The 115343-nt window shown below is 70.6% G+C and carries 103 protein-coding genes, 2 tRNA genes, 3 pseudogenes and 1 riboswitch (2 of these 109 cut by a window edge); of the genes and pseudogenes, 37 read left to right on the top strand and 71 right to left on the bottom strand.

Annotated elements, in window-relative coordinates:
* Positions 1-230, top strand: the end of a protein-coding gene (locus CLT74_RS28825) for a hypothetical protein (RefSeq protein WP_099850629.1). It extends 859 nt beyond the left edge of the window; the window shows 230 of its 1089 coding nt (coding positions 860-1089); its start codon lies beyond the left edge, outside the window; the stop codon is at positions 228-230.
* A 103-nt stretch (positions 231-333) separates the two neighbouring features.
* Here the strand turns inward: CLT74_RS28825 and CLT74_RS28820 are convergent, their stop codons facing one another.
* Positions 334-1242 carry a LysR family transcriptional regulator gene (locus tag CLT74_RS28820; protein ID WP_099850627.1) on the bottom strand — a complete coding sequence of 303 codons (909 nt, stop codon included), beginning with the start codon at positions 1240-1242 and terminating at the stop codon, positions 334-336.
* A gap of 70 nt (positions 1243-1312) precedes the next feature.
* Here CLT74_RS28820 and CLT74_RS28815 point away from each other — a divergent pair, with 70 nt between their 5' ends.
* The 3 genes from CLT74_RS28815 (at position 1313) to CLT74_RS28805 (ending at position 3875) form a co-directional block, all read left to right on the top strand.
* Entirely contained in the window at positions 1313-2191 is an 879-nt protein-coding gene (locus tag CLT74_RS28815) for a dihydrodipicolinate synthase family protein (protein WP_099850625.1), read from the top strand.
* A gap of 124 nt (positions 2192-2315) precedes the next feature.
* A complete protein-coding gene (locus CLT74_RS28810; protein ID WP_099850623.1) occupies positions 2316-2723 on the top strand; it encodes a YciI family protein in 408 nt (135 codons plus the stop codon).
* A gap of 6 nt (positions 2724-2729) precedes the next feature.
* Entirely contained in the window at positions 2730-3875 is a 1146-nt protein-coding gene (locus CLT74_RS28805) for a DUF6596 domain-containing protein (RefSeq protein ID WP_099850621.1), read from the top strand.
* A gap of 133 nt (positions 3876-4008) precedes the next feature.
* On the opposite strand, the gene CLT74_RS31630 is transcribed toward CLT74_RS28805, so the two are convergent.
* The 3 genes from CLT74_RS31630 to CLT74_RS28790 are packed head-to-tail and all read right to left on the bottom strand — an operon-like array spanning position 4009 to position 5173.
* The gene (locus CLT74_RS31630; RefSeq protein WP_099850619.1) at positions 4009-4365 is read right to left on the bottom strand and encodes a nuclear transport factor 2 family protein; all 357 of its coding nucleotides are present in this window, start codon (positions 4363-4365) and stop codon (positions 4009-4011) included.
* Positions 4362-4829, bottom strand: a complete 468-nt coding sequence (locus CLT74_RS31625; protein ID WP_099850617.1) for an SRPBCC family protein — start codon at positions 4827-4829, stop codon at positions 4362-4364. The genes CLT74_RS31630 and CLT74_RS31625 overlap by 4 nt, the downstream gene beginning before the upstream one ends.
* Positions 4826-5173 (bottom strand): metalloregulator ArsR/SmtB family transcription factor, encoded by a 348-nt coding sequence (locus tag CLT74_RS28790; protein ID WP_099850615.1) that lies wholly within the window; start codon positions 5171-5173, stop codon positions 4826-4828. The genes CLT74_RS31625 and CLT74_RS28790 overlap by 4 nt, the downstream gene beginning before the upstream one ends.
* Positions 5174-5340: 167 nt before the next feature.
* Here CLT74_RS28790 and CLT74_RS28785 point away from each other — a divergent pair, with 167 nt between their 5' ends.
* Positions 5341-6123: an aminoglycoside phosphotransferase family protein gene (locus tag CLT74_RS28785; protein ID WP_099850614.1), complete on the top strand. Its 783-nt coding sequence runs from the start codon at positions 5341-5343 to the stop codon at positions 6121-6123.
* A 124-nt stretch (positions 6124-6247) separates the two neighbouring features.
* On the top strand, positions 6248-6601 hold the full coding sequence (locus tag CLT74_RS28780) for an STAS domain-containing protein (RefSeq protein ID WP_099850612.1): 354 nt from the start codon (positions 6248-6250) through the stop codon (positions 6599-6601).
* A 15-nt stretch (positions 6602-6616) separates the two neighbouring features.
* Here the strand turns inward: CLT74_RS28780 and CLT74_RS28775 are convergent, their stop codons facing one another.
* The 7 genes and pseudogenes from CLT74_RS28775 to CLT74_RS28750 form a co-directional block, all read right to left on the bottom strand.
* Positions 6617-7873: a PP2C family protein-serine/threonine phosphatase gene (locus tag CLT74_RS28775; protein ID WP_099850610.1), complete on the bottom strand. Its 1257-nt coding sequence runs from the start codon at positions 7871-7873 to the stop codon at positions 6617-6619.
* A gap of 107 nt (positions 7874-7980) precedes the next feature.
* Entirely contained in the window at positions 7981-8745 is a 765-nt protein-coding gene (locus CLT74_RS28770) for an ABC transporter permease (RefSeq protein WP_099850608.1), read from the bottom strand.
* On the bottom strand, positions 8742-9554 hold the full coding sequence (locus tag CLT74_RS28765; RefSeq protein WP_099850606.1) for an ABC transporter ATP-binding protein: 813 nt from the start codon (positions 9552-9554) through the stop codon (positions 8742-8744). Before CLT74_RS28765 ends, CLT74_RS28770 begins: the two co-directional genes overlap by 4 nt.
* A complete protein-coding gene (locus CLT74_RS28760; protein WP_486582665.1) occupies positions 9551-9937 on the bottom strand; it encodes a DUF1048 domain-containing protein in 387 nt (128 codons plus the stop codon). Before CLT74_RS28760 ends, CLT74_RS28765 begins: the two co-directional genes overlap by 4 nt.
* On the bottom strand, positions 9934-10056 hold the full coding sequence (locus tag CLT74_RS31620) for a hypothetical protein (RefSeq protein WP_486582664.1): 123 nt from the start codon (positions 10054-10056) through the stop codon (positions 9934-9936). The genes CLT74_RS28760 and CLT74_RS31620 overlap by 4 nt, the downstream gene beginning before the upstream one ends.
* 35 nt (positions 10057-10091) lie before the next feature.
* A pseudogene (locus tag CLT74_RS31615) lies at positions 10092-10259 on the bottom strand (PadR family transcriptional regulator); the annotation flags it as partial.
* Positions 10260-10559: 300 nt separating this feature from the next.
* Positions 10560-10988, bottom strand: a complete 429-nt coding sequence (locus CLT74_RS28750) for a DUF3592 domain-containing protein (protein WP_099850603.1) — start codon at positions 10986-10988, stop codon at positions 10560-10562.
* Between the two features lie 337 nt (positions 10989-11325).
* On the opposite strand from CLT74_RS28750, the gene CLT74_RS28745 reads away from it, so the two are divergent.
* The 3 genes from CLT74_RS28745 (at position 11326) to CLT74_RS28730 (ending at position 16146) form a co-directional block, all read left to right on the top strand.
* Positions 11326-12213: a bifunctional alpha/beta hydrolase/GNAT family N-acetyltransferase gene (locus tag CLT74_RS28745; protein WP_099850601.1), complete on the top strand. Its 888-nt coding sequence runs from the start codon at positions 11326-11328 to the stop codon at positions 12211-12213.
* Between the two features lie 649 nt (positions 12214-12862).
* A complete protein-coding gene (locus CLT74_RS28735) occupies positions 12863-13888 on the top strand; it encodes a hypothetical protein (protein ID WP_099850597.1) in 1026 nt (341 codons plus the stop codon).
* The gene (locus CLT74_RS28730) at positions 13864-16146 is read left to right on the top strand and encodes a lanthionine synthetase LanC family protein (RefSeq protein ID WP_099850595.1); all 2283 of its coding nucleotides are present in this window, start codon (positions 13864-13866) and stop codon (positions 16144-16146) included. Before CLT74_RS28735 ends, CLT74_RS28730 begins: the two co-directional genes overlap by 25 nt.
* A gap of 345 nt (positions 16147-16491) precedes the next feature.
* On the opposite strand, the gene CLT74_RS28725 is transcribed toward CLT74_RS28730, so the two are convergent.
* The 6 genes from CLT74_RS28725 to CLT74_RS28705 all read right to left on the bottom strand — a co-directional run bounded on the left by CLT74_RS28725 (position 16492) and on the right by CLT74_RS28705 (position 21046).
* Positions 16492-16776 (bottom strand): helix-turn-helix domain-containing protein, encoded by a 285-nt coding sequence (locus CLT74_RS28725; protein WP_486582662.1) that lies wholly within the window; start codon positions 16774-16776, stop codon positions 16492-16494.
* A complete protein-coding gene (locus CLT74_RS28720) occupies positions 16776-16985 on the bottom strand; it encodes a type II toxin-antitoxin system RelE/ParE family toxin (protein ID WP_099850593.1) in 210 nt (69 codons plus the stop codon). The genes CLT74_RS28725 and CLT74_RS28720 overlap by 1 nt, the downstream gene beginning before the upstream one ends.
* A gap of 381 nt (positions 16986-17366) precedes the next feature.
* On the bottom strand, positions 17367-18140 hold the full coding sequence (locus CLT74_RS30320) for a hypothetical protein (protein WP_143697218.1): 774 nt from the start codon (positions 18138-18140) through the stop codon (positions 17367-17369).
* Positions 18137-18778 carry a hypothetical protein gene (locus CLT74_RS30315; protein WP_143697217.1) on the bottom strand — a complete coding sequence of 214 codons (642 nt, stop codon included), beginning with the start codon at positions 18776-18778 and terminating at the stop codon, positions 18137-18139. Before CLT74_RS30315 ends, CLT74_RS30320 begins: the two co-directional genes overlap by 4 nt.
* A gap of 355 nt (positions 18779-19133) precedes the next feature.
* Positions 19134-19619, bottom strand: coding sequence for an SAM-dependent methyltransferase (locus CLT74_RS28710; protein ID WP_099850589.1), 486 nt, complete (start codon positions 19617-19619; stop codon positions 19134-19136).
* A gap of 32 nt (positions 19620-19651) precedes the next feature.
* Positions 19652-21046, bottom strand: coding sequence for an NsdA family TPR-like regulatory protein (locus CLT74_RS28705; protein WP_099850587.1), 1395 nt, complete (start codon positions 21044-21046; stop codon positions 19652-19654).
* Between the two features lie 909 nt (positions 21047-21955).
* Here CLT74_RS28705 and murC point away from each other — a divergent pair.
* On the top strand, positions 21956-23401 hold the full coding sequence (gene murC / locus CLT74_RS28695; protein ID WP_099850586.1) for a UDP-N-acetylmuramate--L-alanine ligase: 1446 nt from the start codon (positions 21956-21958) through the stop codon (positions 23399-23401).
* Positions 23402-23404: 3 nt separating this feature from the next.
* Here the strand turns inward: murC and CLT74_RS28690 are convergent, their stop codons facing one another.
* Complete coding sequence (locus tag CLT74_RS28690; protein ID WP_486582660.1) at positions 23405-24736, bottom strand: UDP-N-acetylmuramoyl-tripeptide--D-alanyl-D-alanine ligase; 1332 nt, start codon at positions 24734-24736, stop codon at positions 23405-23407.
* Positions 24737-25174: 438 nt separating this feature from the next.
* On the opposite strand from CLT74_RS28690, the gene CLT74_RS31610 reads away from it, so the two are divergent.
* The gene (locus CLT74_RS31610) at positions 25175-25687 is read left to right on the top strand and encodes a hypothetical protein (protein ID WP_486582659.1); all 513 of its coding nucleotides are present in this window, start codon (positions 25175-25177) and stop codon (positions 25685-25687) included.
* A gap of 61 nt (positions 25688-25748) precedes the next feature.
* On the opposite strand, the gene CLT74_RS28680 is transcribed toward CLT74_RS31610, so the two are convergent.
* Positions 25749-26753 carry a sigma-70 RNA polymerase sigma factor region 4 domain-containing protein gene (locus tag CLT74_RS28680; protein ID WP_486582657.1) on the bottom strand — a complete coding sequence of 335 codons (1005 nt, stop codon included), beginning with the start codon at positions 26751-26753 and terminating at the stop codon, positions 25749-25751.
* A 1419-nt stretch (positions 26754-28172) separates the two neighbouring features.
* On the opposite strand from CLT74_RS28680, the gene CLT74_RS28675 reads away from it, so the two are divergent.
* From CLT74_RS28675 to CLT74_RS28665, 3 genes are all read left to right on the top strand, one after another.
* Positions 28173-28559 carry a hypothetical protein gene (locus tag CLT74_RS28675; RefSeq protein ID WP_143697215.1) on the top strand — a complete coding sequence of 129 codons (387 nt, stop codon included), beginning with the start codon at positions 28173-28175 and terminating at the stop codon, positions 28557-28559.
* Entirely contained in the window at positions 28556-30052 is a 1497-nt protein-coding gene (locus tag CLT74_RS28670) for an FtsK/SpoIIIE domain-containing protein (protein ID WP_099850579.1), read from the top strand. The genes CLT74_RS28675 and CLT74_RS28670 overlap by 4 nt, the downstream gene beginning before the upstream one ends.
* Positions 30053-30193: 141 nt before the next feature.
* On the top strand, positions 30194-31606 hold the full coding sequence (locus CLT74_RS28665) for a replication initiator (protein WP_199172278.1): 1413 nt from the start codon (positions 30194-30196) through the stop codon (positions 31604-31606).
* A gap of 36 nt (positions 31607-31642) precedes the next feature.
* Here the strand turns inward: CLT74_RS28665 and CLT74_RS30310 are convergent, their stop codons facing one another.
* The 3 genes from CLT74_RS30310 to CLT74_RS28655 form a co-directional block, all read right to left on the bottom strand.
* Complete coding sequence (locus CLT74_RS30310) at positions 31643-32188, bottom strand: hypothetical protein (protein WP_143697214.1); 546 nt, start codon at positions 32186-32188, stop codon at positions 31643-31645.
* A 98-nt stretch (positions 32189-32286) separates the two neighbouring features.
* Positions 32287-32718 (bottom strand): hypothetical protein, encoded by a 432-nt coding sequence (locus CLT74_RS30305; protein WP_143697213.1) that lies wholly within the window; start codon positions 32716-32718, stop codon positions 32287-32289.
* Between the two features lie 506 nt (positions 32719-33224).
* Positions 33225-33461, bottom strand: a complete 237-nt coding sequence (locus CLT74_RS28655; RefSeq protein ID WP_143697212.1) for a hypothetical protein — start codon at positions 33459-33461, stop codon at positions 33225-33227.
* Between the two features lie 74 nt (positions 33462-33535).
* On the opposite strand from CLT74_RS28655, the gene CLT74_RS28650 reads away from it, so the two are divergent.
* Positions 33536-35128, top strand: coding sequence for a tyrosine-type recombinase/integrase (locus CLT74_RS28650; RefSeq protein ID WP_486582654.1), 1593 nt, complete (start codon positions 33536-33538; stop codon positions 35126-35128).
* On the opposite strand, the gene CLT74_RS28645 is transcribed toward CLT74_RS28650, so the two are convergent.
* The 5 genes from CLT74_RS28645 to CLT74_RS28625 form a co-directional block, all read right to left on the bottom strand.
* Positions 35129-35205 (bottom strand) — tRNA-Ile (locus tag CLT74_RS28645). It lies immediately after the preceding gene.
* A gap of 153 nt (positions 35206-35358) precedes the next feature.
* Complete coding sequence (locus CLT74_RS28640; RefSeq protein WP_099850574.1) at positions 35359-37056, bottom strand: insulinase family protein; 1698 nt, start codon at positions 37054-37056, stop codon at positions 35359-35361.
* Positions 37053-38003 carry a tetratricopeptide repeat protein gene (locus CLT74_RS28635; RefSeq protein ID WP_486582652.1) on the bottom strand — a complete coding sequence of 317 codons (951 nt, stop codon included), beginning with the start codon at positions 38001-38003 and terminating at the stop codon, positions 37053-37055. The genes CLT74_RS28640 and CLT74_RS28635 overlap by 4 nt, the downstream gene beginning before the upstream one ends.
* Positions 38004-38049: 46 nt before the next feature.
* Positions 38050-39285 (bottom strand): NAD(P)/FAD-dependent oxidoreductase, encoded by a 1236-nt coding sequence (locus CLT74_RS28630; RefSeq protein ID WP_099853275.1) that lies wholly within the window; start codon positions 39283-39285, stop codon positions 38050-38052.
* A gap of 297 nt (positions 39286-39582) precedes the next feature.
* Positions 39583-39655: transfer RNA gene (locus CLT74_RS28625), tRNA-Asn, on the bottom strand.
* 275 nt (positions 39656-39930) lie between these two features.
* Here CLT74_RS28625 and CLT74_RS28620 point away from each other — a divergent pair.
* Together CLT74_RS28620 and CLT74_RS28615 are read left to right on the top strand one after the other, a co-directional pair.
* Positions 39931-40314, top strand: coding sequence for a hypothetical protein (locus CLT74_RS28620; RefSeq protein WP_099850570.1), 384 nt, complete (start codon positions 39931-39933; stop codon positions 40312-40314).
* Between the two features lie 170 nt (positions 40315-40484).
* Complete coding sequence (locus CLT74_RS28615; RefSeq protein WP_099853271.1) at positions 40485-41663, top strand: ROK family transcriptional regulator; 1179 nt, start codon at positions 40485-40487, stop codon at positions 41661-41663.
* A 154-nt stretch (positions 41664-41817) separates the two neighbouring features.
* Here CLT74_RS28615 and CLT74_RS28610 read toward each other — a convergent pair whose 3' ends face one another.
* The 17 genes from CLT74_RS28610 to CLT74_RS28530 all read right to left on the bottom strand — a co-directional run bounded on the left by CLT74_RS28610 (position 41818) and on the right by CLT74_RS28530 (position 64343).
* Positions 41818-42825, bottom strand: coding sequence for a sugar phosphate isomerase/epimerase family protein (locus CLT74_RS28610; protein ID WP_099850568.1), 1008 nt, complete (start codon positions 42823-42825; stop codon positions 41818-41820).
* Between the two features lie 249 nt (positions 42826-43074).
* A complete protein-coding gene (locus CLT74_RS28605) occupies positions 43075-44793 on the bottom strand; it encodes a ThuA domain-containing protein (RefSeq protein ID WP_099850566.1) in 1719 nt (572 codons plus the stop codon).
* Between the two features lie 77 nt (positions 44794-44870).
* Positions 44871-47711: a carbohydrate-binding protein gene (locus CLT74_RS28600; protein ID WP_099853265.1), complete on the bottom strand. Its 2841-nt coding sequence runs from the start codon at positions 47709-47711 to the stop codon at positions 44871-44873.
* Between the two features lie 271 nt (positions 47712-47982).
* On the bottom strand, positions 47983-49050 hold the full coding sequence (locus CLT74_RS28595) for a polyprenyl synthetase family protein (protein WP_099850564.1): 1068 nt from the start codon (positions 49048-49050) through the stop codon (positions 47983-47985).
* Positions 49047-50435 carry an alkaline phosphatase family protein gene (locus tag CLT74_RS28590; RefSeq protein WP_099850562.1) on the bottom strand — a complete coding sequence of 463 codons (1389 nt, stop codon included), beginning with the start codon at positions 50433-50435 and terminating at the stop codon, positions 49047-49049. The genes CLT74_RS28595 and CLT74_RS28590 overlap by 4 nt, the downstream gene beginning before the upstream one ends.
* Positions 50432-51691 carry a metabolite traffic protein EboE gene (gene eboE, locus CLT74_RS28585; protein WP_099850560.1) on the bottom strand — a complete coding sequence of 420 codons (1260 nt, stop codon included), beginning with the start codon at positions 51689-51691 and terminating at the stop codon, positions 50432-50434. Before eboE ends, CLT74_RS28590 begins: the two co-directional genes overlap by 4 nt.
* Positions 51691-52542: a TatD family hydrolase gene (locus CLT74_RS28580; RefSeq protein WP_099853260.1), complete on the bottom strand. Its 852-nt coding sequence runs from the start codon at positions 52540-52542 to the stop codon at positions 51691-51693. The genes eboE and CLT74_RS28580 overlap by 1 nt, the downstream gene beginning before the upstream one ends.
* A complete protein-coding gene (locus CLT74_RS28575) occupies positions 52542-53159 on the bottom strand; it encodes an EboA domain-containing protein (RefSeq protein WP_099850558.1) in 618 nt (205 codons plus the stop codon). Before CLT74_RS28575 ends, CLT74_RS28580 begins: the two co-directional genes overlap by 1 nt.
* 78 nt (positions 53160-53237) lie before the next feature.
* A complete protein-coding gene (locus CLT74_RS28570; protein ID WP_099850556.1) occupies positions 53238-54251 on the bottom strand; it encodes a sugar phosphate isomerase/epimerase family protein in 1014 nt (337 codons plus the stop codon).
* The gene (locus tag CLT74_RS28565) at positions 54248-55156 is read right to left on the bottom strand and encodes an SCO3242 family prenyltransferase (protein WP_099850554.1); all 909 of its coding nucleotides are present in this window, start codon (positions 55154-55156) and stop codon (positions 54248-54250) included. The genes CLT74_RS28570 and CLT74_RS28565 overlap by 4 nt, the downstream gene beginning before the upstream one ends.
* Positions 55140-56300 (bottom strand): inositol-3-phosphate synthase, encoded by a 1161-nt coding sequence (locus tag CLT74_RS28560; RefSeq protein WP_099850552.1) that lies wholly within the window; start codon positions 56298-56300, stop codon positions 55140-55142. Before CLT74_RS28560 ends, CLT74_RS28565 begins: the two co-directional genes overlap by 17 nt.
* Before the next feature lie 501 nt (positions 56301-56801).
* Complete coding sequence (locus tag CLT74_RS28555; protein ID WP_486582778.1) at positions 56802-57977, bottom strand: Gfo/Idh/MocA family protein; 1176 nt, start codon at positions 57975-57977, stop codon at positions 56802-56804.
* A gap of 54 nt (positions 57978-58031) precedes the next feature.
* Entirely contained in the window at positions 58032-59084 is a 1053-nt protein-coding gene (locus tag CLT74_RS28550) for a substrate-binding domain-containing protein (RefSeq protein WP_099850548.1), read from the bottom strand.
* Positions 59085-59174: 90 nt separating this feature from the next.
* On the bottom strand, positions 59175-60281 hold the full coding sequence (locus CLT74_RS28545) for an ABC transporter permease (protein ID WP_099850547.1): 1107 nt from the start codon (positions 60279-60281) through the stop codon (positions 59175-59177).
* The gene (locus tag CLT74_RS28540) at positions 60278-61858 is read right to left on the bottom strand and encodes a sugar ABC transporter ATP-binding protein (protein ID WP_486582648.1); all 1581 of its coding nucleotides are present in this window, start codon (positions 61856-61858) and stop codon (positions 60278-60280) included. The genes CLT74_RS28545 and CLT74_RS28540 overlap by 4 nt, the downstream gene beginning before the upstream one ends.
* Positions 61855-63033 (bottom strand): ROK family transcriptional regulator, encoded by a 1179-nt coding sequence (locus CLT74_RS28535; protein ID WP_099850545.1) that lies wholly within the window; start codon positions 63031-63033, stop codon positions 61855-61857. Before CLT74_RS28535 ends, CLT74_RS28540 begins: the two co-directional genes overlap by 4 nt.
* A gap of 182 nt (positions 63034-63215) precedes the next feature.
* Complete coding sequence (locus CLT74_RS28530) at positions 63216-64343, bottom strand: YihY/virulence factor BrkB family protein (RefSeq protein WP_486582646.1); 1128 nt, start codon at positions 64341-64343, stop codon at positions 63216-63218.
* Positions 64344-65147: 804 nt separating this feature from the next.
* Here CLT74_RS28530 and CLT74_RS28525 point away from each other — a divergent pair.
* The 5 genes from CLT74_RS28525 (at position 65148) to CLT74_RS28505 (ending at position 72168) form a co-directional block, all read left to right on the top strand.
* Positions 65148-67262: a TRAP transporter permease gene (locus CLT74_RS28525; RefSeq protein WP_486582777.1), complete on the top strand. Its 2115-nt coding sequence runs from the start codon at positions 65148-65150 to the stop codon at positions 67260-67262.
* Positions 67259-68299, top strand: a complete 1041-nt coding sequence (locus CLT74_RS28520) for a TAXI family TRAP transporter solute-binding subunit (protein ID WP_486582645.1) — start codon at positions 67259-67261, stop codon at positions 68297-68299. The genes CLT74_RS28525 and CLT74_RS28520 overlap by 4 nt, the downstream gene beginning before the upstream one ends.
* 63 nt (positions 68300-68362) lie before the next feature.
* A complete protein-coding gene (locus CLT74_RS28515) occupies positions 68363-70780 on the top strand; it encodes a nitrate- and nitrite sensing domain-containing protein (protein ID WP_099850540.1) in 2418 nt (805 codons plus the stop codon).
* Complete coding sequence (locus CLT74_RS28510; RefSeq protein ID WP_486582644.1) at positions 70781-71206, top strand: roadblock/LC7 domain-containing protein; 426 nt, start codon at positions 70781-70783, stop codon at positions 71204-71206.
* Positions 71203-72168 (top strand): TAXI family TRAP transporter solute-binding subunit, encoded by a 966-nt coding sequence (locus CLT74_RS28505; protein ID WP_099850539.1) that lies wholly within the window; start codon positions 71203-71205, stop codon positions 72166-72168. The genes CLT74_RS28510 and CLT74_RS28505 overlap by 4 nt, the downstream gene beginning before the upstream one ends.
* Before the next feature lie 119 nt (positions 72169-72287).
* Here the strand turns inward: CLT74_RS28505 and CLT74_RS28500 are convergent, their stop codons facing one another.
* From CLT74_RS28500 to CLT74_RS28460, 9 genes are all read right to left on the bottom strand, one after another.
* Complete coding sequence (locus CLT74_RS28500; RefSeq protein ID WP_099850537.1) at positions 72288-73097, bottom strand: ABC transporter permease; 810 nt, start codon at positions 73095-73097, stop codon at positions 72288-72290.
* Between the two features lie 9 nt (positions 73098-73106).
* Positions 73107-73895 carry an ABC transporter permease gene (locus CLT74_RS28495; protein ID WP_099850535.1) on the bottom strand — a complete coding sequence of 263 codons (789 nt, stop codon included), beginning with the start codon at positions 73893-73895 and terminating at the stop codon, positions 73107-73109.
* Between the two features lie 24 nt (positions 73896-73919).
* On the bottom strand, positions 73920-74852 hold the full coding sequence (locus CLT74_RS28490; protein WP_099850533.1) for an ABC transporter ATP-binding protein: 933 nt from the start codon (positions 74850-74852) through the stop codon (positions 73920-73922).
* A gap of 59 nt (positions 74853-74911) precedes the next feature.
* Positions 74912-75448, bottom strand: a complete 537-nt coding sequence (locus CLT74_RS28485) for a hypothetical protein (protein ID WP_099850531.1) — start codon at positions 75446-75448, stop codon at positions 74912-74914.
* A 2-nt stretch (positions 75449-75450) separates the two neighbouring features.
* Positions 75451-77316: a DNA primase gene (gene dnaG, locus CLT74_RS28480; RefSeq protein WP_099850528.1), complete on the bottom strand. Its 1866-nt coding sequence runs from the start codon at positions 77314-77316 to the stop codon at positions 75451-75453.
* 144 nt (positions 77317-77460) lie between these two features.
* Positions 77461-79110, bottom strand: coding sequence for a BCCT family transporter (locus CLT74_RS28475; protein ID WP_099853241.1), 1650 nt, complete (start codon positions 79108-79110; stop codon positions 77461-77463).
* 134 nt (positions 79111-79244) lie between these two features.
* Positions 79245-80090 (bottom strand): siderophore-interacting protein, encoded by an 846-nt coding sequence (locus tag CLT74_RS28470; RefSeq protein ID WP_099850526.1) that lies wholly within the window; start codon positions 80088-80090, stop codon positions 79245-79247.
* 51 nt (positions 80091-80141) lie between these two features.
* Complete coding sequence (locus CLT74_RS28465; RefSeq protein ID WP_099850524.1) at positions 80142-81383, bottom strand: deoxyguanosinetriphosphate triphosphohydrolase; 1242 nt, start codon at positions 81381-81383, stop codon at positions 80142-80144.
* On the bottom strand, positions 81380-81733 hold the full coding sequence (locus tag CLT74_RS28460) for a VOC family protein (RefSeq protein ID WP_099850522.1): 354 nt from the start codon (positions 81731-81733) through the stop codon (positions 81380-81382). Before CLT74_RS28460 ends, CLT74_RS28465 begins: the two co-directional genes overlap by 4 nt.
* 290 nt (positions 81734-82023) lie before the next feature.
* Here CLT74_RS28460 and CLT74_RS28455 point away from each other — a divergent pair, with 290 nt between their 5' ends.
* On the top strand, positions 82024-82524 hold the full coding sequence (locus CLT74_RS28455; RefSeq protein ID WP_099850520.1) for a roadblock/LC7 domain-containing protein: 501 nt from the start codon (positions 82024-82026) through the stop codon (positions 82522-82524).
* A gap of 114 nt (positions 82525-82638) precedes the next feature.
* Here the strand turns inward: CLT74_RS28455 and ppdK are convergent, their stop codons facing one another.
* Entirely contained in the window at positions 82639-85374 is a 2736-nt protein-coding gene (gene ppdK / locus CLT74_RS28450; protein WP_099850517.1) for a pyruvate, phosphate dikinase, read from the bottom strand.
* Between the two features lie 380 nt (positions 85375-85754).
* Between ppdK and CLT74_RS28445 the strand changes: the two genes are divergently transcribed.
* Both CLT74_RS28445 and CLT74_RS28440 read left to right on the top strand, forming a co-directional pair.
* Entirely contained in the window at positions 85755-87512 is a 1758-nt protein-coding gene (locus CLT74_RS28445; RefSeq protein WP_099853236.1) for a beta-N-acetylhexosaminidase, read from the top strand.
* A gap of 580 nt (positions 87513-88092) precedes the next feature.
* Complete coding sequence (locus CLT74_RS28440) at positions 88093-88746, top strand: C39 family peptidase (protein WP_099850514.1); 654 nt, start codon at positions 88093-88095, stop codon at positions 88744-88746.
* 418 nt (positions 88747-89164) lie between these two features.
* On the opposite strand, the gene dusB is transcribed toward CLT74_RS28440, so the two are convergent.
* From dusB to CLT74_RS28415, 5 genes are all read right to left on the bottom strand, one after another.
* Positions 89165-90343, bottom strand: coding sequence for a tRNA dihydrouridine synthase DusB (gene dusB / locus CLT74_RS28435; protein ID WP_486582640.1), 1179 nt, complete (start codon positions 90341-90343; stop codon positions 89165-89167).
* A 24-nt stretch (positions 90344-90367) separates the two neighbouring features.
* Positions 90368-91213: a hypothetical protein gene (locus tag CLT74_RS28430; protein WP_099850512.1), complete on the bottom strand. Its 846-nt coding sequence runs from the start codon at positions 91211-91213 to the stop codon at positions 90368-90370.
* A gap of 128 nt (positions 91214-91341) precedes the next feature.
* Positions 91342-92721 carry a glycine--tRNA ligase gene (locus CLT74_RS28425; protein ID WP_099850510.1) on the bottom strand — a complete coding sequence of 460 codons (1380 nt, stop codon included), beginning with the start codon at positions 92719-92721 and terminating at the stop codon, positions 91342-91344.
* Between the two features lie 112 nt (positions 92722-92833).
* Positions 92834-93346: an Rv0361 family membrane protein gene (locus CLT74_RS28420; RefSeq protein WP_239093945.1), complete on the bottom strand. Its 513-nt coding sequence runs from the start codon at positions 93344-93346 to the stop codon at positions 92834-92836.
* 406 nt (positions 93347-93752) lie between these two features.
* Positions 93753-94094, bottom strand: coding sequence for an antibiotic biosynthesis monooxygenase family protein (locus CLT74_RS28415; RefSeq protein WP_099850506.1), 342 nt, complete (start codon positions 94092-94094; stop codon positions 93753-93755).
* Between the two features lie 29 nt (positions 94095-94123).
* Between CLT74_RS28415 and CLT74_RS28410 the strand changes: the two genes are divergently transcribed.
* The 7 genes from CLT74_RS28410 to CLT74_RS28380 all read left to right on the top strand — a co-directional run bounded on the left by CLT74_RS28410 (position 94124) and on the right by CLT74_RS28380 (position 98730).
* Complete coding sequence (locus CLT74_RS28410; protein WP_099850505.1) at positions 94124-94381, top strand: hypothetical protein; 258 nt, start codon at positions 94124-94126, stop codon at positions 94379-94381.
* A 54-nt stretch (positions 94382-94435) separates the two neighbouring features.
* A complete protein-coding gene (locus tag CLT74_RS28405; RefSeq protein ID WP_099850503.1) occupies positions 94436-95440 on the top strand; it encodes a metal ABC transporter substrate-binding protein in 1005 nt (334 codons plus the stop codon).
* Positions 95437-96201, top strand: coding sequence for an ABC transporter ATP-binding protein (locus tag CLT74_RS28400; RefSeq protein WP_099850500.1), 765 nt, complete (start codon positions 95437-95439; stop codon positions 96199-96201). The genes CLT74_RS28405 and CLT74_RS28400 overlap by 4 nt, the downstream gene beginning before the upstream one ends.
* A complete protein-coding gene (locus CLT74_RS28395) occupies positions 96198-97067 on the top strand; it encodes a metal ABC transporter permease (RefSeq protein ID WP_099853225.1) in 870 nt (289 codons plus the stop codon). The genes CLT74_RS28400 and CLT74_RS28395 overlap by 4 nt, the downstream gene beginning before the upstream one ends.
* Positions 97068-97104: 37 nt before the next feature.
* Positions 97105-97404: an ArsR/SmtB family transcription factor gene (locus tag CLT74_RS28390; RefSeq protein WP_093407467.1), complete on the top strand. Its 300-nt coding sequence runs from the start codon at positions 97105-97107 to the stop codon at positions 97402-97404.
* Positions 97405-97551: 147 nt separating this feature from the next.
* Positions 97552-97950, top strand: a complete 399-nt coding sequence (locus CLT74_RS28385; RefSeq protein ID WP_099850498.1) for a Fur family transcriptional regulator — start codon at positions 97552-97554, stop codon at positions 97948-97950.
* A gap of 168 nt (positions 97951-98118) precedes the next feature.
* A complete protein-coding gene (locus tag CLT74_RS28380; RefSeq protein ID WP_099850496.1) occupies positions 98119-98730 on the top strand; it encodes a hypothetical protein in 612 nt (203 codons plus the stop codon).
* Between the two features lie 204 nt (positions 98731-98934).
* Here CLT74_RS28380 and CLT74_RS28375 read toward each other — a convergent pair.
* The 8 genes and pseudogenes from CLT74_RS28375 to CLT74_RS28340 form a co-directional block, all read right to left on the bottom strand.
* A pseudogene (locus tag CLT74_RS28375) lies at positions 98935-100860 on the bottom strand (acyl-CoA dehydrogenase family protein); the annotation flags it as partial.
* A gap of 188 nt (positions 100861-101048) precedes the next feature.
* Complete coding sequence (locus CLT74_RS28370) at positions 101049-101549, bottom strand: DUF6328 family protein (protein WP_099850492.1); 501 nt, start codon at positions 101547-101549, stop codon at positions 101049-101051.
* 174 nt (positions 101550-101723) lie between these two features.
* On the bottom strand, positions 101724-102554 hold the full coding sequence (locus CLT74_RS28365) for an alpha/beta fold hydrolase (protein ID WP_099850490.1): 831 nt from the start codon (positions 102552-102554) through the stop codon (positions 101724-101726).
* A gap of 54 nt (positions 102555-102608) precedes the next feature.
* Entirely contained in the window at positions 102609-103388 is a 780-nt protein-coding gene (locus CLT74_RS28360) for a MerR family transcriptional regulator (protein WP_099850488.1), read from the bottom strand.
* 44 nt (positions 103389-103432) lie between these two features.
* On the bottom strand, positions 103433-104194 hold the full coding sequence (locus tag CLT74_RS28355; RefSeq protein WP_099850486.1) for an ABC transporter permease: 762 nt from the start codon (positions 104192-104194) through the stop codon (positions 103433-103435).
* Positions 104191-104988, bottom strand: coding sequence for an ATP-binding cassette domain-containing protein (locus tag CLT74_RS28350; RefSeq protein WP_199172277.1), 798 nt, complete (start codon positions 104986-104988; stop codon positions 104191-104193). Before CLT74_RS28350 ends, CLT74_RS28355 begins: the two co-directional genes overlap by 4 nt.
* Positions 104989-105097: 109 nt before the next feature.
* Positions 105098-105982 (bottom strand): TIGR03943 family putative permease subunit, encoded by an 885-nt coding sequence (locus CLT74_RS28345; RefSeq protein WP_099850482.1) that lies wholly within the window; start codon positions 105980-105982, stop codon positions 105098-105100.
* Positions 105979-106920 (bottom strand): permease, encoded by a 942-nt coding sequence (locus CLT74_RS28340; protein WP_486582775.1) that lies wholly within the window; start codon positions 106918-106920, stop codon positions 105979-105981. Before CLT74_RS28340 ends, CLT74_RS28345 begins: the two co-directional genes overlap by 4 nt.
* A 377-nt stretch (positions 106921-107297) precedes the next feature.
* Positions 107298-107403: riboswitch (TPP riboswitch) on the top strand.
* A gap of 72 nt (positions 107404-107475) precedes the next feature.
* Between CLT74_RS28340 and CLT74_RS28335 the strand changes: the two genes are divergently transcribed.
* From CLT74_RS28335 to CLT74_RS28325, 3 genes are all read left to right on the top strand, one after another.
* Positions 107476-108066: an ECF transporter S component gene (locus tag CLT74_RS28335; protein WP_099853221.1), complete on the top strand. Its 591-nt coding sequence runs from the start codon at positions 107476-107478 to the stop codon at positions 108064-108066.
* A gap of 97 nt (positions 108067-108163) precedes the next feature.
* Positions 108164-109600, top strand: coding sequence for an ABC transporter ATP-binding protein (locus tag CLT74_RS28330; RefSeq protein ID WP_099853215.1), 1437 nt, complete (start codon positions 108164-108166; stop codon positions 109598-109600).
* A complete protein-coding gene (locus CLT74_RS28325) occupies positions 109597-110397 on the top strand; it encodes a CbiQ family ECF transporter T component (protein ID WP_099850478.1) in 801 nt (266 codons plus the stop codon). The genes CLT74_RS28330 and CLT74_RS28325 overlap by 4 nt, the downstream gene beginning before the upstream one ends.
* A 123-nt stretch (positions 110398-110520) precedes the next feature.
* Here the strand turns inward: CLT74_RS28325 and CLT74_RS28320 are convergent, their stop codons facing one another.
* Entirely contained in the window at positions 110521-110748 is a 228-nt protein-coding gene (locus CLT74_RS28320; RefSeq protein WP_099850476.1) for a hypothetical protein, read from the bottom strand.
* A gap of 406 nt (positions 110749-111154) precedes the next feature.
* On the opposite strand from CLT74_RS28320, the pseudogene gndA reads away from it, so the two are divergent.
* A pseudogene (gene gndA / locus CLT74_RS28315) lies at positions 111155-112599 on the top strand (NADP-dependent phosphogluconate dehydrogenase).
* Positions 112600-112722: 123 nt separating this feature from the next.
* Here gndA and CLT74_RS28310 read toward each other — a convergent pair.
* The 3 genes from CLT74_RS28310 to recO all read right to left on the bottom strand — a co-directional run bounded on the left by CLT74_RS28310 (position 112723) and on the right by recO (position 114721).
* Positions 112723-112908, bottom strand: a complete 186-nt coding sequence (locus CLT74_RS28310) for a hypothetical protein (protein WP_093407489.1) — start codon at positions 112906-112908, stop codon at positions 112723-112725.
* Between the two features lie 89 nt (positions 112909-112997).
* Positions 112998-113774 (bottom strand): isoprenyl transferase, encoded by a 777-nt coding sequence (locus tag CLT74_RS28305; RefSeq protein WP_199172439.1) that lies wholly within the window; start codon positions 113772-113774, stop codon positions 112998-113000.
* 32 nt (positions 113775-113806) lie between these two features.
* Complete coding sequence (gene recO / locus CLT74_RS28300) at positions 113807-114721, bottom strand: DNA repair protein RecO (protein WP_486582635.1); 915 nt, start codon at positions 114719-114721, stop codon at positions 113807-113809.
* 125 nt (positions 114722-114846) lie between these two features.
* On the opposite strand from recO, the gene CLT74_RS28295 reads away from it, so the two are divergent.
* On the top strand, positions 114847-115343 hold the 5' portion of the coding sequence (locus CLT74_RS28295) for a DUF4097 family beta strand repeat-containing protein (RefSeq protein WP_486582633.1). The gene runs 367 nt beyond the window's last position; the window shows 497 of its 864 coding nt (coding positions 1-497); the start codon lies at positions 114847-114849; its stop codon lies beyond the right edge, outside the window.

Below are 115343 nucleotides of genomic sequence, written 5' to 3'. Positions count from 1 at the left end.
ACGGCTTCGGGCCCACCGGCCCCGGCACCTTCGTCGTCAAGTTCCCGGCTCTGCACGAGAAGAGCACCACCGCGCAGGTGACCGCGATCGGCGACGGCCCCTCGTACTGCACCCTCCAGGAGCTGTGGGCGCAGTTCGGCAGTGATGCGGTGGTGCCGGTCGCCTGCTTCAGCAACGCCGGCCGTCCGCAGGACGTCGCGTTCAGCTCGACCTTCTCGTCGAGCGTCTAGCCGTAGGCCGGCCAGGGGCCACCACACAGGGCCTGAGCCCGACGGTCCCCGCCCATGCACACCTGGGCGGGGACCGCCGGCGGGTACGGCGGCGGTCCCCGGCTCAGGAACCGGCCGGGTGCCCGCCGGGCAGGTCCCGGGCGGCGGCCCGCAGCGCGGCGACGCTCGCGGCCACCGCGGGATGCCCACCCGCGCCCTGCCGGTAGGCGATCCGGGTACGCCGTCGGATGGTGAGGGGAACCAGGGCCACCCCGGTGGACGGCCGCCCGAGAGCCAGTTGAGGCACCAGACCGACGCCCTGACCGGCGGCGACCAGGGCGAGCACGGCGGTGAAGTCGTCCGCGTGGTGCCGCACTGTCGGGCGGAAGCCGGCCAGCTCACACGCGTGCAGGGTCACCGCGTGACAGAGCGTGCCCGGGCTGCCCACGATCCAGTCCGCGTCGCGTACCGACCGCATCGGCTCGCCGGTGTGGTGCCGGTCCGTCCCGACGGCCAGGTACACCGTCTCGTCCAGCAGTGGCACCGAGTCCAGCGCCGGATCCGGCTCGACCGGCACGATGTCGTAGTCGTGCACGAGCGCCACGTCGAGGCGGCGGTCGCGCAGCGCGTCGGGCACCGCGACCGGGTCCAGCTCGGTGACCATCAGGTCGAGCGCGGGGTGGTCACGGCCGAGCGCGACCAGGGCGGGCAGCAGCAGCGTCCGCACGGCACTGGGGTACGCGCCGATGCGTACCGTGCCGGAGAGCCCGCCCCGCGCGGCGGCCAGCGTCGCGTCCGCCGCCTCCAGGGCGGCGAGGACGACCTCGGCGTGTCGGACCAGCGCCTCACCGGTGGGAGTCAGGGTGACCCGTCGGCCGGCCCGTTCCAGGAGCGCGACACCGGCCTGCCGTTGCAGCGCGGCGAGTTGCTGGGAGACGGCGGACGGGGTGTAGGTGTGCGCCTCCGCCACGGCGGCGATGGTGCCGAGGTGGGACAGATCCCGCAGCAGGCGGAGCCGGCGGACATCAAGCATCAGTTGAGCTTACGTATCCGATGAGTAATCGGAACTGGTGCTTCATCTTCCGCTGTCGGAGGCTGGCAGCATGACACCTGCCGGGCTCTACGTACCCATGATCACGCCGTTCGACGAGAGCGGTGCTGTCGCCCTCGACGCGCTGCGCGCCCTCGCCCACGAGGTGCTGGCGGCCGGCGCGGTCGGGCTGGTCGCCCTCGGCACCACCGCCGAGCCGCACGCCCTCAGCGCCCCCGAACAGCAGACGGTGGTCGACACGATCGCCGCGGCCTGCCGGGAGCACCGGGCCGACCTCCTGGTCGGCGCGCACACCGCACCGGAGCTGCGGGCCCTCGCCGAGCGCCCCGGGCTCACGGCGGCGCTCTGCCTGGTCCCGCCGTTTCTCCGCCCCGGCGAGGAGGCGGTGCTCGCGCACTTCGCCAGGTTGGCCGAGGACTCCCCCGTGCCGCTTGTCGCGTACCACGTGCCGTACCGCACCGGGCAGCAGCTCGGCGTCGGCACCCTGCGCCGTCTCGCCGGGCTGCCCGGCCTGGTGGGCGTCAAGCACGCCGTCGGCGGGATCGACGCCGACACGATCGCGCTGCTCGCCGATCCGCCACCCGGCTTCGCCGTGCTGTGCGGCGAGGACGCGTACGTATCGCCGCTGCTGGCCCTCGGCGCGGCCGGCGGCATCCTCGCCTCCGCGCACCTCGCCACCGCCGACTACGCCGACCTGGTCTCGGCCTGGCAGTGCGGCGACATCGCCCGGGCCCGGCCGCTCGGCCACCGGCTCGCCACCCTCTCGGCCGCGTTGTTCGCCGAACCCAACCCCGCAGTGGTCAAGGCGGTGCTGCACGCCCAGGGGCGCATCCCGACGCCGCTCGTCCGCCCCCCGCTGCTGCCCGCCACGTCGACGGCCACCGCCCGGGCGTCGGCCTGCCTGACCGGGGTGGCGGCGGTACTCACCTGACCGCAGGGCGTTGCCGCCGGAGCCCGTCAGAAAATTTTCCCTGCGACATGTCGAGAAGCCGGGTCGGGCTCCGTCCTCGCTGCGAACGCGGCCACAATGGCCCGTACCTGACAAGGAGCATCCAATGGCCAAGTACCTGCTGCTCAAGCACTACCGTGGCGGCCCCACCCCGCTGACCGACGTGCCGATGGACAAGTGGACGCCCGAGGAGATCTCGGCCCACGTGCAGTACATGCACGATTTCGCCGCGCGACTCGAAGACACCGGCGAGTTCGTCGAGGGGCAGGCGCTCTCCCCGGAGGGAACGTTCGTCCGCTACGACGGCGAGGGGCGACCGCCGGTCACCGACGGCCCGTTCGCGGAGACCAAGGATCTGATCGCCGGCTGGATGGTGATCGACGTCGAGACGTACGAGCGGGCGCTGGAGCTGGCCGGCGAGTTGTCGGCGGCGCCGGGCGTCGGCGGCAAGCCGCTCCACGAGTGGCTCGAGGTACGGCCGTTCCTGACCGCGCCGCCGACAATCGCGGAGTGACGCCCGGTGGAGGAGGCCGTCCTACGTGCCCTTACTCCCGCTGTGATCGGCATCCTCGTCCGTCGCGGAGTCGACTTCGCGACGGCCGAGGATGCCGTGCAGGACGCGCTTGTCGAGGCCGTCCGGGTGTGGCCGACCGACCCGCCGCGCGACCCGAAGGGCTGGCTGGTCGCGGTCTCCTGGCGGAAGTTCCTCGACGCGGCTCGCGCGGACAGCTCCCGGCGGCGGCGCGAGGCGCTTGTGGAGGTCGAGCCCCCGCCCGGCCCGGGCGAGCTGGTGGACGACACGCTCGCGCTGTACTTCCTGTGCGCGCACCCGTCGTTGACCTCCGCCTCGGCGGTCGCGCTGACGCTGCGGGCGGTCGGCGGGCTGACCACGCGGCAGATCGCCCGGGCCTACCTGGTGCCGGAGGCGACAATGGCTCAGCGGATCAGCCGGGCCAAGCGATCCGTCTCGGGAGTCCGGTTCAACCAGCCAGGTGACGTCGCCACCGTGCTGCGCGTGCTCTACCTGGTCTTCAACGAGGGCTATTCGGGCGATGTCGACCTCGCCGCGGAGGCGATCCGGCTCACCCGCCAACTGGCGGCGAGGATCCGGCACGAGGAGGTGGCGGGCCTGCTCGCGCTCATGTTGCTCCACCACGCCCGTCGGGCGGCTCGGACCGCCGCCGGCGGCCGGCTGGTGCCGCTTGCCGAACAGGACCGCAGCCGCTGGGACACCGGCCTCATCGCCGAGGGCGTACAGGTGCTCCAGAACGCGCTGGCCCGCGATCGCCTGGGCGAGTACCAGGCCCAGGCCGCCATCGCCGCGCTGCATGCCGACGCGCGCACGGCAGCCGAGACCGACTGGGTGCAGATCGTCGAGTGGTACGACGAACTGGTGCGCCTCACCGACAGCCCGGTGGCCCGCCTCAACCGGGCCGTCGCGGTTGGTGAGGCCGACGGGCCACGGGCCGGCCTGGCCGCCCTGGCGGAACTCGACCCCGCGCTGCCCCGGCACCGCGCTGTCGCCGCCTATTTGCACGAGCGTGCCGGTGAGCTGGCGACCGCGGCGCGGCTCTATGCCGAAGCCGCCCGGCTGGCGCCCAGCCTTCCCGAAGTCGACCATCTCACGCGGCAGGCCGCCCGACTCAACGCGGACCTACGCCGTTGACCGGCCGATCACGGCCGCCGAATTTTCTCGAGGAGATCCGGCATGACGATCCAGCGGTTGGACAACGTCCTCATCGTTGTCGACGACCTTGACGGCCTGGCCGAACAGCTCGGCTGAACGCGCCGGCAGCCCGTCAGGGCAGTGGGACGACGTAGGAGTCGACGCGGGCGATCAGCCCGTCGCGGAAGGTGAACAGATCGTTGAAGGCGAACCGGAACGGTCCGTGTTCGACGCTCGTCCCACGCCCCTCGCCGGTGGTGACGACCACCGGGCCGTCCTCGTACACGCGCTGGACGTCGAGTTGAGGGCTGCCGGTGAACGCCGGATTCTCGATCTCGCTGTCGAACTCGGTCTTGCCCCGGGTGGTCCGGTGGCCGTGGATGACCCACTCGACGTCGTCGGTGAGGGTGGCGAGGATTCGCCTGTGGTCGCTCGTCCGGAATCCTTCGAGGTAATCCGCGACGAGGTCGCGCTGGGTCTGCCGGGTCATCGTGTGCTCCGTCCTGGTATGGCGTCGGGGTGTTGCAGGTGAGCCGCCAGCGCGTCGAGGATCGAGGCGAGCCCTTCGGCCGCCTGGGTCGTGCGCAGCTCGACGGGCAGCCGGCGCTGGTGCACTGTGAGATCCGTGCCGCCGGCAGCGGGCCGGACGCTTACGGTTGTCCGCAGCCCGGTCAGTGGCTCGTCGAACACGAGCTCGTGCGGTGCGGTGACGCTCACGTAGACGAACCGGAGCCGGCGGGTGGCGCCGTCCGGTGCGCGGGTGTCGAGCGCGAACTCCCCGCCGGGGCGCAGGTCCACGAGCACGGACTCGGGCGGCACGACGGCGTGGGAGCCGCCCCAGAACGCCGCGATGCCCGCCGGTGAGGTGAAGGCGACCCAGACGCGTCCGGGGTCGGCCGGGAGGTGGCGGCTGGCGATCAGCTCGTCGCCGCGAAGCTCGGAGCTGGCGGTCATCGGACCGCCTCCTCGTCGACGAGGTGCCGCTCAAGCGCGTCGAGCCGGTCGTCCCAGACCCGGCGTTGGTCGTCGATCCAGGTGCGGAGCAACGACAGCTGATCGACTCTCAACCGGCAGGGCCGTCTCGTGCCCTCGCGCCGCTGCTCGATGAGGCCGCACCGGCGCAGGACCCCGACGTGGTGCGAGATCGCCTGTGGGGTCAGGTCGAACGGTTCAGCGAGCTCCCGCACCGTGGCGTCACCGTGCGCGAGGCGGGTCACCAGGGCGCGCCGGACGGGGTCGCCGAGGGCGGCGAAAGCGGAGTCGAGCTCCGGGGCGGGTACCGCCAGCGAGGTGGACATGGCCCCACGCTAACACAAACAGTCATTTGCGAAACGCATTGTTTGCATAGTCGTGGTGTCCCCGCCAGCCGGTCCGCCACGCCACAGTTCGAAGCTGGTTCGTATCGTCGTACGGTCAGGGTCGGCTTGTCGGCTTGTCGAACGGCGTGGGCAGTGGAGTGGGGCGGATGGTCGAGCGGGAGATCCTGACCGGCGGTGGCGTCAACGAGGTCGTTCGGATCGGCGACACAGTGCGCCGCCCTACCGGCCCCTGGTCCGCGCGGGTCCACGGACTGCTGCGGCAGCTCGCCGCCGAGGGCTTCACGACGGCACCCCGGGTACGCGACACCAGCGAGCCCGGTTTCGAGATCCTCGACTTCCTGCCCGGCGAGGTGTCGAACTATCCACCCACCGCCGCAGCGGCCTCGACGGAGGCGCTGGAGAGTGCGGCACGGCTGCTGAGGGCGTACCACGACGCGACTGCCGAGTACGCGCGGCGGGCACCACGCGACGGCTGGCAAGTGCCGGCGACCGAGCCGGTCGAGGTCATCTGTCACGGTGACTACGCGCCGCACAACTGCGTGCTGGACGGCAACCGGGTCGTGGGCATCATCGACTTCGATCACGCCCAGCCAGGTCCCCGGGTCTGGGACGTCGCCTACGCGGCCTACCGATGGGTGCCGATGACCGCGCCGGAGAACACCGACGGCTTCGGCACCACCGGGGAACAGGCCGCCCGGCTCCGGACGTTCTGCGACAGCTACGGGCTGCACGACAGCGCCCGAGCCGGCCTGGTCGACGTCGCAGTCGCCCGGCTCCACGCGCTTGTCGACTTCATGCACGACCAGGCAGCCGCCGGTAACGCCGCCTTCGCCGGCCACCTGGCCGACGGACACCACATCCAGTACCTCAACGACGCGACGTACATACGCGCCAACCGCCCGGTCTTCGAACGCGCTCTGCGCCACTGAACCCGCCGGGACCGGCGTTGCCGCCGTCCTGACGGCCGGTGCCTACGGTGCTGTCGACCGCCGGCAGCGCTCCGCCGCAGGGACACCTAGAGTGGGTACGAATCGTCCGCGCTGGGAGGCCGTTGTGGATCTGCTGTTGTCGGCTCGGCCGGGGCTGGGCTGCACCGTGGTCGAGGCGAGTGGTGATCTCGACATGGCGACCTCCCCGCAGCTGCGCGACAGCCTGCAGCAGCTGATCGACGCCGGCGACCGGCAGGTGGTGGTGGACCTGGCAGGAGTGAGGTTCATTGACTCCAGCGCACTGGGCACGCTGGTGGTGATGTTCAAGGCGTTGCGCGACGTCGGCGGCCGGCTCTGCCTGGCGTCGGTGCAGCCCGGGGTACGCCGCGTCCTGAAGATCACGTCGGTGGATCGGGTGGTCGACATCTACGACGACGTGCAGGGCGCCGAAGCGACATGCCACCCCCGGACGGCGTGACCCGGCGGGCAGTGGTCAGTCGGTGAGCGCCGCGCTGGCCCGCTCCGAGTCCGCGCCCGCGCTGGCCCGGCGAACTCGTTGATGCCCGCCGTACCAGTCGAGGATCAGCAGGGTCGCGTCATCGGCCAGGCTGGGCCCGGCCACCTCAAGCACGGCGTCGGCCAACGCCCGGGCAGCCTCGCGCGGGTGCAGATCACAGATCGACCGCAACACAGCCGGCAGGTCCAAGCCGGCGGCGTTGCGCTCCAGCATGCCGTCGGTCACGACGACCAGACGATCGCCGGGTTGCAGCGTGATCTCCGCGTGGCGGTACTCGGCCTCGGCGAACATGCCGAGCGGAAAGTTCCCCGGCAGCGACACGGGCTGCGCGTCACCGTCACGGATCAGCAGCGGCGGGACATGCCCGGCGTTGAGCAACGCGCACACTCCGGTGCGTAGGTACAGGCGGCCGAGAACCGCCGTGACGTAACTGCCACGTACCCCTGCGTGTTCGGCTACGGCGGCGTTCGCGGCGTCGGCCTGCTCGACCAGGCCCACGCTCCGGCGGCGGGTGTTGCGCAGGCTGCCCACTCCCAGGGTGGCGGTCAGCGCGCTGGCCACCCCGTGGCCCATCGCGTCGGTGACGCTGAAGTGCAGCACGTCGCGGCCCAGGCTGTAGTCGAAGGTGTCCCCGCCGATGCTGGCAGCCGGTTCCAACCACCCGGACAGGGTGAACGCACTCGCCTCACACGTGAATGCGCCCGGCAGCAGACGGCGTTGGATCTCGGCGGACAGCGTGAACGGGGTCGTGCGTTGCCCCCACTCGAACAGGTCGGTGTGTCGCCGGTTCGCGATCACCACGAATGCCAACGCGTGCGCCGTACGGACGATCTCCCCCAGCGCCTGCGCGGCCGGCTCCGCGGGTAACGCCATCTCCAGCAGGCCGATCGCCTCACCGCGGTCGGTCACCGGCGCCAGCACCGTCCAGCCATCGGACCGCTTGGTCACCTGCACCTTCTGCGTACGCAACGCCTGCTCCGCGGGACCTCCATCGAACGGCAGCACGGTGGCGGTCTCGTCGCCGTGGCGGCGGGTCCCGCCCGTGCCGTGCAGCGGCACATGAGCCAGCCGAACCAACGCCCGACCGCTGAGATCGGCAATCAGGAACGAGACCGCCGTCGCGCCGAGCGCCTCGCCAACCCCACGGGTGACCGCCTCGACGGCCTCCACCGGCGAGGCGTTCTCCGCCGCGTCCAACAAGCCGGCCAGAACTCGCCCCTGACTGCTCTCCACCCCCGAAGTCTACGAACAGCCCCGACACACTCAGCTCGCCCTAGGCCGGCTACGCCACAGGGAACAGCGCCGCATCCGTACGGATGCGGCGCCGTTTCTGCGGTCGGTCAGCTGATCTTCTTGCGGTAGATCGCTGTCGCGCCGACGTAGGCGACCAGGAGCAGGCCGACGCACCAGCCGAGGGCGACCCAGATGTCGTTTCCGACGGGTTGCTCCGCGAGCAGCGCGCGGACAGTGTTCACGATGGACGTCACCGGCTGGTTCTCGGCGAACCACGCGACCGGGCCGGGCATCGAGTCGGTGGGCACGAACGCCGAGCTGATGAAGGGCAGGAAGATCAGCGGGTAGCTGAAGCCGCTGGCACCGTCGATGGTCTTGGCGGTCAGGCCCGGCATCACGGCGATCCAGCTGAGGGCGAGGATGAACAGGATCAGGATGCCGGCGACGGCGAGCCAGTCGACTATGGATGCGCCGGTGCGGAACCCCATGAGCAGTGCGACGCCTATGACGATCACAAGCGAGGCCAGGTTGGCGACAAGTGAGGTCAGGACGTGCGCCCAGAGAACTGCGGGTCGCGAGATCGGCATCGACTGGAAGCGCTCGAAGATGCCGCCCTGCATGTCGAGAAACAGACGGTACGCCGTATAGGCGATGCCGGACGCGATCGTGATGAGCAGGATGCCCGGGAGCATGTAGTTGATGTACGACTCACCGGTTCCGGTGTTTATGGCTCCGCCCAGCACGTACACGAAAAGAAGCAGCAGCGCGATCGGGGTCACCGCGGTGGTGATGATGGTGTCCGGGCTGCGGAGGATGTGACGCAGCGAGCGGCCGGTGAGGGTTCCGGTGTCGCTGAGAACGTGGGCAGTCATCGGGATTCCCCTCCTGCGGGCGTGACCGCCCGGTCGCCGGTGTCACTGGTCTCGCCGACGAGGGCGAGGAAGACGTCCTCAAGGCTCGGCTGCTTCTCGACGTACTCGACCTTGGCGGACGGGAGGAGCTGCTTCAGCTCGGCGAGGGTGCCGTTCTGGATGATCGTGCCCTTGTGCAGGATCGCGATCCGGTCGGCGAGCTGCTCGGCCTCGTCGAGGTACTGGGTGGTCAGCAGGATGGTGGTGCCACCCTGGGCGAGTTGCTTCACCGTCTGCCAGACCTCGATGCGCGCCTGCGGATCGAGGCCGGTGGTCGGCTCGTCGAGGAATACGACAGGCGGGTTGCCGACCAGGCTCATCGCGATGTCCAGCCGTCGCCGCATGCCGCCCGAGTACGTCGCCGCGCGGCGGTTCCCGGCATCAGTGAGCGAGAAACGGGCGAGCAGGTCGTCGGCGATCGCACCCGGGTCCTTGATGTGGCGGAGCTTCGCGACCAGGACCAGATTCTCCCGGCCGGTGAGCACCTCGTCGACCGCGGCGAACTGGCCGGTCAGGCTTATCGACTTGCGAACCTCGGCCGATGCCGAGGAGACATCGAAGCCATGGACGCTCGCGCTGCCGCTGTCGGCCTTGAGCAACGTCGACAGGATCCGCACCAGCGTGGTCTTTCCGGCGCCGTTCGAACCGAGCAGCGCGAAGATGCTCCCGGCCGCCACGTCGAAGTCGACGCCCCGTAGCACGTGCAGGTCCTTGTAGGACTTCGTGACGGCCCGCACCCTGATCGCGGGCTCACGCGCCTCGGCGGTCATGCGCCCTTCCCCTCTCCGTTGTTGTCGTCGGCGGCGTCGATCGCCTTCCGGAGGCGCGCGCGCTCCTTGTCGATCCACTGCCTACCGGCGTACGCCTGCACGAACGTCTCGGCGAACTCGACCGGATCGTCGCCGACGATCGCGCGGACCGGCGTTCCGTCGGCGACCGCACGCTCCCAGAGGTCGACGAAGTCGCCGAGCATCGTGGTGATCATGTCGCCGTCGAGGATGCCGCCCTGGTACATGAAGTACCTGTGCAGCGCCTTGGCCGAGCCGCGATACGGCTCCGGCAGGCCATCGATCCGAGCCATGTTGTGCCGGTACTGCTTCTTCTGCTCGAGCGATCCGACAAGCATCTCGATCCACTTCGCGGCCATGCTCATGCTCCCTCATCCTGCTGGTTGTCGTTGTGCCGGAGTTGCTCGATGCGGTCCGCGAGGACGCTCCACGTCCGCCAGAACTCGGCGAGCTGGTCCCGCCCCTTCGCGTTGAGCGAATACACCTTCCGCGGGGCCCTTTTTCGGAGGGAACCTTCTCCACGTCCACGAACCCGCGCTGCTCGACGCGGACGAGCAGCGCGTAGATGGTGCCTTCCGCGATGTCCGAGAAACCACGGTCACGCAGCCACGCGGTGATCTCGTAGCCGTATGCGGACTCGCGGGCCAGGATCGCCAGGACGATCCCTTCGAGGGTGCCCTTCAGCATCTCCGTCATCTGGTTGCCCATGCCATCTTCTCCTCGCTACCCAGCGACGCTGACTACTGGTACAGAGTATCGCTAGGTACCGGTAGATAGCAACACTGAATACCGAGGGATTCCAGAACCAGCTACAGCGCGCGGTCGCGTCTCGTCGGATCCAAACGAGCAGAGCCCCCAGGCGCACCACGGCCTACTGGCTCCCCGGAGGTCGCTCCTTGAGATTGCCGATGCTCGACCCTCTGAGCGTGTCGACCAGCGGACGCGCCGCAGGTCGGTGTACCGGCGCAGCGTTCGCCTGCCGGTCCGCTATCGCCGTGTGCCGAGCCGAGGCACAGGGTAGCGACGGCGCCACGCGTCTGCCTCGTTTCGCAGCCGGTTCCAGTGCCGCCGCAGCCACCACGCGTAAGCCACCGCCAGCACGACGCCGCCGCCGAGGAGAAAAATCGCGGGGAGCATTCCCGGTTCGTTGCCCGACAGGTAAGCGCTCCCGATCGGGTCGGCACGGTCGTAGATCACGTCGACCTCTGCCCCGACACTCGGCTCGGTCCAGAAAGAATGTCTGGCCCAGGTGGTGACCTTGTCCCCGCTTCGGGTGGTGAAGCCGACCGACGCCCACGAATTCCGACCGTGCAGCTCGCGCACCGTCCCGACCGTCCGCTCGCCCCGTTCCACCAGCTCGTTCCGGTGGTGCAGGTTGCCGAGACCGCAGTAGACGACGACCAGCACCAGCAACACGCCAAAGGGAACGCCAAGGGCCGGGTGCCGGAGCGAGTAGCCGGGACGCCATCGGCTGTGAGGCTCCTGCTGGACCGGGCTAACCGACTGCCCGATGGTCCCCGATTGCGTCCCTCGTGCACGCCGCCGGTACCGCTTAACCACGCCGCCTCCCCGGGACGTCGCCCTTGGGTTGTTCGCGCCCACGGTAGATGGCAGCGCAAAATTGTTCTTCGCCGTTCCGGATCGGCTTCCGACGGCCTCGTGACGACTGGATACAGACCTTCCGCGACCGTGACGAGCGCCGGCTGCTTCGAAAAACGATGGTGCCAGGCCACTCTTTGGGTTTGGGTGCACCATGAGCATCATTCTGAGCACCCCGCGCGTTGATGAGCTGTCACCAGCAGTGGACGCGCTCAAGCGGTGGCAGTACGACGGGGGACCGCTGCATCTGCATTCCGGCGATCTCGGCTGGCACTCGTTACGTGGTGCCGAGGCTACGGCGGCCGCCATCCGGATGTGGTTGCGCGACGGGGAGGTTGTCGCGCTCGGGCTGCTGGACGGCCCCGACCTGGTGCGCATGGCCGTCGCTCCCGACTGGCGTGATGACGAGGCACTGGCCCGCCATCTCGCCGTTGATCTGGACGCCCCAGGGCGTGTCCTGGATCCCGACGGTGCGACCGTCGAAGCCCGAGGTGCGGAGCGTCTCACCCAGCTGCTGCTGGAGCGGGGTTGGGAGCGGGATGAGCCGTGGACAACGTTCCACCACGGTCTCTCGGACCCGGTGAAGGACTGCGGTCTGCGCATCGAGACGATCGAACCCGATCGCGCCGAGGTGTGGGTCGGCGTCCACTGGTCCGCGTTCCGCGGCTCACCCTTCAGCGATGCCGACCGGCGCCGCACGGTCGGGCGTTGGCTCGCCATGGCCGGTGGTCCGTTCTACGCTGACGCACGCTGCCTCGCCGCATTCGATCAGAACGACGAGGCCGTGGCAGTCGCGGCTGTGTGGTCAGCCGGCCCGGGGCGACCAGGACTGCTGGAACCGATGGGCGTCCACCGCAGTCACCGAGGCCATGGTTACGGCACGGCGATCACGCTTGCCGCCGCTGCGGCCCTTCGCGACATGGGTGCGTCCAGCGCGAGTGTGTGCGTGCAGAGTTCCAACGTCGGCGCCGTAGCTACCTACGCCTCGGCCGGCTTCACGCCGTCAAACGAGGTGGCCGATCTGCGCCGCGGTTCCCGGTGAATACCGCGACGCCGCCGACCAGGAACCGGCCGACACCGGACTGATCAAGCTCACGGTCAACGAGGTCCGCCGCCTGATCAACATTTGCCTCATCCGCCCGATCAGCGACCTCGCCCACCGTTTGCACTCGGAGGTTCTCTCGTACCAAACAACAGCAAAGGAGCCGCCCGCAGAGTGCGCTGTCCTTGATCGGTCTCGCCCGACCATTGCCCGCTTTCCGGCCCGGGGGTGTAATGGGTGCAACTATTCAGCAATCCGGGGAGCCGACAATGGCGGAATACAAGATCAGCAACCTCTCCATTCGGATCGAGGATCATGTTCTTCCCGCAGGAGTGCTGGTCGGGCACGGAAAACACCTCGGCGACCTTGGTTACGTAGACGCCGACGCCGGGGGGTGCGGATGCAGTTGTAGCTGCACCTGCACCTGCTCCTGTACGTGCACCTGCACCGGCACCGCCCCCAGCCCGCCACCGGAGCCGGAGCCGGAGCCGAAGCCGAAGCCCGAGGATCCCGCACCAGATCCAGCCGACCAGGGTGGCCGAGCCGGTAGATTCGAGAACGTCGAGCTCACCCTTCTCCGAGAATCCCTGAAAAATGCGCTAGAAAATCTCGACGAGATCGCGAGAAACCAACCGCAGCGACCGAAAAAATGATCGCGCCAGGTGAGTCGGTCAGCCTCAGCGAGATTTGGCGGTTCCAGTCCCCCACCCGGCTCGTGCCAGCCGACGGCGCACCGGAACGCGCCAAGCTCCTTCCCGAGGAAATCGCCGGACCACTACGCCGCATGGCCGATGGGAACGGGACGACGCCGAGCGCGACCGGGCTGGCGCCCAGCGTGCTTCGGGCGCTCGAACTCGATGGAGTTCTCCGGGTCACCCCCGCGCCGCCACCCCCACCGGAATGGATCGCGGCCGCCGACGACGATTCCGCCGAAGTCGCCGCGCTCACGTGGGGCGCCACATTCACCCGGTTGACCGCCGAGGAACTGACCCGACGCCTCTACTTCTTCGGCCGCCTTCCCGTGACGGCCGATTGGGTCCGGCGCCTGCCGGACGAAGACGCCGTGGCCCACTGGCTGGGGGTCACCGAGGCCGAGGCGGCCCTGGACGGATTCCGCCCGCTCCGCCGCACCCGCGAAACGTGGGTGTGGCGACGCTGGACCCGGCCCGCGTCCCCCGCCGCGGCCGGCAAGCTGTACGTGTGCTGCTCGCCCTCGGACCTCCCGGGCGTTCTGCGAGCGAGCGTCCCGGTCCTCCGGCACCGCGCCGTGACCGGCTTCAAGCTCGGCTACGACCTGCCCACGCTGCTGCGCCCGGACAAGTTCGTGCTGTTCCTGGACGACGCCGGGCTGGCCGACGAGCTCGCCGAACGCGTCGCCGACGCCGTCGGGCCCTGCCGGGTCCATCCCTTGCCCTTCGCCGCCGTCACGGCCGCCGGCGACCTGGTCCGTACGGCCAGCGACCCCGCTGACACGCCCGGGCGCCCGGCAACCCGGGAGCGGGCCAGCTGGCGGCTGAACATCTGCCGGCTGGCGGCCGAGACGCTCGTCGCGAGCCGGGGCCGGCCGCGGATCGAACGGGTGGCTGCCGCCCTCGAACGGCTGACGCTCGCGGGAATCGACACTCGACGCTGGTCGTGGCAGGAGGCGGCATGTACCTGGCCGATCAGAGGCTGACGTTTCCAGCGGACCTCCTGGCGGTGCGCGCCCGCGACCTTTCCCCCGCCGACCGGGAGGCGCTGGGCGGCCAGTACGACGACGCGGGCGTGGCGCTCGGACGGCGGGCCAGTCGCCGGTCCTCGATCTTCGTCAGCGGCCCGCTGTACGCGCTGCTCGAGGAGTTCCGCACGCCGTCCACCGTCGCCGAGGCGATCGCCCGCCGAGCGGCCGGAACCGAACAGGCCGCCGAACGCATCCTCGACGACAGCTTCTCCTCCCTGATGCGGTTGCGGAAGATCGGGATCCTGATGACGGAGGAGGATGCCGCGGGCACCGGCCCTCTTTACGGCCCAGGGGACCTCCTGGCCGGCCGGCCCGTCCAGCGCTGCCTCCAGTCCTACGAGGACGGCGACGTCTACGTCGTCGAGGGCGGTGCGACCGGGCGGGCGGTGGTCAAGCTCGCCCGCCGCCCCGGCGACACGGCCGCGCGCCGCGGGCACCGCCGCGAGGCCGCCGCCCTGCGCCTGTTGGGTGCCGCCGGCGTGCCCGTTCCCGCCGTGCTCGCGCGGTCCGCCGACGAGCACGGCCGACCGCTGCTGATGCTGGAGCACGTGGACGGCCGCCGCATCGACCACCGGGCCGCCGGGCTGCGCCGTGCCTCCCTTCCCCGGCTGGTGCGGGCCTGCGCGACGATGGTCCGGACACTGGCGCTCATCCACGATCGCGGCTTGCTGCACGGGGACGTGCACGGCGGAAACTACCTGCTGACCGATGACGGCGCGATCGTCGCCATCGACTTCCGTTACGCGTCGGCGCTGACCCGGCCGCGCGGGCAGCATGGCGTGCCGCGGTTCATGGACCCCCAGTGGGCCCAGGCCCGCCTGACCGGATCACCACAGCCGCCGAACTCCGCTGCGGCCGAGCAGTACAGCATGGCGGCACTTGTCTACTTCCTGATCACCGGCGAGCAGCATTACGAACGGCCGGTCACCGCCGGAGCGGCGGAGGCGGCGTTGGCACGGGGCGAGCTCAGCGAGGAGTTCGCCCGCCGGTCGGCCGGCGAACTGTCGGAGGTCCTCGCGGCCCTCCGGCGTGCCCTGGCCGTCGATCCCGAGGACCGCTGGCCCGACCTGGCCGCGTTCACCGCCGCGTTCACCGCGGCGTCCGAATCCGTCACCGAGGCACCGGGCGAGGAGCGAGTGGAGAAAACCGGCCGGTCCGGCGCCTCTCCTGCCCGTGGTCCGCGAGCCGGCCGATGGAACGCGTACCTCTCCCCCGCCCGTACGGGCGGGCCGGTGCCGCCGTCAGCGGCGGCCGGCGGGGCCGGGACGGCTCTGGCGTTACTGGCGGCGAGCGCGGTCACGCCCGACCCGCTCCTGTTGGCCTGGGCAGACCTGTGGTCGGAGGAGGCGGCGGGGCTGCCTGCCGACGGGCGACTGGATCCGAACGGAGGGGCCTGGCACGGCCGGCCAGGCGTCCTCGCCGCCCGGGTCATGACTGCCTGTGCGCTGGACGACCGCGTCGCCCGCGAGACCGCCGTCCGGGCCTACCTGCGCGAACACGACCGCTACCGCGACGGCGACGGTCCGGTGGATCTGACGCACGGCCTGGCGTCGTGCGTCCTGCTTGACGCCCACCTGGTGACGCTGACCGGCGGAGACGATCGCCTGCGGCACGCCGGGGCGACGGCGGCGGGAGCCCTGGCGGGGCGAATCGGCGACACCGCGAGAAGCGTGGGCCTGGCCCACGGCACGCCCGGGCACCTGCTGGCCGTCCTTGCCTGGCATTCCGTGTCACCGGAACCGTCCGCCGCCGCGATGGCCGCCGAGCACCTCGCTCGGATCTCCGCGACCCCGAGCCGGTGGTGTCGGCCGGGCTGGGAGGCGACGTGGTGCAACGGGGCCGCCGGCCTCACGCTGCTGTTCCTGGCCGCCGCCTCTGCGCTGGGCGAGCCCGCGTACCTGACAGATGCCGAGGCGGCGATGCGCGTCGCCCTCGCCGCCGAACCGCGCGGTCTCGACCTGTGCTGCGGCGTGACCGGACGCGCCTACGCGCTCGGACGCCTCGCACACGCCACAGGTGAGACGTCGTGGCACGGGCGCGCGGAGGCCGATCTCGGGCGGGCGGCGGGCGACCTGCACCACCTCGGCCCGCACGGTCTGGTGAAGGGCCGTGCAGGTTTGCACGCCGTCGCGGAGGGTGTGCACGACGAGCGGTTCGTCCTTCCACTCGTCGACGCGCTCGTGCAGTTCCCGTCACCTTGCACTGATCCTTGACGGCCTGCCGGGTCCGTACCTTCGAGATGCGCTGCCGTTGGACGTCCCAGATTTCACCCTGGTTCGGGTGTCGGTGGAGGTCGACAAATCATTGGCGGGCGAAGACCATCGGCAGCGCCACCGACCCTGCCCGCGTGGTCGCGGGTGCGGGTGTCTACCTGTGGGACGACGTTAGCTGCCGCAGTCTTTCGCAGCTCAGCAGCTGTTGGTGGGCCGGAGGTCCCACCAGCGAACCAACCAGCGACTATCGCCGGTGACCCGTTCCCGCTGCGGGTGCGCAGGTCAGGAGCGCGGTTCATAGGCCCAGGGCGGGATCAGGCGATCTGACGGAGATCGCTGCCATAGTCAAAAATGATCCGCATCCGGGCGCCCAGTGCTCGCGCGTACCGACGCAGGGTCGCGACCTCGTTGGCCTCCAGATCGCCGTTCTCGATCTGACTTGACCCGGCCGGGGGTGACCCCCATCAGCTCGGCAACCTGCCGCTGGGTGAGCCCGAGACGCTTACGCTCCTCGGCCAGATGGAACGCGCTGATCCATGCCTCCGTGCGGGCGCGCTCCACATCGAGCGCGTCGTCGTCCCCGTCGTGCAACTCGGCACGGATGTCGTCCCAATCATGGAAGTCGCTCATCAGCCCTCCCTCCGCTTCCTCTCAATGGCGAGCCAGCCCTCGTAGGCGACCTCGGCGACCGGGATCATTTCCTCATACCATCGAGACCAGTCTCCGGCCTTGTTGCCAGCCACCAACAGCACCGCCTGCGACCAGGGATCAAAGACGAACAGAACCCGGATCGCGAGGTCCCGCCCAGACCTCGGTCGCAGCTCCTTGAGATTGCCGATGCTCGACCCTCTGAGCGCAAAATTCTGCTGCCACGCCTACCATGCGAACCGCAAACGCGCAGGTCGGCAGCATGATCGCGTTCAATGGTGGGGCGGGCGGGACTCGAACCCGCGACCGAGGGATTATGAGTTAAATCCGGCTCGTGATCCCGGGTACTTGGCAGTCCGCAGGGGTATCTATATGTCCAGCTAGATACCCCTGCGGATCTCGATCCATAGGGCTTGGTAGTGAGGGGTGCTAGACCGTCCGGGCTCACCCCGGGCTCATCCACGCACTATGTGTTCGTACGCCGCCGCCCCTGCCCACAGATTCGTCAGTCTGGCTGTGAGGCTCGCGTGTCGGGAGGAATCGATGCCGAAATAGATAATTACTGCCCAGGGCTACAATACTTGCCGTGGTAGGATCCGATCTTCTACGGCTCTAGTTCCCAGTGGCGAAAGCGTTACGGTGCCTACCGGCTCATTGTACTCGACAAGTCGTTCGGCATGGAGCCGTTTCAGTACCCTCTTATAATTTGTAAGTCGGTCTTGCTCAAGGTATTTAGCCAACCCTCTATCGGTTAATGGCGAGGAGGATGAGTGCAGTAGGAGTAGAGTTGCGTCGGCCAGTTTCATGTTTGGATCAAGTACCCGTTTGACGTCACCGACTTCCCATATTAGGGGAACGGTGCGCTCAACAAGAGCGTCAACGACGCCCGTTGCCGTCTGAAGATCCGTGCCGTGAAAAATGCGCACAAACTCTGCCATTACCCACTGGGTGGCGTGCAGCACGAACTCGGAATCCATGTGGTTGGCGTTGACCTCTGCCCCCACATGCGACACGCCTCGGTTGTTGCGAATGTCATAGAGTGCCACAAGGAGACGTGGAACAGTCACTCTTGCAGACTTCGGGTAGTGGGTGCCGCTTGCCGATTCGAGCTGCTTGCAGGCTTGATCAAATCTCTGAGGCTTGCTGGCCGTGTTTGGGTAGTTGCCTCCGTCCAGGTAGCCCGCAAGGATCGTGTAGGCGACCTCGGAGAAGCGCCCGCCGTCCAGTTCGGCCGCTTCCCATCGCCTCTCCCGGTAGTTCCGTGCGATCTTGCCGAACTCCTCGACTAGTTCGGCGCGTAGCCCTGGCGGCAAGTGCGCCAGAGCCGTCGCCGCATCGAGCGTCACTTCGTAGCTTTCAAGGGAAGCGGCATGTCGTGGTCGACGGTGTTGCGCCCGCGAGGCGTTGTCTTGATCGCCTTCATGCTCTTCGTGTCGATCCACTGCTTGCGGCTAGCCGTGTTTCGGAGCTGCGTGTCGGGCTGCGCCGGTTCCCTCCAGCTTGCCTCCTTGTAGGCTGCAAGAATGTGGCCAGCGTGGATCTCGTGGAGCCCGTAGACCAACTCAAGCCAGTAAACCGCCAGCAGATTCTTCTGGTCGATCGAGGCTGGGTTCTTTTCGGCTACAAGGTCCCGAAAAGATTGCTTCTCCGGCGGTCGGAAATCGATGTCACGGACCGCCGTCCAAGTACGGCGGGCTGAGGATTTCCGAGAGTTTGCAGGCTTCTTAGTCGTCCGCGACCGACCCCCGGCCGCGGTTGACTCTGATTCAGGCCCTTCCGTGGAAGTCGAAGTAGTCTCAGGTAGGGTCGGCTGTGGCGGGTTAACGAGCGCCTGCGGAGGGGCCGTTCGCGGGGACGGTATTCCCTTGAAGGTGCTGATCAACTCCTCGAAAGCCCGCTCTTTGAGCCCATCCGGAAGATCCTTCACTGCTTCAGCGATCTTGGGCATTACATCCAGCAGTTGCTGGAAATCCCTCTCGGCCACTGGCCCTCCCTGCTCCAACGGTGATGAACAGGTCATTCTCTTGCTCGGCGGTGGCTTTGTAAAGCTGATCATCGCGATTCGAGGACCCGACGCTCCGTTTTGGAACTTTGGACGATGGATTCGCCACTTGAGGCCGACAGATCCTCAGCCCGACGTCGAGCGCCAGTCAGTCCCTTGGCCTGACGGGTAGGCTTTCCGCCGCCCGCAGAGATCAACTGGGTGAAGTCTTCCTGTCGTCGATGAGCGGAGCGGTGACTGGTCGAGTGGCTTGGTCTGCCTGGAAGCCCCGGAAGGGCGGTTGAGGAGAGTTCCTTTTCCCCTTCGAGAGTTTCAGGCGTGACGCTGCCGCCACCCCCTACCCGAGGTTCGTGGCGAAGTACTGCCTCAGCATCTGGGTAGTCCATTCGGCTTGATGCACCTCGCCTCTCGGGCCGAACTCCAAGAACCAGGGCTTGATGTCAAGAACGGGCGTACCGTCCACGGCATCCAGCTCTTCGACGTGAAGATCAAGGCCATCAACCTTGACGAGTCGGCACCGAGAGACGCCCAACCAGTTGATGCGGCGCATGTTGCGGTGGCCGAAGATGCCCACCTCGGGCCATTCAGGGTTGTCTCTCGGGCGGCGTGCGCCTAGGTGCAGGTCCGTGGGGTCGGTGAGGTGGAAGCGGAAGACGATCTCTAGGTGCGAGAACTCTTCAAGCCCTTTGGTAGCGGCAGGAGTGAAACGCTCACCATCGATCCGGATAATCGCGCGGCTGCCGCCCCAGTAGTCGTCGGTCGGCTTCGTCCGCCCTCCGACGACATGCGCAATGGGCTCGATGGTGAAATTCTCGGCTGTCATCGCGGTCTCCGGTCTTCTGGGCTGGCTGTCGTCTAGGCGAACGTTGACAGGTACGTCTTCGCTCGTACGTCGATGTCTCGGACCGCTCGGATGTTGCGGCGGGCGTAGGGGGCCAGGATGGCGCGCATGTCGGCGGCCACTTGGCGAGTGCGGCCCGAGCGGACGCCATCCATCGCGTCCAACGCGCGGGACCACGTGCCGCAGGCTTCCTCGATCTCGCCCTGTCGTGCCTGCACTGCTCCCATGTATCCGAGGGTGACTGCATGGGTGCGCGTGAAGGCCGAAGCTTTCCGGGTCTTCACGCTGCGGCGGAAGTGTCTCGCTGCGCCCGCTAGGTCGCCCGTGTCGCGGAGCGCGCAGGCAGTCTCGTGAGCCAGGCTGGCCTCCGCGAAGAAGAAGACCCTCCCGGGTTCGTCATCGCTTTGGGTAGCGGAGGACAACTCATCCTCGGCGCGGAGTAGCGCGCGGGCGGACTGTTGCCTCTCGCCATTCACTGCGAGCGCGCGAGCGTGGACCACTCCTAGTAGTGCGCGCTCTCTTGGGGACGCGGACTCGTAGCGCTTACCGTCGACGGAAGCCGCTGCCAGGTCGAGAGCGTGCTTGTGGTGTCCGAGGTCGACCGCCTGGTGCGCCATCGCCCGTAGGACATGGCCTGCCATCGCCGGATTGTCGGCTTCGGCGGCCAGCTTCACTGCCACATTGAAATAGTGCTGGCCGACGTTGTGCTCGCCGTTGTCGAATGCCATCCAGCCCGCCAGGTAGGCCAGCTCGCTGGCGGCGGTGAACATGTCACGTCTGAGGGTTTCGTCGGCGTACCGTCCGCGTAGGTAGGTCGCCACGTCGGAGGTGAGGTACTGGACGACTGCCGAGCGGGCGTGTCCGCCGCCCCGCCGTTGGTCGACGCGTGAGAACAGCGAAACCATGTCGATCACTGCCTCGACGTCGCCCTTGCTCACGCGCCGGCCTACTGCTGCGCCGCGTGTCTGGCCGCGCTCGGCCATGTACGTCCACCAGCGATCGGACGGCAGCGCCAGCGCGGCGAGCGAGTAGGCGGCAGTGCTGAGAACGCGTCTGCGTTCAGCGTCCACGTCGACTCTCCCGAGTTCGGTTAGCGCTGACAGCGTATCGACCTGCCAACCGAGCATGTCCGCTGAGGACAGCGGTTGTCCGGGCAACCCGATCTCGTCGAGAGTGACGACCCGGCCGAGCTTTCGAGACAGCGCTTCACAGAGCAGCACAGGTGCGCGGCCCGAGGGCTTGGAGCCGGCGATCCAGTGGGAGACGTGGGAGCGGCCCACTCCGGCGAACTCGTTGGCGTTGCTCTCCTGGGCGACGCGGACCAGCGCTCGTGCAACCTCGGCGTGGGACATACCTGCTTCCGCGATGACGGCTGCGAGCTTGGCGTTGCCGGGTCCTGGTTGCGGCACAGCACACCCCCGCCTTTAGTCGATCTTTCACCACGTTCACCGCTTCAACGTGCGTCACAGCGTACCTACGGGCTGTGGTTTGCGATTCGCTATAGGTACGCAAGACAGCGGCCAACCTGGTGCACATTAGGCCATATCGCCCCGGTCTTGCATACCGGAGACCGCAACGGGCTCCCCATTGCTACGAGCGGCGCGCGCCGTGGTGGTGGGCGATGGGCGGGGCACGCCGTGTAACCAGCGTGGATGGATCTACGCGGCGTGCCCCACCCCCCTTGGGAGGCAGATCACGTGACGACTTACCTCGGTGGTGGTCAGATCGATATCGCGCAAGCCGAGCTGAACCGGCACGCGGTATCGAGTTCGGACGGGCGGTGCATCGGCTGTGGGTCGCTCGGGTCCTGCTCTGTCCGTGACAGCGCCGTGCGGGTGTTCCGCCTCGCGCTACGCCTACCGCGCCGGGTCCCGGGGGCGACGCGTCCGGAGTTGATCGGCGCACGACGGGTGGGCGGATCGCACTACTTCGGCGCAGCGCCACGGACCGCTGCCGAGCAGGCCCCTTCTCATGGATGACGACGATGACCTGATCCGTCCCAGGCACCGCCCGCACCGGTCGCGCCGCTTCCCCGGCGGCCGGCCATGCGCCTGCCCAACCTGCCGCGCCGCGCGCAAGGGGCACCGGTCTCCTGCACCGGTGTGGCCAACCAGCTCGGCTCCTGGGCCTGCCTGCCCGCCGTCTGGGGCCGAGCCGGCGGATTGGCCGGCGCAGATCGATTGGACCCGCGCGGCCGAGGTGGTGACCCGAGGCCAGGTCGGCCGCGCGCAAGGAATCGCACGAGTGGAGGGAGGCGAGCTGTTCTGTACGTCCGCTCCTGGCAACACCCCCAGTTCTACCGAAGGAGACACGGCACCATGACCGACACGATCACTGGTAACCCGACAATCGAGGCGTACACCGGTCCGATCGACCTGTCCCGTCCGCACTTCGTGGGCATCGGCGGTTGCGCGATGTCCGGCCTGGCGCGGCTGTTGGCCGAGTTGGGTCACGAGGTCAGCGGCAGCGATCTACGTGACTCGGCCACGCTGGCGGCGCTGCGTGCGGCCGGCGTGCGAGTGCGGGTCGGGCACGACCCGGCGCACATCGAGGGCGCTAGCTGCGTCGTCTACACCACCGTCGCGCAGAACGCGCCCGAGGTGCGTGCGGCCCGGGTCGCGGGCGTCCCGGTGGTGCACCGGGCGCAGGTCCTCGACGTGTTGGCCGCCGCGCGGCGGCTAGTGGCAGTGTCCGGGTCGCACGGCAAGTCCACCACGGCGGGCATGCTCGCTTACATCCTGCGCACGCTTGGGCACGATCCGAGTTACCTGATCGGTGCCGACGTGGCCAAGGTCGGCTCTGGCGCCCACCTCGGCGCGTCGCGGCTGTTGGTGGCGGAGGCAGACGAGTCGGATCGCTCGTTCCACTTCCTCACTCCGTCGATCGCGGTCATCACGAACGTGACCGACGACCACCCGGAGAACTTCGTCAGCCATGCCGAGGTTCTGCGTGCCTACGTCGGGTTCGGCGGACGGGTCGCCCCCGACGGGTTCCTGATCGTCAACGCGGATTGCGTGGGGGCGACGGTGGCCGCCGATGTAATCGCCGACGAGCGTCCCGATCTGACGGTACTGCGCTATGGCCGGGACCGGACAGCGGACGTGCGGCTGTTGGACGTGCACGCCGAGGGCTGGAGTGCGTCCGCGACGGTGCGGATGCCGAACGGAACGGAGGTCCGGCTGGCCCTGCCGACTCCGGCGGCGCACCACCTGGACAACGCGGCGGCGGCCATTGCGTGCGCGGCGGCGCTGGGCCTGGACCCCGGCGACGTGGCCGGGGCAGTGTGCTCTTTCGCCGGGGTGCGTCGGCGGTTCGAGCACATCGACACCCGGGCCGGGGTGACGGTGATCGACTCCTACGCCGATCACCCGCACGAGATCGCCGCCGATCTGGATGCCGCGCGCACCCTGGCGCGGGGTCGGGTGTTCGTGGTGTTCCAGCCGTCCGGGCACGCCCGCGTCCTGGCGTTCGGGGAACGCATCGGCGGCGTTCTGGCGGACAAGGCCGATCACGTCCTGCTCCTGGATGTGCACGGCACGGTGCCGACCGGTCGACCCGTGGCGGACGCCTCCGCGATCATGGCCCGGCTGCGCGAGGGCGACTACTGCCTGCCGCTCGGCCCGGACCAGGCGGCGCGGCTCATCGGGCGGATGGCTGGCCGCGGTGACGTGGTGCTGACGATGGGCACCGGTGACGTAACCGGCTACGGTGCGGCGATCCTTGACGCCCTGAGCAGCCGGACCGAGGTCGCGCTGTCCGCGTGAGTCCTACGCCTGGGCGGTGACAGCGCCGGGTTCCTCGATCAGCTTGTCCGCGAGCGCGAGGAGCCCGGCGCTGTTGGCTGCCTTGACCAACACCACGTCGCCCGGCCGCAACCCGTCGCGCAGCAACTCCCACGCCTCGGCCACATTGCCCGCCCGGTCTACGGCCGTGCCGTTGCCGGCTGCTCCGGTCGCGTACTGCTCGGCGTCGGCTCCGCCGATGGCGACCAGCCACCCGGCTCCGATCTCGGCCACCTGTTGCCCGATCTCGCGGTGCACCTGTGCGGCGTGCTCGCCCAGCTCGGCCATCTCCCCGAGCACCGCGACCGCCCGCCGACCGTCGCCGGCCATCGCGTGCAAGGCCCGCAACGCGGCCCGCATCGCGTCGGGCGCGGCGTTGTAGGCGTCGTTGATGACGGTCACCCCGTCGGCGCGGGTGCTGACCTGCATTCGACCCGGCGACACTGCCTCGGCTTGTGACACGGCCTCGGCTACCGCCTCGATCGGGTGCCCCAGACCGAGGGCAACCGTGGCGGCGGCCAGCGCGTTGGACGCCTGGTGCAGCCCGTAGAGACGCAGCCGCACCTCGGCGGCCTGGCCGTCGTGCATCAGCCGGAAGCCAGCGCGGCCCAACTCGTCCACGGTCACGCGCTCGGCGCGCACGTTAGCCCGGTTGTCGATGCCGTAGGTCAACACCCGGGCGCGGGTACGGCTCGCCATCGCGGCCACCAACACATCGTCGCCGTTGAGCACCGCCAACCCGCCGTCGCGGGCGTCGGGTAGCGCTTCCACGATTTCACCCTTGGCCTGGGCGATGTTCTCCACCGACCCGAACTCGCCGAGATGGGCGTGTCCGACGCGGGTGACGACGCTGACGGTGGGTGGGGCGATGCGGGTCAGGTAGGCCACGTGGCCTATGCCGCGTGCGCCCATCTCCAACACCAGATAGCGGGTGTCGGCGGTGGCGCGGGTGACCGTGTACGGCAACCCAAGCTCGTTGTTGTTCGACGCCCGGTTGGCCACCGTGGCACCCCACGTGGGTAACACCTGGGCGAGGATGTCCTTGGTCGACGTCTTGCCCACCGAGCCGGTCACCCCGATCACGGTGGTTTGCGGCAGCCGGTCCACCACCGCGCGGGCGAGTCGCCCGTAGGCGGTGGGCACGTCCTCGACGACCACGGCGGGTACTCCGACTGGCCGTGACGCCAGCACCGCTGCCGCGCCGGCCTCGATCGCCTGGGCGGCGTAGTCGTGCCCGTCCACGCGCTCACCGGGCAGCGCCACGAACATGCCGCCGGCCTCGACGCGTCGGCTGTCGAACACAACTGGGGCGGTCACGGTCACGCCTTGGGGAGCGTCGTGGACGGCTCCGCCGACAACGGCCGTGATCTCTTGCAGAGTCATCGGAAACACGTGATGAACCTACCGTCTGCGGTCGGCGGAACGAGGGCTGTAGCCGGATCGCGGATGTCTGCGCACCGGTAGCTACTGGCAATAGCCCAATTGGCACGATGCCAACTGTCGCTAGCGCTACTGGCACTGTGCCAAGCTGTGTTTATGCACCGCAATTCGCCTGCCGGTCGCCGGAGCGTATGGGCTCGGCGGTCGACGCGTCGGCGCTTGCGGTCGGTGCTGTGGGTGCTGCCGAAGCCGCGTACGCGGGCGGCTTGGGCGTCCTGGGCTGATGATCTGTACAACCTGCGGTCCGAACTGGCCCATGATCAGGTGTGGCGTGCTCAGGCGGAAGGCGCGGACGCGCCGGTGATGGTGTTGCCGGTGGGTGATCCGGCTGTGCCGCTGGGCAAGCGTGCTGCCGAGCCTCGCGGGTTGTCCGAGGCGTCGCGGCGTCGTCGGGCGCTGGCGGATCAGGTGGCGAACAGCCTTGCGGATCAGCCGACAATCGACCCGTGGCGTGCGGGGACGGACGTGCTCGCGCAACAGGTGTTGCCGGCGCGGTTGGGCGATGATCCGGCGATGCAGCAACCCTTTGTCGATGCTGCCGCTGTGGTGGAGCGGGGTGGGCCGGGCGTCCTGCGGGTCGTTCCCGGTGACGGCGGGGTGGTGCTGCGAGTGCACGGGCCGTCGTGGTCACTGGTGTTCCGGGTCAGTCCGATCGTCAACGCCATCGTGGTGTTCCTGGATGCGACGTCCCGCTACGGCTGGCGGGTGGAGGACGACACGGAGTCCCGTGAGCTGATCCAAGAAGCGGTGACGCGTGTCGTGGCCGAGGCGGCGCGCTATGGGTGGGGCGGGGACAAGTACGCGCGGCCGGTGGCGCCGGTCGCCTAAAGGGCTGTCCGGCCGTCTCGTGGGTGCGGTGCGACGTTCACGGAGCGGCCGGACTCGGCTTCTAGCTGGGCGGTCGCTGCTGCGGTATACGGGCGATGAGCCGGCGGAGTTGCCGTACGGCGGTGGCGCGGCGCTTCGATGCGTTGCTGGGCGACAGGTTCAGCTCGGCGGCGACCTGGCCGAGGGGTTCGCCGTCGAGGTAGGTACGTCGCAGAAGTTCGGCGCTGGCGGGGTCGATCCGGTCGGCGGGTGGCATCTGGGCGGACTGCGCGACGAACTCTTGTAGGCGGGCGATGACGGCATCCATGCCTCGCCGGTCGGGTCCGTCGTGGCGCTGGGCGTGGTGGGCGCTGATCTCGTCGTCGCCGCCCACGGGCACCTCTCGGGGCTCATCCTCGCGCAGGCGTGTGATGCGGGCTTGGTGCTCGGCGGCGGTCTCGTCGTGGCGGCGGGTGAGCTGCTTGCGACGGTGCTCGGTGCGTCCGCTGGCGTGGTCGTACGCGCCGCCGAGTAGCCGGGAGTAGACGTTGGGCCGGTCGATGTCCAGCCGCCACCGAGTGCCGGCCGTGGTGGTCACGGTGGCTTGCATCCGGTCGAGGAAGGCGTATATCAGCGTGTATTGGGCTGCGACCACGCGCTTCGCGGGGTCGTCAGGCATGGCGAGGCGGGCGGCGCGGGAGAGAAGTCCACGGGCGGCGACGCCGAGGGCGTAGAGGTTCCAGTCTTCGCGGTTGTCGGGGTCGTCGCGGACGTGGACGACGATGTGTCTCCATACCTGGTCTTTGATCTCGCGGGTGGCGTCGTCGGCCAGCAGGCGGCGCAGCACCTCATCGGCGCGGGCAGGGCGGGGGTCGTCGGTGCCGGTGAGCCAGCCTTTCGGCACGCCGACGCGGCAGAGCGTGATGGCTGCGGAGAGCACTTGGCCGGCGGGCAGCGCCTTCTGTTGGACGAGGGCGGCAACCGGGTCGGGCGCAGCGTCGGCGCCGGGTGGTGGTGCGGAGAAGGTGAGTTGGCCGGGCAGGGCTATGCCGTGGGGGTGCCTTGCAGGCACTCGGTGTTCGGGCACGGGTTCGTGTCCTCCCAACGTCGCCTCGGGCTGGGTGGGACACGCCAGGCCGCCTGTCGGCGGTGATGAGCCGGGTCGACGCTGGCCCCCTGATGCGGCCCGGCGTGCTCCGGACACCGCCGGGAGTCGCACAAGCGTGCGAGATCGCTCGTGGGTGCCATGCCGTTTTCGTGGCCCCGCTGCGAACCCTCGTCGTCGCTCGGCTTCACAACCGACAGCCGGACCGACCCCCCATGTCGGCCAGAGCTTGATCTCTGAGCGTACGCGCGGGCCTGAAGAAATCTTCGAGTTGCGCCCACCAATTTGTTGATCTTGGAATATCCGGGCCTCTGGCGGTCCCCTTTGGTAGGTAGAAGGATCCGTGCGCGCAGCGCGGCGGCATGAGGAGGAGGATAAGGATCGGCGATGTCGGACCGTGGATGACCGGCGGTGGCGTCATGCCTGCTGCCGTCGCGTTCGCGCTGCTAAGCCTCGGCATTCGGGGCAAGCCGGCTTGCCGGCGCGGCAGCACCTCAAAGCCCGGCCGTGGAATCGACCGTATGGGCGTCGTCGGCGCTCTTGATGCTGTGGCCGGCGGTTTCGGCCGGTGTTGGCCGCATCGGTGAGAATCGGTCGCGGCTCGGGCGTGTCGGCTGACGTCCTGATGGCGATGGCGACCCGGCTACCCGCCCGACTTGCCGACGGGCGAGGTCGCCGTGCCGTCGTCCGCTGTGGTCGGAGTCGGGGTGGTGTGCACCCGTGATCGGGGTGCGGCGTGAGGCTGACGCCTGGTTGTTGGCTACTGGTCGTCCCCAGTGTCGTGTGCGCTCTGTTCTCTCTGGGGCGGGGCGGGGGACCGGCCGCCAGGCCGCAGCCCCCGACCCCGCCCACCGCTCCTTTCCCCACTCCCCTGTCTCGCGGGACCGGCCATGCCGATCCCGCTTCTTGACCAAGTAGGGAAACTCGTACGCACCTCCGCCCCTCCGGGGTGTCGACCATGCCCGCCTCAATCCTGGCGTCCTGGCCGTGATCGCCAGTCGCCCGGTGCGCGGGGCCCGCGCCGTTCCTCGTGGTGCCGTCCGCTCCTGGGCGTCCGGCTGCGAGTCGTTGCCGCGTCCGCTCGCCCGGAGCGCGTCGCGCTCGGTCTGTCTACCCGGCCTCCGGGTCGCCGACCTGGGTCGCCTCGACCCCGGCTCGGTCCGTCCTGCTCGTCCTGGTTCTGGGCGGCGCAGTCGCTGCCATCTGTCCTATTCGGAGGTCTGCCATGCCTTCTCGCTACTGCCGCGCCCTCGCGGAGCCGTTCCGGTCGTGCCTCGTACCGGTGGTGCGGAGTCGCGGTCCGCCCCGGCTGCCGGGCTGCGTGCTGCCCCTGTCCCGACTACCGCACCACCTGTACGGCACCACCTCCGAGCACCACCCATCCAATCTTTGGAGTTTGTTGTGAACAGCATCCCTGTTGATCTTTCTCGTCTGACCGGCCTGCTGTGCGTGGCCGCGCCGGAGCCCAAGACCGATCTCGACGGCGAGCAACGTAAGGACCGCGACGGAAACCACCTGTGGGTGACGGGCATTGCGGTGCGTCGCGCAGGCACGCGCAAGGCGTCGGTGATCGACGTGCAGACCTCCGCCCAGCCGGAAGGCGTGACGGAGGGAAGCCCGGTCGGTGTGACCGAGCTGGACGTGTCGCTGTGGGAGATTGAGGGCCGGCACGGATTGTCCTACAAGGCGGCGTCGATCTACCCGAAGCGGCCCGGCAACGGTGGTGGCTCGCCTGCGGTGCCGACCCCGCCCCAGCGGGAGCGTGGCGGTAAGGCCACCGGCTCATGATCGCCGCAGTAGTGATGCCGGCCGCTTCGCCGACGCCTACGCCGTCACCGTCGATGGCCCCCGGGATTCCCGGCTTCGTGCCGCGCTTCCCGGGGGTCACCCTCGACCAGCTTCAGGCGTGGCTACCCACGATCATCACCGCCGCCGTAGTCCTGGTGGCCGTCGTCGTGGCGCTGGCCGTGGTGTCGCGGCTGCTGCGCCAGCTGGCACCCCGCGCGCACTGGTACCTGTTCGGGTTTGCGCTCCTGCGCATGCGGATGCGCCGCTCCTGGCGGCACCTGTGCCTCAACGCGCAGTTGACCGGCACCGACCGGCCCACCACCGGGCAACTCGGGCCGCTGCTGGTCAAGGGTCGGCTGATCATGCCGGTCCTGCCGCTGCTGCGGCGTATCCGACCCCGCTCCTTCGGGGCGACAGCGGTGATCCTGCTGCACCCCGGACAGATCCCGGAGCCGTTCGTCAACGCGGCGGAGGCGATGGCACACGCCTGGGGTGTGCACGCCGTACGGGTCGACGCGCGACTACGCGGCCGGGTCCGGTTGACCATCCTCACCGCCGACCCCCTCACCGCGCAGCGGACGGAGACGGCGACCTGGGCGACCGGGCCACCACCGAAGGAGGCCGCGATGACCTCCCACCCCTCGAAGGCCATCCAACCGCCTGCCTCGGCGGTGGCGGTGCCGGCAGACCTGGCGACCGACGTGGGGCAGCGGGAGGACGGACAGCGGTGGGTGATCGACCTGGTGACCTTCCCGCACTGGCTGATCACCGGGGCCACGCAGTCAGGCAAGTCCACGCTCATCAACGCCGCCGTAGCGCGGTGGGCGGCGCGACCGGTGGCGCTGGTCGGGATCGACTGCAAGGGCGGCATGGAGCTGGCCCCACACGCACCCCGGCTGTCCGCTCTGGCCACCGACCGGGCGGAAGCAGCGGACATCCTGGCCGCACTCGTCACGGAGACACAGCGGCGGATGAGCCTGTGCCGCCAGCACGGGGCGCGCAACATCTGGCAGCTCCCGCCCGAGGTGCGGCCGGTTCCGGTCGTCGTGATCGTCGACGAGTTGGCAGAGCTGTACCTGGTCGCCTCCCGCGCGGACAAGGACGAAGCGCTGCGGGCGACCACGAACCTGCTGCGATTGGCGCAGCTCGGCGCGGCCCTCGGCGTGCACCTGGTCGTGGCCGGGCAACGGGTCGGCTCCGACCTCGGTCCCGGCGTGACCGCGTTGCGTGCCCAGCTCGCCGGGCGGATCTGTCTGCGGGTCAACGATGAGGAAACCGTGGACATGACCTTGGGTGACCTCTACCCGGACGCGGTGGAAGCCGCCCAGCAGATCGACCCCGCCGTGAAGGGCATCGCGGTCACCACCGCCGACCACGCGGGCTGGATCCGGGCCCGCTCGGTCTACCTGCCGCCGCAGCAGTTGGCGGCCGTCATCGCCGCCACGGCACACCTGGCGCCGGTCCTGCCCGGCCTCACCCCACCCGCCGCCTGACCTGCGGCCAGCCCGATGCGAACGGAGGTAACCGATGCGACCACGACCATCCCGCCCCGCTCCACCGACCGGTGACGACGGACCACCACCGGATCGGCACCCCGACGCCGGCCATCCCTACGCGAGGAGCAGAGGACCACCATGCCCACCCCCGCCCCCGGCGGGCCTGACTCCGGCCTGTCGTTCACTGACCGAGAGATCCTGTCCACCGCCACGCACCCCGACTTCCGGGCGTGGTTGGCCCGTGTGCGCCACATCGGCGGTTGCCAACACCCGGTGCACCTGGTCGGCCACACGCTGACCGTGGACGCTTCTACCGGTCGCCTGGTGCACGCCTTCACCTCGGCCGAGCAGCCGCACGGGCGGCTCACCATCGCCTGCGGAAACCGGCGGCAGTCCCGCTGCGAACCGTGCTCCCGGCTGCACCAGGGCGACACGTACCAACTCGTCGTGTCGGGGCTCGCTGGTGGCAAGGGCGTCCCCGACACCGTGAGAAGCCATCCGCGCGTGTTCGTCACGTTCACCGCGCCCAGCTTCGGCCCGGTCCATCGGCACACCACCGACGAACCCTGCCGACCCTCACGCGGTCGTCGTGGGCTCGTCTGCGGCCACGGCCGGCCCCTGTGGTGCCTCGACCGGCACCCGCCCGGCGACCCGCTCACCGGTGCCCCGATCTGCGCCGAGTGCTACGACTACCCGGCCGCGGTGGTGTGGAACGCCCACACCCGCGACCTGTGGCAACGGCTGCACCGCAGCCTCTACGAAGCCATCGCCACCGCACGCGGCATCTCCCGCACCGCCGCCCGCAACGCAGTCCGCGTCGCCTACGCCAAAGTCGCGGAGTACCAGCGGCGCGGATCGGTCCACTTCCACGCCGTCATGCGCTTCGACGGCCCCACCCCCGACACCCCACCGCCGGCCTGGGCCACCCTGGCACTCCTGGTGCAGACCATCCGCACCGCAACGCGGCGCGTGCACCTGGCCGTGCCTGGCCTGGACACCATCTTGCGCTTCGGCGCGCAGCTCGATATCCGACCCATCTTGCCCGGTCACGGCGGCGACGACGATCTCTCCGAGCGGGCCGTGGCCTCCTACATCGCCAAGTACGTCACCAAGCCTGATGTCGCCGGCATCACCGTGGACCGGCCCATCCGCGACGTCATCACCATTTCGGTACTCCCTGTCACCGAGCACGCTCGCACGCTCATCCGTACCTGCTGGACCCTCGGCGGTCAGCCGGAGTACAAGGCGCTGAACCTGCGGCGGTGGGCACACCAGCTCGGCTACCGAGGCCACATCGCCACGAAAAGCCGCGCCTACTCGACCACCTACACCGCGTTACGCGCCGCCCGTGAACAACACCGCCGCGACCACAACCAGGAGGACACCCACGATGACACTGCCGACGCCGTCACCGACAAGCACTGGACCTACGCCGGAACCGGCCACACCGCCGGGCAAGCCATGTTCGCGGACGCCATCGCAGACGACCTGCAAGCTGCCCGCGACGCCGCTCATGACGCAAAGGTGGGAGGGAGGAGCGACGGACGCTGAAATCTATCGGTGCTACTTCACGGGCTTGTGATGTGTCTACGCACCCTTGGTGCTATAGGCAAAGAAGCCTAGAGCTGCAACCACGAGCAGGACGCCCAAGAGAAAACCCCAGAGAAAGCGCCCCGGCTTTGGCTGTGGAGCGACTTGATTGGCCGCCATGGCCAAATTCTCGGATGCTCCCAAAATGGCAGAGATATTGCTTTCGAAATTGCCGGAGGCGTGTACGACGCTGGACAGTTCCTCGACTTGGCGGGCCACTGCGCGCATCTCGGCGGTGATCTGTTCAAGTCTTCGTGGGAGTTCATCGAGCTCATCGGCGGCTTGGGAGATTTTTGATGCCACCTGCGGATTGATGCTGTGAGACGAGACCATGAGCATCTCGGCCACTTCATAGTTGATGTTCCGACTAGCCGCCCAAAGCGCCTCCGCTACATCCTCATTGATGTTGCGTGCCGCCATGCTAAGCGACATGGCCGCGTCAGGTGAAATTACGCCGTCTCGGAGCGCCTGCTTGAGCAGTGCACCTAGTTTAGGAGCGTCGGATGAGATCTTCTCCAACACGGCCTTCGTCTTGGCATCCATCGTCTCAATGCGACCGAAGTTGTGGCCGTTGACGATGGAGCCTGGTCCCGAGTTCGTTTGGATCGAAGGCATCTCCCACGAAGGGCTAGATTCGACCATTAGTTCACCGTGCCTGCGGCCGGATTGATGCTTCCGTAGTTATTTCCATTGATAATGTTGCCCGATCCGGTGTTGCTTTGCCACCGGATGGTGTACTGGCGGGAATCGTTACTTTCAGGCAGGAGGCTTGCGATCGCGGAAGCGAGATCGGGATCGGCTGCTATTGCTTTGCGGATCTGCAATCGCAGGGCGATGTCGGCCTCGTCTTCTCCCGCCGCAACGTCGATCACAGCCCCCTCAATGGCCTCCGAGGACTGTTCTCTATTAAGGAGTCGGTTCAATATCTGATGACCAACTCGGACTGTAGCGTCGGAGGCTCCGTCGACCACCGCGTTTCGCGCCTTATCTAAGGTAGTCACCCCGTAGGCCGTTACTGCGGCCGTTACGTAAGGCATCGCGGCAGCGGCAGTCTGTGCGACATCGACGTCCATCCTGCATGGATACACCAGCTAAGTGCCATGGAGACCAGCCAAACGGCCGAAAGCGGCCGAGTGTCGGATTCCCGACGGGAGGAGGACATGTCGCAACAATTTCTACACCTACAACTCAGACCTCGCCCGTCCGAGGACAAGTGCGACTAAGGACGCCGAGGTCGTGGGAGTGCAGTGGAACTTGCTGAGGCTGGCCATGCCGCCGGACAGGCCAGGTTCGCCGCCCCATCGCGGACGACCTCCAAGCCACTCGCGATGCCGCCCACGACGCTCGTTTGAACGTTTGCCACCCCTCAAGGAGACACGCAATGAGCACCACGACTGACAGCCCTTGGACCATTGACGCCATTCGCGCCCTTGGCGTGACAACGGATGTGGAGACTGCCGGAGCGATTCTCGGTATCGGCCGGAGCAAGGCGTACGCCCTCGCCAAGCGTGGACAATTCCCCGTGCGGGTGCTGCGCGTCGGGCGAAGCTACGTCGTGCCTGTTCCGGGGATTCTGGAACTACTCGGGGTTCGGGCCGTCACTTGACTTGACGGTCCACTGAGGAACATGCCGACCGTATAGCACGTCATCGACAAGAAGCGCGACGATGCCGGCGGCGGTGAGATCCGGCCGCAAACTCACCAGCTTTTCCACCTCGCTAGAGGTAAGGCGGATCTTCACCTGCTGGTCGCGCTTCTCCTCGCCGGGGAGCGCCGGCAATCCCTGAGCGGCCTCGACCACCCGACGTCGTCGCATGACTCACCTTCCATCGAACCATCGAGGAAGTGGTACCATTGTAGGTACCACTTCCTCTCTCCCAAGGAGGAGCCTTGAGAGGATCAGTATTCCGTCGCTGCGCCTGTCGAGATCCGCTGACGGGCAAGCAGTACGGGCAATCGTGCCCCAAGCTCAACCAGCGGCGACACGGCACCTGGGGCGTACGCCAGGAGCTTCCATCCAACGCCGAGGGCGAACGTCGTACGTTTCGTCGGTCGGGCTACTCGACCGCCACTGAGGCCCAAACGGATCTGGACACCGTCCGCGCCCTGCTGGCAATACCCGACGCCGATGACGAAGACGGTCGCCAGCGCATGGGGGATCTGCTGGAGCGCGTGGCGTCCGACCGGGAGCCGCTACCTGACGTGGAGGAGACGCGGCGCAAGTTCCGTAGCGGGCAGTCGTTGACCGCACGCATCACGGTCGGAGAATGGCTCGATACCTGGCTTGCCGGCCGGAAGATTCGTCGCAACACCATCAACCGGTACGGCCGAGATATCCGACTCCACCTCAACCCGCGCATCGGTAACGTCCGCCTCGACCGGCTGCGCGTGTCCCACCTGACAGAGATGTTCAACGCGATCGTTGAGCGGAACATCGAGATCGAGGAGGCGAACGCCCTACGACGTGCCGCGATCGACGAACTGAAGTCGCTCAAGGGGCGTAAGCGCCGCCGCGCCGCGCGTGCCGCCACCGCCGCTATGCCTCCGTTCCGTCGTACCGTGGGGCCAACGACGCGACGGCACATCCGGGCGACGCTGCGGGCCGCCTTAAACGACGCCATCACGCAAGAGCTGATCACCTTCAATCCGGCGGCTCACGTTGAGCTTGACCCCGTTCGTCGGCCGAGGGCGATGGTATGGACGGACGAGCGTGTTGCGCGGTGGCAAGCCACCAACGAAAGACCATCGCCCGTCATGGTGTGGACTCCCGAACAGACAGGGGCCTTCCTCGACTTCATCGCCGACGACGAGCTGTACGCGCTCTTTCATCTGATCGCGTTTCGTGGGCTGCGCAGAGGCGAGGCGTGCGGCCTGCGGCCGGAAGATCTGGATCTCAAGGGCAAGACCCTCACCGTTGCCACGCAACTCGTGGAGATCAGCGGGGAGATCGAGGAGAGCGCGCCGAAGAGCGATGCCGGAAACCGCATCGTCGCCCTTGATCGCGACAGCCTGAAAGTGGCCAAGCGCCACCTCAAGCTACAGCGGAAGGCTCAGGAGGAAGCCGGAGCGGCATGGGTAGAGAGTGGGCGTCTGTTCACCCGGCCGACCGGTGAGTGGGTCGAGCCCAACTGGCTGTCGGACTACTTCGATCGACTGGTACGCAAGGCAGGCTTGCCGCCGATCCGCCTGCACGATCTACGCCACGGCGCTGCCACGATCGCTCTCGCGGCCGGCACTGAGATGAAAGTGGTCCAGGACATGCTGGGCCACTCCTCGATCTCATTGACGTCCGACACCTACACCTCGGTTCTGCCGGAGCTGGCACGGGAAGCAGCCGAAGCAGCCGTCCGCCTGGTCCCCCGTCAAGGCTCCAAGCGATCCGCCGGGCTCACGTCGGGCTCACATCGGCTCTCCGCATCGACGCCGAGCAGTGGAAAAGATCGCAAGAGCGGCAAGAAACACCAGGTCAAGCGCGCTTCTTAATGGTGGGGCGGGCGGGACTCGAACCCGCGACCGAGGGATTATGAGTCCCCTGCTCTAACCGGCTGAGCTACCGCCCCGGCACCGGGCGGATCTTATCCCGCCCAGTCGATCACCGGCCAATGAGCCTTCCCGACAGTCCCCTCACGGTTCGACGACCAGCCAGGTCGGGCGCGGTCCGTGAGCGCCCGTGCGGTGCCCGTCGGGTGGGATTCCGTGTCGACGGCCTCTCCTCACCGGCGTCGCCCTCGTGTCAGCAGCACGATGGGCAACGCGAGGATAACAGTGAGCAGCCAGCCGATCACGACCGCACCCCACAGTACGGCGACGTCCTCCTCGGCGGTGGGACTGATGAACATGCCGATGGTGAGCAGCAGGGTGAACCCGCCCACCACCAGGGTGGCGAGGCCACTGAGCACCATCAGCAGGAGTTCCCACGCGGGCCGCTTCGGCCGGCCCGGGTGCTGGCGGGCCTCACGGGCGGCACGCGGTTGCGGGATGTGCTCCGGGTCGCGCGGCGGCATTCGGATCTGCCTGTCGACGGGTACGCCGCTGTCGATGACCTGCATCGTCGCCGGGTGGGTGTCGAACAGGGTCGGCTCGATGTGCAGCACTATCGCGTCGTGACCGATGAGTTGCCGGGCACCGTCGGGCCAGGCGAGCATGGCGGCGCAGTCGGCGTACGCGACGGTGACGGTGCCGCCGGTGCCCAGGTGGCTGACCCCCTCGGTGCCGACGAGCAGACGGCTGTTCCCGTCGCGGGAGTGGTACGTGGTGCCCGACACGGTCGATTCCGACGAGGTGGGCGCGGCGGTGAAGCCGGCCCAGTCGGCGCTGGTCCCGTCCGGCACCATCAGCAGCGCGGAAGCGTACGCCTCCTGGGCGACCTCGTGCAGGTCCGTGACGGTGACCGCCTTCAGTTCGGCGAGGTGCTCGTCGATTGTGTGGTTCGGTTCGCCGGTGAGCAGGTTGAAGGCGTACGCGGGCAGCCGCGCGGCGTCGAACTCCGCGGTGGCGTACATGTCGACCCGCTTGGCCACCGCGGCGTCCAGGTCGCTCTGCTCGATCCGCCCGACCCGCAGCTTGGCCAGCACGTCGATGAAGCCGCCGACGACGGCGTCCTGCTTCTCGGCCAGGGCGTCGGCGAGGGCCCGTAGATGGGCGTGCCCGTCGCCGCGCGGTTCGTACCCGGTGTTGATGGTGTAGGAGAGCCCGGCGTCCTGGCGCAGCGCCCGGAACAGCTCGCGCTCCAGCACCTCGGCGAAGACGGTGGCGGCGGCCCGCCGCCGCACCACCGCGTCGAGCACCACCGCCCGCGAGCCGTGCACGAAGTACGCCGGAGTGGTCGGCAGCGCCGACGACGCGGTCGGTACCGGCTGTCGGATGCCGGTGGGCAGGTTCAGCCGCAGCCCCTCGGGCACCCGGTCACCGGCGATCCAGAGCACCGCGTTCTCCCGGGTGAACCAGCGTGCGGCCCACTGGCGCAGTTCCTCGGCGGTGAGCCCGCTCAGCCCCCACTCCGGGTAGCTGCTGAGCCCGTGGTCGCGGGCACCGTGACGCCACAACGGGATGTCGTCGATGGCCGCACCTCCCCGGCTGCTCCACTCGGTGCGCAGGATGTCCTTCTCCACCTCCAGCCGTCCGGTGGGCAGGTCGGTGAGGTTGGCGCAGACGGAGGTCAGGAAGGTGGCGATGTCCGTCGCCGTGCCCTGCATGTGGAAGGTGGTGAAGACCGGTCCGGTGGCGCCGTTGAAGTGGTAGTCGGCGGTGCCCAACGGCGCCAGGACGAGGTGTTCGAGCAGGTGGGTGATGCCGTGACGGGCCAGCGTCTCGTCGGCGGTGCCGACCCGGAAGGTCAGCCCGGCCCGCATCGGCCCGCCGGTGGGGGCGAGCAGGGTCGGCACCCCGTCGGTTTCCAGGTGTTGGATCACGGCCGGCCGCCCTTCGCGTACGCCTTGTCGCGGAACCGCTGGAACTGCGCCACCGAGTCACCGAAGTAGCCGAACATCGACTCGTCACCGAGGTGCCCGAGGGCGGCGAACTGCTGCGCAGCAGGTGTCCACTCCTGCATCAGGCAGAAGGCCAGGGCGAAGGTGCTGCGTACCTGGACCCAGCCCCAGCCGTGGCGGAACTCGCGGTGCCAGATGGAGCGCTGGGCCGCGTCGTGGATCGCGGCGCGCACCTGCTGGCCGCGTAGGAATGCCCGCGCGGCGGACAGGGTGCCGTGGTCGAAGGCCTGCTCCAGGTGCACCTCGACGACGAGGACGGCGTTGGGCGCGCCGGCCGGCGCGGCGTCGGCGCACTCCCGGGCGAAGTCGTACGCCTTCTCCCAGCTACCGCTCCACTTCGGGCAGAACTGCTGCAACAGGGAGCCCTGCGCCGGCAGATGGTGCGGGTGCACGGCGGCGAGCCGGTCGTAGCGGCGGCGGGCCTCGGCCTGGCCGAGTTGCAGGCCGCGGGCGCTGGTGACCCGCTGGGTCCAGGCTGCCGCGTCCTGCGGGTGGCGGGCGGTGGCCTCGATGAGGATCTGCTCGGCCCGACGCAGATGATCGAAGAACTGGACGAACTGTTCCCGGCTCACGTCCTGTGCCCGGCTGGCCGTCCGGATCCGCCATCCGGCGCGGATCAGGTGTGCCCCCAGCATGGCCGCGGCCACCGGGTCGTCCGGTTGCTCGGCGAGCGCCTTCCGCAGCAGCGGCTCGACGTCCGGTGCGTCACCGACCTCGCCGACGAGGACCGTCCGACCGTGGGCGTCCTGGGCGTCGACGACGGCGCGCAGCGCCGGCCAGTCACCGGCGGCCAGCGCGCCACGGGCGGCGGCCACCTGGGGGTACGCCGCCGCGGCGTCGAAGACCGGCGGCGGGAGGGGTGCGGGCATGGCGAGGATCATAAGTGATCATCTTTGGCCCGGTGACCCCGAATTCTCAGTGCTGGCGCAGGTGCCGCAGGGCGGCCCCGGCGCTGCGCCAGCCGCTGGCGAGCGCCCCTTGGATGGACGGGCTGTCGCGGTGGTCACCGGCGACGAACAGCCCGTTTCCCAGCGCCACAGGCTTGCGGAGCCGGCCCTGCGGCGGCGGCGCGGCGGGCAGGGCGGCGGGGATCGTGACGGTGGTCAGGTGCTCCCAGTCGGCGGTGGGCCGCCCGTACAGCCGGGTCAGTTCCAGCCGCACGGCTGGCTCGGCCGGTACCGACGGCCCGACCACGGAGGTGGCGATCAGGTGCCGGCCGGCGGGCGCGTAGCCAGGCACGGCGTGGCTGACCACGACGGTGTTGGCGATCATCTCGCGGCGGTCGCCGTCGACGAGCAGGATCGGTTCGTCCAACGGCGGCACGGCGGACGCGTGGTAGTAGGTGGTGTAGCTGTGCATGCGTACCGGCGGCAGGTCCAGCAGCCGGGTGGCGGCGGGCGGGTCGACGGCGACGACGACGGCCCGGCAGCGCAGCTCACCGATTGTGGTCCGGACCCGGCCCGGGGCCACCTCGGCGACGGCGGTGTTCAGGTCGAGCAGCCCGGCCGGCAGCGGCGCGGCGACGGCCCGGGGCAACGCCGCCATGCCCTCGACGGGCAGACCGAGCCGGCCCCGGGCGAACGAGCGCAGCACCATCGCCAGGACGTGGCTGGAGGTGGCCAGTTCCCGGTCGAGCAGCACGCCGGACAGGAAGGGACGCAGCAGGTCCTCGATGATCGCGTGGGACAGGCCCGCGCGGCGCAGCGCCGCCTCGGCGGTGGTCTCGGGGGTGGCGAGCAGACGCGCGGCGGGCAGCGTGGCGTAGCTCGCGGCGAGGGCGGCGAAGCGCAGCCGGTCGGGCAGCGACCCGACGCGGGCCAGGGCGGTACCTGGCCCGCCGGCCGGCTCGCGCAGCGGGTTGACCAGTCGCAGCAGCTGGCCGCCTTTGCGCACCAGCACTCCCGGGACGAAAAAGCCGAGGTCGAGATCGTCCACGTCGAGCAACGCGCCGACCCGGGGGTACGCGGTGTTGAGGACCTGGAAGCCACGGTCGAGCAGGTAGCCGTCGACGGCGTCGGTGGCGACCCGGCCACCGAGCCGGTCGGCGGCCTCCACCAAGCGCCAGGACACCCCGGCGCGGTGCAGGCGGCGAGCCGCGGCCAGGCCGGCGAGGCCGCCGCCCACGATCACGACGTCGGTGTCAGCGGGCATCGGGTACGCCGTGCCCTGGTCGTGCCGACGCGGGCCGGCGGTGGGCGTGCTGCTCATCCACGACGTTGCGCACGGGCGACGTAGGCGCTTCGGGCGGTCGCGGTCCAACCGAGCCGATCTTGAAGTTTCCGGACATCCCACCCACCGGCTGTCGTCACAGGATCGACGCGCACCAGCGTAGACCGGTTGGCCCGGTACCGCCGCCGAAGCCGGGCGTCACGCCGGTCGGCACGATCCGGCGGGAAACGACCGACGCCCACCGGATCCGACCGATGGGCGTCAGGGTGAGGAAGGAAGCTCCCCCGTTTGGACTCGAACCAAAAACCTGCCGGTTAACAGCCGGCTGCTCTGCCAATTGAGCTACGGGGGACCGCAACAACGCCCGGAACGGATCGCTCCGCACCGCGCGCCGGGCACAAGAGTACAGGACGGCAGGGGGTGTTGGTCCAGGGGGTTCATCGGCCACCACTCAGCGACCTGGCGGCCGTTTACCAGACAAATCGTCATCCTGGCACAAGGAGGTATGAGCGGAGAGCAGGATGGGTAGTTAGCTGCCGACGACAGGACGCAGGCGCGAATCGGTAGGTCCCGCCGCCCGGCTTTCGGGAGCGGGACGACGGCGCGTCAGGTACGAAAGGAGCCGCCATGCGCGGAAAGATCATGTTCCTTGGCGGGCTGGCTGCAGGGTTCGTCCTGGGCGCCCGTGCCGGCCGGGAGAAGTACGAGGAGTTGGTGGTCCGGGGCCGCAAGGTGCTCGACCACCCGACCGTCCAGGAGGCGGCCGGGGTCGCGCAGGCCCAGGCCAACCGTCTCTACCACGAGGGTAGGGACAAGCTCGGCAACTCCAAGCTGGGCGAGAAGCTGAGCTCCAACGGTAAGGAGGGGCTGACCCCCGCCGACGACACGTTCGCCGGCACGCCGGCCACCGCCGGCACCAAGTCGGGTTCCGGCTCGTCGAGCTCCGGCTCGACGTCCGCCACCCCCCGCACCAAGCCGTCCGGCTCAGGAGCCAACGGCAGCACGCTCTGAGCACCCCCGGACGGGCCTGGCCGCAGACATCGGTGGCCGGGCCCGTCCGTATGCCCGCCCAGCTGCCGGTCGGGTGGGTCGGACGCCGCAACAGGCGTTGACGGGTCCGCTTCCGGCCGGCCACCGGTCTGAAACACCGCCGTGGCAGACTCCGCACGGAGGTGGTGGCGATGGCCCTGGTCCGGCCGGAGAATTCGCAGCAGGCACGGCTGGTCCGGTTGCTGCGGGACGAGGGACCCCGCTCCCGGGTGGAGCTGGGCGACCTGCTGGCCCTGTCCCGGACGGCCCTCACCACCGAACTGGACCGACTCGTCGCCCGTGGGCTGGTCGAGACCGCCGGCCCGGCGGCCTCCCGCGGTGGACGCCGCTCGTCGTTGCTCCGCCTCTCCGGCGGGGTGCGCTTCGCCAGCGTGGTGGTCGCCACGAACCGGGTCACCGTCGCGCTCACCGACGGCGAGCTGAACGTGCTGGCCGAGACGAGCGAGGCGGCGGAGGTACGCGACGGTCCGGAGCCGGTTATCGGCCGGGCCGTCGAGCTCGTCGACAAGCTCCGCGCTGAGCTGGGCGTCGCCGAACTCACAGGCGTCGGCGTCGCCCTTCCGGGGCCGGTCGACGGCGGTTCCTCCACCGCACCTGCTGTCCTGCCCCGTTGGCAGCGCTTTCCGGTCCGGGACGCGTTCGCCGCCGAGCTGGGCTGCCCGGTGCTTGTCGACAACGACGCGAACGTGCTCGCCCTGGGCGAGCGGCACGCCGGCATCGGCCGGACCGTCGAGGACTTCCTCTACCTGAAGCTCGGTACGGCGATCGGCTGCGGGCTGGTGCTCGGCGGATCGCTCTACCGGGGCGCGACGAGCAGCGCAGGCGACATCGCGCACCTACCGCTCGGCGAGGAGGGGCCGCCCTGCGCCTGCGGGGAGGCCGGTTGCCTTGAGGCGTACTGCGGTGATGCCGGGTTGGTCCGGGCGGCGCTGACGGTCGCCCGGGCGGACCGCTCCCCGGTGCTGGCCGCGCGGCTGGCCGAGGCGGGCACGCTCACCGTCGCGGACGTGGTCGCGGCCGCCACCGCCGGGGATCCAGCCACCCAGGTGCTGGTCCGCGACGCCGCCCGCCGCCTCGGTCGGGTACTTGTGGGCCTGGTCAGCTTCTTCAACCCCGGCATCGTCGTGATCGGCGGGGCACCCGAGGGGCTCGGGCACGTGCTGCTCTCCGAGATCCGGGGCGTGGTCTACCGGCGGTCCGCGCCGCTGGCCACCGGCACCATGCCGATTGTCCTCTCCGACCTGGCCGAGCGGGCCGCTGTGGTGGGCGCGGCCCACCTGGCCAGCGAACACGTCTTCAGCGCCGGCTGACCAGGTCTTCCGCCGTCGCTCACCAGGCCCACCCGACTGCACCGGTGCCAGGCGTCGGCCCCGGCCGGCGGACAGGTCCGACGGCCGCCCGGGACGCAGGCAGGACGGGGTGTCCGGGGGCCGGTTGCGGGCCGACCCCCGGAGGCCGTTCGGTTCAGTCCTTGCTGCTGAACGCCGCGTCGAAGGCGGCGGACGGTGCGTCGAAGGCGAGCCGGCGGACGAACTGGAGCGCCTCCGGGGCACCGACCAGCCGATCCATCCCGGCGTCCTCCCACTCGATGGAGATCGGCCCGGAGTAGCCGATGGCGTTCAGCGCCCGGAAGCAGTCCTCCCACGGCACGTCGCCGTGGCCGGTCGAGACGAAGTCCCAGCCCCGGCGCAGATCCGCCCAGGGCAGGTGCGAGGCCAGCCGGCCACGGCGGCCGTCGCCGGTACGCACCTTGGCGTCCTTGCAGTCGACGTGGTAGATCCGGTCGGCGAAGTCGAAGATGAAGTTGACCGGGTCGAGCTCCTGCCAGACGAAGTGCGACGGGTCCCAGTTCAGCCCGAAGGCGGGCCGGTTACCGATCGCCTCCAGGGTCCGCTTCGTCGTCCAGTAGTCGTACGCGATCTCGCTGGGGTGCACCTCGTGGGCGAAGCGCACCCCGACCTCGTCGAAGACGTCGAGGATCGGGTTCCACCTGTCGGCGAAGTCCTGGTAGCCGCGCTCGATCATGGCTGGCGGCACCGGCGGGAACATCGCCAGGGTGTGCCAGATCGACGAGCCGGTGAAGCCGACGACGGTGTCCACGCCGAGCCTGGCCGCCGCGCGGGCGGTGTCCTTGATCTCCTCGGCGGCCCGCTGGCGTACCCCTTCGGGCTCGCCGTCGCCCCAGATCCGGGCGGGCAGGATGCCCTGGTGCCGCTCGTCGATCGGGTGGTCGCAGACCGCCTGGCCGACCAGGTGGTTGGAGATCGTGAAGACCTGGAGGTTGTGCTTGGCGAGCGTCTCCCGCTTGCGTTCGATGTACGACTCGTCGGCCAGGGCCTTGTCCACCTCGAAGTGGTCGCCCCAGCAGGCGATCTCCAGGCCGTCGTAGCCCCACTCGGCGGCGAGCCGGCACACCTCCTCGAACGGAAGGTCGGCCCACTGGCCGGTGAACAGCGTGATCGGTCGCGCCATGTGTCCTATTCCCCTGTCGTGTTGGGGATTCCGTTACCTGCGGGACCGGGGCGAGGGATGACCGGATGTGGACGGCCCCGACGATGTGCCGGTGGACGCTGTCGCGCCTGGGGCCGACGGGTTGCGCCTCCCGCCGACTCACCGGCCACCTCGCGGTCGCCGTCCCTCACTCTAGGCGGGCGGCGGGCGGTACGAAAGAGCCCCGGTGCGACGGGGTGACCGTCGCACCGGGGCGTTCAACCTGTTCGGTTACGGCAGCACCCAGCGCTGGTTGGCGTTGGTGTGGCAGGTCCACAGGTGCACGGCCTGCCCGTCCGCGGAACTGTTGTTCGACACGTCCAGACACTTGCCCGAGTTCGGGTTGCGCAACGTGCCGTTTGACTGCGCCGACCAGACCTGCGCACCACCGCCGTTGCACGTCCACAACTGGATCTTCGTGCCGTCCGCGGAGCCCGCGCCGTTGACGTCCAGGCACTTGCCCAACGCCCGGATCGTCGAGTTCGGCGTCACCGTCCAGGTCTGCGCCGCGCCACCGTTGCAGGTCCAGATCTGGATCTGCGCGCCATTGGCCGACGAGCCGTTACGCACGTCCAGACACTTGCCGGCCAGTCCGGTGATCCGACCGGTCCGGTCACCGCCGGGCGGCGGGTCCGTGCCGCCAAGTTCCTTGATCCGGATGTTGCGGAACGAGACGTCGTCGCCGGTGCCGTGGTTCTGGATGCCGATGTGCCCGGCGAGCGACCGGACCGGGTCGGTGTTGGTGAAGTCGTTGATCTTCGAACCGTTCAGGAAGACCTGGAGCCGCTCCCCCTCCACCAGCAGCTCGTAGGTGTTCCACTCCCCCGCCGGGTTCAACGCGGCGTCCCGGGCGGCAAGGTCGGCGGCCTTGAAGCCGTAGACCGCGCCGGTGGTCCGGTCGGCGGCGTCGGTGGGGTCGATCTGCACCTCATAGCCGTTGTTGATGGCGGAGTTCGGGTCACTCGACGGTGGGAAGCCGATGAAGACGCCGGAGTTGTCGTCGCCGGCCACCCGCCAGTCCAGCTTCAGCGAGTAGTTGGTGAACTGCTTGGCGCTGTGCCAGAACAGCCCCATCCCGCCCACCGAGGTCAGCGTGGCGTCGGAGTTGGTGAAGCTGCCCGGACCGGCCTGGGACCAGCCGTTCGTCGAGCCGTTGTAGAGGGAGGTGTAGCCGGTCTCCGGCCGGCAGTCGGCCTTGGTGCGGCCGGCCGCGTACCGGATGCCGCCGAGCAGGTGCGCCCGGAACGCCGAATCGGAGTACGACGCCTGGGTGTGGCCGCCGCCGGTGTAGAAGGACCGGCCGCCGTTGTACGTCTTGCACCAGGCGATCGGGTGGTCGGCACCCATCACACCGCCGGAGTACGTCGACTCGTTGAGGTTCGCCAGCACCCGCGCGTTGGCGCGGGGGTTGCTCTGGAAGTCGTACCACTCGTCGGTGCGTACCCAGTTCTGCGGCAGGTGGGCGGTGGCCGCGTGGGCGCGGTTCTCCACCCGGACGGTGGCCTGCTGAATGGCCGGGTGGGAGCGGAAGTACGCGCCGACCAGGTTGCCGTAGAAGGACCAGCCGTATTCGGTGTCGGCGGCGGAGTGCACGCCGACGTAGCCGCCGCCGGAGCTGATGTACGACTCGAAGGCGCTCTGCTGGCTGGCATTGAGCACGTCACCAGTGGTGTTGAGGAAGATCACCGCTTCGTACTGGGCGAGGTTGCCGGTGGTGAAGGCGGCGGCGTCCTCGGTGGCGGCGACGGTGAAGCTGTTCGCCGCGCCCAGGTCACGGATGGCCTGGGTGCCCACCGCGATGGAGTCGTGCCGGAAGCCGGCCGTCTTGGAGAAGACCAGCACGTCGTACGGGGCGTCGGCGGCGCTGGCCGGGGTGGCCGGGGTGGTGCAGGCGAGTACGGCGAGGGCGGCGGTGGCCAGGCCGACGGTGGTTCGGAGGAGTCTTCGCATCTAGCTCTCCCAACGATCGTTGTGTCAGGAGGGGCCCGTCTCCAACACTAGGCGTTGACGAGGGGCCCCTCCTCGGATCAGGGCAGGACCCAGCGCTGGTTGGCGTTGGTGTGGCAGGTCCACAGGTGCACGACCTGCCCGTCGGCGGAACTGTTGTTCGACACGTCCAGACACTTGCCCGAGTTCGGGTTGCGCAACGTGCCGTTTGACTGCGCCGACCAGACCTGCGCACCACCGCCGTTGCACGTCCACAACTGGATCTTCGTGCCGTCGGCCGAGGCGGCGCCGTTGACGTCCAGGCACTTGCCCAACGCCCGGATGGTCGAGTTCGGCGTCACCGTCCAGCTCTGCGCCGCGCCACCGTTGCAGGTCCAGATCTGGATCTGCGTGCCGTCGGCGGTGGCCGCGTCGCGCACATCCAGGCACTTACCGCCCAGCCCGGTGATCGGACCGGTTCTGGCGGTGCCACCACTGCCGGTGGTGAAGGAGAACGAGTCCAGGTCGTAGAGGTGACCGGTGCCCGAGCCGGCGAAGGTCAGGTACAGCGTGGTGGTGCCGGTGGGCGGGTTGGTGAGGGTGCCGGTGACAGTGGTGAAGGTGTCCCAGCCGCCGGTGACCGGGACTGTCGCCGAGCCGAGCACCGTGCCGGTGGCCGAGCCGGCCCGCACCTGGAGGGTGCCACCGGCGCCGGCCGAGGAGACCCGGGCGCTGAACGAGGTGGCGTTGCCGATCCGGTACGGCTCGAACGCGATCCAGTCACCGTTGTTGATGTTGCCGACGGTCCGGCCGCCCTCGGCGGTCGCCTTGTCGAAGGGGTCGACGCCGGAGGCGCTCTTGTAGTGCTCCGCCTGCCGCTTGCGCGGCTGGAGGGTGTGCTGGGTGTGCGTGGTCAGGCCGCCGGCGTCGGTGTACTCGGCGTCGAAGATGCCGAAGATGTTGGCGGCGTCGTCGTGCTCACCGTCGACCGGTACGGCGATCGAGCCGGAACAGCCGTTCTGCGAGGTGATCTGGTGACCGTGGTTGTCGTGGCCGAGCACGTAGGTCATCTTGACCTTGGAGCAGTCGATGGTGCCGTCCTCCGGATCGGTCACCGTGATGCTGAACGGCACGGTGTCGCCGAAGCTGAACAGCTGGCCGTTGCCGGGGCTGTTGATGGTGACCGTCGGGGCGGTGTTGCCCACTCCGATCCGTACGCTCGCCGTTCCTGTGGCGCCCTGCGGGTCGCGTACGGTCAGGGTGGCGGTGTAGTTGCCGTTGGCGTTGTACGTCTTGGTCGGGTTCGCCGCCGTCGAGGTGGTGCCGTCGCCGAACGCCCACGAGTAGGTGAGCGCCCCACCCTCCGGGTCCGACGACCCGGCCGAGGAGAAGTTCACAGTCAACGGGGCGACGCCCGAGGTCCGGTTCGCCGAGGCCACCGCCGTGGGTGCCCGGTTGCCGCCGCCGACGTAGTCGTAGCGGTACAGGGCGGAGTTGGCGTCACCGTTGTAGAAACCGGTGCCGTAGTCGAGCACGTAGAGCGCGCCGTCCGGGCCGAACGCCATGTCCATGACCTGCTTGCCGTTCCACGGGAAGGACGCGTCGATGCTGGCTATCGAGCCGTTGGTGTTGACGTGGATCGGCTTGATCCAGCCCCGGCCGAACTCACCGGCGAAGAACAGCCCGTCGAAGCTCTGCGGCCACTTGGTGGCCGAGTTCAGGGCGGCGTCGTACCGGTAGACCGGGCCGGCCATCGGCGACTCGGAGCCGCTGCCGAACTCCGGCGGGCTGCCGGCGTCGCCGGCATAGCGGATCCAGGACGGCTTGGCGGCCGGCAGGGTGGTCAGGCCGGTGTTACGGAACGAGTTGTTCGTCGCGCCGCCATTGCAGTTGTACTTCGCTCCGGCGGTGTTGTTCGCGAAGTTCCACTCGGCGTACGTCTCGTTGCTGGTGTTGGTGCCGGTGCAGTACGGCCAGCCGTAGAAGCCGGGCGAGGTGATCCGGTTGAACTCCACCTGCCCGCTGGGACCACGCGCGGAGGTGGCACCCGAGTCCGGCCCGTAGTCGCCGACGTAGACCACACCTGTGGCCTTGTCGACGCTCATCCGGAACGGGTTGCGCAGCCCCATCGCGTAGATCTCGGGTCGGGTGCGGGCCGTGCCCGGGGCGAACATGTTGCCGGCCGGGATCGAGTACGAACCATTGGCGTTGACCTTGATCCGGAGGATCTTGCCGCGCAGGTCGTTGGTGTTGGCCGCGCTGCGCTGCGCGTCGTACGCCGGGTTGCGGTTGGTCCGCTCGTCGATCGGTGAGTAGCCGCCGGAGTCGAAGGGGTTCGTGTCGTCGCCTGTGGACAGATACAGGTTGCCCGCGGCGTCGAAGTCGATGTCGCCACCGGCGTGGCAGCACATCCCCCGGTCAGCGGCGACGTCGAGGATGTCGACCTTGCTGGACTGGTTGACCGTGAAGTCGGCGTTGAGGGTGAACCTGGACAGCCGGTTGACGCCCTGCCAGGAGGTCCAGTTGGTGCCGGTGGCCGGGGCGTCACCGCCGGGGGTGGACAGCGGCGGGGCGTAGTAGAGGAAGATGTGCCGGTTGGTGGCGAAGTTCGGGTCGACCCCTACGCCCTGCAGTCCGTCCTCGTCGTGGGTGTAGACCGGGATGTTGGCGATCACCGAGGTGTTGCCCGCGGCGTCGGTGCGACGCAGCGTGCCGTTTCGGGCGGTGTGCAGAACCGATCGGTCCGGCAGCACCGCGATGCTCATCGGTTCACCGACCTCGGCCAGCCCCTTGGCGAGGGTGACCTGCTGGAAGTCGCTGGCGACGATCGGATGGGCGATAGCCGGGGCCGGGCCGGCGACGGCCACGGTGCCGGCTGTGACGACGAGGAGCAGCGCTGAGGCGCTGGTGGACCACCGTGCGGGGTGGTGGGTGGTACGCATGGTGGACATCGCTGTGCTGTCCCTTCCTGACGAGTGCTCTGCCAGGGCGGGGCGCGCGCCGTCGCGCCGGATGCCGTAGCGGGAGTGCCGAGGGGGTGCCGCGCCGCCGGTTCACCTCGACGAAACATGTTGGTCCTAGCGACGACACTAAACGTCATACGTTGATGTGTCTATATCTTCTGCCCGCCGGATGCCGACTTTCGTCAGTTCGGTCAAAAGCCGTACGGAGGGGTCTGCCGCGACAGCGCTCAGCGCCGCCGGTCAATGCCACTCAGCACTGTCGGTCGATGGCCTGGGCGGCCAGCTCCATCAGGGCGGTCCGGCTCTCCGCGGCCAGTTCGGTGTGTTCCAGCGCCGCCAGCCCGGCCTCGGCGCAGACCTGAATCATCTGCTCGATCTTCCGGCGGGCACCGGTGCTCTCGATGATCTCGCGCAGCTCGTCGGCGCCCGCCGCGTCCAGGTCGGGGTTGCCGAACAGCTCACGTAGCCGGGCACCCTGTGCCCGGTCGGCGGCGTCGCGCGCCAGCGCCATCATCACCGTCGGCTTGCCCTCACGGAGGTCGTCCAGCACGGACTTGCCGGTGACCGCCGGGTCGCCGAAGACCCCCAGCACGTCGTCGCGCAACTGGAAGGCGTCCCCGAGCGGGTCGCCGAACTCGGCCAGGTTGTCCAGCAGCTCGGCGGGTGCGCCCGCCAACGCGGCGCCGATCTGCAACGGTCGGGTGACCGTGTAGCGGGCCGCCTTCATCCGGATCACCGTGAGCGCGCTGGCCACCGAGCCGTCGCCCACACCGGACACCAGGTCGAGGTACTCCCCCGCGATCACCTCGGTCCGCATCAGCGCGAACACGGCGTACCCCTGGTGCACCTGCTCGGGGCTCAGCCCGCACTCGTGGAACATCTGGTCCGACCAGGCGGCGCAGAGGTCACCGCAGAGCAGGGCGGTGTTGCGCCCGTACGCCTCGGGGTCACCCCGCCAGGACGAGCGGGCGTGCAGGTCGGCGAACATCCGGTGCACCGACGGCTCGCCCCGGCGGCGGTCGCTGCCGTCCAGGATGTCGTCGTGGATCAGCGCGAAGGCGTGGAACAGCTCCAGCGCGGCGGCGGCGGCCACGATCGGCGTGCCGTCCGGGCCGCCCGCGCCCCGCCAGCCCCAGTAGCAGAAGAGGGGACGCAGCCGCTTGCCACCGGCCAGCACGAACCGGTGCAACGTGGTGAAGACGCCCCGCGGTGCCCCGTCCGGCCAGTCCGGATCCTGCCGGTCGAGGAACGCGGTCAGCTCGGCGTCGAAGCGGGCCCGCAGCCCGGCGGCATCGACAGGTGCCTCGGCGAGGGTCACCGCCCCTCCAACCCGGCCAGCTCCAGCAGCAGCCCCTTCACCTCCGTGGCGGTTATCCGGTCCCGTGCCGTCGACGCGTCGGAGCAGAGCAGCACCGGCCCGTCGGCCGGATCGGTGGGCAGCCGTCCGTGTGAACCCCGCACCGCCCGCGCGCCGGCATCCAACCCGACCACGCTCATCAGGTACCGCATGCCGAGCTTCTTGCGGGCCAGCGCCACCCCGGCACGGCGCTTCGCCGCGCCCGGCGCGGCCGGGTCGAAGAACAGCTCCGCCGGGTCGTACCCGGGCTTGCGGTGAATCTCCACCAGCCGGGCGAAGTCAGGCGCGCGCGCGTCGTCGAGCCAGTAGTAGTACGTGAACCAGGCATCCGGCTCGGCCACCAGCACCAGTTCACCGGCGCGCTCGTGGTCCAACCCGTGTGCCGCCTTGCCCTCGGCGTCGAGCACCTCGGCCACCCCGGGCAGCCCGGCGCAGAGCTTCGCCACCGCCGGCGCGTCAGCCGGGTCGCGCACGTACACGTGGGCGATCTGGTGGTCGGCGACCGCGAACGCCCGCGAGGTCCACGGGTCCAGGTACTCCATGCCCGCCTGGGTGTGCACCCGCAGCAGCCCCTCGGCGCGTAACAACCGGTTGACGTCCACCGGCCGGGACACCTCGGTGATGCCGTACTCCGACAGCACCACCACCGTCGCGTCGCGGGCCTGCGCGGCGTCCAGCAGCGGGGCGAGCACACCGTCCAGCTCCGCCGCCGCGGCGGCGGACCGGGGGGATGACGGACCGAAGCGTTGCAGGTCGTAGTCCAGGTGCGGAACGTAGACCAGGGTCAGGTCAGGCGACTGCTCCGCGAGGATCTGCTCAGCCGCCCGGCAGATCCAGCGCGACGACGGCAGGCCCGCACCCGGCCCCCAGTAGGTGAACAGCGGGAAGGTGCCGAGCCGGTCGGTGAGCGCGTCGTGCAGTTGCGGCGGGTCGGTGTAGCAGTCCGGCTCCTTACGACCGTCGGCGTAGTAGACCGGGCGCGGGGTGACCGTCCAGTTCACGTCCGCGCCCATCGCGTACCACCAGCAGACGTTCGCCACCGTGTAGCCGGGCCGGACCCGGCGCGCGGCCTCCCACAGCTTCTCCCCGCCGACAAGCGCGTTGTGCTGCCGCCAGAGCAGCACCTCGCCGAGGTCCCGGAAGTACCACCCGTTGCCGACGATGCCGTGCTCGGCGGGGAGGGCTCCGGTGAGGAAGGTCGACTGCACCGAGCAGGTCACCGCCGGCAGCACGGTGCCCAGCTCGGCGCGGAACCCGGTGTCGGCGACCGCGCGTAGCCGGGGCATGTGCGCCAGCAACCGGGGGGTCAGCCCCACCACGTCCAGCACCACCAGCTGTCTGCTCATGCTCTGACCCCCTCCGGGGCTCGCAAAACCGGCTCACTCCTCGCGCTCACGGGATCGCCTCGCGTGGGTAACGGGGTCAGGCCGAGAGCGACGAGTTCGTCCCGGGTGAAGGCCAGTTCGGCGGCGATGCCGGCGGCCAGCTCCGCGTCGGTGCTCGGCCGTCGTGCCGCCGGCAGCACCCCCCAGGTGTACGTCTCGACGTCCAGGTGGTCGCAGCCGGCGTCGGCACCGGCGAAGAGCGCGGCCAGCGCGGCGCGCAGCACCGGCAGGGTCGAGCCCAACGGTGGTTCGGGCGGCGCGTGCAGTGGCACGTGGTAGTGCACCCGCCACGGCCCGGGCAGCGCGGCGTCGAGGGCGGCGTCGAGGTCGTCCGCCGCCCAGCTCGGATCGGCCGGATCGGCGGCAGCCGGCCCGTCGGTCGCGGCGGCGCAGGCGGCGGTACGGGTCTGGTGCAGGAACCGTGGCTCGACCCAGCGGCGCAGCGCGGCGGCGTCGCCGCCGGGATCGGCCGCCTCCAACGCGGCGGACACCTGCACCTTCACCACCGGCAGGCCGGCGGTGGCCAGCCGCTCCAGGGCGGCGGCGGGTTCCTCCCAGGCACAGGCGAGGTGGGCCAGGTCCAGGCAGATCCCGAGGCGGTCGGTGTCCATTCCGGACAGCGCGGTGACGGCCTGCGAGCTGCTCTCCACCACGCAGCCCGGCTCCGGTTCGAAGCCGACCCGCACCGGCCGGCCGGTGTCCCGCTCGACGGCGGCGAGTCCGGCCGCGAGCCTGTCGAGCTGGCGACGGGCGGCGTCCGCCCGGGCGTGGTCCCAGGGCGCGCGCCAGGCCAGCGGCAGAGTGGAGATCGAGCCGCGGACCGCGTCGTCGGGCAGCAGGTCGGCCAGGACCCGGGCCAGGTCGAGGGTGTAGCCGAGTCGGTCGTCGGTGGTCCAGTCCGGCCGGTACACCCTCCCCTTGACCACGAGCGCCTGGAAGGCCGCGTACGGAAAGCCGTTGAGGGTGACCACCTCCAGCCCGCGTACGGTCAGCTCGGTGCGCAACCGGCGGCGGGCGACCGGGTCGGCGGCCAGTTCGGCGGCGACCGGGGCGGCCAGCCACAGGCCGAGGCCGAGCGGGTCGGCGCCGAGCGTCTCGCGGATCGGCACCGCGTAGGTGTCCAGTTGGGCGACGATGCCGGCGAGGTCCTCGGCGGGGTGCACGTTCGTGCAGTATCCGAGGTGGATGGTGCGCCCACCGGCGTGGCGCAGCCGCATCAGCTGCCGCCGCGCAGGATCGAGTTGCCGGCGAAGGTCGGCTCGGCGAGGTCGTCGTCGGTCAGGTCGAGCCGCCCGGACTGCCCGTAGAACTCGACCGGGTTGCGCCAGAGCACCTGGTCGACGTCGTCGTCGGTGAAGCCGGCGAGCAGCATCGCCTCGCCTGTCGCCCGGGTCAGCAGCGGATCGGAGCGCCCCCAGTCGGCGGCCGAGTTGACAAGCATCCGGTCGGTCCCGTACGCCTTGAGCAGCTCGACCATGCGCGGCGGCGACATCTTGGTGTCCGGATAGATGGAGAAGCCGAGCCAGCAGCCGGTGTCGCGGACCAGTTTCACGGTCATCTCGTTGAGGTGGTCGAGCACCACCCGCTCCGGCGCGATGCCGGACTCGGCGACCACGGCCAGGCTGCGCTCGACACCTCGGACCTTGTCCCGGTGCGGGGTGTGCACCATCGCCGGCAGGTCGTGCGCCACGGCCAGGGCGAGCTGGGCGGCGAAGACGTCGTCCTCCTCGGGCGTCATCGAGTCGTACCCGATCTCGCCGACCGCCACCACACCGTCCTTCTCCAGGTAGCGGGGCAGTTCGTCGAGCACCGGCCGGCAACGCCTGTCGTTCGCCTCCTTCGGGTTCAGCGCGATCGTGGCGTGGTGGCGGATCCCGAACTGCCCGGCCCGGAAGGGCTCCCACCCGACAAGCGAGTCGAAGTAGTCGGTGAACGAGCCGACGCTCGTGCGCGGCTGCCCCAGCCAGAACGCCGGTTCCACCACCGCCCGGACGCCGGCGGCGGCCATCCGCTCGTAGTCGTCGGTGGTGCGGGACGTCATGTGGATGTGCGGGTCGAAGATCCGCATCACACCTCCCTGGGCTCGGGCTGGCTGGTGGCGGTGAGCCGGTCCAGCAGTTCGGTGGCGTCGGCGGGCATGCTCCGACCGGCGGCCCGACGCTCGGCGGCCAACGCGGCGAGCATCGCCGCCAGTTCCCCGTCCGCGCGGGCGTCGAGGTCGGCCACCGCCGCCAGTGGCACGCCGGTGAAGACGCACTTGAGCACCGCCTGCCGCCAGGCTGGCGGGTCGAGCTGCCGGGCGTACGGGCCGAGGGCGGCGGCGACCAGCCGGGTGTCGTTGGTGCGGATCGCGTCGTGCAGCAGCGGCACCCCGGCCGCACCGATCGGCAGCAGCGGCAGGGCCTTGAGCACCGCCCGCTTCTCGGCGGCGTCCCCGGTGCGGTAGAGCGTCTCGGCCTGCCCGGCGTGATCGGCGGGCAGGCTGGCCAGCAGCAGCGCCCGAGCCGCCTCGTCGGCGGTCCAACCGGGCAGGTCGGGCAGGTCGTGGCGCCCGCAGCGGCGGCCGGCCGCCGGAAACAGCCGCGCGATGGCTGCGGGTTCGGCCGCGACGCGGTCCAGGGCCGTGGCCAGCCAGTCCGGATCGGGTACGCCCCGCAGGGCCGCCCGCAGCTCGTCCACTGTCATCGCGTCTCCTCCCTGGTCCGCCGCCGTCGTCGTCGGTGGCGGTGGCGGTGGTACCCGCTCGCGCCCCTTTGCTCTGCTTCACTCCACGCGTCGGTAGTTGTCCGGATAGCGGGCACCCGGTGGCGCGTCCGTTGAAGCAGAGCAAGGGACGTGCCGGGCGGTATCGGCCGGGACGCCCGCACCGCCGGTCACCAGGCCAGCGTCGGTCGTCGACCCGGCGGCGGCTGCGGGCCGGGCTTCGGCGACGCGGAGGAAGTCCAGCGAGTGCGCGGCGACCGTGGGAGCGGCGTGCGAGTGACGCGGCAACTCGACCGCCACCAGGCCCCGGTAGCCGATCTCGCGCAGCGCGGCCAGCACCGGCGGAAAGTCGATCTCGCCGGTGCCGAACTCCAGGTGCTCGTGCACGCCCCGCCGCATGTCGTCGATCTGCACGTTGACCAGGTGCGCGGCGACGTCGCGGACACACTCGGGCACCGGCAGTGACTCCAGGCAACGGCAGTGTCCGATGTCGAGAGTGATGCCGAGGCGAGCGGGCGAGCCGAGGGCGGTGTGCAGCCGACGCCAGTCGGCGATGTTCTCGACAAGCATCCCCGGCTCCGGTTCGAAGCCCAGCGTCACCCCGACGGCCTCGGCCGCCTCGACCACTGTGGCGCAGCGGGTGACCAGACGGTCCCAGGCCACTGCCGGTGTCACCGACTCCGGCCGGACACCGGCCCAGAACGAGACCGCCTCGGCACCGAGGTCCGCGCCGATCGCCACCGCCCGACGCAGGAACTCGATCCGCAGCGTCGGGTCGTCGTGCAGCAGTGTGGGGGCGTGCTTGTGCCAGGGGTCCAGCAGGAACCGCGCGCCGGTCTCGATCACCAGCCCGAGGCCGAGTTCGGCGAGCCGGCGAGCGACGGCGTCGACCCGCCGCGCCAGCTCGGGCGCGAACGGATCGAGGTGGTCATGGTCCAGGGTGAGCGCGACACCGGCATAGCCGAGGTCGGCGATGACCGCGAGCGCGTCGTCGAGGCGGTGGTTGGCGAAGCCGTTGGTGCCGTACCCGAACCGCAGCGCGTCGGGGGGCGTGGCGGTGCCGGCGGCCGTCATGTCGGCGAGACCTTCCGGGCCAGGCGTCGACCCAGCGGCGCGGCAGCCGCTACCGCCAGCCCGAGCAGGCCGGACCCGGTGCGGGCGGTGAGCGCTCCCTGCAACGCGGGCAGGCCGGTGATGCCGGCGCCGACGGCCGAGCGGACCCGCGCGGCTGTGGGTTCGGCCGCCACCCGCGCCTGTGCGCCGCCGTAGCGGGCGGCGTACCAGGCGGCGAGCACGGCGGGCAACGCCGCCGCCACCGTGTCCACGGTCCGCCGCGCAGCGGACCGGGCAACGTCCGCCGCCGCCGGCGGCCGGCCGGGCGGCAGCCCGGCGCTCGCCGCGACGAGTGCGGTGCCGGCGAGGGTACGCAGCGGCAGAGCGCGGTCGGTGCCGCTGACCTCCCGGCGGGACAGCGCGGTGACGGTCCAGGTGTGCGCGGCGACGGTGACCGCTGCCGGCAACGCCCGGACCGTACGTCCTCCGGCGGCACCGAGCAGCACGTCCAGACCTCGGCAGGTGGCCATCATGGCGGGGCCGGCGGCGGTGTTCTTGGCCGCCAGGTCGTACCCCCAGACGGCAGCGGCCAACGGCAACGCCACGGCGGTGGCCCGCCGGCCCCCGGCGGCGGCGGCGAGCCCGACACCGGCGGCGGTGAGGCCGGCGGCGAGGCCGACCGCCACGCCGGGGCTGACCCGGCCGCTCGGTATCGGCCGTTCGGGGCGCTCCACGGCGTCCAGCTCACGGTCGGCCCAGTCGTTGGCGGCCATGCCGGCCCAGTACAGCAGCACCGACGCGGCGGCGAGGGCGGGGGTACGCCGTCCGAGGGCACCCGCCGCGGCGGCACCGGCGACCACGTCTCCGGGTACGGAGAGCGCGGCCGGGGCACGGACCAGTTCGGCCAGGTCAGCCACGCGCGGCATCGCTGCCTCCGGGGTCCAGGCTGCCGGCGAACGCGCACAGCCGGGTCCACTGGTCGGCCAGCGAGTGGGTCGCGGTGCCGAGCGGATCCTTGAAGAAGAAGGCGAGGTCGTGCAGCGGCCCGCTGCGGCCGGCGGCGTGCGCGGCGGCGGTGAGTCGGGCCAGGTCGAGCACGAGCGGGGCGGCCAGCGCCGAGTCGCAGCCGTGCCAGGTGAACTCCAGCCGCATCCCGGTGCCCAGGAACCCGGCGAAGGTGATCAGATCCCAGGCGGTCTTGAAGTCACCGAGTTCCTCGACGTATCCGATCCGGGTGTCGCCCTGCGGCAGGTAGCCGAGGGTCTCCCCGAGCACCCGTTGCTTGCTGCGCACCTTTGCGGCGTTGGCGTCGGGGTCGGCCAGGGTGGCGCCGTCGCCGCCGCCGAGCAGGTTGAGCCCGGACCAGGACCGGACGGTGAGGTGGCGCATCGCGAACATCGGGGCGAGCACCGACTTGAGCAGGGTCTCCCCGGTCTTGCCGTCGTGGCCGGCGTACGGCACGCGGTGGCGGTCGGCAAGCGCGGTAAGCGCCGGCAGCCGCAGACCCGTCGACGGGGTGAAGTCGACGTACGCGCAGTCCGCCAGGACCGCCGCGTACGCGTACAGCGAGCTGGGCGGCAGCACCTCGTCGGGACCGGCGAGGGTGGCCCGCAGCGCGTCGGGGTCGGCGTGCCCGGGATGCGGGCGGGGGGCCGGTTCGGTGGCGGCGACGTTCACCACCACCACCCGGGCGAGCCCGTGCCGCTGCCGGAAGGTGCTGAGATCGCGGACGATCTCGGCGGCCCGGTCGGCCTGGGTCCCGGCGGTCGGCGCGGGGCGCAGCTCCGGTTCCACGGCGGCCAGTTCCTCGGACAGCGCGGCGACCAGGCGGGCCGGCAGCACCCCGGCGTCAGCGAGCGCCTCGGCGCGCTTGGCGATCGGGGTGGCGACCACGTCGTGTCCGCCGAAGACCAGGTCGCCGAAGCCCGGCAGGGCGGGGCTGTTGACCCCGGGCAGTTCGGTGACGCAGCCGGTCGGCCCGGTAAGCCCGGCGCGCAGCGCGAGCGCCCCGACGATGCTGGTGGTCGCGACCGAGCCACGTACCCCCACCAGCCAGACACCTGTACGCATAGCGCTCCTTCCGGTGTCCATAAACCGACATGCATCGATTGAATCTTGATATCAGGAAAAAGCTGAAAAAGATACGGGTTAGACCGATGCGCCCCGTCCGCCGCCCGTTCCGGTGGGTACTCGCCGGCCGACGCCGAGGTCGGCGGCGACGACGACGGCCCGGCGTACCGGATGGGCGGACGGACGGGGCTGGCAGGCAGGGACAGTCGGCGTCTCGCCCCTGCCTCCCCCGCATCCGGCCCGGTCGGGACGACGATGTCCCGATCGGACGACTCGTCGGACGCGGTCCGCCTGGCGGCGGGAGTCTCCAGGTGGACGGTCAGTGAACTTGTCGGTGGGCGGCGGCCCTCCGGTGCTGCCGGGGAATCCCGGTCCGGCCGCACCGGAGGAACCGCATTGCTCGTGCCGCCGGTCGCCCGGCGACACGACCTCCGGACCCGACCCGTACCGGCCACGGGGCGCAACCGTGGCCGGCCCTCGCCGGTCGACTCCGCAGGTGGTTCAGGCGGCGACCGACGCCAGCGACGGCTCCACCTCGGTCCAGGAGGAACCCAGGTCGGCCGAGCGGGTCACCGCGTCCAGCACCAGTTGCACCTGCAACGCCTCGGCGAACGAGGGCGACGGGTCGACGCCTGTCGCCACCGCCTCGATGAAGTCGCGCATCTGGTGCGTGAAGGAGTGCTCGTACCCGATGATGTGTCCCGGCGGCCACCAGGCCGACAGGTACGGGTGCTCGGCCTCGGTCACCAGGATCCGGTTGAAACCCTGCTCGACGGCGGGCCGGGTGGCGTCGAGGAACTCCAGTTCGTTGAGGCGTTCCAGGTCGAAGGCGACGCTGCCCAACGATCCGTTGATCTCCACGCGGAGCGCGTTCTTGCGCCCGGTGGCGAACCGGGTCGCCTCGTACGTGGCAAGTGCCCCGCCGTCGAGACGGGCGACGAAGATCGCCGCGTCGTCGACGGTGACCGGGCCGGTGGCGGCGGCGGCCCCGTCGGCCTGCGCCGCCAACCCGCTCGACTCGGACGGCAACGGCCGCTCCTTGACGAACGTCTCGGTCACCGCGCTGACCCCGCTGATCCGCTGTCCGGTGACGTACTGGGTCAGGTCGATGATGTGCGCGCCGATGTCGCCCAGCGCGCCGGAGCCCGACACCTCCTTGCGGAGCCGCCAGACCAGGGGGAACTGCGGGTCCACGATCCAGTCCTGCAGGTAGACGGCCCGGACGTGCCGGATCTCGCCGAGCCGCCCGTCGGCGATGAGCTGGCGCATCAGCGCCACCGCGGGCACCCGCCGGTAGTTGAAACCGCACATCGACCGCGCCCCGCCGGCCTGGGCGGTGGCCGCCGCGGCAGCCATCTCCCGGGCCTCGGCGACCGTGTTGGCCAACGGCTTCTCGCACAGCACGTGCTTGCCCGCGGCGAGCGCGGCCAGCGCGATCTCCGCGTGGCTGTCGCCCGGTGTGCAGATGTCGACCACGTCGATGTCCGGACGGTTGACCAGTTCCCGCCAGTCGGTGGTGTGCTCCTCCCAGCCGAGCCGGTCGGCGGCGTCAGCCACCTTCCCGGGATCCCGGCCGCAGACGAGCGCCATCCGGGCCCGCGCCGGCAGGTCGTACACCCGGTTCACGGTGCGCCACGCCTGTGAGTGCGCGGCGCCCATGAACGCGTAGCCGACCATGCCGACCCGCAGTTCGTTGTTTGTCGTGGACAAGGTGGGTCTCCCCCCGTTGTGTCAGAACCCGAGCTTGAGGTAGTCGCTCGCGTTCTCCTTGGTGATCGTTTCGGAGGCGAGGACGATCTCCTTGGGAACCTGGAGTTCCACCAGGTCGGACATGCCCCTGCTCTGGCCGATGAGGCGGGCCAGCGAGATCGCCGAGGACGCCATCGACGGGCTGTAGGTCACCGTGGCCTTCAGCACCGTGTTGTCGGCCTGGATGTCCTCCATCGCCTTCTTCGAGCCGGCGCCGCCGACCATGAAGAACTCGTTGCGGCTGGCCTGGCTGATCGCGGCCAGCACACCGATGCCCTGGTCGTCGTCGTGGTTCCAGATCGCGTCGATCTTCGGCTCGGCCTGCAACAGCTGGCTCGCCTCCTGCTGGCCGGAGTCCGCGGTGAATCGCGCCGCCCGGCGGTTCTTCACCTTCAGGCCGTGCTGGGCCAGGGTGTCGTTGAAGCCCTTCGTACGCTCCTGGGTCAGCTCCAACTCGTCCATCCCGGCGATCTCGGCGATCACCGGGTTGCTCACGCCCTTGGCCTTGAGCTGCTCGACGATGAAGGTGGCGGCGGAGACGCCCATGCCGTAGTTGTCGCCCTTGATCTGCAGGCGGTACGCCTTGGCGTCCGGGAAGGCCCGGTCCAGGTTGACCACCGGGATGCCGGCCGCCATCGCCTCCAGCCCGAACGAGTTGAGCTCCTTGCCGTCGTGCGGCAGCAGCACGATCACGTCGGGCTTCTGCGAGATCAGGGTGGACAGCGCGGCCCGCTGGGCCGCCGCGTCCGCGCCCGCCTCGACCGTCTTGAACTCCACGTCGGAGTACGCGGCGGCCTGCGACTTGGCGTTGTTGGTGATCGCGGCGATCCAGCCGTGGTCGGCGGCCGGCGCGGAGAAGCCGATGGTCACCTGCTTGCCGGGCTCGGCGTTGGCGTTACCGTCGGCCGCCTTGGTCTGCGCCTCGGTCGGCGACTGCTCGTTACTGGTACAACCGGCGAGCAGTACGCCGGCGCCGACGGCCGCCCCGCCGAAGAGCAGCCGGCGCCGCGACATGTCGCGACTGTGCTGGGTCATGACGACCTCCTGGTTATTCAGTGGTGGGGATTCTGGGTGTACGAAGCCCGGCCACCCTCGGTTGCGCGGGTGGCCCGGATGGAGCGATGGTCAGCTCGTGGTGAGCCGGTTACGACGGAAGAACTGGGAGAGACTGCCGAACTGGATCTGCTGGATCAGGACGGCGGCGACGATGATGCCGCCCTTGACCATGTTCTGTGCCTCGGTGGAGAGGCCGTTGATGGCGAAGAGGTTGGTGATGGTGGCGAAGATGATCACACCGAGCAGGGAGCCGACGATGGTGCCCCGCCCGCCGCTGAGCAACGTGCCACCGATGATCACGGCGGCGATCGCGTCCAGTTCGTAGAGGTTCGCCATCGCCGCCTGCGCCGAGGTGGCCTGCGCGGTGAGCATGATGGCGGCGATGCCGCAGCACAGGCCGGACAACGCGTACAGCAGCAGGGTGTGCAGCCTGACGTTGATGCCGGCCAGCCGGGCGGCCTCCGGGTTGCCGCCGACGGCGACGGTGCGCCGCCCGAAGGTGGTGCGGTTGAGCAGCACCCAGCCCGCGGCGACCACGGCGGCCAGGATGTAGACAAGCAGTGGAATGCCGAGCAGATCGGTGCTGGCGATGCCGTTGATCGTGCTGTTCTGCGAGATCTGCGTCTGCTTCTGGGAGATCTCGGCGGCCAACCCGCGCGCGGCGACGAGCATGGCCAGCGTCGCGATGAACGGCACCAGCCGCCCGTACGCGATGAGCGTTCCGTTGACCAGGCCGACCGCCACCCCGACGATGATCGCGGTGAAGATCATCCCGCCGGCGCCGAAGCTCTGGGTCGCCACAGTGGTGCACCAGACCCCGGCCAGCGCCACGATCGCGCCGACCGAGAGGTCGATACCACCTCCGATGATCACGAAGGTCATCCCGACGGTGACCACGCCGACCACCGAGGCGAGCTTGAGAATGCTGAGCATGTTCGCCCAGACCCAGTCCGGGTTGGAGTACAGGTCCGAGCGGGTGGCCGCACCGATCACGAAGAGGGCCAGCAGCACCCCGATCAGGGCGAGGTTCCGCTTGGCGCCCTCCCCACCGTCGCCGTGCCACCAGGAGAGCCGACCGACGCCGGCCGCAGCCCGGCCCCCCACCGCCTCGGTCTCGGCCGGGTCCACCGGCGGCGACTGCGCCGGCAGCTTGGTCGTGGGCGGACTATCGGTCATGCCGGTGCGCCTTCCATCAGGGACCCCGCCATGACGAGGTCAAGCACTGTGTCTTCGTCGAGTTCGCCGGCCGGGGCGGTGCGGACGACCCGCCCCTCCCGCATCACCAGCACCCGGTCGGCCAGGCCGAGCACCTCGGGTACCTCGCTGGAGACCAGCAGCACCCCGACGCCCTGGGCCGCCAGCTGCCGGATCACCTGGTACAGCTCGGCCCGGGCACCGACGTCCACCCCTCGGGTGGGTTCGTCTAGCAGCAGCAGCTTCGTGTCGCCGAGCAGCCAGCGGCCGACCACCACCTTCTGCTGGTTGCCGCCGGAGAGCGTGCGGACCGCCCGCCGGACGTCGCGCGGGCGCATCTCCAGGTTCTCGGCGATCCGGTCGGCCTCGGCCCGTTCCCGGGAGGCGTCGGTGAAACCGAAGCGGGCGTAGCGACTGAAGGTGGCGAGGGTGACGTTGCGGTAGATCGGCTCACCGAGCAGCAACGCCTGGCTCTTGCGCTCCTCGGGGGCCATCCCCATGCCGGCCTTCACCGCCGCGCCGACACTGCCCGGCCGCAACGTCCGGCCGGCCATCCGGACCGAACCGGCCTCGGCCGTCCGCGCGCCGTAGATCGTCTCCAGCACCTCGGAGCGGCCGGAGCCGACCAGGCCCGCGATACCGACGATCTCTCCGGCCCGGACGCTCAGTGACACGTCGGCGAACTCGCCGCTGCGGGTCAGCCCGTCGACCTGGAGCAGGTCGTCGCCGACCACCGTCTCGGCGGGGCGGTCCGGGAAGACGTACTCGATGGTCCGGCCGGTCATCCGGGAGACCAGGTCGCTTGTCGGAGTCTCGCGGGCGGGCAGGTTCGCCGCGGTGGTCCGGCCGTCCTTGAGGACCGTCACCCGGTCGCCGATCTCGCGGATCTCCTCCAACCGGTGCGAGATGTAGATGACCGCGATGCCCTGCGCGGTCAGCTCACGGATGATCCGGAAGAGGTTCTCCACCTCGTCGTGGGCGAGCACCGCGCTCGGCTCGTCCATGATGATCAGCCGGGCCTCGTGGGACAGCGCCCGCGCCATGCTGACCACCTGCTTGCCGGCCGCCGGCAGCGCCCGCACCATCCGGTTGGGTGGAATCTCGGCGTGGCCGAGCCGGCCGAGGATCTGACGGGTCCGGCTCGCCATGTGGCCCCGCCGGATGAACCCGAACCGGCGTGGCTCGTGGCCGAGGAAGGCGTTCTCCGCCACGGACAGGTCCTCGACCAGGTCGAGCTCCTGGTAGATGGTGGCGATCCCGCTGCGCATCGCGGCCTGCGGGTTGGCGAAGCTGACCGCCTCGCCGCGCCACTCGACGTTCCCGGAGTCCGGCCGGTGCACCCCGGCGAGCACCTTGATCAGCGTGGACTTGCCGGCGCCGTTCTGTCCGAGCAGGCAGTGCACCTCGCCCGCGCGGACCTCCAGTTGCACGCCGTCGAGGGCGCGTACGCCCGGGAAGGTCTTGACCACGTCGGTCAGGCGCAGCACCACCTCGCCGGCGTCGGCGGGCGTCTCGGCCGGCGGCACTCCGGTGCCGCTCACCACGTCGTTCCCGGTCATGCCGCCTCCCCGAAGGCCAGGTCGCTGGCGAGTACGGCGGCACCGGCCACACCGGCACGCGGGCCGAGTTCGGAGAGCACCACCGGCAGGTTGCCGGTCGCCAGGGGCAGCGATCGGCGGTACACCACGCTGCGGATCTCGGCGAGCAGAACGTGCCCGAGTTGGGCGAGCCCACCGCCAATCACGATCATCGAGGGGTTGGTGAAGCTGACCAGCCCGGCGAGCACACCGCCGACCCGTCGTCCCCCCTCGCGGATGAGCTGGATGCAGGTCACGTCCCCCTCGAGGGCGCCGGCGGCGACGTCGAGGGCGCTGACCTCACCGTTGGCCTCCAGACGTTCGGCAAGCGAGGGCGAGGTACCGGCCCGGGCGGCGGAGGTCGCGTCCTTGGCCAGTGCCGCCCCGCTGAAGAGTGCCTCCAGGCAGCCGGCGTTGCCGCAGGAGCAGACCGGCCCGTGTGGATCGACCTGGATGTGGCCGATGTCGCCGGCACACCCGTCGGTGCCCCGGTAGACGTCGCCACTGAGGTAGATCCCGCAGCCGATACCGGTGCCGATCTTGACAAAGAGGAAGTCGTCCACCGAGTGGGCCACCCCGCCGTGCCGCTCACCGATGGCCATGATGTTCACGTCGTTGTCGACCACCGCCGGGCAGCCGTGCTCGCGGGTGAGCAGCTCACGCACGGGGAAGCGGTCCCAGCCGGGCATGATCGGCGGCGAGACCGGCACTCCGTCACGGAAGCTCACCGGGCCCGGTACCCCGATGCCGACGGCGTTGAGTCGCTCGTAGACGCCGTCGACCCGGGCCTTGTGCAGCAGCTCGTTGACGCGCTGGAGGATCGCCTTGGGGCCGGACCGGATGTCGGCCGCCTCCGCGTACGCCGCGACGGGCTCCAGCCTGCCGTTGACCACCTCGACGTCGATGGAGCTGGCACCGAGATCGACTGCCGCGAAGCGCAGCTCCGGGCTCAGCTCGACGAGCGTCGACCGCCGTCCGCCCCGGGACGCCGCCTTACCCGCCTCCGCCACATAGCCGAGGGCGACAAGTCGCTCCAGCTCGGCGAGCAACCGGGGCCGGGGCATCTCCAGTCGGTCGGCGAGTTCGGCCCGCGACAGCGCTCCCTCGTCGCGTAACAACCGCAACAGCCGGACGTGCAGGGGGTCGGCGTTGGGCACGGCTCACCTCTCCCACCGGGGGTGTTCACATCGACGAAATGCCGACGTGTGGTGCCCGACACAGTAGGAGGCTTCAACCTGCGCTGTCCAGACCTTAGGGCAGTTTGACGGCAACTTTTGCTTGATCTAGCAAAAGTTTCGATGCAAGGCGGCAGCTAGTAGATGTGGATGCGTCCGGAAGGTCACTGGGAAGGCGATTCACCACCCTTCGAGCGCAACTTGCGGTCGTCGCGCAACTCGACGTAGGGCTCCCGGTCGACAGGTCGCAGCCCACCACTTATCGCCCGCGCCCGCGCCAGCTCGGCATCGAGCTCCGCACCGAACAGGATCGCGATGTTGCTCAGCCAGAGCCAGACCAGGAAGATGATCACCCCGGCCAGGGCCCCGTAGGTCTTGTTGTACGAGCCGAAGTTGGCCACGTAGAAGGCGAACAGGCCGGAGACCAGCAACCAGATCAGGACCGCCAGCACCCCACCGGGACTCACCCAGCGGAACCCGCCCTGCCGGGCGTTCGGCGACGCCCAGTAGAGCAGGGCGAACATCAGGCTGACCAGGACCAGCAGCACCGGCCACTTGGCGATGTCCCACACCTGCACGGCGGTGCGCCCCACCCCCAGCGCGTCGCCGACCTCCTCGGCGAGGCGGCCGGTGAAGACCACGATGACCGCACTGGCCAGCAGCATCACACCGATCACCGCGGTGACTCCCACCCGGATCGGCAGGGTCTTCCAGATCGGGCGTCCCTCCGGCACGTCGTAGATCGCGTTGGAGGCCCGCATGAAGGCGGCGACGTAACCGGAAGCCGACCAGAAGGCGGCGAGCAGACCGATGATCGCGGCGATACCGGCCAGCCCACCGCTCTGCTGGGCCTGCTCGATGGCGGTGTCGAGGATCTGGCGGATGTTCTGCTCGGGCACCGACTCCGCGACGGTGTCGCGTACCGTCCGGGTCGCCGCCGGACCGAGCAGGCCGAGCAGCGAGACCAGCACCAGCAGGCCCGGGAAGATGGAGAGCACGCCGTAGTAGGTGAGCGCCGCGGCCCAGTCGGTCAGGCTGTCGTCGCCGAACTCGCGCACCGTCCGACGCGCCGCCGCCACCCACTCGCCACGTGACAGCCGGCCCGGATGCGCAGGCGTGTCGCGGTCGGCGTCCGACTCCCCGCGCCCGGCCGGAACGCTGTCAGCAGCCGACTCGTTTGGTCGCCCCTCGGCGACGACCTCGGACCCCCGGCCGCCGTCCCGTCGCCCCTCGGCGGCAGCGTCGGCCCCCGGGTCACGCCGGTCCGCACGGGAAGACTCCCCAGAGGCCATCGCCCCTCCCCTCGGTTCCGTTCACGGTGATCGTCCAGGACTCATGCCCAGCCAGGGACATCGAGTAACCCATCGGCCGGCTCCTGGTGCGGTCTCCAGGAACGTTGGCGGTGTCGCGGCGAGGCGAACGCTTCTGGACACCGCACTCGGTCGGGACGCGGGGCGCGGCAGGCCGACTCTCCGCCCGGGCGTCGCCCAGCCCACCGCGCCGCCGACCCCTGCGGGAACTGGCCTCCGCCGAGGAATGTGGACGCCGGACAGCCCGGTCCGGCTCCGATTCCTCGCTCGCGGGAAATGCGTGATCCCGGTTTCCCGCCAGACGGTTGCGGGTCGAATGCGATCACCTCGGTAATGGTCCGGGCACGGCGACCCTGGGGCGCGGAACGGTCGACGGGATGCGCTCCACGGCGGCCGGACGGCTGGCCGAGCAACCTCACCGACTCCGCAACCCAGGCGATTCGTGGCGACACCCACAGTAGTTTCATGTACGGAGAGTAGTCACAACTGTGGATTTTTGGCCACCCCGAGACGGCGGAAAGCCACCCGCTAATACGGTAAAGCGGACAGCGCCGGTCCGGCTCACCGACCACCCCACACCGCCCCCATCGGCACCTTCGGCCCGATCATGAAGGCTATTCTTAATTATCGCGCCGACCCGTGACACGAAAGAATGTAAAGTCACTCAGCGAAGCGATGCTCGACAATGTCCCCCAACGCGGAGTCAATTCGCGTATCGTCCCCCTCGTGTCGGCTATCCGATTCACCGATGATTCCGGACCTGATCGCCACGGCGCGCGCGGCCGAGTGGCGGAGGCGGAGTCAGCCGCACCCCGGACCGAACCGGCCGGGATCGACCCGACCGAACTCGCCGGTCGGTTCGAGGACGAGAAGCCCGGCCGGGTGCTGACCGGACCGGTCGCCCTCGTGCTGACCGCCGCCACGCTGATGATCGGTCTGCTCGCGCTCTGGCAGGTGTTCCGGCCGCTGGCCCAGGGCAGCAAGTACTACCTGATCTTCTTCCTGGCCGGCGTACTCCCGTTGGTCTTCCTCGCCTACCCGGCCGACCTGCGGCTGCCGAGCCGCCTGCGCGCGGTGGTCTCGGGTCGGGCCCGGTCGACGCCGGCCCCCGACCCGGCCGTGCCCGGCAGGACCGGCCCCAGCCGGGTCGACTGGCTACTCGCCGCCACGGCATTGGCCGGCTGCCTGTACCCGGTGCTGCCGATCACCCTGGCCGGCGGTGGCGGCGGCTACGACGCCTTCCTCGACCGGCAGGGGCTGCTTGTCGGAATCGACGTGGCGATGGGCACCATCCTGCTGCTCCTGCTGCTGGAGGGGTGCCGGCGCACCACCGGCTGGATCCTGCCCGCCGTCTGCCTGGTCTTCCTCGGCTACGGCTACTACGGCGGGCTGCTGCCGCAGACCTGGGCGGTGGCCCACGCCGGGCTCGACTTCGGGCAGCTTGTCGACGCCTTCTACAACTCCGACAGCGGCTTCTACGGGACTCCGCTCGACGTGGCCGCCACGTACATCGTGCTGTTCACCATCTACGGGGCGGTGCTCGACCTCTCCGGCGCGGGCCGGTTCTTCGTGAACCTGTCCGCGGCGGCGTTCCGACGCTCGCGTACCGCCGCCGGCCGTACGGCGGTGGCCTCCGGTTTCCTGCTCGGCACCGTCTCCGGCTCCGGAGCGGCCACCACCGTCAGCATCGGCGCGGTCACCTGGCCGATCCTGCGCCGCGCCGGGTACCCGGCGGAACGGGCCGGCGGCATGCTCGCCGCAGCCGGCGTCGGTGCCATCCTGTCCCCGCCGACGCTGGGCGCGGCGGCCTTCATCATCGCCGAGTACCTCGGCGTGTCCTACCTCCAGGTCCTCGGCTGGGCGATGGTGCCGACGGTCCTGTACTACCTCGGCATCGTGCTCTCGGTGGAGATCGACGCCCGCCGCTCCGGAGTGCGCCCGGCAACCCTCGAGGCCGGTTCCGCCTGGCGGCTGCTGGCCCGCTCCGGCTACCACTTCGCCTCCCTGTTCGCCATCGTCGGGCTGCTCGCCGTCGGGCTGTCGGCGACCCGTGCCGTGGTGCTGGCCACCCTGCTCGCGATCGCCCTGTCCTTCCTGGACCGGACGCACCGGCTCACCCCGGCCCGGCTGGTCGCCGCGCTCTCCACAGGCGTACGCGGAGTCCTCGCCGTCACCGTCGTCTGCGCGGCGGCCGGCGTCATCACCGCCACCACCACCAAGACCGGCCTCGGCCCGCAGGCCGCCGCGCTGCTGGTCGGCGCCGCGAGCGCGGTCAGCTCGGAGCCGGCAGTCGTGCTCGCCCTGACCGCGTTGCTCGCCGCCGTCGCGCTCAGCCTGCTCGGCCTGGCCGTCCCGGTGACCGCGTCGTTCGTGATCGGCTGGGTGATCATCGGCCCGGCCCTGCTGGACCTCGGCGTCAGCGCCCCCGCCGCCGCCATGTTCGTCTTCTACTTCGCGGTGCTGTCCGAGGTGTCGCCGCCGACCGCGCTCGCCGCCGTCGCCGCCGCCGCGGTCACCGGCGGCCGGCTGGTGCCGACCATGTGGCACACCCTGCGGTACGCACTGCCGGCGTACCTGATCCCGCTGGCCTTCGTGATCACCCCGACCGGTCTCGGCCTGCTCGGCATCGGTGGCCCCCGGCGCATCCTCGTCGCCACAGCGGTCACCGCCCTCGGTGTCGCGGTGCTGGCCGTCGCGGCCGGCGGCTGGCTGCCCGGCGTCGGCCCGGCGGGGGTGCCGGAACGCGTCGTCGGTGCGGCGGCCGGCCTGACGCTGCTCTGGTTGCAACCCGTGCCCGTCGCGATCGGCGCCGTGCTGGCCGGCGTCATGGCGGTGGGCGTGTTCGTACGACGCGGATCCGCCGGCCCCTCCGGTGGGACGCACGCCGGATCACCGGCATGACCCAGAAGGGAGACAGTGTGGGACGGATCAACGTGCGGCTCGCGGCCGGGGTGGGAGTCCTCACCCTCGTCGCCGTCGGCTCCGCCGGTTGCGGAGGCCGCCAGGACGCCGCAGCCACGGACGACACCGCGAGCGCCGTCACCTGCGAGGTGGCCGAGAACACCCGGGTGGGCATCGCCACGGGTAACGCCACGGGCGTCTACTACGTGGTCGGCAACGCCCTGGCCGGCCAACTCTCCGACAGCACCGGTGGTCGGCTGACCGGCACGGCGGCCGAGACCGGAGCGTCGGTCCAGAACATCGAACAGCTCGTCGGTGGCCAGTACGACGTCGCCTTCTCGCTGTTCGACACCGCGGTCAACGCGGTGGAGGGCAAGGAAAGCTTCAGCTCCCCGCAGCCGGTGGAGGCGCTGGCCCGGATCTACGACAACTACACCCAGGTGGTCGTCCGGGCCGACTCGGGGATCAACTCGGTGGCCGACATGCGCGGCAAGAAGATCTCGACGGGCTCCCCCAAGTCCGGCACCGAGGTCATCGCGAACCGGCTGCTGGAGGCCGCCGGCCTGGACCCGGCCACGGACATCCAGGCCCAGCGGCTCGACCTCGTCAAGACCGTGGAAGGCGTCAAGGACGGCACCGTGGACGGCTTCTTCTGGTCCGGCGGACTGCCCACCGGCGGGGTGACCGACCTGTTCACCACCGCCGGCGACAAGGTGAAGTTCGTCGACATCACGCCGCTGCTGCCCAAGCTCAGCGAACTCAACCCCGCGTACCAGGCCGGCACGATCGGCCGGGACGTCTACTCCACTGCGGCGGACACCCCGACCATCGTGGTCCCGAACGTGCTGCTCGTCCGCAAGGACCTCGACGCCAACGTGGCCTGCGCCATCACCCGGACGGTCTTCGAGAAGAAGGACGCGCTGGCTCAGGCCAATCCCGCTGCCAAGGGCATCGCCCTGGACACCGCCCGCAGGACCGACCCGGTCGGTCTGCACCGGGGCGCGGCCAAGGCGTTGCAGGACCTCGGCGCGAGCTGACCGTCGGCGGCCGGGCCGGGCGCGTGACACCCGGCCCGGCCGCCCCGACCTCGGGAGAACCCCGTGCCGCTGTCCTCGCTGGCCCGCGTACGCCGGCACAACCGCCCGTCCGACCACACCGGCCGACTGTGGTCCGTGCGTACCCAGCTGCTCGCCCCGATCCTGATCGCCACCGCCGGCCTGCTCGTGCTGGGGGCCATCCAGACCGGTGACGCCCTGGCCGCCTCCACCGACGCCGAACGGGCCCGGGTGCTGGCCGGCACCGCCACCGCCACCGTCTCCCTGGTGCACGAGATGGAACGGGAACTCGGCGAGACGGCGGCGCTGCGCCAGCGCGGCGGGACCTCCGGCCGTCAGTTGGTCGACGCCCAGCGGCGCCGGGTCGACGAGGCCAGCGAGCGTTACCGGACCGCCAGTTCCGACGCCCGCCGCACCGCGCCGGACCTCGGCCGCGCCCTCGACGGCGTGACTGAGCACCTCGACCAGCTCGACGAGGCCCGACTCGCCGCGCTCACCACCGACAACGCCGACGGGATCTACGTGGCGCTTGTGGAGTCGCTGCTCGCCGTCGCCGACGCGCTGCCCGCTCAGCTACGTGACCCCGAACTGGCCAACCGCGCCCGGGAGGTGGCCGCCGTCGCGGCCCAGGAACACCTGGCGTCGCTGGAACGCGACCTGCTGCGGGCCGTCTTCGTTCGGGGTGAGCTGGCCAAGGGTGAACTCGTCAGGTTGGGCCGGCTACGCGGAGCCCAGGAACAGCGGCAGGCCGAGTTCTCCCGGATCGCCGGGGAACGCGCCGCCGACGCGTACACCCGGCTGCTCGCCGGTGGGGACGTCTCCACCGCGCGCCGGATGCGCGACAGCGCGCTGAACGCCGACACCGAGCCGGCCGCGCTCGCCGCCGACGGCGACGCCTGGTACGTCGCGCAGAGCGGCGCGATCCGCCGGTTCAACCTGCTCGGCCGGGAGCTCTCCGACGAACTCGACAGACGCGCCGCCGAGCTGGCCACCGACGCCCGTCAACGGGCACTCGTCACCGGCGGTTCCACGGCCACGCTGGCGCTCGTCTCGTTGGTCACCGCCGCGCTGCTGGCGGTACGCACCAGCCGCCGGCTACGCCGGCTGCGGGTCGCCGCGCTGACCATGGCCCATCGGGAGCTGCCCGAACGGATCACCGCCATCTCGGCCGGCGAGAGCGGTCCGGTCGAGGGCGCGGCCTCGCAGCTCACCGCGGGAATCAGCCGTGGACGCGACGAGATCGCCCAGGTGGCCGAGGCGTTCGACACCGTCAACCGGGCCGCGCTGCGCCTCGCCGGCCAGCAGGCCGAGCTGCGGATGGACGTGACCCGGATGGTCGAGGCGCTGGCCCGCCGGATCCGTACCCTGATCACCCGACAGTTGCGGCTGCTCGACGACTTCGAGCACGAGGAGACGGATCCGGACGCGCTGGCCCGGCTCTTCGCCCTCGACCACCTCGCCGCCCGGATGCGGCGTAACGGAGAGAACCTGCTGGTGCTCGCCGGCGGCGAGCCCGGACGATCGCAGGACGGTCCGCATCTGGTGGCCGACGTCGTACGCGGTGCCGCCTCCGAGATCGAACAGTACGCCCGGGTCGAGATCGACGTGCCCACCGCGGGCGTGCAGGGTTCGGCGGTGGGCAACCTGGTGCACCTGCTGGCCGAGCTGCTGGAGAACGCCACCTCATACTCCCCGCCGCACACACCCGTGCATGTGGACGGTCGACGTACCGTCGACGGGCTGACCCTGCGCGTACACGACCAGGGCATCGGCATCGGCGAAAGCCGGTTGGCCGAGATCAACGAGCGGCTGCGCGCTCCGGCCGCGTTGTCCAGTGCGGCAGCCGGCAGCATGGGCCTGCACGTGGTGGCGCACCTGGCCGCCCGGCACAGCATCCAGGTGCGGCTGCACAGCGCCGGCGCCGGCACGGTGGCCCAGGTGGACGTGCCGGAGGCGGTGCTGACCCGGATGGAGCAGCTCACCGGCCGCCCGACCACCGTCGGCCGTCCGGTCGCCCCGGCCGCCGGCGCCTGGTTCCGGCACCGGGGCGCTCCCGTGGTGGTCGGTGCCGGAGCAGACCAGTTCGACGTGCACCGGGCCCCGACGATGACGTTGCCGGTGGTGGGCAACGGCGCGGCGGCCTGGTCACCTCAGCAGCCCGGGCAACCGCACCACCGGCCGCCCGCACAACCCGTCGGTGCCGCACCGAACGGGCCACACCCGTCAGGCAACGGCACGTCGGCCTGGCGGCCCGGCACCGCCGGTCCCGAGGACGCCACAGCTGTCGGTCTGCCCCGGCGGGTACGCGGCGGCGGCCTTCAGTCCGAACTGCACGACGTGCCCCCGCCGCAGGCTGCGCCGGACCTGCTCGACCCCGAGGTGGTACGAGCCCGGCTGTCCGCTCTCTCCGCCGGGGTGGCCCACGCGACGCGACGTAACCAGCAGACGAACGGGAGACCCTGAATGATGCCCAATGGCAGCCCCGACCTCGACTGGCTCCTGGCGAACTTCGCCGAGCAGGTACCGGACGTGTCGCACGCCCTCGCCGTCTCCGGGGACGGGCTGCGGCTGGCGGCCTCGCCGCACCTCTCGACCGACCAGGCGGACCAGCTCGCCGCCGTGATCAGCGGCCTGGCCAGCCTGACCGTCGGTGCTGCCCGGCTGATGTCCGCCGGGCGGGTCCGACAGCAGATCGTCGACATGGACGGCGGCGTGATGCTGGTGATGGCGGTCGGTGATCGCGCCCTGCTCGGCGTACTGGCCGCCGCCGGATGTGACCTGGGTCAGGTCGGTTACGAGACCGCGACGCTGGTCCAGCGGGTAGCCGAGGCGCTCGAACCGGCGGCCCGGACCTGGGCCGACCACCATCCCGGTGGAGTGCCCGCATGAGCCGGCGACGGTGGGTGGCGATACTGCTGGCGGTCACGCTCGTCACCGGCTGCGCCGCCGAGCGCACCCCGGAGGCTCGACCGTGGCACGACGGGCGCATCTTCCTCGCCACCGGCAACACCACGGGCGTCTACTACCAACTGGGCGGCGGCTACGCCGACGTCATCAGCCGCCACCTGCCCGGCTACGAGGCTCGGGCCGAACCGACCGGGGCCTCCGGTGAGAACATCACCCGGCTGGTCGACGGCGACATGGAGATCGCTTTCAGCCTCGCCGACACGGCGGCGGACGCCAGTGCCGGCCGGGGGGCCTTCAACGGTCGGCCGCAGCCGATCCGGGCGCTGGCCCGGGTCTACAGCAACTACACCCACGTGATCGTCCGAGCTGACGCGCAGATCGCCGACCTCGCGGCACTGCGCGGCAGGCGGGTCTCCACCGGTTCGCCGAAGTCCGGCACCGACGTCATCGCCGGTCGGCTGCTCGCCGCCGCCGGCCTCGATCCGGAGCGGGACGTACGCCGGGCGCGGCTGTCGCTGCCGGAGACGGTTTCCCGGATGCGCAGCGGCACCCTCGACGCGATGTTCTTCTCCGGCGGGCTGCCCACGCCGGGCATCGCCGACCTGCTCACCGGCGCGCCGGACCGGTTCCGGCTGCTGCCGCTCGCCGACCTGATCGAACCGCTGACCGCGACACACGGCTCGGTCTACACCACCGCCGAGCTGCCCCGCGACGCCTACGACACCCCATCGGGCACCCCGACGGTGACGGTCGCCAACGTGATCCTGGTCAACGCGGAGATGCCCGACGACCTGGCGTACGACCTGACCCGCCTGCTCTTCACCTACCAGGCCGACCTGGCCCTGGCCCACCCCGAGGCGCGCAACTTCGACCGCGAGTCCGCCGCCACCACCGACCCCATCCCCCTGCACCCCGGCGCCGCCCGCTACTACCAGGGCGGCTGACCCCGGGCTCGACCCCGCTGAGGTGCGACCCTGATCAGTGGCACTCCTGATACTCGACACGCCGGTCCGAGGGCACCTGGAGTGCCACCCATCGCCGCCCACGACGCCTTGGGCGTGGCCTACCTGTAGAGCAGGCGGGCCATGCGGCGGGAGGCGATGAGCAGGCCGGCGGTCAGCACCACGAGCAGGTAGAGCACGTCGAGCGTCCAGCTCCAGCCGCCGGTGTCGACGGTCAGCGCACGGATCAGGTGCACCGCCCGGTAGAGCGGAGTCACCTCGACAAGCCACCGCAGCACCGCCGGGTACGCCTCGGCGGGCACGAAGGTGCCGGAGAACAGGAACAGCACGAACTGCGCCGAGCTCATCAGGTCGAAATCCTGCCAGCTCCGCATGAACGTGGAGATCGCCATGCCCACCGCGCCGAACGTGAAACCGACGAGCACCGCCGCCGGGAACGCGGTGAGCGCGCGGGCGGGTGTGGTCAGGTCCATCACCACCATCACCACGAGGAACGCGGCAGAGTACGCGCTGCCCCGCAGCATCGCCCAGGCCAGCTCGCCGAGGGCGATCTCGAACGGCTGCACCGGGGTGGCGATCACCCCGTCGTACAGCTTCATGTACTTCATCTTCCCGAAGAAGTTGAATGTGGTTTCGGCAAGCGCGCCGGTCATCGCCGACGAGGCGAGCATGGCCGGGGCGACGAAGGCCGCGTACGTGACCACCGCACCGCTGGGCAGCGTCAGGTCGCCGATCAACGCACCCACCCCGACGCCTATGGAGAGCAGGTAGAGCAGCGGTTCGACGAAACCGGAGACGAGCAGCAGCCAGTAGACCGACCTCAGGGCGGCGACGTTCCGCTCGGTGACCGACGCGGACCGCCGCGACGCGGCCGAGACGTCGACAAGCCGGGGCAGCACCAGAGTGACCATGACCCTCTCCTAGACGACGAGCCGGCGGGCGAAGACGCGGCGGGCGAGCAGCCATCCCCCGACCGCCCAGGCGGCCAGGTAACACAGGTGGCCGGCGACCGACCAGGACGGCGCGACGCCGAGCACCGCCGCCCGGCACAGGTCCACGGCGTGCCAGAGCGGTGTGACGTACGCAAGCCAGCGCAGTCCCAGCGGCAGCGACTCCACCGGGAAGAACACCCCGGCGAACAGGGTCATCGGGATCACCGCGAAGCGGAACAGCATGGCGAGCCAGCTGTCCGAGTCGACGGATGCCGCGTACGCGAAGGTGGGTGCGGCGACGGCCAGCGCGAGCAGCGCCACCACCGGCACCGCCAGCACCGCCCACGGCGAGCGCAGCGCTCCCAGCACCCCGGTCACCAGGAGGAACGCGATGACGGCGGTCAGCACCCGGAACAGGACGAACGCCAGGTGACCGGCGACGATGTCGCTGACCCGCAGCGGTGACGAGCGCTGCCCGAAGTAGATCTTCTGCCACTGGAGGTTGCCGAAGACCGGCCATGTCGACTCGGCGATCGCCACCTGCAACGCCGTCGACGCGAGCAGACCTCCGACGATCCACTCCAGGTACGAGACGCCACCGACGCCACCGTCGATGTACGCCCCGACGCCCACCCCGAACCCGATTACGGTGAGCGTCGGCAGCAGGAAGGACGAGAAGGCGCCGGCCCGCCAGGTGCGCCGGTAACCCACCAGGTGGTATTCGAGCACGCGCAGGGCCGGCACCCGCGGCAGGGCGGGTCGGGTCAGTTGGGTCATGGCAGCCCCCTTCGGTGGCCTGGCTCAGTCGACGAGGGTGCGGCCGGTGAGGTGCAGAAAGACGTCCTCCAGGCTGCTGCGCCGGACCAGCACGTTCGTCGGGTGCAGACCGAGCGCGGCGACCTCGGCGACTGTGGCGTCACCGTCGGGCACGTAGACCAGGATCCGGTCGGGCAGCACCTCGACCCGCTCCCCCAGGGCGTCCAGCTTGCCGGCGAACGCCTCCTGCGACTCGGCGGCGAACCGCAGCTCGACCACCTCGCGGGTGGCGTGCCGCTCGATGAGCGCGCGCGGTGACCCCTCGGCGACGATCCGGCCGCCGTCCATCACGACCAACCGGTCACAGAGCTGCTCGGCCTCGTCCATGTAGTGCGTGGTGAGCACCAGGGTGACGCCCTGCTGCTTGAGTCGGAACAACCGTTCCCAGACCAGGTGTCGGGCCTGCGGGTCGAGACCTGTGGTCGGCTCGTCGAGCAGCACGATGTCGGGCTCGTTGACAAGCGCGCGGGCGATTGTGAGTCGACGTTTCATGCCGCCGGAGAGCGGCTCGACCTTGCTGTCCGCCCGGTCGCTGAGCTGCACGAAGTCGAGCAGCTCGGTGGCCCGCGCCCGGGCCACCCGGCGTGGAATGCCGAAGTAGCGGGCGTACGTGGTGAGGTTTTCCCGGACGGTCAGCTCCGGGTCGAGGTTGTCGAGCTGTGGACACACGCCGAGACGAGCCCGGATGGCCGGACCGTCCCGCACCGGATCCATGCCCAGGATGCGCAGCTCCCCGCCGCTGGGCGGCGAGGTGCAGCCCACCATCCGCATGGTCGACGACTTGCCGGCACCGTTGGGCCCCAGGAAGCCGAACGCCTCGCCGGCGCTGACCTCCACGTCGATGCCGTCGACGGCGGTGAAGTCGCCGAACCGCTTCACCAGCCCCCGTGCCTGAATGAGTGGTCGCCCCGTGGTCACCCCCGGACCTTAGACACCCGGTCCGACACTTCCCACCCGATTACGGCGGCGGAACGGGGTCAGAGGTCCTGCGGAGTGGTGGCGACGCGGGCGGCAGCGACGAGGCGGTCGGTCTCGGCGAGGACCTCCGGGTCGTCGGTGGGGGTGCCCGGGTCGTAGTGGACCATCCAGGTCAGCCCGTCGCTACCGGACACCCGGCGACCGACGACCCGGCCGGATCCGCCGGGCACGGCGTGGCGCTGGGTGTACGCGACGGACCGGGTGACCCGGGTGCGTACCTGGTGCGGCAGGTCACCCGGATCGAGCAGCAGGTACCGCTCGGCCGGCAGCTCGGCGACCACCAGGTAGCCGTCCCGCTCGGCGACCTGTTCGCCCGGTGTCACTGTCAGTTCCCGACCCGACCAGACCGCCTTGACCACGTCGTGCCAGCCGATCCGGTGGCCCCGGCCCGGCAGCCAGAGCCCGAGGTTCGTGGCGACCACCACCCCGTCGCCCTCGCCGTTGCCGGCGGCAGCCCAGGCCAGCACCCGTTCGTCGCGCTCCAGCGGCGGTCGGTCGGCAGGTGGCAGCTTGGGCCGGCGGCGGAACAGTGGCATCCCTACAACCCTCCCGCCGCCTGCTCGCGCAGGGCACGGGCGTGCTGCTCCAGCGAGAGCAACTCACCGAAGGCGGCGAAGTACTCGTCCTTGTTGTTCACCGGATTGATCCGTTGGATCCGTGACTTCAACTCCCGGATGCGTGCGGTGACCGACCCCCACTGCAACCGGGCGATGGTGATCGAGACGTAGCGCGGATCCGGCTCGCTGTCGATCCGCAGCGGTTCCACGGCCAGCTCGCCGACCAGCGCCTGCGCGGCGAGATCCTCGCACGCGTCCCGTACCGCTTCGATCCAGACCGCGCCGCCGGCAGCCGACGCGGCCCCGCCGGCTGCGGCGACCGCCGCCCGCACGGCCACGTGCACCGGGTGCCGGTAGTCGGTCGCCTCGACCGCGTCGAACATCGGACCGGCCAGCACCGGCTCCTGGAGGGCCAGCTTCAGCGCCTCCCGCTCGACCATCGACTGTGGGCTGTCCACGCCCGGCTCGGTCCGGGCGGGCCGCGCGGCCGGGCCGTCCGTCGGACGTCCCGAGGCGGCGGTGGCCACCGCCCGCTGCACCGGTTCGATCTCCATGCCCAGGTCACCGGCGAGCTTACGGACGTACTCCGGCCGCTTCTCCCGGTCCTTGAGCTTCGCCACCAGGGGCGCGGCCCGTCGCATCGCCTCGACCCGACCGTCGACGGTGTCCAGGTCGTACCGGCTGATCACGTGGCGCAGTGCGAAGTCGACGAGCGGCTCGCGGCGGGCGACCAGGTCACGCACGGCCAGGTCGCCCTTTGCCAGACGCAGCTCGCACGGATCCATGTTGTCCGGGCTGACCGCGATGAAGGTACGCCCGACGAAGCGTTGGTCGTCCTCGAAGGCGCGCAGCGCGGCCTTCTGCCCGGCGGCGTCCCCGTCGAAGGTGAAGATGATCTCGCCAGCCACCGCGTCGGTGTCCAGCAGCAGCCGGCGCAGCACGCCGATGTGGTCGGTGCCGAACGCGGTGCCGCAGGTCGCCACGGCTGTCGGCACACCGGCCAGGTGGCAGGCCATCACGTCGGTGTAGCCCTCGACCACCACCACCCGGCCCTGCTTGGCGATCTCCCGTTTGGCCTGGTCGATGCCGTAGAGCACGTGGGACTTCTTGTAGATGGGCGTCTCGGGGGTGTTCAGGTACTTCGGACCGTCGTCGTCGGCGAAGAGCTTGCGCGCGCCGAAGCCGATGACGTCGCCGGTCAGGTCCCGGATCGGCCAGAGCAGCCGCCGGCGGAACCTGTCGATCAGGCTGCCTGAACGGGCCGGTCGGGACAGCCCCGCGGTGACCAGTTCGTCGTGACTGAAGCCACGTTGCCGCAGATGCTTGGTGAGCAGATCCCAGCCGTCGGGGGCGAAGCCGCAGCCGTACCGCTGCGCGGCGGCCCGGTCGAAGCCGCGCTCGGCCAGGAACTCCCGGGCGGTACGCGCCCCGGCGGTGGTGAGCTGGGCGGTGTAGAACTCGACGGCGGCGGCGTGCGCGGCGACCAGCCGCTGCCGCTGGCCCTGTTGCGGGCGGTTCGGCCGGGGTGTGGACCTGTCGTCCTCCACGTACCGCAGTTGCAGGCCGGCGCGGGCGGCGAGCCGCTCCACCGACTCGACGAAGCTGAGATGCTCCGCGTCCATCAGGAACTTGATCGCGTCGCCACCGGCGCCGCAGCCGAAGCAGTACCAGACGTTACGGGCGGGCGAGACGTTGAACGACGGGCTCTTCTCGTCGTGGAAGGGGCAGAGCCCCTTGAGGTTGCCGCCGCCGGCCGACTTGAGCGTCACCGTGTCGGAGATGATCTCGGCGATGGACGTCCGCTCGCGGACCAGCGCGATGTCCTCGTCCCGGATCCGCCCCGCCATGCCGCCACCTCCTCGGCCTACATCCTGCCCTGCCCGCCCGGGGCGCACGGAGGGGCCCCTCGGTGCCGGCTCGCACCGATCCACCCGCGTCGCGCCGGCGAGCCAGCCGGCACGACGCAGGGGCTGAGGGCCACCAGGTGGCGGTCAGCGGGGGCGGCGCCGCAGGTATCGGCGTACCGGCGGCGGATCCTCCTCCTCATACGATCGGGCGGCCCGTACCGCCTCGGCCAGCCCGTGCGGGCGGGTACGTGCCGGGGCGGCCAGCAGTGGATCGCGGGACATGTCCTTGACCAGGGCGACGGCCAGCCCGAGCATCACCACCACGAACGGCAACGCCACCATGATGGTGGCCTGTTGCAGCGCGTCCAGCCCGCCGACGAGCAGCAGCACCGCGGCGACCGCCCCGATCAGGATTCCCCAGCTGACCACTACCACCCGGTGCGGACGCAGCGCGCCCCGGGAGGTGAGCGAGCCGAGCACCAGCGAGGCGGAGTCGGCGCTGGTGACGAAGTACAGCGCGATGAGCACCATGGCCAGCACGCTTGTCAACGCCGCCAGCGGCAGCGCGTCGAGCAGACCGAACAGCGCCTGTTCACTGCTGGTGGAGGCGTCCGCCACCAGGTCACGTACCCCGGTGGCCTGCACGCGCAGCGCGCTGCCGCCCATGATCGCGAACCAGACGGCGCTGGCGCCGCTGGGCACCAGGAGCACCCCGATCAGGAAATGCCGCACGCTGCGACCCCGGGAGATCCGGGCGATGAAGGTGCCGACGAACGGTGCCCAGGAGATCCACCACGCCCAGTAGAAGATCGTCCAGCCGCCCAGCCAGGCCGGGTCGGAGAACGCCCCGGTCCGGGTGGACATGTAGACGAGGTTGCTGAGGTAGTCACCGATGGAGGCGGGCAGCACCTCAAGGGTGTAGATGGTCGGCCCGACCACGAAGACGAAGAGCATCAGCGCGACGGCGAGCACCACGTTCGTGGTGGAGAGCCACTTGATGCCCCGGTGCAGGCCGGTGAAGGCGGAGATGACGAAGGCCAACGTGAGCGCCCCGATCACCACCAGCTCCACAGCGGTGGTGTCCGGCACCCCGGCGACCAGGTCCAGGCCGGCGGCGACCTGGAGGGCGCCGAGCCCGAGGCTGGTGGCGGAGCCGAAGACGGTGGCGAAGACGGCGAGCAGGTCGATGACCTGACCGACGGGGCCGTCGGCGCGGTCGCCGATGAGCGGCCGGAACGCCGCCGAGATCCGGTTCTGCCGACCCCGGCGGAACGTCGAGTACGCCAGGGCCAGCGCCACCACCGCGTAGATCGCCCACGGGTGCAGCGTCCAGTGGAAGAGGGTGAACTGCATGGCCGCCGACGCCGCCTGCCCGGTCTGCGGCTCGACACCCGCCGCTGGTGGCGGTGTGGCGTAGTGCTGGATGGGCTCGGCGACGGCGAAGAAGACCAGGCCGATGCCCATGCCGGCGCTGAACATCATGGCGATCCAGGCGAGCGTGCTGAACTCCGGCTCGTCGTCGTCCTTGCCGAGCCGGATACGGCCGAACCGGGACAGCGCCAGCACCACCGCCAGCACCAGGAAGGCGTTGGCCGCCACCACGAAGAACCAGCCGAATGTGTCGATCACCCAGGCCAGACCCGATTCGCCGACGCTCGCCAGCGAGTCACGGGCCAGCACCCCCCAGAGCACCACGACGAGCACGCCACCGACGCCCAGGCCAAGCACGATCGGGTCGATCCTGCCGTCCTCACCGCCAGGTTCGGCGGTCTTCTCGTCCACCTGCTCGCTCATGGTCACCCCTGACCAGCCTCCCGTTCCGCTGCCGTCGGACTCGGCAGAATTCCGGCGAATCACACCCAGGGAATCGACTTTTGGCCGTTCATGGGCGTGTTGGGGTGCCACCTTGCCGGTTATCGGTCCGACGGTCAACCGAGCGGCACGGGCACGCGCGTTTCTTCGTCGGCCTCGACCTGGCGATTCCAGTCGGGTTTGGTGGCCCGCCAGCCCTCGTCGTCCAGGCCCTTGCGCCAGTAGCCGGAGATGGACAGCCACTCGCGGGGAACCGACCGCTCCACCCGCAGCAACCGGCGCAGTTGACGGACGAAGGACGCCTCACCGTGCACGAAGGCGTGCACCGTCCCGGCCGGGAAATCAAGCGCACGCACCGCGTCCACCAACGCCTCACCCACCGGGCGTACGCCCCGGTGCAGCCAGGTCAACCGCACCGCACCGGGGCTGGGCAGCGGCTGCTCGTCGGCCGGGCCGTCGACCTCGACGAAGACGTGGGCGGGCGCGCCGACGGGTAGCCGGGCCAGGGACGCGGCGATCGCCGGCAGGGCGCTCTCGTCACCGACAAGCAGGTGCCAGTCGGCCGCAGGGCTTGGCGCGTACGCCCCACCCGGACCGACGAACAGCACCTCGTCGCCGGGCCGCAACGCCGCCGCCCACGGGCCGGCCAGCCCCTCGTCGCCGTGGTGCACCACGTCGACTGTCAGTTCCCCGGCCGCCGCGTCCCAGGCGCGCACCGTGTACGCGCGCAGCCGGGGCCACTGCTCGCGCGGCAGGTCACGACGGATGGCGGCGAGATCGAGCGGGCGCGGCAGGTCGACCCCGGCGACCGGAAAAACCATCTTGATGTAGTGGTCGGTGAACTCGCCGACCGGCAGTCCGGCCAGTTCCTCCCCGCCGAGCACCAGCCGGACCACGTGCGGGGTGGGCCGCCAGGTGCGCTCGACCCGGGCGGAGGTGACCTTCTTCGAGCGATCCGTCATTCGGTTAGGCTAACCTCACTCGCGGTTCGCCGTCCGGCCCGGTATCCGGTGTCAGCCTCTGATCAGACGATCGTGCCAGGCCAGCGCGGCGGGATCGGTCAGCGAGGCCACCTGGTCGATCACCACCCGCAGTCGGGCATCGTCGTCGGCTGCGTCCCGCCACAGCGGGGCGAAAACCGGGTCGAGCGCTTCCGGTGCCCGCCCGGCCAGGGTCTCCACCAGCCCGGCCACGATCTCCCGCTGCCGCTGGTAGCGACCCTGCGCGCCGGGCCGACGCATCACGTAGCGCAGGGCGATGCCCTTGAGCAGCGCGCACCGGGCGCGCAACGGTCGGGGCACGATCAGGTCGGCCGCGTACCGTCGGTGTGGTCCCGGGCCGAACCGTTCGGTGGTGGCGGCGACTGCTGTCGCCACGAACCGGCCGGTCAGCACGCTCGTGGTGGCCTTCAGCGCGGCCTGGGCACGATGGCTGCCGTCGTAGCCGGCCAGCGGGGCGAGCACCGGGTCGGCGAGCAGGTCGGCAAGCGTCTCGTCGAGGTAGTCGGGCGACTCGGTCGAGTAGACGGCGGCGACGTCGGCGCAGAGCGCCGCCCGCTCGTCGGAGTCGGCGAGCAGCGGCTCCAGGGTGAGGTACCCGCCGTGGATGCCGTCCTCGACGTCGTGCACCGAGTACGCCACGTCGTCGGCCCAGTCCATCACCTGCGCCTCCAGGCACCGCCGCTCACCGGCCGGGGCGCCCTGCCGAAGCCAGGCGAAAGCAGGCAGGTCGTCGGCGTACACGCCGAACTTGCGCCGGCCGGGCTGGCGGGTCCACGGGTACTTGCCGACCGCGTCCAGCGAGACGCGGGTCAGGTTCAGCCCGGCGGACGTCCCGTCCGGGCCGTACACCTTGGCCTCCAGCCGGGTCAGTACGCGCAGCGTCTGGGCATTGCCCTCGAATCCGCCGCAGTCGGCGGCCAACTCGTCGAGTACGCCCTCGCCGTTGTGGCCGAACGGCGGGTGACCGAGGTCGTGGGCCAGTCCGGCGGTGTCCACCACGTCCGGATCACAGCCCAGCCGGGCACCCATCTCCCGGGCGACCTGGGCCACCTCCAGTGAGTGGGTCAGCCGGGTACGCAGGAAGTCGTCGGTGCCGGCCGTGTGTACCTGAGTCTTCGCGGCCAGCCGACGAAACGCCGCCGAGTGCAGCACCCGGGCCCGGTCCCGTTCGTACGGGGACCGGCCGTGCTCCGGATCCTTGACCGGCTCCGCCACCCGACGCGCCGCGTCCGACCCACCGGCCGCAGCGCTCAATCCCCACGCTGCCGCAGCACGCAGAACTCGTTGCCCTCCGGGTCGGCCAGCACCGTCCAGTCGTCGCCGTCCTGACCGATGTCGACGTGCCGGGCGCCCATGTCGACAAGTCGTTCCACCTCGGCCTCCCGGTCGGCCGGGCGCAGGTCGAGGTGGAGCCGGTTCTTGCCCTCCTTGACGCCGGTCACGGGCACGAAGACGATGCCGGGCAGCCGGTCCACGCTCTGCCGGATCTCCACCTCGTCCGGCCGCTCGTCGACCACCTGGTAGCCGAGCGCCTCGGCCCACCAGCGGGCCAGCCGGCCCGGGTCCCGGGCGTCGACGGTCAGGCTCTCCCACACACTTGTCATGCGGGCACCGCCACCGCGGCGTCGACAGACTCTGACAACTCGGCACGCGATCTCATCCGGCCACCCCTTCGCGAAAGACGGTCCATGGGCGAAGTCAGGTTACGCCCGGGGATCCGGTTCGGCGCGGTGGCGACGTGCCCACGGCGGGTCCACATCCTCCGATCAGACGAGAGTTGCCGCCCAATTGCCGACGGTAACGGGATCGCACTCATCGACGTCCACGGGTAGCGTCGCCATCGCGGAACGTCACTTGTTGAGGCGGAGACACGACCGGTGGGAGAGACACGCTCGTGAACGCGGAAACGATGATGGGTACCGAGCTGCGGGGGCTGCGCCGACGCCACCCCGAGGTCGCCGGCACGGTCCTCGCCGGCACCGACGGCCTGCTCATCTCCAGCGACCTGCCCACTACCGACGCCACCCACCTGGCCGCGCTGGCGGCGGCCAGCTTCGGCCTCGGCCACCGGATGGCGGCCACCGTACGACAGGGCGAGTTCCACGAGTCCGTGGTGCACACCGCCGCCGGCTGCGTGGTCACCTACCCGGCAGGTCGGGACGCACTGCTCACCCTGGTCGCCGAGCCGGGCGCGGATCTGGCGGCGCTCCGCGAGGAGGCCCGTGGAGTGGTCCGGCGCACCGGACCGGCCCTTGCCGCCTGCCGCCGCCCGACCCTGCTGCCCCACCAGGCGGATCCGCACGCCCCGCTGGCGGTACGCACGCCGATGGCCTCGATGCCGAACGAACGCCCCCGCCGCGACCCGTCCATCACCTGGCGCCGCCCCCCGATCTGACCGCCCCACCGCCCGGCCGTGCGACAACGTCGGGGATGTTGCGCACCAGCCGGCGGCTGGACACCGCAACATCCCCGAGTTGCTGCCTCGCGGCACCATCGCACGTCGGTGCGGTCAGCGGCTGTCCGAGCCGGTGGTGACCACTGCCGCCCGGCCGGCCTCCAAACGGGCCACCGGCACCCGGAACGGCGAGCAGGAGACGTAGTCCAGCCCGACCGCGTGGAAGAAGTGCACCGAGTCGGGGTCACCGCCGTGCTCGCCGCACACCCCGAGCTTGAGCCCCGGGCGGGCCGCCCGCCCCTCCTCGGCGGCGATCCGCACCAGCCGGCCGATGCCGTCGGCGTCGATGGACTCGAAGGGCGAGATGCCGAAGATGCCCAGTTCCAGGTAGCGCCAGAAGAACGCGCCCTCCACGTCGTCGCGGGAGAAGCCCCACCCCATCTGGGTCAGGTCGTTGGTGCCGAACGAGAAGAACTCGGCGGCCTCGGCGATCTGCCCGGCGGTCAACGCCGCCCGGGGCACCTCGATCATGGTGCCGATCAGCACGTTGACGTCGCTGCCGCCGACCACCTCGGCGATGATCCGCTCGGCTTCGGCGCGTACGGTCTCCAACTCCTGGACCGCACCGACAAGCGGGACCATGATCTCCGGGCAGGGCCGAACCCCCAGGCGGGTGCACTCCACCGCCGCTTCGGTGATCGCCCGGACCTGCATCGCGAAGAGGCCGGGGATGACCAGACCCAGGCGTACGCCGCGCAGCCCGAGCATCGGGTTCTCCTCGTGCATCCGGCGTACGGCCGCGAGCAGCGCCTCCTCCTTGGCGACGTCCTCACCGCGCTCCTGGGAGACCGCCACGTTCACCGCGAGCTGCTCCAGCGGCGGCAGGAACTCGTGCAGCGGCGGGTCGATCAACCGGACGGTGACCGGCTGCCCGTCCATCTCCCGGAAGATCTCCACGAAGTCGGCCCGCTGCAACGGCAGCAGCGCCGCCAGCGCGTCCTCCCGCTCGGCCGGGTCGCGGGCCAGGATCAGCCGTTCCACCAGCTCACGCCGGTCACCGAGGAACATGTGCTCGGTGCGACAGAGTCCGATTCCCTCGGCGCCGAACCGCCGGGCCCGGGCCGCGTCGGCGCCGGTGTCGGCGTTGGTACGCACCGCCAGGCGGCGACTGGCGTCGGCGTGCGACATGATCCGGTGTACGGCACTGACCAGCGCGTTGTCGCTGGTGTCCGGGTCGACCTCGCCCTCGAAGTAGCGCACCACCTCCGACGGGCTGACCGGCACCTCACCCAGGTAGACCTTGCCGGTGGTGCCGTCGATGGAGACCACGTCGCCCTCGGTGACCGTCCGCCCGGCCACGACGAACCGTCGCTTCGGCACGTCGATGTCCAGCTCGTCGGCACCGGACACGCAGGTCTTGCCCATGCCCCGGGCCACCACCGCGGCGTGGCTGGTCTTTCCGCCCCGCGAGGTGAGAATGCCCCGGGCCGCGATCATGCCGTTCAGGTCGTCCGGGTTGGTCTCCCGACGGACCAGGATGACGGCCTCGCCCTCAGCGGCCAGTTCGACGGCGCGGGCCGAGGTGAAGACCACCTTGCCGACCGCCGCACCCGGTGACGCACCGATCCCGGTCGCGACCGGCTCGAACTCGTGGTCGAGCTGAAAGCGCGGGAACATCAGCTGGGCCAGTTGCGCGCCGTTGACCCGGTGCAGCGCCTCGTCGATGTCGATCAGGCCCTCGTCGACCAACTGGCCGGCGATGACGAACGCGGCGGCGGCGGTGCGCTTGCCGACCCGGGTCTGGAGCATCCACAGCTTGCCGCGCTCGATTGTGAACTCGATGTCGCACAGGTCCCGGTAGTGCCGCTCCAGCCGGGCCATGTAGTCGAGCAGTTCGTCGTAGGAGTCCTTGTCGATCCGCTCCAGCTCCTGCAAGGGCACGGTGTTACGGATGCCGGCGACGACGTCCTCGCCCTGCGCGTTGGCCAGGTAGTCGCCGTAGATGCCCTGGGCGCCGCTGGCCGGGTCGCGGGTGAAGGCGACGCCGGTGCCGGAGTCGGGGCCGAGGTTGCCGAAGACCATCGCCACCACGTTGACGGCGGTACCCAGGTCGGCCGGGATGCGCTCCTGCCGGCGGTAGACCACCGCCCGCTCGGCGTTCCACGAGTCGAACACCGCGCGTACCGCCAGGTCGAGCTGCTCGCGCGGTTCCTGCGGGAACTCCCGTCCGGTGTGCTTGCTGAAGATCTTCTTGTACGTGTCGACGAGCCCGCGCAGGTCGTCCGCGTCCAGGTCCAGGTCGAGGTCGGTGCCCTTGGCGCGTTTGGCCTCGTCGAGCGCGTGCTCGAACTCCTCACCCGGCACGTCGCAGACCGTCTTGCCGAACATCTGGATCAGTCGCCGGTAAGAGTCCCAGGCGAACCGGTCCGCTCCACCGGAGGCGCCCTGGTCGGTGGCGGCACCGGCCTGCCGGGCCAGCCCTTCGACGCTGCGGTCGTTGAGCCCGACGTTGAGCACGGTCTCCATCATTCCGGGCATCGAGAACTTCGCCCCGGAGCGCACGGAGACCAGCAGCGGGTCGTCCGGGTCGCCGAGACGCCGGCCCATCTCGCGCTCCAGCGCCGCCAGGTGGGCGGCGATCTGCTCGGCCAGCCCGGCCGGTTCCGCACCCGTGTCGAGGTACGCCCGGCACGCCTCGGTGGTGATGGTGAAGCCGGGCGGCACCGGCAGGCCGAGATTCGTCATCTCGGCCAGGTTCGCTCCCTTGCCGCCGAGGAGGTCCTTGAGCTCCTTGTTGCCCTCGGCGAAGTCGTAGACGTACTTGTGCTCAACCGTCTCTTGCGCTGTCACCAGAGCCTCCCACGCGCCCGGATTGACACTTAACGAAGGTTCAGTTTTTTGATACCCCGGATCCATGGACTGGTAATCCGGGGAGTCGTGCCGATCGGTGGGCGAAGGCTAAGCGACCGAAGCGCAGCCCGGGAGCGTTCGGTGACAATAGGCACAGCAATCACGACTGTCCGAGTTCAGGACGGTTTTTGGGAACGATTCCACGCGCACATTCACGCAATTGCCGGCCTCCCCGTACGCTTGACGGCACCCTCTGTGACCACCTGGCCCATTGCCACAACCGCCGCGAATACACCCCCTCGGGAGTCCTCGTGTCCGCCGCCCCACCCGACAGCGCACCGGAACCACTCGACCCGCCCCGCTCCGGCGAGCCTGCCGAGCTGTCCGAGGTGACGTCCGCCCCGGCGACCGGCTACGCCGCTGCCGACCACATCGCCGCAGGCGACGGGACGTCCGCGCGAGCTGACGCCGAAACCGCCGCGCCGGCGGACGACGCGGTTCAGGCCGCCGGGCGTACCGCCGGAGAGCTGGCCAGGGCGGCGGAGCGGGAGGCGGCGGCGCTGCTCGCACCGCCGGCACCTACCCGACTGGGTGATGTGGTGCCCGCGCCGGAACGGGTCGAGCCGGACGCCGCGGCCGACTACCTGCTCGCCGCCGACGCGGTGATCCGGGTCAGCGCCGAGCCGGCTGCCGTGGCCGTCGCCGGGCACCTCGCCGCGCTGCTGCGCCCGGCGACCGGATACCCGCTGCCGGTGACCGACACCGCCACGCCCGTCCCCGCCGGCGGCATCGCTCTCGACCTGACCGGCGAGGCCGCACTGGGCGCGGAGGGCTACCGGCTCGACATCACCACCGACGGCGTACGCATCGCCGCCGGCACCGCCGCCGGCCTCCTGCACGGGGTACAGACGCTGCGGCAGTTGCTGCCGGCAGCCGTCGAGAGCGCCACCCCGGTCGCCACCCGCTGGGTGCTGCCCGGCGGGTCGATCCTCGACCGTCCCCGCTACCCGCACCGGGGCGCGATGCTCGACGTGGCCCGGCACTTCTTCGGCGTCACCGACGTGCTGCGGGTGATCGATCATCTGGCCCGCTACAAGCTCAACCGGCTGCACCTGCACCTCACCGACGACCAGGGCTGGCGCATCGCGATCGACTCGTGGCCCCGGTTGGCCACGGTCGGCGGGGCCGGCGCGGTCGGCGACGCGCCCGGCGGGTACTACACCCGCGCCGACTACCAGCGGATCGTGGCGTACGCCGCCGACCGGCACATCACCGTGATCCCCGAGGTCGACCTGCCCGGCCACACGAACGCCGCGCTTGTCGCCTATCCGGAACTGGCACCGGAGCGGGTGGCCCCGCCGCCGTACACCGGCACCGAGGTCGGCTTCAGCTACGTCGACCCGGCCAACCAACGCACCTACGACTTCGTCACCGACGTGCTCGGCGAGATCGCCGCGCTCACCCCCGGTCGGTGGCTGCACATCGGCGGCGACGAGGCGTTCAAGGTGCCCGGCGAGGTGTACGCCGGGTTCGTCGAACGGGTGCAGCGCATCGTCGCCGGGCTGGACCGGGACGTGATCGGCTGGCACCAGATCGCCCCCGCCGCCCACGTCGACCGGCGGGTCCTCCAGTGGTGGGGCACGACCGGCGAGGACCCGGTGACCGCCGAGGCGGTACGCCGGGGGGCCCGGCTGATCCTCTCCCCCGGCAACCACGCCTACCTGGACATGAAGTACGCCCCGGACACCCCTATCGGGCACGACTGGGCCGGCCTGATCGACGTACGCCGGGCGTACGACTGGGATCCGGCCGGCCACCTGGCTGACGTACCGGCCGAGGCGGTGCTCGGTGTCGAGGCGCCGCTGTGGACCGAGTCGGTGACCACCCTCGCCGAGATCGAGTTCATGCTGTTCCCCCGGCTGCCCGCCATCGCCGAGCTGGGCTGGTCACCCCGGTCGACGCACGACTGGGTCTCGTTCCGGGAGCGAGTGGCGGGGCACGGCACACGCTGGGACACCGCCGGCATCGCGTACCACCGCTCTGCCGAGCTGCCCTGGCCAGCGACGACGACGCCGGTCCCCGCGCCGCGCAAGCCGTCGGTCAGTCGCCCCGGCGATGCCAACTCCCGCCCCGCATAGGCCCTCGGCCAGCGCCACCGTACGGTGGCGGCCGTCGTGTCCGGCACGCACCGATTGCCGCGTGACATCAATCGGTGGGTCGTTCAAGCCGATCGCGATGTATGCCGGAATCGTCCCGGAGCGGCGTGTCAGGACGCGCTCCTGACCCTTCGTGGCGGTCGGCAGAGCCCACGCCGATGGCACGGCCGGCACCGCTGCGCGGAACACCGGTGGGGACAATCGTGCACAACGTGGCCGAATATCCGATTCGTCGGTGGCCGGGGTCACGCCTGCGGTGGAATCGCGGGCCCGGCCCGGTGGTTATACATGGCGTAACCGCGAGCGCCTCCCCGGCGCCGCCCCCGGCCCCGGTCGGAATGACCCCCCACCGCCGGGCGTTACACCCTCCGGTACACCGCCGAAGCCATCCGCCCTCCCCCACGCGAGGGCCCCCCGGAATGGCCCCGGCCCACCCGGCGTTACACCCGGACCCGGCACCGAACGCCGGACCAGCGCGTAGCACGTCTCCCCTTTCCGCACGGCCCACCCGCACCCCCGCGGGCCGCAGCCGCGCACACCCCCGACCGAAAGGTGCGACATCATGGCTACCACCATCCTGCGCAAGACCGCCCTGACCATCGCCGCAGCCGCCGCCACCGCCGGTGGCATCGCCGGCCCCGCCATCGCCGCCCAGGCCACCCCCGGCGTCCAGGCCAGCAGCGCGGTCGCCGACCGCAAGCCCGGCGGCGAACGCGAACTCGGCGTCCGCTACGAAGCCCAGCCCAACTTCTACTACTGCGGCCCCGCCGCCGCCCGCAACGCCCTGAGCGTGCAGGGCAAGAACATCGACGTCGACACCATGGCCAAGCAAATGCGCACCACCGAGGCCGGCACCAACTCCATCAACGACATCACCCCCGTCCTGAACAAGGAGACCGGCAAGGACGTCTACAAGTCGGTCGAGATCGCCGGCGCCAAGGCTGACGACAAGCAGACCGACAAGCTGCGCGACGACATCATCCGCACCATCGACGACGGCCGCGCCGTGGTCGCCAACATCGCCGGCACCGCCACCGACACCGACGGCACCCCCCACAGCTTCGAAGGCGGCCACTACATCAGCGTCGTCGGCTACCGCGACAACGGAGACACCGTCACCATCGCCGACTCCGCCAACCCCGCCCAGGCCTCCTACCGGATGAACATCGACACCCTCGCCGACTGGATCGCCACCCGCGGCTACGCCACCTCCTGACCCACCAAAACACCACCACGAAGGGCCGACCCCACCAGGGGTCGGCCCTTCGCCGTCCCCACCCCCGCACCCCGGCGCACCGCAGTGGCCGTGAAGGTCAGTGGGTGGTCGGGGCAGAAGCACCCAACCCGACCATCTCGCCGACCACAAGTGCAAGATCGACGAGCCCGGGCCCGCCCCGGGGGATGCGACAGCATCGGGGATGTTGCTGCCTCAAGCCACGGGCCAGGCAGCAACATCCCCGAAGTTGCTGCCCCCGGCCGGGGTGCCCACCCCCACGCGGTGCGCGTGACGGGTCAGGCCACCGGGGTCAGGAACTCTCCGCGAAGTTGCAGACGGCATTGCGGCCCGGACGGCATTGCGGCCCGGCGGACGGCATTGCGGCCCGGCGGACGGCACCGAGGGGGCGTTCGGCGGGTCAGCCGCCGGAGTCGTCCAACTCGGCGCCCTCGGGGACGGTGTCGTCGTCGCGGCTGGCCAGCCAGCCGTCGGGCAGGAAGACCTTGCCCGGTGAGTTGGTGCGACCGCGCGGCTGACCCAGCGTCTCCACCGGGAACGGTACCGCCGGATCGAGCTTGCCCAGCAGGTCGTCCAGCTGGGCCAGGCTGTCGATCATCGCCAGGGAGCGGCGCAGCTCGCTGCCGATCGGGAAGCCCTTGAGGTACCAGGCGACGTGCTTGCGGAAGTCGGTGCAGCCGTCCCGTTCACCACGAGCCGGGTTGCGGGCCCCGGCGGTGAACTGCTCGACAAGCAACTCGGCGTGCCGGCGCATGGTCACCGCCACCTCGCCGAGGGTGGGCAGCCGCCGCTGCGGCGAGCCGTTGAACGCCGCTTCCAGGTCGGCGAAGAGCCAGGGCCGCCCCAGGCAGCCCCGGCCGATGACCACGCCGTCCACCCCGGTGTGCGCCACCATCCGCAGCGCGTCGTCGGCCTCCCAGATGTCGCCGTTGCCGAGCACCGGCACGTCGAGGGCCTGCTTGAGGGTGCCGATGGCATCCCAGTCCGCCGTGCCCGAGTATCGCTGGGCGGCCGTACGCCCGTGCAGGGCGACCGCGGCGACGCCGGCCTCCTGGGCGGCGAGCCCCGCCTCGACGTACGTCAGGTGGTCGTCGTCGATGCCCTTGCGCATCTTCACGGTGACCGGCACCCCGGCGGGTGACGCGGCGTCCACCGCGGCCCGCACCAGGCGGGCGAAGAGCCGTCGCCGCCAGGGCAGCGCCGCACCGCCGCCGCGACGGGTCACCTTCGGCACCGGGCAGCCGAAGTTGAGGTCGATGTGATCGGCGAGATCCCGTTCAACCACGATCCGCACGGCGGCGGCGGTGGTCTCCGGGTCGGTGCCGTAGAGCTGGAGGCTACGCGGGCGCTCGTCCGCGCCGAACGCGATCATGCGCAGCGTCTTCGGGTTCCGCTCGACCAGGGCGACCGTCGTGATCATCTCGCAGACGTAGATCCCGCCGCCCTGCTCCCGGCAGAGCTGCCGGAAGCCGACGTTCGTGATGCCGGCCATCGGGGCGAGCACCACCGGCGGCCACACCTGGTGCGGCCCGATGCGCAGCGGCGGCAGCTCGGTCGCGGAACGGAGGGCGGTTTCCACAGTTCAAGGGTACGGGGCTCGCCGTCAGCGCCGCCGCCACGGCCACCGGCGGCCACCCCCACCGGACGCCTGCCGGACCAGCGCCTCCGCCGCCCGCAGCTTCTGCTGGATCTCCGTCCCGCCCACATCCAGCATGTCGGTCAGCAGGATGCCCTGCTTCACCACCAACCGGGCACGCTCGACGTCGCCGATGGCCACCAGCGCGTGCGCGTAGATCGAGTACGTGTTGGCCAGCTCCCAGATGGTGATCGGCTGATGCGGGTCGAGCGCCTTCAGACGCAGCTCCGTCGCCCGGGAGCCGGCCAGCGCCGCCTCCTGCGCGTCGCTCGCGGCGCCCTGCTGCTGGTGACGGTGCATCAGGGCGTTGGCGTGGTTGTGGTAGGCGGTGGCCATCGCCTCGCGGGTGCGCGGCCCCGCGCCGGGCGGCGGGCCGGCGGTGTACAGCCCGATCTCGATCGCCTTCTCCAGCAACTGCAGCCGGGCACCGGGGCTGCCGGCCACGAACGCCGACTCGCCGGAGTCCACAAACGCGGTGATGAGCTCGCCCAGCGCCTCGTCCCGGCGCGGGTGGGTCGGATCCGGATGCTCTGCCTTCACCGCCTGATGGATCTCCGCGAACAGCACGATGGCCTCGTGGCCCGCCTCTTTCGCCCGTTCGTGGCGGCCCATGGCGGCCAACACCATGCTGTGCCGCCACAGCGCCCGGGCCAGCTGACGTTTATCGTTCCGGTCGACCTGGCCGCCCGCGACGGCCTGCCGGTACGCCTCGATGACCCGCAGCCAGAGCGCGTCCGCCTGCTGCCAGAGCGCCGGCTGGGTGGAGTACTCCCGTGCCCGTTCGAAGATCTCCTCACGCGCTTCCGGTTCCACGTCGTCGGCCCTCCGTCGTCTCCGTGCGGATCCGCCCGCCCTGGAGACATCATTGGCCATGGATGCCAGTCGGCGTGCCCGGCCCGGGCCTGCCGAATGGACCGGCACGCCCGGGCGGGGCCGAGGGATCAGCAGCCGGGCAGGTGGTCGATCAGGTAACGCTCGACCTGGCCGAGGGCGATCCGCTCCTGGGTCATGGTGTCCCGGTTCCGCACCGTCACCGCGTCGTCGTCGAGCGTGTCGAAGTCGACGGTGACGCAGAACGGCGTGCCGATCTCATCCTGCCGGCGGTAGCGGCGGCCGATCGCCTGCGAGTCGTCGAACTCGACCACCCAACGCTTGCGCAGGTCGGCCGCGAGCTGCTTGGCCTTCGGGGAGAGCGCCTCGTTGCGCGACAGCGGCAGCACCGCCACCTTCACCGGGGCCAGTCGGGGGTCGAAGCGCATCACGGTGCGCTTGTCGACGCCACCCTTGGTGTTCGGTGCCTCGTCCTCGTCGTACGCCTCAAGCAGGAAGGCCAGCACCGCGCGGGTGAGACCGGCAGCCGGCTCGATCACGTACGGAATCCACCGCTCGCCCTTGGTCTGGTCGAAGTACGACAGGTCGACGCCGGAGTGCTTGCTGTGCGTGGCCAGGTCGAAGTCGGTGCGGTTGGCGATGCCCTCCAACTCGGCGAACTCGGTGCCGCCGAACTGGAACCGGTACTCGATGTCGACGGTGCGCTTCGAGTAGTGCGAGAGCTTCTCCTTGGGGTGCTCGTAGAAGCGCAGGTTGTCCTCGGAGAGACCAAGGTCGAGGTACCAGTTCCAGCGCTCGGCGAGCCAGTACTCGTGCCACTGCTCGTCGGTGCCCGGCTCGACGAAGAACTCCATCTCCATCTGCTCGAACTCGCGCGTACGGAAGATGAAGTTGCCGGGGGTGATCTCGTTGCGGAACGACTTGCCGGTCTGCGCGATGCCGAACGGCGGCTTCTTGCGGGCGACCGTCTCCACGTTGCGGTAGTTGACGAAGATGCCCTGGGCGGTCTCCGGCCGCAGGTAGTGCATACCCTCGTCGCTCTCCACCGGGCCGAGGTAGGTCTTCATCAGGCCGTTGAACATCCGCGGCTCGGTGAAGGTGCCCTTGTTGCCGCAGTTGGGGCAGTTCAGCTCGGCCAGCGAGGTCGGCGGGCGGCCGTGCTTGGCCTCGTACGCCTCCTCAAGATGGTCGGCGCGGAACCGCTTGTGGCAGGACTGACACTCGGTAAGCGGGTCGACGAATGCCTCCAGGTGCCCGGAGGCGGCCCACACGTCCCGGGCGAGGATCACCGCGGAGTCCAGGCCCACCACGTCGTCGCGCTGCTGGACCATCGTCTTCCACCACTGCCGGCGGACGTTCTCCTTGAGTTCCACGCCGAGCGGACCGTAGTCCCACGCCGACCGGGTGCCCCCGTAGATCTCGCTGGAGGGGAAGACGAAGCCTCGGCGCTTGGCGAGGCTGACGACGGCGTCGATACGGTCGGCTGGCATTTTTCCTCCTACGCCGACTGGCGGTCGGCGGGGACGTGACGGTCGGCGGGGACGGTTCGGGACCACGGTACGACCGGCTCGGTCCCGAACCCAGCACATTACCTGCGGCCGGTCAGTTGACTCCGCAGACCTCCATGCCACCGGTCTGCGGATCCTGTGCCAGTACGACCTGCTGGCGCTCCTGGCCACCACCGCTGTAGGTCACCTCCACCGGCACGGTCAGCGTGGTGGTGTCCACCTCACCGACCCGGTAGGAGGAGATCTGCGGCTCAGCGGCGGAGCGCCGTTCGAACTCCTGCCGGGACTCGCGTCGCCGGGCGTCCTCGCAGAGCTGGTCGTACGCCCGGCCGTAGTCGCCGTCGGAGAGAGCGCGGTAGTAGTCGCCGGAGACCGTGCGGCCCTGCTCCTCGATCGCCTGCACCCCACTGACCAGCAGCCCGACCACTGCGGTGCCGCCACCACCGCAACAGAGCAGCAGGGCCAGCGCACCCGCGCCGAGGCCGAGCCAGAGCCGAGACCGGCCACCCTCGGTCGGTGGCGCCGCGAACGGCGGCGCCACCCCGGGTCCGGGCGGCGGCACCGGCGCTCCCGACTCCGGGCCGGGCGGGGACGGTACGGGCGGCAGTTGGCCCCCGGGCGGGGTACCGGGTGGGAACTGACCCCCGGGCGGCGCGGTGGGCTGGAGCTGACCCGCCGACGGCGAGCCGGGCGGCATCAGCACGGGCGGCTGTTGCCCTCCCGGCGCGGCGTCGGTGCCGGAGGACTGCCCTTCGGTGTCGGCCGACGGTCCGGCGGTGCCGGACGGCAGCCCCTCAGGGTTGGCCGGCGAGGTCGGGCCGGTGGACGGTGACCCCGCGGCGCCGACGGCCGGTGCGGGGCCGGTGCCATCGGTAGGTGGCGGGCCGGATGCGGCCGGCGGCGCGCCGCGTTCGCCGGGGACCTGAGGTCCCTGCTGGCCGGGCAGCGAGGGATCTGGTGGTGGGGCTGCCGGTCCGGGAGCGGTCATGGAAGCCAGCGTAGTGCCCGACGACTCAGCGGTAAGGACCCGCAGCCCGGTCGCTGGCGACGGTGACCACGTCACCGCCGGGCGCGGCGGTCGCCAACGGCTCGTACGCGGACGGCTCGTCGAGGCTCTCGGCGAGCAGCGGCACTGCGGTGATCTTCACGTCGAACCCGCCGAGGGCGCGGCGGTAGGTGCCCACCGACTCCCATTCGGTGACCAGGCACCAGTGACGGGGGTCGTCCAGCGCCCGGACCAACTGTCCGCGCTGGTAGCCGGGGCGGGCAGCGAGCGCGGCGAGGGCCGCGTGGGCCCGGGCGGTGAACGCCTCCGCGACGTCCTCGTCGACCACGAACCGGTTGGTCACCAGCACCGACGCCTCCTCCTCGTAGAGTCTGTGGGATGCAGCGTACGCAGCCTGGGATCGCCGCCCGACTGGCCCGGACCAACCCGACGACGGTGTTCCTGGTCACCCTCCTCCTCGCGCTCGTCGCGTTCTTCGCCCCGGGCGTGATCGGCGGGCTGTTCACGCTGCTGCTGGCCGGTGCGCTGGCGACCCTGCTGGTGACCACCTGGTCGGTGCAGACGCCACAGACCCGGGCGATTCGACTGATCGTGCTGACGCTGCTGGTTACCGCCGCCCTGGTGAAGCTGCTCTGACATGCAATCATGCGTTTTTGACAATCATTGTCGTTGTCGCGGAGAGTCGTTGACATGACCTTCCGCCCCGCCCCGCGCGCCCTGGCCACCGCCACGGCCGCCCTGCTCGCCCTGACCGGCGTCACCGCCTGCTCGAACGACGACAGTCCGGCCGGCGCCGACCCGCAGCGGGTCGACGTGGTGGCCGGTTTCTACCCGTTGCAGTTCCTCGCCGAGCGGATCGGCGGCGACGCCGTGGCCGTGACGAACCTGGCCCGCCCCGGTGCCGAGCCGCACGACCTGGAGCTGAACCCGGGCCAGGTGGGCCAGATCAGCGAGGCGGAACTGGTCCTCTTCCTGCACGGCTTCCAGCCCGCCGTGGACGAGGCGGTCGAACAGCAAGCCGGTGACCGCGCCTTCGACGTGGCGACCGTGGAGCCGCTGCTGGACGCCACCGCCGGTGGTCACGATCACAGCCACGAAGGCGAGGAGGACGAGCACGGCCACGAGGACGAGGAGCACGCCGAGGAGGAGCAGCACGCCGAGGAGGCGTCCGACGGCGCCAAGGACCCGCACGTCTGGCTCGACCCGACCCGGCTGGCCACCATCGGCGACAAGCTCGCCGAACGGCTCGGCACGGTCGACCCGGACCGGGCCGGCGAGTACACCCAGCGGGCCGCCACCCTGCGTACCGAGCTGGAACAGCTCGACACGGAGTTCGCCGAAGGGCTGAAGACCTGCCAGCGCCGGGAGATCGTGGTCAGCCACACCGCTTTCGGCTACCTGACGCAGAAGTACCAGCTGGAGCAGATCGGCATCAGCGGGCTCACCCCGGAGGACGAGCCGTCCCCGCAGCGCCTGGCGGCGGTGGCCGAGGAGGCCCGGGAGCACCAGGCCACCACGATCTTCTTCGAGACCCTTGTCAGCCCGAAGGTGGCCGAGACCATCGCCCGGGAGGTCGGTGCCCAGACCGCGGTGCTGGATCCGATCGAGGGCCTGTCAGCCGAGGGCGACGGGGACTACCTTTCGGTGATGCGTACCAACCTGCAGACCCTGAGGACGGCGTTGAGCTGCTCGTGACACCTGACGTCATCACCGTCACGCACGGGGTGGTCGGCTACGACGGCCGCCCCGTGCTTCGTGACGTCTCGCTGACCGTGACCGCCGGTGAGGTCGTCGCGGTCCTCGGTGCCAACGGCTCCGGCAAATCCACCCTGATCCGCGCGATCCTCGGGCTGGTTCCGCTGAGCGCCGGCACCGTGACCCTCTTCGGCCGGCCGGTACGCCGGTTCCGGCAGTGGCACCGCGTCGGCTACGTCCCCCAGCGCCTCGGTGCCGGCAGCGGCGTACCGGCCACCGTCGCCGAGGTGGTCGCCGCCGGACGGCTGGCCCGTCGGGGAATCCTGCGCCCACCCGGGCGCACCGACCGGGAGGCCGTCGCCGAGGCGCTGCACGCCGTCGGCCTGGCCGACCGGGCGAAGGATCCGGTCAGCACCCTCTCCGGGGGCCAGCAGCAGCGCACACTCATCGCCAGGGCGCTGGCCGGGCGACCGGAACTGCTGATCCTCGACGAGCCGACGGCCGGCGTGGACGCGGCCAGCCAGGAGGCGTTCGCCGGGGCGCTGCGCGATTTCACCGTCGGCGGGGGCACCGTACTGCTCGTCGCCCACGAACTGGGTCCGCTGCGCCCGGTGATCGGCCGGGCAATCGTCGTACACCAGGGGTTCGTGGTGCACGACGGCGCCGTGCCGGAGCCGGCCGGGCACCACGCGGCACCGGACCACGACCACGTGCATCCGCACGGTCCCGAGGAGCCCGCCGGGCTGTGGAGCGCACCATGAGCCTCTTCCAGTACGAGTACATGCAGCTTGCGCTGGTCAGCGCTCTGATCATCGGGCTCACCGCGCCCGCGCTCGGCATCTACCTGGTGCAGCGACGGCTGGCGCTGATCGGGGACGGCATCGGGCACGTCGCGTTGACCGGGGTCGGTGCCGGCCTGCTGTTCCAGACCTCCCCTGTGATCATGGCGGTGATCGCGGCCACCATCGGCGCGGTCGTCATCGAGCTGATCCGGGAACGCGGCCGTACCTCCGGCGACCTGGCTCTCGCGCTGCTCTTCTACGGCGGCATCGCCGGCGGGGTGGTGCTTGTCGGGCTCTCCGACAGCACCAGCTCCAACCTCAACGCGTACCTGTTCGGCGCGCTGAGCACGGCGTCCCGGGCGGATGTCGCCACCATCGCGGTGCTGGGTGCGGCCGTGCTGATCGCGATGCTCGGGCTGCGTCCGGCGTTGTTCGCCGTCTGTCACGACGAGGAGTACGCCCGGGTCTCCGGCCTGCCGGTACGCGCGCTCAACCTGTTGCTCGCGGTCACCACCGCGATCACGGTGACGATCGCCATGCGTGCCGTCGGCGTCCTGCTGATCAGCGCACTGATGGTCGTCCCGGTGGCCACCGCGCAGCAGGTCACCCGGGGGTTCCGCAGCACGATGGCGGCGGCGATGGCGTTGGGCCTGTTCGCCGGCGGGGCGGGCATCTGGATGGCGGCGCTCGCCGACACCGCGCCCGGCGCCTCGGTGGTGGTGCTCGCGATCGCCTCGTTCGTGGTGGTCACCCTGCTGGCCGCCGCCTGGCGCCGAATCCGGCGAGCCCGTCCTCAGCCCGCGCCGGCTCCGGAGCCACACGAGGTGGTGCTCGGCGGGTCCTGATCACGAGCTTCGCGCCGGTATTGGTTACCGTTGCAGGGTGACCAGCGGATCCGGCTATGACGCGTACGAGGGCGCCAGCGAGTTGCTGCGCGCCCTCTCGGCACCGATCCGGCTGGCCATCGTCAGTGAGCTGGCCGGTGGTGAGCGCTGCGTGCACGAGCTGGTGGACAAGCTCGGGGTGGCCCAGCCGCTGGTCTCCCAGCACCTCAGGGTGCTCCGTGGGGCGGGTGTGGTCCGGGGCTCCCGGCGGGGGCGGGAGATCGCGTACACCCTGGTCGACGAGCATGTCGCGCACATCGTGGCCGACGCGGTCAGCCACGCCGGGGAGGGATCATGAACGAGCGAATCATCAGGCTCAGCGCGGATGTGCCTCATGACGGCACGCAGCGAAGCGGAGTGGCGTCATGAGCGAGCGTAGCGAGCGAATCATCAGGCTCAGCGCGGATGTGCCTCATGACGGCACGCAGCGAAGCGGAGTGGCGTCATGAGCGACAGTGGTACGGCGGTTCGCAACACCCGTCAGCGTTCGGCGGTGAGCGCGCTGCTCGCCGAGGTGGAAGGCTTCCACAGCGCTCAGGAACTGCACGCGATGCTGCGCGATCGTGGCGAGCGGGTCGGGTTGACCACTGTCTACCGAACGTTGCAGGGCCTGGCCGACGCCGGTGAGATCGACGTGATGCGCCCACCTGGCGGCGAGCACCTGTACCGCCGGTGCAGCGAGGGTCATCACCATCACCTGGTCTGCCGGGCCTGCGGCCGTACGGTCGAGGTCGCCGGCCCGACCGTGGAGACCTGGGCCGACCGCGTCGCCGCCCAGCACGGCTTCACCGACGTCAGCCACACCCTGGAAATCTTCGGCACCTGCCCCACCTGCGCCCCCTAACCCCACCCCCACCCACCGCCGCCCCGGCCCACTTCGTCGATCTTGCACTTTTAGTCGCGATAAAAGCGAATGCAAGAGACATTTCGGCGACCATAACTGCAAGATCGGGGTGGGCTGAGGGCGGCTGGCGGGGTGCCGGGGGGCGGGGTCCGTGGGAGGCTGTCCGGCGTGAAAATCTACGCTGATCGTTTCCCGACCGCGCTACGACAGCTGCTCACCGATCTGCTCGTCGTCGCCTGGGTGTACGCGACGATTCGGGGCGCGCTGTGGCTGCATGATCTGGTGCAGAGGCTGGCCGTACCCGGACAGAAGCTGGAGGGGGCGGGCGGCGGGCTGGCCGACAACCTCGCCGAGGCCGGCGGCAAGGTCGGCCGGGTGCCGCTTGTCGGCGACGAGCTGACCGCGCCCTTCGAGCGGGCTGCCGCTGCCGCCCGTTCGCTGGCCGAGGCCGGCCGCGACCAACAGGAACTGGTCGACCAGTTGGCCCTGGCACTGGCTGTCGGGATGCTGATCGTGCCGCTCGGACTGGTGCTGTTCGGCTGGTTACCGCTGCGGCTGCGTTGGATGCGCCGGGCCGGCTCGGCGGCCACGCTGGCCGGCGCACCCGCCGGCCGGGACCTGCTGGCCCTGCGCGCCCTGGCCGGCCAGCCCCTGCGCAAGCTCACCCGGATCGCCCCCGACGTCGCCGAAGCGTGGCGCCGAGGCGACGACGCCACGGTCAACGCCCTCGCCGCCCTCGAACTCCGCCGCCTAGGCCTCCGCGACCCCCACCACCCCTGACCCCTCCCCTCCCCTCCCCACTGACCTCTAGCCCAGACCGTCGACCCAGGCCGTTGATCATGAAGTTGTTGTCGTCGATATCGGCGTGGCGTGACAATAACTTCATGATCAACGCGGGCGGGCGGGGGCGGGGCCGGGCCTGGGCGGGCGGGGGCGGGGGCGGGGCGGGGGCGGGGGCCTGGGTGCGCGGTTAGGGGTTAGGGGTGGGTGGGGGAGGTGGCGGCGGGCGTCGGTGGGGGTGGTGGAGGGGCCAGGGGTCCAGGGGGCCACCCAGGGCAGGTCGGCGGGTGGCGGGATGACGCCGTCCTCCAGAGCCGTGTAGCGGCCGGCGAGGATGCGCTTGGCGGCCGTCACGTCGATCGAGTCGGTGTTCTGCCAGAGCGCGCTGAACAACGCGTCGACCCGGACCCGGGCCTGCCGGCAGAACAGGTCGGCCAGTTCGACGTTCTCCGGCCGGGTGTCGCGCTCGGCGTGGGCGCGTACGCAGACCGCGCTCATCGCGAACAGTTCCGCGCCGATGTCCACCACCCGGCCGAGGAACGCCTGCTTGCGTTCCATCTTTCCCTGCCAGCGGGACATCGCGTAGAAGGTGGACCGGGCCAGCTTCCGGCTGGCCCGTTCCACCTGACGCAGGTGCCCGGCGAGCGGGCCGAACTCGCCGTACCCGGTGGGCTGCTGCCCCTTGCCGACCGCGAGGGTCGGCAGCCACCGCGCGTAGAACGCGCCCGCCCGAGCGCCGGCCTTCGCCTTGCGGGAGAGCCCGGCGTCGGGGTCGATGATGTCGCCGGCCACCGACAGGTGCGCGTCCACCGCCTCGCGGGCGATGAGCAGGTGCATGATCTCCGTGGAGCCCTCGAAGATCCGGTTGATCCGCAGGTCCCGGAGCATCTGCTCGACCGCGGCCGGGCGTTCGCCCCGGGCAGCCAGCGAGTCGGCCGTCTCGTACCCCCGGCCACCGCGGATCTGGATCAGCTCGTCGGCGATCCGCCAGGCCATCTCGCTGGCGTAGAGCTTCACCAGCGCCGCCTCGATCCGGATGTCGTTGCGGTCGTCGTCGGCGAGCAGACAGCAGAGGTCGAGCATGGTCTCCATGCCGTACGTGGTCGCGGCGATGAAGGAGAGCTTCTGGGCGACCGCCTCGTGCTCTCCCACCGGCCGGCCCCACTGGACCCGCTCCGCCGACCACTCCCGGGCCACGTTCAACGCCCACTTGCCGGCGCCGACGCACATCGCCGGCAGCGACAACCGGCCAGTGGTCAGCGTGCTCAGGGCGATCCGTAGTCCCTTGCCCTCGCCACCGATGACGTTCTCCTTCGGTACGAAGACGTCGTGGAAGCGGGTGAGGCTGTTCTCCAGGCCACGCAGGCCGAGGAAGGCGTTTCGCCGCTCGACGGTGATGCCCTCGGCGTCGCCGTCGACCACGAAGGCGGTGATGCCGCCACGACGCCCCTCCGCCTTCGGCACCCGGGCCATCACCACGAGTTGGGTCGCCACGGTGCCGTTTGTGGCCCACAGCTTGACACCGTTGATCCGGTAGCCGGTGCCGTCGGGTGTCGGTTCGGCGGTGGTCGCCAGGCGGGCCGGGTCGGAGCCCACGTCCGGCTCGGTGAGCAGGAACGCGGAGACCTCGCCGGCGGCCAGTCGGGGCAGGAACCGACGCCGCTGCTCCTCGCTGCCGAACATCTTCAACGGCTGGGGTACGCCGATCGACTGGTGCGCCGACAACAGTGCGCCGATCGCCGGGCTGACCGAGCCGGCGAGCATCAACGCCCGGCAGTAGTGCAGGTTGCTCAGGCCCAGCCCGCCGTACTCCCGGCCGATCTTCATCCCGAAGGCACCCAGCCGGGCCAGTCCCTGGAACACCTCGTCGGGGATCCGCGCCTCGCGTTCGATCGCCGCACCGTCCACTTCGGCGGCGACGTAGTCGCGGAGCCGGCCGAGGAACTCCTCGGCACGGGCCTGTTCCTCCGGATCCGGTCGCGGCCACGGATCGATCAGGTCGAGCCGCAGCCGCCCCAGGAACAGTTCCTTACCGAAGCTGGGCCGATCCCAGCTGGTCTGCCGGGCCGCCTCGGCGACCTGACGGGCCTCCTTCTCGGACACCTGCCCGGACGCGTCCGGCGCGGGCACCTGGCCCGACGCGTCCGGCGCGGGGTCGGCGTTACGGCTCTCGGTGGCTGACGGACGGTGATTCTCGGCGATGGCCACGGCAAACCCCCGGGGGCTCGATCCGGACAGTCGGACTGTTCCGCCTGTTCAGCAGGCTACCCGCGTTTGTTACCCAAAGGTAGCCACGGATATCCGCAGCAGTTGTCAGCTCAGTCCTGAGTCAGGCCGCTCGGGTCCTCGTCGTCGTCGATGTCATCCTCGCCCCAGTTGCGGCGGGCGAACGGCAACATCACCCAGAAGGTCAGGAACCACAGACCGGTGAGGGCGCTGAGCAGGAACGCGATCGGTCGGGGCAGCACGAAGTCGGTGATCAGCAGCACCGAACTCACCATCGCGACAAGCATGAAGGCGAGGCCGCCACTGGCCATCCGGTGGGCGAAGCGCACCAGTTCCGGTTTGCGTCCCTGCCGGAACAGTGCCCGGTGGAAGGCCACCGGCGAAATGATCATCGCGGTGGCGCCGGCCGCGGCCAACAGCGCCACGATGTAGACGTCGCGCTGGAACGGGGTGGTCTCACCGAAGCCGGCGCTGAACGGCAGGGTCAGCAGGAAGGCGAACAGAATCTGCACGCCTGTCTGCGCGACCCGCAACTCCTGGAGCAGGTCGGCGAAGTTTCGCTGCCACCGCTGCTTCTCGGTTTCCTTTGACACTGCGGACCTCCGGGGGCTCCGCCGGCCCTCGCCGCCGGCGGCAACGCTGATGCCCCAACGGGTTCGGCCCGAAACCCGTTCGGAATCCGTGGCGGATCCGTCCGTCGACCCGGGCATTCAGAGGACGCGACCGACAACGCGCCCGAGCGCGCCATCGGCGTGTACCAGCCCCGATCAGACCGGCGGGCGTACCCGGGCCAGGATCGCCTCGGCCAGTGGCGTCGGCGCCTCGTCCGGGATCCAGTGGGTGACCCCGGTCAGTTCGACGAATCGGAAGTCTTCGGTCACCTGCGCGGCACACGCCTGCGCGGCGACCCGCCCGATGGCGACGTCCCCGTCGCTCCAGACGAACGTGGTAGGCACCGCCACCGGGCCGGTCCCCGCCAGATCCGCCTTCGACATCGCGCGGTACCAGTTCAACGCGGCGGTCAGCGCTCCCGGCTCACGCATCGGATCGGCGTACGCGGCCACCCGGGCGCCGTCACCGACCCCGCGCAGCAGCCGGCGCAACCCGGCGGCGCCCAGCGCCAGCAGCGTCTTCTCGGCCGCCCCCGGCTGCCGGAACAGCAGCATGTACGCCGAGCGGGCCTTCTGCTGCGGGTCGTGTGCCAGCGCGTACGCCATGGCTGCCGGGTGCGGCACGGAGACCGCGGTCAGGGTCCGGACCCGGTCCGGGTGGGTGGCGGCCAGCGCCCACCCGACGACCGCACCCCAGTCGTGTCCGACCACGTGCGCGGCGGGCACCCCGAGGGCGTCCAGCACCGCCGCCGCGTCGGCGACAAGTTCACCCAGCCGGTACGCCTCGACCTCGGCGGGCCGGGCCTGCGGCGAGTAGCCCCGCTGGTTCAGCGCGTAGCTGCGCAAACCGGCGGCGTGCAGGGCCGGCAGTACGCCGTCCCACTCACCCGAGTGCTGCGGAAAACCGTGCAGCAGCAGCACCGGCTCGCCCTGCTCCGGACCGCCGGTGGCGACGTCGAACCGCAGACCTCGGGCCTCGATACGCATCCTGGCAGCCTACCGACGAGTCAACACCGCACCGGGAGAGCAATGTCCGGCAGGTCAACAGGGCGGCTCGGCCAACCGCTCCATTCGGTTCCATCCGATCCAGCCTCGCTCGCGCAACAGCTCCTTCAGCCGTTGTATCCGGGGGTCGGACTCCTCGGCGAGCGCGTCCAGCAGGTCGTGCGGCATCTCGTCGTAGGACTCGTTGCTGACGTTCAGCTCGCCTGCGGCGTACGCCTGCTCGGCCAGGCAGGCCATGATGTCGGCGGCTTCCGCCAGTCGTGGATCATCGTCGACGTCGCCGTCGAAGATCTCGGACAGCACCCGGTAGAGCCGGACGATCCGCGGGTCGTCGAGCTGCGCGAGTTTGCCGGGCATGAACTCGCGGACGCTGTCGGGCCAGCGGGCGGCGACCAGGATCCACCCGTCCCGTTCACCCGCCACCACCCGCTCGGACGCACCGATCTCCCGAAGCCGATGAAGGTAGGCGGTCACCTCCGGGGGGAGCGTCAGGCCGTCGCCGGCCGCGAGCTGCGCGATCTGCCTACGGCTGGTCTCAAGCCGTTCGATCTCATCCCGGAGGTGACTGTCGATCCTGCGGATCGCCTCCGTGAACGTCACCGCGTCGGCTTCGAGTAGCTGATCGATCCGGGACAGCGGCACCCCGGCGTTGGCGAGAGTGCGGATCTTGATCAGCGACACGGCCGCTGTCGCGCCGTACCGTCGGTAACCCGAGGCGTCCCGCGCCGGCTCGGGCAGCAGCCCGATCTGGTGATAGTGCCGCACCGTCCGCACCGTGACCCCGGCGTACGCCGCCAGTTGACCGATCGTCAGCATGCCCCGATCCTGCCCTCACCACACCCGGTCCGGCCGGCGCAGACTCATGCGATTCTCCTCCGGTAGGTGCTGGTGGCGGCGAGGTAGGCGACGACGAGGATGCCGACGCACCAGGCGAGTGCGGTCCAGATGTCGGCGCCGACGGGCTGCTGGGTGAACAGGTCCCGGATCGCGTTGACGATGGCTGTCACCGGTTGGTGCTCGGCGAAGGCCCGCACCGGGCCGGGCATGGTGTCGGTGGGCACGAAGGCCGAGCTGACGAACGGCAGGAAGATGAGCGGGTAGGAGAACGCGCCCGCCCCGTCCACCGACGTCGCGGTGAGGCCCGGGATCACGGCGAGCCAGGTCAGCGCCAGGGTGAGCAGGCCCAGCATGCCTGCCACCGCGAACCAACCGAGCACATCCGCCCCCGAGCGGAAGCCCATGAGCAGGGCGACGCCGACGACGACCACGAGTGAGATCAGGTTGGCGACCAGCGAGGTCAGGACGTGCGCCCACAACACGGAGGTCCGTGCGATCGGCATGGACTGGAAGCGCGCGAAGATGCCGCCCTGCATGTCCTGGAAGAGCCGGAACGCGGTGTAGGAGATACCCGAGGCGATCGTGATGATCAGGATGCCCGGCAGCAGGTAGTTCACGTACGAGTCGGACCCGGTCTCGATCGCGCCGCCGAAGACATAGACGAATATCAGCAGTAGGGCGATCGGCATGATCGCGGTCGTGATGATGGTGTCCGGGCTGCGGGAGATGTGGCGCAGGGACCGTCCCAGGAGCACTGCGGTGTCGCCGATGAAGTGCTTGTTCACAGCTGTTCCTTGTCCGTGCCGGCACCGACGAGGGTGAGGAAGATGTCTTCGAGACTCGGCTGCTTCTCGACGTACTCGATCGCGGCGGGTGGCAGTATCCGCCGCAGCTCGTCGAGGGTGCCGTTCACGATGATCCGGCCCTCGTGGAGGATCGCGATCCGGTCCGCGAGGTGTTCCGCCTCGTCGAGGTACTGGGTGGTGAGCAGCACCGTCGTGCCGCCTTCAGCGAGCGCCTTGACGGCCTGCCACACCTCGATCCTGGCCTCCGGGTCCAGCCCGGTCGTCGGCTCGTCGAGGAAGACGACGGGCGGGTTCCCGATGAGACTCATCGCGATGTCCAGTCGGCGGCGCATGCCACCGGAGTACGTCGCCACCCGCCGCCCACCCGCCTCGGTCAACGCGAAGCGCTTCAGCAGGTCGTCGGCGATCACGCCAGGTGCCCTGAGGTGACGGAGCCGGGCGACCAGGACGAGGTTCTCTCGCCCGGTGAGGATCTCGTCGACGGCCGCGAACTGTCCGGTGAGGCTGATGGACTCGCGTACGTCGGCCGGCTGGGCCGCGACGTCGAAGCCGTTGACGTGCGCGGTGCCCGCGTCGGCTTTGAGCAGCGTGGAAAGGATCTTCACCACCGTGGTCTTGCCCGCCCCGTTCGAGCCGAGCAGGGCGAAGATGCTCCCCCGCGCCACATCGAGATCCACGCCGCGCAGCACACGCAGCTTCTGGTACGACTTCTCCAGGCCCCGCACCCGAATCGCAGGCTCCTGAAGCTGACTGGTTGTCACAGGGACGTTCATGCCCGTCAGCATGGAGGGTTGACGCAGCGTCATGGTCAAGCCCGCAGCGACGCCGATTCCCGCTGGCGTACACAAGGCCGAATCCGGCTGGCCGCCGGGCAAGGTGGTCCTAGTCGTACGGGCGCTTGGGCGCTGGCACCTGCCGCCAGGACTCGACCTCAAGGTAGGGGATCTCGGCGTCGTTCACCGGATCCCGGCCGAGCCGGTCACTGTAGCGGCCGGTCACCTCCACCCAGGTGTCGTCGGGCAGCCCGGCTGGTACGTCGCCGGTCAACCCGAGCTTGACCGGGCGGCCGTCGGCGGCGCAGCAGGACAGCACCATCCGGGCCAGGATCGGCTCGCCGTCTCCGCCGGTGGCGATGAAGCCGGTGAGCTGCACCCGCCGATCGCCTATCGACGCGCCCCTGTCGAACAGTGCCCGGGAGGCGTAATCCAGGACACTGACCTGCACCGGGTCGCCCTCGGGCAGCGGCGGGTAGTCCGACTGCTGCTGGCTGCTCAGCGCGGTGCCGGCCTGACCCGCCGCGTACGAGCCGAGGGCCGGCGGGGCGACCAGCAGCAGGCCGAGCACCGGCAGGATGAGCAGCCAGCCGACCCGGGGCTCGTGGTGGGCATGCCCGTGCCCGTCATGGTCACCGGGCCCGCCAACGCTGTCGTGCCCGGCGCCGGACCCGCCAACCGGCACGCCAACGCTGTCGTGCGGAGCGCCGCCGCTGCCGGCCGGGACGCCAACGCCTACACCGGCCGGCGCGGCACCGTCGCCACCGGCGGGAGTGCCGCCGGGACCGCCGGTCGGGGCCAGGGCGCGGGGAACCGCCGGGCGCAGCTCGTACCAGAGAGTCATGATCGCGGCGGCGATCAGCAGCAGGCCGGCGGCGATCAGGAAGGGACGCAGCCCTTCCTTGACGTAACGCAGGTAGAGGTCGGTGACGCTGGCCCGGATAACCGCGCCGCCGAGCAACAGCAGGATCACCGCCTGCGCCTGCCGGTTCACAGCAGCACCGCCCCGGCACCCACGGCGACCAGCAGGGCCACCACGAATGTGGTCGGCGCGAACCGGAAGGCGAACCGGCGGCCGAACACACCGGCCTGCATCGAGATCAGCTTGAGATCGACCATCGGCCCCACCACCAGGAAGACCAGTCGGGACGTGAGCGAGAACTGGGACAGCGAGGCCGCCACGAAGGCGTCCGCCTCCGAGCAGAGCGAGAGCAGTACGGCGAGCAGCGCCAGCGCCAGGATCGACAGCCACGCGTTGTCGGCGAGAGTCTGCAACCAGCGCTCCGGCACCAGCACGTTGATGCTGGCGGCGGCCATCGCACCGAGCACCAGGAACCCACCCGCATGGGTCACGTCGTGGCGGACCGCGGCCCAGAAGGCCCGGCCCCGGGACGCGTCGTCCAGCTCCGGCCGACGCGGCATCCTGATCCACTCGGTGCGCCCGAGCCGCAACCAGAGCCACCCCATGATCATGGCGACGATCAGGCTCGCGACGCCCCGGGCGAGCACCATCTCGGGATTGTTCGGGAAGGCGACAGCTGTGGCGGTGAGCACGATCGGGTTGACCGCCGGGGCGGCGAGCAGGAACGCCAGCGCGGCGGCCGGCGTGACGCCCCGGCGGATCAGCGACCCGGCGATCGGCACCGCGCCGCACTCGCAGCCCGGCAGCACCACCCCGGCCGCGCTGGCCGCCGGCACCGCCAACGCCGGGTGCCGGGGCAACGCCTTGGCCCAGAAGGACCGGGGTACGAAGACCGCGATCACAGCCGAGAGCAGCACTCCGAAGACCAGGAACGGCACCGCCTGCACCATGATCGAGACGAAGACTGTGGTCCAGGTCTGGATGCGGGGATCGTCAAGGGCGGCGGCGATCGGCTCCCGAAAGATGATCAGGAGGATCAGCAGCGCCGCCAGCACCTCCACCGAGCCGATCCGGTCGCCGAGCCAACGCCGGGGCGGCTCGCCACCACTGGGCTCCGGAGGGCGTGTCCCGGTGTCCACGCCCCCACCGGAGGGCCGGCCCTCAGGGCCGCCGGCTGGCACGGCCCGGTCAGTGTCTGTGGTCACCCGTCACCCTTCGGCCGTGGCGGATCGGCGAACTGAGATTACCGTCCGGCGTGGATGACGTCGATGGATGTCACAGTTTTGGCCGGACCGCCGCTCCCCGACCCGGCCGGCTCGTAAATCCCCGCGCCAGCAGGTCACGCCTCCCGGACCACCGGATCACGGGAGGCAGCCACCCGTCGTGACCAGGGAAGATCACATTGCCGGTGGATCTTCGGTGGTGTTAGCGTCGGCGGGACAGACAACACCTCCGACAGGGGAGCGCACAGCGCTGAGAGTGCGGGTCCGCCCGCAGACCCTCCGTACCTGATCTGGGTAATGCCAGCGCAGGGAGTTCGGTCCACCTCCAGCCCGCCACGGTTCGGCGCCGCCGAACGGGGCGTGCGTCTTGCCTGGTTCGCATCTGGACTGGGAGCAATCATCGTGAAGAGCACCGACAGCAACCGCTGGCGCACCATCGACATCGTGGTGGCCTCGGTCATCGCCGTCGCCTTCGGCGTCATCTTCTGGGCCTGGGGCCTGGTGTGGAGCGCCACCGAGGGCGCCTTCAGCTTCTTCCCGCCGGCACAGACCCTCATCTACGGCGTCTGGCTGGTGCCGGCCGTCCTCGGCGGCCTGGTCATCCGCAAGCCGGGCGCCTCGCTGTACTGCGAACTGCTGGCGGCGATCATCTCGGCCCTGCTGGGCAGTCAGTGGGGCACCATCGTCCTGTTGCAGGGCCTGATGCAGGGGCTCGGCGCCGAGCTGGCCTTCGCCGCCTTCCGGTACCGCTCGTACCGGCTGCCGGCCGCCCTGCTGGCCGGCGCGCTCACCGGTCTGAGCGCGGCCGTCTTCGACTTCGTCTACTGGAACGCCGAACGCGACATCGCCACCTACCGCGTGCCCTACGCCCTGATCACCATCGTCAGCGCCACCGCAATCGCCGGTGCCGGCGCGTACGCCCTCACCCGCGCCCTGACCCGCACCGGCGTCCTCGACCGCTTCCCCGCCGCCCGCGACCGCCCCCTGGTCTGACCTCCCGGAACTCATCGCGTCGATCATGAGGTTGGCGGCATTCCGATCCACAGCAACCGTCAACCTCATGATCAACGAGCGAAAGGAGGGTGGGATGGTGAGCGGGGTGCGGGTGCGGGGGTTCGGGTGGCGGCACGCGGGACGGCGTGACTGGGCGGTACGCGGGGTTGATCTGCGGGTGGAGCGCGGTGAGCGGGTGCTGCTGCTCGGGGCGTCGGGGGCCGGTAAGAGCACGTTGCTGGCGGCGTTGGCCGGGCTGCTTCCCGAGGACTCCGGGGAGCACGCGGGCAGCATCGAGATCGACGGCCGGCCGGCGGACGAGGCACGCGACCGGGTAGGCATCGTCTTCCAGGACCCGCAGTCGCAGCTCGTCATGGCCCGCAGCGGCGACGACGTGGCGTTCGGGCTGGAAAACCGGGGTGTGGCGGCCGAACAGATCTGGCCTCGGGTGGACGAGGCGTTGCACCGGGTGGGTTTCCCGTACCACCGAAACCGGCCCACCGCGGCGCTGTCCGGCGGCGAACAGCAGCGCCTCGCCCTGGCCGGCGTGCTGGCGCTGCGTCCCGGTCTGCTGCTGCTCGACGAACCCACGGCCAACCTCGACCCCGCGGGTGCCGCCATGATCCGCTCGGCACTCGCCCGGGCGATGGACGCCGACACCACACTGATCCTGGTCGAACACCGGGTGGCCGAGGCGCTGCCGCTCGTCGACCGGGTGGTGGTGCTCGAACCCGGCGGCGGGATCCGCGCCGACGGTCCGCCGGAGGCGGTCTTCGCCGCACACGGGGACGCCCTCGCCGCCGAGGGGGTCTGGGTGCCCGGTCGGGAGATCCCGCCACGTCGGGCCACCGGCCCACCCGGTGAGGTGCTGCTCACCGCCGAGCGGCTCGGCCAGCCACCCCGACTGGCCGCCACCGACCTGACCGTACGCGCCGGTGAGGCGCTCGCCGTGCGCGGACCGAACGGTGCCGGGAAGTCCACCCTGGCGCTGCTGCTCGGTGGCCTGCTCCGGCCGGGCACCGGGCGGCTGGCGGCGAGCCCGGCACTGGCCGGAGCCGACGCGCGTACCGCGCCGCACCGTTGGCGGGCACCGGCGCTGACCCGCCGGATCGGCTCGGTGTTCCAGAACCCGGAGCACCAGTTCGTCACCGGCACGGTCTTCGACGAACTGGCCCTGGGGCCGAGGCGGACCGGGGTCGCCGAGTCGGCGGTCCGCGACCGCGTGACGGAACTGTTGAGCCGGCTGCGGCTGGACCGGCTCGCCGCCGCCAACCCGTACACCCTCTCGGGCGGCGAGGCGCGGCGGCTGAGCGTGGCGACCGCCCTGGCCACCGCGCCCCGCCTGCTGATCTGCGACGAACCCACATTCGGTCAGGACCGGCGCACGTGGCGCGAACTGGTGGACCTCCTCGCCGACAGGCGCGACGCGGGTCACGGCCTGGTCACCGTCACCCACGACGTGGAGTTCGTGGCCGCCCTGGCCGACCGCACGCTGGCCCTCGAACCGTTCGACGCCGGACCGGTACGACGATGATCACCCTGGAGCCGATCGCCCGTCCGGACGCACCGCTGGCCCGACGCAATCCGGTGGCCAAGCTGACGGCGGCGATGCTGTTCACGTTTCCGCTGATGGCCACGCTGGACCCGGTCACCCCGGCGATCGCGATCGCCGTGGAACTGGCGGTGCTGCCGCTGTTCGGGGTGCACCCCCGGCTGCTGGCCCGACGGTCCTGGCCACTGCTGGCCGCCGCCGGCGGCATTCTGGTCACGCTTGTACTCTTCGCCGCCGACCGGTCGGGCCGCGTGCTGCTCGACGCGGGACCGATCGTGGTTACCTCGGGTGTGCTGCTCACCGCGATCGGTCTGGTCCTACGGCTGTTCGCGGTGGCGCTGCCCGGCGTGATCGTCTTCGCCACCACCGACCCGACGGACCTGGCCGACGCGCTGGTGCAGAACGCCAGGGCACCCGCCCGGTTCGCCATCGGCGCGCTTGCCGCGTTCCGGTTGGTGCCGCTGCTCGGCCAGGAGTGGCAGATGATCAGCATGGCCCGACGGGCGCGCGGCGTCGAGGCGGGACACAGTCCGGTGGCCCGGCTGCGGCTGTTCGTCTCGACGGCGTTCACGCTGCTGGTCGGGGCGATCCGGCGGGGCACCCGGCTCGCCGTGGCGATGGACGCCCGGGGCTTCGACAGCGCGGTGCCACGCACCTTCGCCCGCCGGCAGCGTTTCGTCGCGGCCGACTGGCTGCTCGTCATCGGCGCGACGGCGATCGCCGGGGCCGCGCTCGCCGTCAGCGTGGCGCTCGGCATCTTCCGTCCGCTGGTCGGCTGACCCCGCCGGTGCCGGGACGGCACCTGCTCAGCGGCGTACGTGGTCGGTGCCTGGCACCGGCGCGACGCGGGAGGGCCGGGGGCCGGGTGCGGATACCGCTGCCGCACCCGACCCCGCGGACCGTCAGCTACGCCGGAAGGCGTAGCGGCGGACCTGGCCGGTCCGCTGGCCCCGGCCCACCCCGGACGCGCCGGTGGCCGGCGGACCCGCCTTCGGGGCGGTCGGCCGTACGGCCGGCAGGGTGGGCACCGGCGTGATGGCGACGTCGTCCAGGTTCGCCGGTGTGACGGCGGCGAGTTCGGCCGATTGACGGTCGGGACGGGACTTCCGGGAACTGCGCTTGGCGGGCATCTGTGCCTCCTCGCTGGGCCGGCGACCGGTGGACGGTCGATCGGCCGCGTCGTGCGGACCGCCATCAGAGCGGTCGGGGACGGACGGGACTGCTGCCCCGGGAACGGCCACGGAAGACGCCACGACCGCCGACGGCGGGTGGACACGCGCGGACGCCCGGGAGCACACGGGTCGCGGCACGAACGGCGGCGGACCCGGCTCGGAAAAGGGGCGTCAGTAGCGCATGCCCGCACGTTACCGGGCCGGGCGGCGCGGGCGCATCCGAATTACCGCCACCGTCGCGGGCCGGCATGGTGGTGCGCTACGCGACCACCTGATGACCAGCGGTGGGGGGACGGCGCGCGCCGACCCGGTGCCGCGATACCGTCGCAGCACTACAGGTAGACGGCGGAAGGTGGCGACGAGGATGGCGGATCGGGCTACGGCGCAGATCGGTGTGACGGGGCTGGCGGTGATGGGCCGCAACCTGGCCCGGAACCTGGCCCGCAACGGGTTCACCGTGGCGTTGCACAACCGCTCGCCGGAGCGGACCCGGTCGCTGGTGGCGGAGCACGGCGACGAGGGCACCTTCGTCCCGACGGAGTCCCTGGCGGACTTCGTCGCCGCGCTGGAGCGCCCCCGCGCGGTGATCATCATGGTCAAGGCGGGCGGTCCCACCGACGCGGTGATCGACGAGTTGGTGCCGCTGCTGGAAGAGGGCGACATCATCATCGACTGCGGCAACGCGCACTTCGCCGACACGCGTCGCCGGGAGGAGGCGCTACGGACCCAGGGCCTGCACTTCGTCGGCACCGGTGTCTCCGGTGGCGAGGAGGGCGCACTGTGGGGGCCGAGCATCATGCCGGGCGGCTCGGCCGAGTCGTACCGCAAGCTCGGGCCGATCTTCGAGAAGATCGCCGCGCAGGTCGAGGGCGAGCCGTGCTGCCAGCACGTCGGGCCGGACGGCGCCGGGCACTTCGTCAAGATGGTCCACAACGGTATCGAGTACGCCGACATGCAGCTCATCGCCGAGGCGTACGACCTGCTTCGGGCCGGGCTGGGCGCGGAGCCGGCGGAGATCGCGCAGATCTTCCGGGAGTGGAACTCCGGTGAGCTGGAGTCGTTCCTGATCGAGATCACCGCCGATGTGCTGGCGCACACCGACGCCGCCACCGGGCGGGCGTTCGTGGACGTGGTGCAGGACCGGGCCGAGCAGAAGGGCACCGGTCGGTGGACCGTCCAGATCGCCCTCGACCTGGGTATCCCGATCACCGGCATCGCCGAGGCCACCTTCGCCCGGTCGCTGTCCGGGCACGTCGGCCAGCGCGAGGCCGCGCTGCGGGCCTTCCCGAGGCCGGCGAGAAGTGGCAGGTCAGCGACCGCGAGGCGTTCATCGAGGACGTCCGCCGAGCGCTGCTGGCCTCGAAAATCGTCGCGTACGCCCAGGGCTTCGACCAGATCCGGGCCGGCAGCGCCGAGTACGACTGGGGCATCGACCTGGGTGGCACGGCGACGATCTGGCGCGGCGGCTGCATCATCCGGGCCCGCTTCCTGGACCGGATCAAGCAGGCGTACGACGAGCAGCCGGAGCTGCCCACCCTGCTGGTGGCACCGTGGTTCGCCGACACCGTGCGCGACGGCGTGCCGAGCTGGCGACGGGTGGTGGCCGACGCGGCCCGGGCGGGGGTACCGGCCCCGGCGTTCGCCTCGTCGCTCGCGTACTTCGACGCGCTGCGTGCCGACCGGCTGCCGGCCGCGCTGATCCAGGGCCTGCGTGACAACTTCGGCGCGCACACCTACCGTCGGGTCGACCGGGACGGCGCGTTCCACACCCTCTGGGCCACCCCGGACCGTGCCGAGGTCGAGGCCTGAGCCACCCGCACACCGCACCGCATACGGCATCTGGCGGTATCCCGTCCCGGGATACCGCCAGATGCCGTTACTGCCTGTGCCAGCGCCGATCAGGGCCTGCACCGGCCCGACTGACAGGTCAGGTCAGAAGAAGCGGCGGCGCTTCGCCTGCTGCGGGCGGATCAGGTCGGCGCCCTTGTTGAGCAGGCGGGTTGCCCGGTTGGGACCACGCCGGGACTCCAGCGTGTGGCTCAGCTTGCGGGCTCCGGCGGCGGCGACCGGCACCGCGATGGCCATCACCGCCCACTGCCCGATGCGCTTGCGGATCATATGGGTTCACCTCCGTCAGTGGCTGCTGCCAGCGGTCATACCCACAGTGGCCGCGGGCTAAGCGCGCCGGTGGCCGGAACCACCGACGCTCAGGTGGCCGGGGCCACCGGGTTGGGCAGCGCACCACCGAACCGGCGGTCGCGCTTGGCGTACAGCTCGCAGGCGTACCACAGGTGACGGCGGTCGAAGTCGGGCCAGAGCGTGTCCAGGAAGATCAGCTCGGCGTAGGCGCTCTGCCAGAGCAGGAAGTTCGAGGTCCGCTGCTCGCCGGAGGGCCGCAGGAACAGATCCACCTCGGGCACCTCGGGGTGGTAGAGGTACCGCCCGACCGTCTTCTCGGTGACCTTGGCCGGATCGAGCCGGCCGGCGGCCACCTCCCGGGCGATCGCGGCGGCGGCGTCGGCGATCTCCGCCTGCCCGCCGTAGTTCACACAGAACTGCAGGGTCAACGTCGAGTTGCCGCGGGACATCTCCTCGGCGGTCTGCAGCTCGCTGATGACGCTCTTCCACAGCCGCCCGGCCCGGCCGGACCACACCACCCGCACCCCCAGGTCGACGAGCTGGTCCCGGCGGCGGCGGATGACGTCCCGGTTGAAGCCCATCAGGAACCGCACCTCGTCCGGCGAGCGCCGCCAGTTCTCCGTCGAGAAGGCGTACGCCGACAGGTACGGGATGCCCAGCTCGATGGCGCCCTCGACGGTGTCGAAGAGGGAGAACTCCCCCGCCTCGTGACCCTTGGTGCGGGGCAGGCCACGCTCCTTCGCCCACCGGCCGTTGCCGTCCATCACCACCGCGACGTGGCGGGGTACCGCCCCCGGTGGCAGCGCCGGCGGTCGGGCTCCCGACGGGTGCGGTGTCGGCGGCACCGGCTCGCGCCGCCCGGCCCTGGACGATCGGATCACTCGGTTGTCTCCCTGCTCACGTCCTGTGTCGCCCGGTCGGGCGGCAGCGCTGCGCCGGTCGGGGCCACGGTGCCGGCGTCGTCGCCGGTCGGTCGCCTCGCGCCGGCATCGCCGGCCGGCCGTCTCGCGCCGGGTGCCGACGGCACGCCACCCCGGTCGACCAGCGGCAGCGAGCGTAGCGCGCGTTCCAGGTGCCACTGCAGGTGCGCCGCGACCAGGCCGCTGCATTCCCGGCGTACCCCGGTCTCGGTGGCGTCGGCGACCCGCCAGTCGCCGACGGTAAGCGCCGACATCAGGTCGATGGTGGCCGGGGCGGGGTGGGCGGCCCCCGGTGGCCGGCAGTCCGGGCAGACCGCGCCCCCGGCGGGCACCGAGAAGGCCCGGTGCCGGCCGGGGGTGCCGCAGACCGCGCAGGCGGTCAACGCCGGTGCCCAGCCCGCCAGCGCCATCCCCCGCAGCAGGTACGCGTCGAGCACAAGCGTGGTGGCGTGATCGCCCTCGGCGAGGGCACGCAGCGCGCCCAGGGTGAGCTGGAACAGCCGCAACGACGGCTCCCGCTCGACCGGGGTGAGACGCTCGGCGGTCTCGGCGATCGCGCTGGCGGCGGTGTAGCGGGGGTAGTCGCCGAGGAACCGTTTGCCGTATAGGTCGATCCCCTCGACCTGGCTGACGCTGTGCAGCGAGCTGCCGTACTCCCCCTTGGGGTCGCCGGCCAGTTGCAGGTCGACGTGCCCGAAGGGCTCCAGCCGGGCGCCGAACTTCGAGGTGGTCCGGCGTACCCCTCGGGCCACCGCGCGGAGCCGGCCGTGCCGGCGGGTCAGCAGGGTGATGATCCGGTCGGACTCGCCGAGTTTCTGCACACGCAGCACCACCGCGTCGTCGCGGTAGAGCTGTCGGCGGTACCCGGCCATCGCGCCATTCTCCCCTCCGGCCGGAAATCAGGTCCGACCCCGGGTCGGAATTCAGGGTCCGCTCGGGGTCGCCGTGCCGGCGAACCCGGATGCGCGCCGGGTGGGGCCGGTCGTAGCGTCTCGGCATGGCTTCGCACCGGACCAGCGCCCTCCCCCGGCCCACCGCCGCAGATCGGCCCACCACCACGCGCCGAACCACCGCGCCACGAGGCAGCGGCGCGCGCCGGACCGGCATGGCGGTCGCCGCCACGGCCGCCCTCATCGTCCTGGTCGGGTGTGACAACCTGTCGTACCGGCAGCTGGACTTCGACACCACCGAGTCCGCCCGGATCACCGCGATCCAGGTGCTGCCCGGTTCCGGCGACGTGGTGGTCCGGGCCGACGGCGAAGCGGACGGGGTACGCGTCAAGCGCATGGTCCGCTACCAGGGCGGCCAGCCGGAGGCGACGTACGAGATCAAGGGCACGGAACTGGTGCTGGACACCTCCTGCGGCAGCCGGTGCACCGTCTCCTACGAGGTGACGGTCGGCGAGGGGGTGGGCGTGCGGGGCGAGACCGGCTCCGGGGACGTCGATCTCAGCCGCGTCGGCAAGGTGGACCTCAAGGTCGGCTCCGGCAACGT

It is taken from the genome of Verrucosispora sp. CNZ293 (genome assembly GCF_002754655.1).
This window is presented reverse-complemented; position numbering and strand designations above follow the sequence as displayed.

Excerpts from the sequence above, each read along its gene's own strand:
- CLT74_RS28820 (WP_099850627.1), bottom strand. The coding sequence starts at position 1,242 with ATGCTTGATGTCCGCCGGCTCCGCCTGCTGCGGGATCTGTCCCACCTC.
- CLT74_RS28815 (WP_099850625.1), top strand. The coding sequence starts at position 1,313 with ATGACACCTGCCGGGCTCTACGTACCCATGATCACGCCGTTCGACGAG.
- CLT74_RS28810 (WP_099850623.1), top strand. The coding sequence starts at position 2,316 with ATGGCCAAGTACCTGCTGCTCAAGCACTACCGTGGCGGCCCCACCCCG.
- CLT74_RS31630 (WP_099850619.1), bottom strand. The coding sequence starts at position 4,365 with ATGACCCGGCAGACCCAGCGCGACCTCGTCGCGGATTACCTCGAAGGA.
- CLT74_RS31625 (WP_099850617.1), bottom strand. The coding sequence starts at position 4,829 with ATGACCGCCAGCTCCGAGCTTCGCGGCGACGAGCTGATCGCCAGCCGC.
- CLT74_RS28790 (WP_099850615.1), bottom strand. The coding sequence starts at position 5,173 with ATGTCCACCTCGCTGGCGGTACCCGCCCCGGAGCTCGACTCCGCTTTC.
- CLT74_RS28785 (WP_099850614.1), top strand. The coding sequence starts at position 5,341 with ATGGTCGAGCGGGAGATCCTGACCGGCGGTGGCGTCAACGAGGTCGTT.
- CLT74_RS28770 (WP_099850608.1), bottom strand. The coding sequence starts at position 8,745 with ATGACTGCCCACGTTCTCAGCGACACCGGAACCCTCACCGGCCGCTCG.
- CLT74_RS28765 (WP_099850606.1), bottom strand. The coding sequence starts at position 9,554 with ATGACCGCCGAGGCGCGTGAGCCCGCGATCAGGGTGCGGGCCGTCACG.
- CLT74_RS28760 (WP_486582665.1), bottom strand. The coding sequence starts at position 9,937 with ATGAGCATGGCCGCGAAGTGGATCGAGATGCTTGTCGGATCGCTCGAG.
- CLT74_RS28745 (WP_099850601.1), top strand. The coding sequence starts at position 11,326 with ATGAGCATCATTCTGAGCACCCCGCGCGTTGATGAGCTGTCACCAGCA.
- CLT74_RS28735 (WP_099850597.1), top strand. The coding sequence starts at position 12,863 with ATGATCGCGCCAGGTGAGTCGGTCAGCCTCAGCGAGATTTGGCGGTTC.
- CLT74_RS28730 (WP_099850595.1), top strand. The coding sequence starts at position 13,864 with ATGTACCTGGCCGATCAGAGGCTGACGTTTCCAGCGGACCTCCTGGCG.
- CLT74_RS28725 (WP_486582662.1), bottom strand. The coding sequence starts at position 16,776 with ATGAGCGACTTCCATGATTGGGACGACATCCGTGCCGAGTTGCACGAC.
- CLT74_RS28710 (WP_099850589.1), bottom strand. The coding sequence starts at position 19,619 with ATGACAGCCGAGAATTTCACCATCGAGCCCATTGCGCATGTCGTCGGA.
- murC (WP_099850586.1), top strand. The coding sequence starts at position 21,956 with ATGACCGACACGATCACTGGTAACCCGACAATCGAGGCGTACACCGGT.
- CLT74_RS28670 (WP_099850579.1), top strand. The coding sequence starts at position 28,556 with ATGATCGCCGCAGTAGTGATGCCGGCCGCTTCGCCGACGCCTACGCCG.
- CLT74_RS28665 (WP_199172278.1), top strand. The coding sequence starts at position 30,194 with ATGCCCACCCCCGCCCCCGGCGGGCCTGACTCCGGCCTGTCGTTCACT.
- CLT74_RS30310 (WP_143697214.1), bottom strand. The coding sequence starts at position 32,188 with ATGGATGCCAAGACGAAGGCCGTGTTGGAGAAGATCTCATCCGACGCT.
- CLT74_RS30305 (WP_143697213.1), bottom strand. The coding sequence starts at position 32,718 with ATGGACGTCGATGTCGCACAGACTGCCGCTGCCGCGATGCCTTACGTA.
- CLT74_RS28655 (WP_143697212.1), bottom strand. The coding sequence starts at position 33,461 with ATGCGACGACGTCGGGTGGTCGAGGCCGCTCAGGGATTGCCGGCGCTC.
- CLT74_RS28635 (WP_486582652.1), bottom strand. The coding sequence starts at position 38,003 with ATGCCCGCACCCCTCCCGCCGCCGGTCTTCGACGCCGCGGCGGCGTAC.
- CLT74_RS28630 (WP_099853275.1), bottom strand. The coding sequence starts at position 39,285 with ATGCCCGCTGACACCGACGTCGTGATCGTGGGCGGCGGCCTCGCCGGC.
- CLT74_RS28620 (WP_099850570.1), top strand. The coding sequence starts at position 39,931 with ATGCGCGGAAAGATCATGTTCCTTGGCGGGCTGGCTGCAGGGTTCGTC.
- CLT74_RS28615 (WP_099853271.1), top strand. The coding sequence starts at position 40,485 with ATGGCCCTGGTCCGGCCGGAGAATTCGCAGCAGGCACGGCTGGTCCGG.
- CLT74_RS28610 (WP_099850568.1), bottom strand. The coding sequence starts at position 42,825 with ATGGCGCGACCGATCACGCTGTTCACCGGCCAGTGGGCCGACCTTCCG.
- CLT74_RS28605 (WP_099850566.1), bottom strand. The coding sequence starts at position 44,793 with ATGCGAAGACTCCTCCGAACCACCGTCGGCCTGGCCACCGCCGCCCTC.
- CLT74_RS28600 (WP_099853265.1), bottom strand. The coding sequence starts at position 47,711 with ATGCGTACCACCCACCACCCCGCACGGTGGTCCACCAGCGCCTCAGCG.
- CLT74_RS28590 (WP_099850562.1), bottom strand. The coding sequence starts at position 50,435 with ATGAGCAGACAGCTGGTGGTGCTGGACGTGGTGGGGCTGACCCCCCGG.
- eboE (WP_099850560.1), bottom strand. The coding sequence starts at position 51,691 with ATGCGGCTGCGCCACGCCGGTGGGCGCACCATCCACCTCGGATACTGC.
- CLT74_RS28580 (WP_099853260.1), bottom strand. The coding sequence starts at position 52,542 with ATGCGGATCTTCGACCCGCACATCCACATGACGTCCCGCACCACCGAC.
- CLT74_RS28575 (WP_099850558.1), bottom strand. The coding sequence starts at position 53,159 with ATGACAGTGGACGAGCTGCGGGCGGCCCTGCGGGGCGTACCCGATCCG.
- CLT74_RS28570 (WP_099850556.1), bottom strand. The coding sequence starts at position 54,251 with ATGACGGCCGCCGGCACCGCCACGCCCCCCGACGCGCTGCGGTTCGGG.
- CLT74_RS28565 (WP_099850554.1), bottom strand. The coding sequence starts at position 55,156 with ATGCCGCGCGTGGCTGACCTGGCCGAACTGGTCCGTGCCCCGGCCGCG.
- CLT74_RS28560 (WP_099850552.1), bottom strand. The coding sequence starts at position 56,300 with ATGCGTACAGGTGTCTGGCTGGTGGGGGTACGTGGCTCGGTCGCGACC.
- CLT74_RS28555 (WP_486582778.1), bottom strand. The coding sequence starts at position 57,977 with ATGGTCGGCTACGCGTTCATGGGCGCCGCGCACTCACAGGCGTGGCGC.
- CLT74_RS28550 (WP_099850548.1), bottom strand. The coding sequence starts at position 59,084 with ATGACCCAGCACAGTCGCGACATGTCGCGGCGCCGGCTGCTCTTCGGC.
- CLT74_RS28545 (WP_099850547.1), bottom strand. The coding sequence starts at position 60,281 with ATGACCGATAGTCCGCCCACGACCAAGCTGCCGGCGCAGTCGCCGCCG.
- CLT74_RS28540 (WP_486582648.1), bottom strand. The coding sequence starts at position 61,858 with ATGACCGGGAACGACGTGGTGAGCGGCACCGGAGTGCCGCCGGCCGAG.
- CLT74_RS28530 (WP_486582646.1), bottom strand. The coding sequence starts at position 64,343 with ATGGCCTCTGGGGAGTCTTCCCGTGCGGACCGGCGTGACCCGGGGGCC.
- CLT74_RS28520 (WP_486582645.1), top strand. The coding sequence starts at position 67,259 with ATGACCCAGAAGGGAGACAGTGTGGGACGGATCAACGTGCGGCTCGCG.
- CLT74_RS28510 (WP_486582644.1), top strand. The coding sequence starts at position 70,781 with ATGATGCCCAATGGCAGCCCCGACCTCGACTGGCTCCTGGCGAACTTC.
- CLT74_RS28505 (WP_099850539.1), top strand. The coding sequence starts at position 71,203 with ATGAGCCGGCGACGGTGGGTGGCGATACTGCTGGCGGTCACGCTCGTC.
- CLT74_RS28500 (WP_099850537.1), bottom strand. The coding sequence starts at position 73,097 with ATGGTCACTCTGGTGCTGCCCCGGCTTGTCGACGTCTCGGCCGCGTCG.
- CLT74_RS28495 (WP_099850535.1), bottom strand. The coding sequence starts at position 73,895 with ATGACCCAACTGACCCGACCCGCCCTGCCGCGGGTGCCGGCCCTGCGC.
- CLT74_RS28485 (WP_099850531.1), bottom strand. The coding sequence starts at position 75,448 with ATGCCACTGTTCCGCCGCCGGCCCAAGCTGCCACCTGCCGACCGACCG.
- dnaG (WP_099850528.1), bottom strand. The coding sequence starts at position 77,316 with ATGGCGGGGCGGATCCGGGACGAGGACATCGCGCTGGTCCGCGAGCGG.
- CLT74_RS28475 (WP_099853241.1), bottom strand. The coding sequence starts at position 79,110 with ATGAGCGAGCAGGTGGACGAGAAGACCGCCGAACCTGGCGGTGAGGAC.
- CLT74_RS28470 (WP_099850526.1), bottom strand. The coding sequence starts at position 80,090 with ATGACGGATCGCTCGAAGAAGGTCACCTCCGCCCGGGTCGAGCGCACC.
- CLT74_RS28460 (WP_099850522.1), bottom strand. The coding sequence starts at position 81,733 with ATGACAAGTGTGTGGGAGAGCCTGACCGTCGACGCCCGGGACCCGGGC.
- CLT74_RS28440 (WP_099850514.1), top strand. The coding sequence starts at position 88,093 with ATGGCTACCACCATCCTGCGCAAGACCGCCCTGACCATCGCCGCAGCC.
- CLT74_RS28425 (WP_099850510.1), bottom strand. The coding sequence starts at position 92,721 with ATGCCAGCCGACCGTATCGACGCCGTCGTCAGCCTCGCCAAGCGCCGA.
- CLT74_RS28410 (WP_099850505.1), top strand. The coding sequence starts at position 94,124 with ATGCAGCGTACGCAGCCTGGGATCGCCGCCCGACTGGCCCGGACCAAC.
- CLT74_RS28405 (WP_099850503.1), top strand. The coding sequence starts at position 94,436 with ATGACCTTCCGCCCCGCCCCGCGCGCCCTGGCCACCGCCACGGCCGCC.
- CLT74_RS28395 (WP_099853225.1), top strand. The coding sequence starts at position 96,198 with ATGAGCCTCTTCCAGTACGAGTACATGCAGCTTGCGCTGGTCAGCGCT.
- CLT74_RS28385 (WP_099850498.1), top strand. The coding sequence starts at position 97,552 with ATGAGCGACAGTGGTACGGCGGTTCGCAACACCCGTCAGCGTTCGGCG.
- CLT74_RS28365 (WP_099850490.1), bottom strand. The coding sequence starts at position 102,554 with ATGCGTATCGAGGCCCGAGGTCTGCGGTTCGACGTCGCCACCGGCGGT.
- CLT74_RS28360 (WP_099850488.1), bottom strand. The coding sequence starts at position 103,388 with ATGCTGACGATCGGTCAACTGGCGGCGTACGCCGGGGTCACGGTGCGG.
- CLT74_RS28350 (WP_199172277.1), bottom strand. The coding sequence starts at position 104,988 with ATGAACGTCCCTGTGACAACCAGTCAGCTTCAGGAGCCTGCGATTCGG.
- CLT74_RS28325 (WP_099850478.1), top strand. The coding sequence starts at position 109,597 with ATGATCACCCTGGAGCCGATCGCCCGTCCGGACGCACCGCTGGCCCGA.
- CLT74_RS28320 (WP_099850476.1), bottom strand. The coding sequence starts at position 110,748 with ATGCCCGCCAAGCGCAGTTCCCGGAAGTCCCGTCCCGACCGTCAATCG.
- CLT74_RS28310 (WP_093407489.1), bottom strand. The coding sequence starts at position 112,908 with ATGATCCGCAAGCGCATCGGGCAGTGGGCGGTGATGGCCATCGCGGTG.
- recO (WP_486582635.1), bottom strand. The coding sequence starts at position 114,721 with ATGGCCGGGTACCGCCGACAGCTCTACCGCGACGACGCGGTGGTGCTG.